Raw genomic sequence first — 113,830 nt, 5'->3', positions numbered from 1 at the left:
CCTCGCTCAATGACTGGACGCTGAACACCTTCATCGTGCTCGATGACCACGACAAGCCGATCCGCGACGCCAGCCGCCTCGAGGAGATTCGCCGCCACCTGGTCGAAGAACTCGACGACCCGGACGACTACCCGACCATCGTCACCCGCCACACCCCGCGCCAGCTCAAGCACTTCAAGGTGGCCACCCAGGTGGCCATCGAACAGGACCCGGGTGGCGAGCGCACCCTGCTGGAGCTGACCGCACCGGACCGGCCCGGCCTGCTGGCTCGGGTCGGCAGTATCTTCATGGAGCAGGGCATCACCCTGTCGGCGGCGAAGATCGCGACCCTCGGCGAGCGCGTCGAGGACGTCTTCTACGTCACCGACCGCGAAGGCCGACCGATCACCGACCCCGAGCGCCAGCAGCAGTTGCGCGAACGGCTGATCGACGTCCTCAGCGTCTAGCGGCCCCGCCGAGCTGACCTGAATCACACAGCAGGCAAGGCGCGTCGATTTGAGGCTGGTACGCCCCTTCCCTATAATCGATGCCCGGTCGCGCCCCGCGCCGACGGCACCCACTCCCGTGATGACAACGACGCCCCAAGGGCGCGCCTGGACCCCATGAACCCTGATCTCGACGCCTTGCAACCCTACCCCTTCGAGCGCCTGGCGGCGCTGAAGGCGGACCTGACGCCACCAGCCGACCTCGCCCATCGTCCGCTGACCATCGGCGAGCCACAGCATGCGCCCTACCAGGCGGCACTCGACGCCCTGGTCCGACATCAGCATGACTTCGCCCGCTATCCGGCCATCGCCGGACTGCCCGAGCTGCGTCAGGCCATCGCCGACTGGGCCAGTAGCCGCTTCGGCCTGGACGGGCTCGACGCCGAGCACCAGGTGCTGCCGGTCAACGGTACCCGCGAGGCCATCTTCGCCTTCGTCCAGGCCTGTCTCGATCGCTCACGCCCGGCGCGGGTGGCGGTGCCCAACCCCTTCTACCAGATCTATGAAGGCGCCGCCCTGCTGGCCGGCGGCACCCCGCTGTACCTCGACTGCCGTGCCGACAACGACTTCCGCCCGGATTTCTCGGCCGTCGACGCCGACACCTGGCGCCAGGTGCAGCTGGTGTTCTTGTGTTCGCCGGGCAACCCCACCGGCGCGGTGACCCCGATCGAAGAGTTCCAGCAGTTGATCGCCCTGGCCGACGAGTACGACTTCATCATCGCCTCCGACGAGTGCTACTCGGAGCTGTACCTGGATGAGCAGGCGCCACCACCGGGACTGTTGCAGGCCGCCGCCGCCATGGGGCGCCACGACTATCACCGCTGCCTGGTGTTCCACTCGCTGTCCAAGCGTTCGAACCTGCCGGGGCTACGCTCGGGCTTCGTCGCAGGCGATGCCGAGCTGATCAGCCGCTTTCGTCGCTACCGCACCTACCACGGCTGCGCCATGGCGCTGCCGATCCAGCAGGCCTCGATCGCCGCCTGGTCCGACGAAGCCCACGTGCGCGACAACCGTGACGCCTACCGCGCCAAGTTCGCCGCGGTCACCGAGATCCTCGCACCGGTGATGGACTTTCCCGCCCCCGAGGCTAGCTTTTATCTGTGGCCAGCGGTCCCCGACGGTGACGACGCCGCCTTCACCCTGCGACTCTACGCCGAGGCCCACGTCAGCGTCCTGCCGGGCAGCTACATGGGCAGAACCGGCAGCGACGGCACCAACCCGGGCGCCGGTCGGCTGAGACTGGCACTGGTGGACGAACTGGCCCCCACTCGGGAAGCGGCCGAGCGCATCCGCGACCTGCTCGCACGCGGCTGATCCCGACCGACGCCACGACCAACGAACATTGAGGACGGGCCCCATGCTGACGCTCTACGTGATCAAGAACTGCGATACCTGCCGCAAGGCCCAGAAGGCGCTGGACGGCAGCGGCCACCCCTACCAGGTCCATGACCTGCGCGCCGATGGCGTATCGGCGGCGCTGCTCGAGCACTTCCTCGAGTCGGTGCCGGTGCTGACCCTGCTCAACAAGCGCAGCACTACCTGGCGCCAGCTACCTGACGACGACAAGAACGACGTCGACGCCAACAAGGCCCGCGAATTGATGCTCGCCAACCCGACCCTGATCAAGCGCCCGCTGCTCGACACCGGCGACGACATCCTGGTCGGCTATCGCGACGGCGACTACGACGACCTCTAATTTTTCGCCCCTCTTTGCGAATTCCAGCACCTACGAAAAGGACATACGGCATGCACAGCTTTGCACTCGGCATCGGCACCCAGAACACCCAGGGCGACTGGCTCGAGGTCTACTACCCGGCGCCGCTGCTCGCCCCCGACGCCAGCCTGGTAGAGGCCGCCGCCCGGGTACTCGACGCGCCCCAGGGCACCGCCGCCGTCAGCTTCCTGCCGGAACACTGCCAGGCCCTGGCCGACGCCCTGCGCGACGCCGGCCACCCGGAGCAGGCCGAACTGGCCGCCAGCCTCAGCGCCAGCCAGCGTCCGCTGGTGGCGACCTTCATCAGTGAGGACCTGCCGCCCCAGAGCGCCCCGGAGGTCTACCTCAAGCTGCACCTGCTGTCCCATCGCCTGGTCAAGCCGCACCAGCTCGACCTCACCGGCATGTTCGGTCTGCTGCGCAATATTGCCTGGAGCAGCGAAGGCGCCATCGACATCATCGAGCTGCCGGCACGCCGCCTCAAGGCCCGCCTGGAAGGTCGCACCCTGTCGGTGGACTGTGTCGACAAGTTCCCCAAGATGACCGACTACGTGGTGCCCAATGGCGTGCGCATCGCCGACACCGCACGGGTGCGTCTGGGCGCCTACCTGGGCGAGGGCACCACGGTGATGCACGAGGGCTTCGTCAACTTCAACGCCGGCACCGAAGGCCCGGGCATGATCGAGGGCCGTATCTCGGCCGGCGTGGTGGTCGGCAAGGGCTCCGACCTGGGCGGTGGCTGTTCCACCATGGGTACCCTGTCAGGTGGCGGCAACATCATCATCTCGGTGGGTGAAGGCTGCCTGATCGGCGCCAACGCCGGTATCGGTATCCCGCTGGGCGACCGCTGCACCGTCGAGGCCGGGCTCTACATCACCGCCGGCGCCAAGGTCACCCTGCTCGATGACCAGGGCCAGGAAGTACGCACCCTGGCGGCCCGCGAACTGGCCGGCCAGGACGATCTGCTGCTGCGTCGCAACTCGACCAACGGCCGTATCGAGTGCCTGACCAACAAGAGCGCCATCGCCCTCAACGAAGCGCTGCACGCCCACAATTGATCCCGAGCGCGGCGGCCCTGGCCGCCGCCTTTCTTCGAGACCGCTATGCCGACTACCGACTTGCCTGCACCGACCGACGCCCCCGCGACCACCGAGACACTCTCGCCCACCCTGGAGCTTGCCCTCGAGCTGTTGCGGCGTCCTTCGGTAACCCCGGACGACATGGGCTGCCAGGCGCTGATGATCGAACGCCTCGAGCGCCTGGGCTTCAACATCGAGTCGCTGCCCTTCGGCGAAGTGGAAAACTTCTGGGCGGTGCACGGTCACCACGGCCCGGTGCTGGCCTTCGCCGGCCACACCGACGTGGTACCCACCGGACCCGAGCACCAGTGGCAGACCCCGCCCTTTGCCCCGATCATCGATGACGACGGCATGCTGCGCGGTCGCGGCGCCGCCGACATGAAAGGCAGTCTGGCCGCCATGGTCACGGCGGTGGAGCGCTTTGTCAGCGCCCACCCCGATCACCCCGGACGCATCGCCTTTCTGATCACCGCCGACGAGGAAGGCCCGGCGGTGGATGGCACTCGTGCGGTGGTCGAGCACCTGCGCGAGCGCAACGAACGCCTCGACTACTGCATCGTCGGCGAGCCCTCTTCCACCGAGCGCCTGGGCGACGTGATCAAGAACGGCCGGCGCGGCTCGCTGGGCGGCGTGCTCAAGGTCCGCGGCATCCAGGGCCACGTGGCCTATCCTCACCTGGCGCGTAACCCGATTCACCAGATCGCGCCGGCGCTGGACGCCCTCGCCAACGAACACTGGGATGCCGGCAACGACTGCTTTCCTGCCACCAGCTTCCAGATCTCGAACCTGCGCGCCGGCACCGGTGCCACCAATGTGATCCCAGGCGAGGTCGAGGCCACCTTCAACTTCCGTTTCTCCACCGAGACCACTGATGCCGAGTTGCGCGAGCGCACCGAGGCCATCCTGCGTGGCTTCGACCTGGACTTCGAGATCGACTGGACGCTCAACGGCCAGCCCTTCCTGACCCGCGAAGGGGCGCTGGTCGACGCCGCCGTGGCCGGCGTCCGCGACGTCACCGGCACCACCCCGGTGCTGTCCACCTCCGGCGGTACTTCCGACGGTCGCTTCATCGCCACGCTAGGCGCCCAGGTGGTGGAACTTGGCCCGCTCAACGCCACCATCCACAAGGTCGATGAGCGCGTGCGCGCCGCAGACCTGGATGACCTGAGCCGGGTCTACGAAGCCATCCTGACGCGGCTGTTCGCCGACGCAAGGAGCTGAAGTGATGACCGAGCGCTACCCGGATATCGAGATCTATCTTGGCGAGGCCAGCGCCGAGCGCATCGGCGAGTGGCTCGGCGCCACCCTGAATGCCCCGCCGCTGACCCCCTGCGGCAAGCTCAAGTGGCGCACCGAAGGTCACCTCGATGGTGCCGACATTCCCGTGCTGCTGGTCGGCAAGGCCGCCGATGGCTTCGCCAGCCTGTGGCTCGACAGCGGCCAGTCCCCCTGGCCCACCGACGCCGACTTCGCCAGGGCCGCCGCCCTGGCGCTGGACTGCGAGGTGCGCTGCTCGCTGGGCGGCTGGCAGCCCGGCGACGACCCCGACCGCTTCCTGCAGGTGTTACCCGACGGCAGCGAATCGGCCATCGACTGGCCCGACTCGGGACACTGACGAGGCGCTCCCAGCTGGGCCCTGAAAAGGGTCCTGCAACGGGCGCAGAGCCGGGCGCAGAAACGGATACTGAGCCGGGCGCAGAGACAGACCCGCGGCGCCACAAACGACGACGCCCCGCACTAGGCGGGGCGTCGTGGCAATGGCGAGAGCATCGCGCTCAGGTGATGACGGTGACGTCGTCGGCCTGCAGGCCGCGCTCGTTCTCGATCACGTAGTAGCGTACTCTCTGGCCTTCGGCCAGGGTGCGATGGCCCCGGCCGCGGATGGCACGGAAGTGAACAAAGACGTCCTCGCCCCCGTCACGGGTGATGAAGCCGTAGCCCTTGTTGACATTGAACCACTTGACCTCGCCGATCTCGCGATCGTCATCCTCGACCTCGGCCAGGTTGACCAACCTTGGCGTCAGGGCATTGAGGGCCAGGGTGGCTACCAGCAACACGCCAAAGACCGCTCCGGCAGCGGCAAGGTAGCCATGCAGCAGTGCCTCCTCGGCGATGGCGCCGTGCAACTCCTCGACGGACAACCCGGTCACCAGGCTGACGGCAAGAGCAATCAGCAGCGGTGCAGGCGCGGCCAACAGCAGACTGATCACACAACAACGAACGAATACCCTTTTTTTCATGGACGTGAAAAACTCTCTTCTTATGGTGAAAACAGGTGGAATGACCATGGGATCCGCGGCCATGCACGATACACAGACGAGATCCTTCCGCCACGACTTCTCGAAAAAAGCCCAAGGCAGGCAGTTGACACGATGAACAGTGACACACCGCAACATGAGTCTATCACGGGTATTGACAAGTCGTCCGCCGATCTAGCAAAGCGTGTCGAAGAACTGGAGAGCCGTCTGGCCTACCAGGAACACTGGCTGGACAGCCTGGACGCCACCATCGCCGGCCAGGAGCGCCGAATGATGGAGCTGGAACGCATCAATCGCCTGATGCAGGAAAGACTACGCGAGCTGGCGGCCAGCAACGACCGCGGACTGGGCGATGCCCCCGGCCCCGAGGACGAGTTGCCGCCACACTATTGAGGCCCGGCCCGGCGGACAGGACAGTACTGCTCCGCCGCTGCCCCCCCCGGCGGATGCCATCAACAAGAACACCGCCAGGCATTTGCCTGGCGGTGTTTTTTGTATCAGATCGATATCGATGCTGCCAGCGGTGCAGTTGTAGTGAGCCTGACGATAGCCTCAGTCGAGGCTGTCCAGATATCGCGCCTGACGATAGCGTCAGTCGAGGCTGTCCAGATAACGCTCCACGTCCAGCGCCGCCATGCAGCCGCTGCCGGCTGAGGTGATCGCCTGACGATAGACGTGATCCATGACGTCGCCGGCGGCGAACACACCGGGCACGCTGGTGGCGGTGGCGTTGCCCTCGAGGCCTGACTTGACCTTGATATAGCCGCCTGCCATCTCGAGCTGGCCCTCGAAGATGCCGGTGTTGGGGCTATGACCGATGGCGATGAACACGCCGGGTGCGGTGATCTCGCGGGTCGAACCGTCCTCGACCGCCTTGAGCCGCGCACCGGTGACCCCGGTGTTGTCCCCCAGCACCTCGTCCAGAGTGTGGTTCCAGATCAGTTCGACGTTGCCGTTCTCGGCCTTCTCGAACAGCTTGTCCTGCAGAATCTTCTCCGCCCTGAGGCTGTCGCGGCGGTGCACCAGGGTGACCTTGGAGGCGATATTGGACAGGTAAAGCGCCTCTTCCACGGCGGTGTTGCCGCCGCCCACCACGATCACTTCCTGGTTGCGATAGAAGAAGCCGTCGCAGGTGGCGCAGGCCGACACGCCCTGGCCCATGAACTGCTGCTCCGAGGGCAGCCCCAGGTAGCGCGCACTGGCCCCGGTAGCAATGATCAGGGCGTCGCAGGTGTAGGTGCCGTTGTCGCCCTTCAAGGTGAAGGGACGTTCGCGCAGTTCCACCTCGTGGATATGGTCGAACAGCACCTCGGTATCGAATCGCTCGGCGTGACGGCGCATGCGCTCCATCAGCTCCGGCCCCTGGACACCGGCGTCGTCGCCTGGCCAGTTGTCCACGTCGGTGGTGGTGGTCAACTGACCGCCTGTCTGCATGCCGGTGATCAACAGCGGCTTGAGATTGGCCCGCGCAGCGTAGACCGCCGCACTGTAGCCGGCAGGCCCCGAGCCCAGGATGATCAGACGTTCGTGGCGCACTTCGCTCATGGCTACCTCACAAGACTAACTTGACTAAGCCGGGGGCTCCCCTGGGGGGCCGCGACGCTAAAGGAAAATGGATTCGATGATGACGGCGACGCAGCGTCGTCATGAGCCAATCCACCCGAAACTCGGGTCAACAGGGTGCGGTCTGGCGCGCAAGGGTCTGTCGCGACTGGCCAGCACACCCGCATGCCGAGGATATACGCAACGGGGCGGCCAGGCCGCCCCGTCGTGACACTGCTCGGGCTGTCCCGAGTCGGCTCACCTGGCGGTGAGCGCTGGCAGCGTCTTACAGCTCGCTGGAGTGAGTACCCAGGTACTTGGCGACACCTTCAGCGGTATCCTTCATGCCTTCCTGGCCTTCGTCCCAGCCAGCCGGGCAGACTTCGCCGTGCTTCTGGTGGTGCTGCAGGGCCTTGACCATACGCACCATCTCATCGACGTTGCGGCCCAGCGGCAGGTTGTTGACCACCTGATGCTGCACCACGCCATCCTCGTCGATCAGGAAGGAGGCGCGCAGGGCGACACCGGCTTCCGGATGCTCGATGCCGTACGCCTGGGTAATCTCGTGCTTGACGTCGGCCACGATCGGGAAGCCGACCTCACCGATACCACCGGCGTCCGGGCTGGTCTTGCGCCAGGCGTAGTGGGTGAACTGGGAATCGATGGAGACACCGATCACCTCGACACCCAGATCCTTGAACTGCGCCAGACGGTTGTCATGGGCGATGATCTCGGACGGGCACACGAAGGTGAAGTCCAGCGGCCAGAAGAACAGCACGCGCAGCTTGCCGTTGCTGTCGGACAGCTTGAAGTTCTCGACGATTTCGCCGTTGCCGGTGACGGCGGCGGCTTCGAAATCGGGAGCTTGACGTCCTACCAGTACGCTCATGAAAGTCTCCTTGGAGTAGTGAAACGTGAGGGTTCAAGAATCAGGGGCAAATACCGGATGTCACCCTAGGCCAGCGAACCACACCGGGCCAATCGACCTGGGCCATCGACCCGATAGTCGCCGGCTATTGTCACCCGACGGCGATGACGTCGCAATGACGCCGTCATCGACATCCGCCAGGCTCGAATGAGATCGTTACGCGGCCCACAGCGGCGCATGACACTTCCATCACATGAGCCCTGTCACATGACCTCGTCATCATCGCCGGCGGCCACCGAGACGATATCCTCGGTCACCGCATCCACCTCGATACGGTAGTGGATCGGCGCACAGCACTGGGGGCAGTCTTCCCAGGTCTCGTGGCTGCCCTGGGAGGTGTCCACCACCAGCTCGATATGGGCATCGCAGTAGGGGCAATCAAGCGGCCAGCTCGGCAGCGTCTGTTCGTGCACGATGCACCTCCCCTCTGGTCGCGATCGACGTGAACCTTCACCATGGGGGTGACCCGACAGCCTTTCAAGGCGTGATCCGGCATCCGTTTACACGTCAACGGTTGAAGAACACAACTATGATGACCAAGTACCACTACTAGTACCACCAAGGGATCGATATTGGCCCCGCGCCGATCCCAGCGAACCTGGACCGTTCGATTCAATGCCTCAGGAGGACAGCATGAGTAGCGATTCCCTACCGGATACCCGTCGCACGCTAGATGTAGGCGGAACTCAGTACGACTTCTACAGCCTGGCCCAGGCTGCCGAGGACCTTGGCGATATTCAGCGTCTGCCGATGACGCTCAAGGTACTGCTGGAAAACCAGCTACGCTTTGCCGACGATGAGAGCGTGTCCAGAGAAGACCTTCAGGCGCTGGTGGACTGGCAGAAGGAAGGCCGCTCGGACCGCGAGATCGGCTACCGTCCCGCCCGCGTGCTGATGCAGGACTTCACCGGCGTGCCGGGGGTGGTCGACCTGGCCTCGATGCGTGCCGCGGTGGAGAAACTCGGTGAGCAACCGTCGAAGATCAACCCGCTGTCACCGGTCGATCTGGTCATCGACCACTCGGTGATGGTCGACAAGTACGGCGACCCGTCCGCCTTCAAGGACAACGTGGCGCTGGAGATGGAGCGCAACCGCGAGCGCTACGAGTTCCTGCGCTGGGGCCAGCAGGCCTTCGACAACTTCCGCGTGGTGCCGCCGGGCACCGGCATCTGCCACCAGGTCAACCTGGAGTACCTGGGCAAGACGGTGTGGACCCGGGAAGAGGACGGCAAGACCCTGGCCTACCCGGATACCCTGGTCGGCACCGACTCCCACACCACCATGATCAACGGCCTCGGCGTACTCGGCTGGGGTGTCGGCGGCATCGAGGCCGAGGCCGCCATGCTCGGCCAGCCGGTGTCGATGCTGATCCCCGAGGTCATCGGCTTCAAGCTGACCGGCAAGCTCAGAGAAGGCATCACCGCCACCGACCTGGTACTCACCGTCACCGAGATGCTGCGCAAGAAAGGCGTGGTCGGGAAGTTCGTCGAGTTCTACGGCGACGGCCTCAAGGACCTGCCCCTGGCCGACCGCGCCACCATCGCCAACATGGCCCCGGAGTACGGCGCCACCTGCGGCTTCTTCCCGGTGGACGACGAGACCTTGAACTACATGCGGCTGTCCGGCCGCGACGACGACCAGATCGCCCTGGTCGAGGCCTACTCCAAGGAGCAGGGCCTGTGGCGCGAACCCGGCCACGAGCCGATCTTCAGCGACACCCTGGGACTCGACATGGGTGACGTCGAGGCCAGCCTCGCCGGTCCCAAGCGGCCCCAGGACCGTGTCGCCCTGAGCCAGCTCGCCACCACCTTCGAAAAACTGATGGAGGACGAGGGCAAGTCGGCCAAGGACAGCCGCGACGACAAGATGGGCTCCGAGGGCGGCCAGACCGCGGTCGGCGTCGAGCGCAGCTATCGTCACGCCGACAGCCAGGACGTCAACTACAAGGGCGAGGACTTCAGCCTGGACCCCGGCGCGGTGGTCATCGCTGCCATCACCTCGTGCACCAACACCTCGAACCCCAGCGTGATGATGGCCGCAGGCCTCTTGGCCCGCAAGGCCAAGGAGAAGGGCCTGGCCACCAAGCCCTGGGTCAAGACCTCGCTGGCTCCCGGCTCCAAGGTGGTCACCGAATACCTGGCCGCCGCCGGCCTGCAGGACGACCTCAACGCCCTGGGCTTCAATCTGGTGGGCTATGGCTGCACCACCTGCATCGGCAACTCGGGCCCGCTGCCCGAGCCGATCGAGGATGCCGTCAAGACCGGCGACCTGACGGTGGCCTCGGTACTGTCCGGCAACCGCAACTTCGAAGGCCGGGTGCACCCGCTGGTGAAGACCAACTGGTTGGCCTCACCGCCCCTGGTGGTGGCCTTCGCCCTGGCCGGCAATGTGCGCTGCGACCTGGACAATGACCCCATCGGTGAAGGTAGCGACGGCGAGCCGGTCTACCTCAAGGACATCTGGCCCACCCAGGCCGAGGTCGCCGAGGCGGTGGAGAAGGTCAACACCGAGATGTTCCGCAAAGAATACGCCGCGGTGTTCGACGGCGACGAGGTGTGGAAGGCCATCAAGGTGCCGGAAAGCGAGGTCTACGAGTGGGACGACAACTCGACCTACATCCAGCACCCGCCCTTCTTCGAGGGCATGGGCAAGGAGCCGTCCAAGGTCGAGGACGTCAAGGACGCCCATGTACTGGCCATGCTCGGCGACAGCGTGACCACCGACCACATCTCGCCGGCCGGCGCGATCAAGCCCGACAGCCCGGCGGGCCGCTACCTGCAGGAGAACGGCGTCAAGCCGGTGGACTTCAACTCCTACGGCTCGCGGCGCGGCAACCACGAGGTGATGATGCGCGGCACCTTCGCCAACGTGCGCATCCAGAACGAGATGCTCGATGGCGTGGTCGGTGGCGAGACTCGCCACGTGCCCAGCGGCGAACAGATGGCGATCTACGACGCCGCCATGAAGTACCAGGAGGAAGGCACCCCCCTGGTGGTGGTGGCCGGCAAGGAGTACGGCACCGGCTCCTCCCGCGACTGGGCGGCCAAGGGCACCCTGCTGCTCGGCGTGCGCGCCGTGCTGGCGGAGTCCTACGAGCGCATCCACCGCTCCAACCTGATCGGCATGGGCGTGGTACCGCTGCAGTTCCCCGAAGGAGAGGATCGCAAGTCACTCGGCATGACCGGCGACGAGACGGTCTCCATCGAGGGCCTCGACAGCCTCGAACCCGGCGGCAAGGTCAAGGTGACCATCAAGGGCGACAAGGGTGAGAAGACCCTCGACGCCCTGTGTCGCATCGACACCGCCAACGAGCTCGAGTACTACCGCCACGGCGGCATACTGCACTATGTGCTGCGCAAGATGATCGGCGCCGCCTGATCACCCGGCGGGCCCAGGCCCGCCACACAGACGGCCGGCGCATCGCACTGGCCGTCACACCGAGACCTCGCCCACCGGCGAGGTCTTTTTTTGTGCGAATCTTGTTTTCTACTCCATCTACAGACCCTTCAGCGCAGCGCTTGAGCGACCGCATCTATTGCTACCCGCCTGTGTTGCTACCCGACTGCGCCTCACGCCAGCAAATAAAAACCCCGCCTTGTGGCGGGGTTCAGTGATCGCTTGAGCGCGCAGATGCCTAGAAGGCGCGGCGACGATAGTCGCGATAGTTGGGCATCCAGCAGCTCTTTTCGATGTCGCGGCGCAGCTTGGTACCGTCGCTCTTGAGCGCCACGCCCTCGTGCTGGGCCTGGGCCGCCACGTCGAAGGCGATCGACTTGGAGATATCGCGGATGCGCGACAGCGCCGGCAGCATGGCACCCTCGCCCTCCTTGACGATCGGTGCCTCCCGGGCCAGAGCCCGTGAGGCCGCCATCAGCATCGCATCGGTGACGCGGCGTGCACCGCTTGCCACCACCCCGAGGCCGATCCCCGGGAAGATGTAGGCGTTGTTGCACTGGGCGATGGGAATGCGACGACCATTGATCTCGACCGGGGCGAAGGGACTGCCGGTGGCCACCAGGGCGTCGCCGTTGGTCCACTCGAGCACGTCGGAGGGGATCGCTTCGGCCCGAGAAGTGGGGTTGGACAGCGGCATGATCAGCGGCATCTTGCAGTTGGCGTGCATCGCCTTGACCACCGCCTCGGTGAAGATACCCTTCTGGCCACAGACGCCGAGCAGCACCGTCGGCTGAACCTGCTTGACCACCTCGAGCAGGTCCTGACCTTCCCAGCCCTCGACCATACCGGCCGGGTGGGCAAGGCGGCGCTGGAAGTCACGCAGCCAGGTCTGGTCGTCCGTCACCAGGCCCTCGCGATCGACCATGTAGACCCGCTCGCGGGCCTGGGACTCGGTCAGGCCTTCGGCCATCATCGCCACCACCACCATCTCGGCGATGCCGCAGCCGGCGGAGCCGGCGCCGACGAACACCACCCGCTGACGGGCCATGCCCTCGCCACGTGCCTGGCAGGCCGCCATCAGGGTGCCGACGCAGACCGCAGCGGTGCCCTGGACGTCATCATTGAAGCAGCATAGCTCGTCGCGATAGCGCTCCAGCAGCGGCATGGCGTTGGCCTGGGCAAAGTCCTCGAACTGCAGCAGTACCTTGGGCCAGCGCCGCTTCACCGCCTGCATGAAGGCATCGATGAACTCGTCGTATTCTTCCTGGCTGATACGCGGGTGGCGCCAGCCCATGTAGCGCGGGTCGTCCAGCAACTGCTGATTGTTGGTACCGACGTCGAGCATTATCGGCAGAGTATTGGCCGGGCTGATGCCGCCACAGGCGGTGTACAGCGACAACTTGCCGATGGGGATGCCCATGCCGCCGATGCCCTGGTCACCGAGGCCGAGGATGCGCTCGCCGTCGGTGACCACGATCACCTTGACGTTGTCCTTGGTGGCGCTGCGCAGGATGTCGTCCATGTACTCGCGGTCGGGGTAGGAGATGAACAGCCCCCGGTGGTTGCGATAGATATTGGAGAACTCCTCACAGGCCTTGCCGACCGTGGGGGTGTAGATGATCGGCAGCATCTCCTCGAGATGCTCGGAGACGAGGCGGAAGAACAGCGTCTCGTTGTCGTCCTGGATCGCCCGCAGGTAGATATGGCGGTCCAGGTCATTCTGGCACTGCTGGTACTGGTGGTAGGCACGCTCGACCTGTTCGTCGATGGTCTCGACGTTCTGCGGCAAGAGGCCGATCAGGTTGAACTGCAGGCGCTCCTTCTGGGTGAAGGCGCTGCCCTTGTTGAGCAGCGGCATCTCCAGCAGAGAGGGTCCAGCGTAGGGAATATAGAGGGGACGCTTGGGTTCTGTGCTCATCTCTCGTCTCGTTTGGTGACTCGGTCAAGGGACTCTGGCGAGTCCGGGCACTCTTCTCGGTACCCTTGGGGAAACACTGACGACATCGCCCGTGCGCGATGCACCGGGCTCAGGCGGCGCCTGCCTGACAAGGCGTTATACCATTCTTCCTTTGTGCCCACTCTAGCACGCCGTCGAGAAAGCCCCGCAAAAGCGGGCCCTCAACGCAGGGCCCATGCGCACTTTAGCTCAGACAAGAGCGACTCGACGATGAGACGCGTAGGAAACGGCTCAAACGAAGCGACCAAGCCCCGCGGCGACACGCAGTCGATCCATCAGCGGAGCAGCCTCGGCACGAGCACGCTCGGCCCCTTGAAGCAGCACCGTCTCGATATGGCCCGGATCTTCCATCAGCGCCTGGTAACGCTCACGCGGGGCGCGCAGCTGTTCGTTGAGGTGTTCGAAGACCCGGTTCTTGGCGTCCCCCCAGCCGATGCCCGCGGCGTAGTCATCACGCATGGCCTGGGTTTCCTCGGCGCTGGCGAAGGCCGAATATATCTGGAACAGGGTGCAGGTGTCGGGATCCTTGGGCTCGCCGGGCTCCAGCGAGTTGGTCTTGATCTTGCGCACCAGCTTGAGCAGCTTCTTTTCCGGCACGAACAGCGGGATGGTGTTGTTGTAGCTCTTGGACATCTTGCGACCGTCGAGGCCACCCAATACCTGGACCCGCTCGTCCACCACCGCCTCGGGCAGGGTGAAGAAGTCACCCTTGTAGAGATGATTGAAGCGCCCGGCCATGTCTCGGGCCATCTCGATATGCTGGATCTGGTCGCGTCCCACCGGCACCTTGTTGGCCTGGAACATCAGGATGTCGGCGGCCATCAGCACCGGATAGCCGAACAGGCCCATGGTGACGCCCTTGTCCGGATCCTGGTTGCCGGCTTCGTCGTTCTCCGCCACCGCCGCCTTGTAGGCGTGGGCGCGGTTCATCAGGCCCTTGGCACAGACGCAGGACAGCATCCAGGTCAGCTCGGGAATCTCGGGGATATCGGACTGGCGATAGAAGATGGCGTTGTCGGTGTCCAGCCCCAGCGCCATCCAGGTCGCGGCGATCTCGAGGCGCGACTGCTGGACCCGCTGCGGGTCCTGACACTTGATCAGCGCGTGCAGATCGGCGAGGAAGTAGTAGGACTGCACGTTGGGATCGAGGCTGGCCTCGATCGCCGGCTTGATGGCCCCGACGTAGTTGCCCAGATGGGGGGTACCGGTGGTGGTGATACCGGTCAGCACCCGGGTCTTGTCGGAAGCGGTGGTCGTTGCGGACATGGACGGCACTCTAGTATCGGCAAATGCCCGCTATGGTAACGCCAAGGCCTGTGGATGGCGACCGGGGCGACAGCGCCGCCCCGGCCGACCCTTGGCCAATCACATCAGCCGAGCACACTCTCCACGCTGATCACCGGCAGCGAGAAGGCCTCCCCTACGGCTGCGTAGGTGAGCTGGCCGTCATGGACATTGAGACCGGCGGCGAAGTGACGATCCTCACCGAGCGCCCGACGCCAGCCCTTGTCGGCCAGCGCCACCACAAACGGCTGGGTGGCGTTGGTCAGGGCCTGGGTCGAGGTGCGCGCCACCGCACCCGGCATGTTGGCGACACAATAGTGCACGACGCCGTCCACCACGTAGGTCGGCTCGGCATGGGTGGTGGGCCTGGAGGTCTCGAAGCAACCGCCCTGATCGATGGCCACGTCCACCAGCACCGCCCCCGGCTTCATTTCCGACAGCATGGCGCGGTTGATCAGCTTGGGCGCCGCCGCCCCCGGGACCAGCACCGCCCCGATGATCAGGTCCGATTCGCGCACCGCTTCTTCCAGTGCGTCGGCGCAGGAAAACACCGTCTTCATGCGCCCCTGGTAGCGATCATCCAGGGTCTCGAGGCGCGGGATCGACTTGTCCAGCACGCTGACATCGGCGCCCAGCCCCAACGCCATGCGGGCGGCGTTCTCGCCGACCACGCCACCGCCGATCACGGTAACCTTGGCAGGCGGCACCCCAGGCACCCCGGGCAGCAATACACCCGCACCGCCCTGGGCCTTTTCGAGACTGTGGGCACCGGCCTGCACGGCCATGCGTCCGGCCACGGTGCTCATCGGCGCCAACAGGGGTAGTCCGCCCTGAGGCGCGGTGATGGTCTCGTAGGCGATGCAGGTCGCGCCGCTGTCCAGAAGCCCCTTGGTCAGGGTTTCTTCGGCGGCCAGATGCAGGTAGGTGAACAGGGTGTGCTGGGGGCGCAGCCGGGCCACCTCTTCGGGCTGGGGCTCCTTGACCTTGAGGATCAACTCGGCGCCATCGAACAGCGCGTCCACGTCGGCCTCGATGGTGGCACCGGCAGCTTGATAGGCCTCGTCGGCAAAACCGGCGCCCTCACCCGCACCGGCCTGCACAACCACCGCGTGGCCACGCTCGGTCAGCTCCCGCGCACCACTGGGGGTCAGGGCGACGCGGTACTCATGGTTCTTGATTTCCTTGGGGACGGCGATCTGCATGGCGACTCTCCCATCGATTCGTACAACAGATTTTTTATCGTCACCCACAGTGAAGCACAGGAATTTTTTGCCAATAAACCCCCGGCGAAAAAACGGAAAGATCAGAAAACTTCACCCTCAAAGACCTTTGAACTTTCTTCCCAGGCCCCTAAAAACAGCAAGACACACCAGGGCGTGACGCCTTGCGGGCAACACGCCGAGGAACAAGACCTCAAAGGTGAGCAGCGTCATCGGGGGAACCAGCGCCGCTGATCGTGGTGACGTCCCCCCACCTTGGCCCCGCAGCGGGTGAGCCAGCATCCCCGGCCGCCTGGTGCTGCGTCTCGCCGCCCAGAGGCCATCCGCCTATCCTCGAACCAGGGCGCCGGGCTAGAAAGAGTTCTGGATCCGCCTATAGCCTTCCACCAGGCTATTGTTGGTGCGCGCCACGTCTTCGGAAAACGCTGAATCCTGGACCGTTACTCGGGACAGGGTGTCCAGATCGGTCCCGGGGCCAATGCGCTCGGTGGACGGCACATAGAAGTCGTCGGGAAGGTCGCAACCATCTACCACGGCGTTATGGCGCACCACCGCGCCCTTGCCGATAGTGCAGTTGAACAGCACGCTGTTGAAACCGATAAAGGCGCTCTCTCCGACCACGCAGGGACCGTGCACGATGGCGCGATGCGCAATCGACGTGCGTGCACCAATGATCACCGCCGCGCCGGACTTGGAGTGGATGACGACGCCGTCCTGGATATTGGAGTGGGCGCCGATGATCATCGGCTCCATCTCGCCATCGGCATCGACCTCATCGGCACGAATGACCGCGTAGGGGCCGATGAAGACGTTCTCCTCGACGATCACCCGCCCACAGAGAATGGCCGTGGGATCGACAAAGGCGCTGGGGTGGACAACCGGCAAATCACCGTAGGGATTCTTGCGAATCATTCATGCTTCCTTGATTGTGATTCCTGCGAATCAGATAGTAATCGTCGCCCGGCGTAGTCGGCATGGGCGAATCTTGATGCGACATACGCCACCGCCTTCGCTGAGCCGGTTGGATCATCCGTGGACAAGCCCACCGAGCAGGCACTCGTCCGGACTCAGCATCGCCCTTGGGGCGGCCATCACGGTCACAAGCGGTGGATGCTTACCGGCGCCGCTACTTCCGCGTCCTGGCGAAGTGATGTTCTCTCTGTTCCTGGCGCTGCTTGGCTTCGAGGCACAAGCGCGCCGTGGGCCGGTGCAACAGCCGGGGAAGTCCGATGGGAACGCCGGTCTCCTCGCAGTAGCCGTACTCACCCGTCTCGACGCGCTTCAAGGCGCTGGCAATATTGGCCAGCAAGCGGGTTTCCCTGTCGGCCTGGCGAAGCTGCAGCTGAAGCTCTTCCTCCTGGGCTGCCTGGTCCAGATCGTCGCTCGACCTTTCGCGGGCCGAAATGCGCAGGCGAACCTCCTGCAACCTCTCTTCGACCAGCGCCCGTTCCTGCAGCAATCGGCATCGAAAGAACGCCAGTTGCTCACCGTTCATGTAGTCGTCGTCCGGCATCTCGAGAAGATGCGCTGCGTCATCCATCGTTGGCATCTCACCGCTCCTCCCGCCGCGCCGATTGCACAAGGCGTCTGAGACCATCACACTCGCACAAAATGTTATGTTATAACATATCTGTTAAGTGGCACAACACACCCGCAAATCTTGACTCCCAGGGCCACCTCGCTGAGGCGGTCGTTGACCACGTCGCCGTCCACGGCCACCAGGCTGACCCTCCCGCCTCTACCTCGTGGTCCAAAGTGCTGCAGTTCTTCCATGAACCCAGGGAGTCTTTAGACGCATTCAGGAACAAAGTGCGACCTATCACACCCAGGGTCAGGACAAAAAAGCTGCCAGTATTGAGATTCGCCAACTCGACACCCAGGGTGCCAGAAAATTGCCGGAAGGGGCGGAGGCCAGCTGTGTACGCTCAGGTCTGTGTGGTCAGGTCCCTGTCGTCAGGACGTTATCGTCAGCTTTCCGCGACCAGGGCGCCGCCGTAGGCGCTGACGAATTCGGGAGGAAGACGGCGGGGACGGCCGCTTGAGAGAGCGATGCAGGCGTAGCGGGTACGTGCACGCAGCAGGGTGACACCATCCTGCGGGCGTATCAGTTGAAAGCGGCGGGTCAGGGTCAGGCGCGAGTCGCAGGCGACGATCCAGGTGGCCATGGCCAGGCGTTCGCCCTCGAAACCCGGCGCCAGATAGTCGAGTTCGTGACGGTGCACCGCCATGGCGCGATCCAGCGCCCGGTAGTGTTCCAGGGTCAGACCCAGCTGGCCGGAGTGCTCCCAGCTGGCCTGTTCCACCCAGCGCAGGTACTGGGCGTTGTTGACGTGGCCATAGTGGTCGATGGCCTCGGGCGCCACCAGGATGTCGATCACGAAGGGCCGGGGCAGATCCCAGTCGAAGGCACCGTGTTCAGCGGTCATGATCGTCCTCCTTGCGGCCACCGCAGTTCCAGCAGGTATCGAAGGCCCCTTCGAGCTCCTCGCCGCAGGCCCGGCAGCGCCAGGCGCTGTCCGGCGCTGGCTCCTCGAGCGCCTGTTTCACCAGCGCTTCGGCTCGCTCACGGTTGTGCTCGGCGACCCACACCTGGGGCTCGCACTCCAGCGGCGGCAGCTCCCCGGCGCCACCGCCGAGGGTCATGTTGCGCAGTTCGCAGGGGATCCCGGCGGCGTCGAGCAGGTTGCGCACGTGGCCCACCAGCAGGGCGTTGCCGTGGGAAAAGATCAGGGTCCAGGGAACCTCGGTCATGGTGTCTTCCTTGGCGCGGGCTTGCCCAGGCACGATGTGACACTTCCATCGCCCGAGGCAAGCCCCTGCGCCTTTTTCGGCCCAGCTAGTTCGGCCCAGCTAGTTCGGCCCAGCGTGTTCAGCCACGGCGAGTCACGTCGCGCCTATCTAGCTCATGCCTTGTTCAATCGCGCCTTGCTCAGTCGCGAAAGACGCGCACACCGAGCGCCTTGAGGTAGGCGGTTTCGGGGATCGCCGGGTGCACCGGGTGATCCGGTCCCTGGTGGCCCTGGAACAGGATCTGTCCCTGACGATCCTGGTGACGTACCGCACCGCGCACCACGTCGACCAGGCGATCCTGTGCCAGGTGCATGGAGCAGGAGGCGGACAGCAGCAGGCCATCGCGGCCCAGCAGGCGCATGGCGTCGCGATTGAGTCGGGCGTAGGCACGCTCGCCGTTGGCGATATCCTTGCGCCTCTTGATGAAGGCCGGCGGATCGAGCACGATCACGTCGAACTTCTCGCCGTCGGCCTTGAGCGCCGCCAGCGCCTCGAAGGCGTCGCCGTGACCCACAGCGACCCGCTCGTGCTGGCCGTTGAGCGCGGCGTTCTCGGCGACGCGATCCAGCGCTGACTCGCTGGCATCCACGCACAGCACTTCGCTGGCGCCATGGGCCGCCGCCTGCACGCCCCAGCCACCGACGTAGCTGAACAGGTCCAGCACCCGCTTGCCGGCCACCCGCTGATTGAGCCAGGCGCGGTTGATGCGGTGGTCGTAGAACCAGCCGGTCTTCTGGCCGTCGAGCACGGGGGCGACGAACTGCACGCCGTTCTCTTCCAGCAGCACCTGCTCCGGCAGCTCGCCCTTGACCACTTCTACCACCTCGCTGAGGCCTTCCTGACGACGACCACTGGTGTCGTTGCGCAGCACCACACAGGCAGGGGACAGCACCTTGTCGAGTGCGTCGAGCAGCTCGTCCTTCACCGCTTCCATGCCGGCGGTGTTGAGCTGGACCACCAGCACCTCGGCGTAGCGGTCGATGACCAGCCCCGGCAGCAGATCGGCCTCACCATGGACCAGGCGATAGAACGGCTTGTCGAACAGGCTCTGGCGCAGCGCCAGGGCCTGATTCAGGCGATGCACCAGCAGCGAGCGATCCAGCCGCATGCTCGGGTCACGCGAGACGATGCGGGCGCAGATCAGCGAGTTGGGATTGACGTAGGCCAGACCCATGGGCTTGCCATTGGCGGCCTCGACGATGACCTGCTCACCGACTTCGAGCCCCTTGAGCGGCGTCTCGGCGATGTCGATCTCGTTGGAATACAGCCACAGGTGGCCGGACTTGAGGCGACGATCGGCGTTCTTTTTCAGGCGCAGCGGACGAGTCACGGTGATCACTCTCTCTAGAAGTTTTTCAAAATCGCCATCAGCTCAAATCTCGGGAAGCGCTGAATAAATGTCGCGAGCGATGACAGGTCGGTTGTCGCCGGAGCGCAGAGGCCGGAGTTTACATGCGGTTAAATGAGGACCTTGAGCACCGCCGGCGACCGAGATGTCGAGCGCAGCAATTTATACAGTGTTTCCTCTAACGCTGACAGCGGGGACAAAACACACTGGCACGCTGCCCCAGAGTCACGTGCTTCAGCTCACCGCCACAACGGCGGCAGGGTGCGCCGGCACGCCCATAGACGTTGAGGCGCTGGGCGAAGTAGCCGGGTTCGCCGGTGCCGCTGACGAAGTCGCGCAGGGTGGTGCCGCCCTGGGTGATGGCCGCGGCCAGCACCTCCTTGGCGGCGGCGGCCAGCCGATCGTAGCGCTCGCGTCCGATGCGACCGGCAGCGCGGCGCGGATCGATACCGGCCAGAAACAGCGCTTCGCTGGCGTAGATGTTACCCACCCCGACGACCACGGCGTTGTCCATCAAGAACGGTTTCACCGCCGCCTGGCGCCCCCGCGACAGGGCGTACAGCCGGGCGCCGTCGAAGGCCTGCGACAACGGCTCGGGGCCTAGCCGCGACAAGCGGGTATCGTGGGCCTCGTCGTCTCGGAGCCAATCGACGAAGCCGAAACGACGCGGGTCGTGATAGCGCAGGATGACGCCGTCCTCGAGCACCAGGTCCACATGGTCGTGCTTCCTGGGCAGCTCACCGAGGCGGGCAATACGCAGGCTACCGGACATGCCCAGGTGCCACAGCAGGGTGCCCTTTTCGCGCACTCCGCCGCCGTCGTCCGCCCGGGACGCGCCCGTGCAGGTGCCCTCGGTGCTGGCGAGCGTCTCGCCGCTCTCACCGCCCTCGCCCGACAGCATCGGCAGCAGCAGGTACTTGGCGCGACGGCGAATCTCGCCGAGGCGGGCGCCGATCAGACGATCGGCGAGATCCTCAGGCACCGGCACCCGCAGGCGCGACTGGCGCACCAGCACCTCACGTATCTCGCGCCCTTGTACGTGGGGGGCGATGCCGCGCCGGGTGGTCTCGACTTCGGGAAGCTCGGGCATGGCACACCTGGGGCCTGAGGTTAGAGCGGCGAGCAGCGAGCGACATCACGCCATCGCCCGGGGCCGCTGACAGGGACATACGCAAGAACCCGACCTCGGGGCCGGGTTCTCGGTGACAGGCGACAACTCGCCTGCGGTGGAAGCGAGATCAAGCCTTACTTGATCTTGGCTTCCTTGTACATCACGTGCTTGCGAACCACCGGATCGAACTTCTTCATTTCCATCTTGTCCGGAGTGTTACGCTTGTTCTTGTCGGTGGTGTAGAAGTGGCCGGTACCGGCGCTGGACACCAGACGAATCTTGTCACGCATGAGACTTCTCCCAGTTTGCCGCCTGGTACGCGTCGTGCACACCAGGCCAGTCATTCAAGTCGGCGGAGGCCGTTCGCTCAGGCGAACCAGTGGACTCCCGAGGACGTCATCCTTAGATGGCGTCGCCGCGCTTACGGATATCGCTGAGCACCTCTTCGATGCCCTTCTTGTCGATGATGCGCATGCCCTTGGAGGAAACACGCAGGGTCACGAAACGCTTTTCGGACTCGACCCAGAAGCGATGGCTGTGAAGGTTCGGCAAGAAACGACGACGGGTCTTGCGCTGGGAGTGTGAAACGTTGTTACCAGTCACCGGGCGCTTGCCGGTAACCTGACATACTTTGGACATGAGAGCCTCCAACCGCGTGGCGAGTTGTTCAAAACCTGTCGGGCAAACCGGGAAGGGCGAGAACCGAAGGGATGTGTCGCAGACTGGCCGCGCGGTGCCGGCGAAAGTCCGCATTCATCATGCCCTCAGCAACCTCGAGCCCTGTCATGAGCCCCGTGCTTTTGACCCAAGGGAATTCAAAGGGTGCACTTTATACCAGACCCTGCCTCCATGGGCAAGGGATACACCAACGTTCGCCAGGTCGCTCGCTCACGGCCCGTGTCGAGGTGCTCGAAACGGCTCCGCTGCGTCGACGGCGATGACGTGACGTGTTCGGGTAGAGAGTCGCCCGGCCAGGACGCGATAGGATCGAGACGATCCTCGCCCCGCCTGGGCCAGCTCTCCTTGCGCGCGGCGCATTATACCCAACCTCGCTCGGCAAATGACACCACTTCTGCGTCTCCCACCACAAAATGATCCAGTACACGGATATCGAACAGGCCCAGCGCCTCTTTCAGGCGATCGGTGATACGCCGGTCGGCGTCACTGGGCTCGGCCACCCCGGAGGGATGGTTGTGGCACAGGATCAAGGCGCCCGCCCCCAGCGCCAGGGCACGTTTGGCCACCTCACGTGGGTACACCGAGGCGCTGTCCAGGGTGCCGCGAAACAGCACCTCGAAGCGGATCACCCGATGCTGGGCGTCGAGAAACAGTGCGGCGAAGGCCTCGTGGTCCAGATGACGAAGCTGGGCGGAAAGAAAGGTCCTGACCCGCGCGGGAGAATTCAGCGCCTGACCCCGCTCCAGATAGCTCGCCAGATGACGGCGCGACATCTCCTGGGCGGCCTGCAGCTGAACGAAGGTGGCAAGCCCCAGGCCACACTGGGCACAGACCTCCTGCTGATGCGCCTCGAGCAGGGCACGCAGTCCGCCGAAGGCACCCAGTACGTCCCGTGCCAGGTCCACTGCGGAGCGTCCTGCCACCCCGACCCGCAGCACAATCGCCAGCAGCTCGGCGTCGGATAGCGCGGTGGGCCCCAGCGCCAGCAGCTTCTCGCGAGGGCGCTCGCCCTCTGGCCAGTCTCGTATCGACATCCCTGTCTCCTGCTCCGTTGCTCTCGTCACACCCTGTCGTCACGCCCTGTCGTCACACCCTTTTGTCACATCCTCTTCTCATACCCAGCCGCCACATCCTCTTCTCACACTCTCTTCTCACACCCTCTTGTCACATCCTCCCCTCACGCCCTGTCGGCGAGCGCCGACATACCCGTTGAGTCTAGTGCGGTCTGCCTGATCTGGAGCCAGGGTGCGCGGCTACGCATGATCCGGTACCGGTGGTAAGGTAGAGGGCTGACTCTGGCTGCGGACTTTTTTCATGTTGCACGCTCCCTCCTCTTCCGGTTGCGGCCTGACCGGCTCAGGCCCCGGCGGCCTGCGCCCCGGGCAGCGGGTTGTGCTGGGCATCAGCGCCGGTATTGCCGCCTACAAGAGCGCCTCTCTGGCCCGACTGCTGGTGCAGGCGGGCTGCGAGGTGCAGGTAGTGATGACCGAGGGAGCCCAGGCCTTCATCACGCCGCTGACGCTGCAGGCGCTGACCGGACGCGCGGTACGCACCTCGCTGCTGGACCCCGACGCCGAGCTCGGCATGGGTCATATCGAACTCGCCCGCTGGGCCGACCTTATTCTGATCGCCCCCGCCACCGCCGACCTGATGGCGCGCCTGGCCCAGGGCATGGCCGACGATCTGTTGACCACCGCTTGCCTGGCCAGCGACGCCCGGCGGATGCTGGCCCCGGCGATGAACCAGGCCATGTGGCGCCATCCGGCGACCCAGCGCAACGCCGCCCGGCTGGTCGAGGATGGCTGGGCCCTGCTGGGGCCCGAACAGGGCGACCAGGCCTGTGGCGACGTCGGCCCGGGACGCATGATGGAACCGGAGGCCATTCTCGGCGCCCTGCTGGATGCCGGCTCTCCCTCCACGCCCCGGACAGCGACAGGCGTCGTGGGAGAGAAAGGCGAAGCAGTGCCCCCGGACGCAGACCTTCATGTGGTGATCACCGCCGGCCCCACCCGGGAGCCGCTGGATCCGGTGCGCTACCTGTCCAATCACAGCTCCGGCAAGATGGGTTTCGCCCTGGCGGAAGCGGCCCGGGACAGTGGCGCCCGTGTCACCCTGATCGCCGGCCCCGTCAGTCTGCCGACGCCCCCGGGCGTTGCCCGCCACGACATAGAAACCGCGGAAGAACTGCTCGCCGCAGCCGAAGGGCTGATGGATGGCTGCGACATCTTCATCGGCTGCGCGGCGGTGGCGGACTATCGCGCCGAGGCTCCGGCCGAACACAAGATAAAGAAGCGCGATGACGACGACGGTCTTACCCTGAAGCTGGTCAAGAACCCCGACATCATCGCCACCCTGGCTGCCCGCGATCCGCGTCCGCTGATGGTCGGCTTCGCCGCCGAGACCCGCGACGTGGTGCGCTACGCCGAGGGCAAGCTCGCGCGCAAGGGGCTCGACATGATCGTCGCCAACGACGTCTCCCGGGAGGGACTCGGCTTCGGCTCGGACCGCAATGCCGCAACCCTGGTGTGGCGCGACGGCGAGTCTCTCGCCCGCCGCGAAGAGACCGACCAGGACAAGGCCAGCCTGGCCCAGGCCATCATCGCCCAGGCCCGAGCCTGCCTCGAGGCGCGACGTCAGACGGTGCGGCCGAACCCGCGCTGAGCCACGACACCACTTATTTATCAGGAAGCCTGTCTGGCTGCCCAAGACCAAGGACCTTTCATGCACGACACTGCCTCGCGCCCTCGCCTCGCCGTCAAGATCCTCGATGAACGGATCAAGGAGCGCATGCCCCGCTACGCCACCGACGGCTCGGCCGGGATGGACCTTCACGCCCTGCTCGACGCGCCGCTGACGCTGGCCCCCGGGGATTGCGAACTGGTCCGCACCGGGCTCTCGATCCATATCGCCGATCCGGGCCTGGCCGGCATGATCCTGCCCCGCTCGGGGCTTGGCCACAAACACGGCATCGTGCTCGGCAACCTGGTCGGCCTGATCGACTCCGACTACCAGGGCGAACTGATGGTGTCGGTGTGGAACCGATCGACCACCGCCTTCACCCTCGAGCCCTTCGAACGTCTGGCCCAGTACGTGCTGGTGCCGGTGGTCCAGGCCGAGCTGGAAGTGGTCGAGGACTTTTCCGAGAGCCTTCGCGGCGGCGGCGGTTTCGGCAGCTCCGGCCGCCACTGACGCCCCAGGTTCGACTACCCGTTCATTCAAGCGCCACGTCAAAAGGACAGGACCCTCATATGACTCAAGTCCCCTCCACGATCTTTCGTGCCTACGATATTCGAGGCGTCGTCGACGAGACCCTGACCGAAGCCGGGGTCGAGGCGATCGGCCAGGCCATCGGCAGCGAAGCCCAGGCCCGCGGCGAATCCCGTGTAGTGGTGGCCCGCGATGGCCGACTCTCCGGCCCGCGCCTGATCAAGGCCCTGACCCGCGGCCTCACCGCCAGCGGCTGTGACGTGGTCGACATCGGCATGGTGCCAACGCCGGTGCTGTACTTTGCCACCCACACCCTGGAAGGTACCCGCTCCGGGGTCATGCTGACCGGCAGCCACAACCCGCCGGACTACAACGGCCTGAAGATGGTGCTGGGGGGCGAGACGCTCTCTGGCGAGGCGATCACCGCGCTCTACACTCGCCTTCAGAACGGCGATCTGCGCGAAGGCCAGGGCCAGGTGTCCGAGCACGATGTGCGTGACGCCTACCTAAAGCGCATCCTCGAAGACGTCTCGCTGTCGGGCTCGATCAAGGCGGTGGTGGACTGCGGCAACGGTGTGGCCGGTGAACTGGGCCCGCGCCTGGTCGAACAGCTCGGTGCCGACACCGTGCCGCTGTTCGAGGACATCGACGGCAACTTCCCCAACCACCACCCGGACCCCGGCAAGCCGGAGAACCTCAAGGACCTGATCCACGCGGTGGCCGAGCACAGCGCCGACATCGGTCTGGCCTTCGACGGTGACGGCGACCGCCTCGGCGTGATCACCCCCAAGGGGCGCCTGATCTACCCCGACCACCTGCTGATGGCGTTCGCCGAGGACATGCTCAGTCGCAATCCGGACGCCCGGGTGATCTTCGACGTCAAGTGCACCGGCAAGCTGATCGAGGTGATCGAGAAGGCCGGCGGCACGCCGGAAATGTGGCGCACCGGCCACTCCCTGATCAAGGCACGGATGAAGGAAACCGGCGCCCTGCTGGCCGGCGAGATGAGCGGCCATATCTTCTTCAAGGAGCGCTGGTACGGCTTCGACGACGGACTCTATGGGGCCGCCCGCTTGCTCGAGATCCTGTCGCGCTTCGACGGCGACGCCGACACCTTCTTCGATCGCTATCCGCAGAACCTGAGCACCCCGGAAATCAACATCGAGGTCACCGACGAGACCAAGTTCGACCTGGTCGCGCGCCTGGCCCGGGAAGGTGACTTCGGTGACGAAGGCGTCAAGACCACCCTGGACGGCATCCGCGTGGACTACCCGGATGGCTGGGGTCTGTGCCGCGCGTCCAATACCACGCCGATGCTGGTGCTGCGCTTCGAGGGTAACGACGCCGCCGCGCTGGAGCGCATTCGCACGCGCTTTGCCGAGGCGCTGGCCGACGTGGACGCCTCGCTCACCCTACCCAACTGACGTGCAGGAGACATGACGCCCATGAGCGAACAGGCACGCGATCCGCGCCTGGTGGTGGAGGTCCTCTCCGAGGCCCTCCCCTATATCCAGAAATTTTCCGGCAAGACCGTGGTGGTCAAGTATGGCGGCAACGCCATGACCGAGGACGCCCTGATCGACTCCTTCGCCCGGGACATGGTGCTGATGAAGGAAGTCGGCATCAATCCGGTGGTGGTCCACGGCGGCGGCCCCCAGATCGGTGATCTGCTGGCCAAGCTCAACATCGAGTCGCGCTTTGTCGGTGGCATGCGTGTCACCGACGCCGAGACCATGGACGTGGTCGAGATGGTGCTCGGCGGACTGGTCAACAAGGATATCGTCAACCAGATCAATCAGTGCGGCGGCAAGGCCATCGGCCTGACCGGCAAGGATGGCGCCCAGATCCGCGCGCGCCAGCTCAAGGTCGAGCACCAGAGCCCGGAAATGACGGCGCCCGAGATCATCGACATCGGCCATGTGGGCGAAGTGGAACACGTCTCCACCGACCTGATCGAAATGCTCGCCGCCCGGGATTTCATTCCCGTGATCGCCCCCATCGGGGTCGACGGCGAAGGTCGCAGCTACAATATCAATGCGGATCTGGTGGCCGGCAAGGTGGCCGAGGCGCTCGGCGCCGAGAAGCTGATGCTGCTGACCAACGTGGCCGGGTTGATGAACCGCGACGGAGAGGTGATGACGGGACTTTCCACCGCTCAGGTCGACGAATTGATCGCCGACGGCACCATCCACGGTGGTATGCTGCCGAAGATCCGCTGCGCCCTCGACGCGGTCAAGGACGGGGTCGTCAGCGCCCATATCGTCGATGGCCGGGTGCCCCACGCCACCCTGTTGGAGATCTTTACCAACGCGGGTGTCGGCACCCTGATCACCAACGAATCGCCCAACTGAAGTACCCGTACCAGGGCGATACGAAAGCGACACGATAACGACGCAAGGAAGTGCGAACCGGGCACAAGCTCCGGACGCAAGGGAACTCGCCCGCTGGCGCCCCGGCGGGCCATCAACGACAAAAGAATTCGATATCATGACGCAGGAAAAGACCCCAAGTCGGCGGGACCAGATACTGCAGGCGCTGGCCCTGATGCTGGAAGAAGACAGCGGCAAGCGCATCACCATCGCCGCCCTGGCGCGCCAGGTCGGCGTCTCGGAGGCAGCGCTCTACCGCCACTTCCCGAGCAAGGCCAGGATGTACGAGGGCCTGATCAGCTTTATCGAGGAGACCCTGTTCGAGCGCATCACGCGCATCCTCGACGAGCAGCAGGAGGCGCTGCCGCGCTGCCATCAGATCATGACCCTGGTGCTGGCCTTCACCGAAAAGAACCCGGGCCTGTCGAGGCTGTTGGGCGGCGACGTGCTGACCGGCGAGACGGCGCGACTGAGGCAGCGTATCCACCAGCTGTTCGAGCGGCTGGATACCCAGTTCAAGCAGGTACTACGCGAGGCGGAGCTGCGCGAGGGTCGCCGGCTGGCGATGCCGGCCAGCGCCGGCGCCAACCTGCTGACCGCCCAGATCGAGGGACGCATCGCCCAGTACGTGCGCAGCGACTACCGCCACCGCCCCACCGAGCACTGGGAAGACCAGTGGCCGGCACTGTCGTCACACCTGCTGAGAGACAGCGCCATCCCCGCCTGAGCAAACGACGCCCGCGTGGCAGGTCACGTGGCAAGCTGCAAGACAAGGTGTCGATGGGGGAGTCAGCTCCCCCATCCCTTCGCTGCCCCTTCGGTGCCGCTCGCTGGCACGATCGACAGCGGCCCTTCGCTCGCTACCAGCTGCCGGTGTTCTCCATCGAGGCCCAGGGCTCGGCGGGTTCCAGGGCGTCGCCCTTCTGCAGCAGTTCCACCGAAATGCCGTCCGGGCTCCTGACGAAGGCCATATGGCCGTCACGGGGGGGCCGGTTGATGGTCACACCGTTGTCCATGAGCTTCTGACACAGGGCGTAGATGTCATCGACGCGATAGGCCAGGTGGCCAAAGTTGCGTCCGCCCTGGTACTCCTCCGGGTCCCAGTTCCAGGTCAGCTCGAGCTCCGGCGCGTTGAGCTGGCTCGAGCGCTCCTCGTCCTCTGGCGCCGCCAGGAACACCAGGGTAAAGCGTCCCTTGTCGTTGTCTTTGCGACGCACCTCCTTGAGGCCCAGCAGGTCGCAATAGAAGTGCAGAGAGGCGTCGAGGTCGCTGACACGCACCATGGTGTGTAGAAATTGCATTCGGGTCTCCTCGGAGTTCAGGGGTAGGCCGCGTCTGCTGCGCGAGCTTAAGGGTAACGGGCCACTACCTTGGCGCGGCCATCGTCGACTGTAAAGCCGAGCACCGCATAGTCATCGAGGCGACCGGTCTCCATCCCGGGCGAGCCGTGGGGCATGCCCGGCACCGCCAGACCATCGATGTCCGGCGACGCCTCCAGCAGCCAGGCCACCTGCTCGGCGGGGACATGGCCCTCGATCAGGTAACGCCTGCCGGCATCATTGGTCAGGGTAGCGGTATGACAGGACGCCAACGCCTGGGGAACCCCCAGGCGCTGCTTGATCGACGCCATGTCGGGGCTGTCGTGAAGACGCACCTCGAAGCCGGCCTCACGCATGTGCTCGGCCCAGGCGCTGCAGCAGCCGCAGTGAGGATCCTTGTGCATGTCCAGGCCGGCGGCCAGTGCAAGCGGGCTGAAGACACCCATGAGAGCGGCACCCAGGGCGCGAGAAAGACGTGTCATCGCGTATGATCTCCTGACGGAAAAAGAGAAGGACAGGCCTCAGGATCGCAGAATCGCGCCATCAAGGGTATGCCGAGTCGGTACCCTTTTGTCGTAGCGCAGGTCGGTCCCAGGGAATCGAGACACCTTACCAACAAGAGCAAGCCGCATGAGCGAGTACTGCGACCTGGCCCCGGGGCATCCGCTGCACGGGCCCTACCATGACAGCGAATACGGGTTCCCGATCCGAGGCGAGTCCGACCTGTTCGAGCGCCTGGCACTCGAGATCAATCAGGCCGGTCTGTCGTGGCTTACGGTGCTGAAGAAGCGCGAGGGCTTCAAGCGCGCCTTCGACGGCTTCGACGTCGATCGGGTCGCCGCCTACGACGACGACGATCGGGCACGTCTGCTGGCCGACGCCGACATCATTCGTCACCGCCTGAAGATCGAGGCGGTGATCCACAACGCCCGGGTGATCCAGGCCATGCGGGAGTCCCACGGCGGCTTTCAGGCCTGGCTGGATGCCCACCACCCGCGTGAACACGCGGACTGGGTGAAGCTGTTCAAGCGTCACTTTCGCTTTACCGGCCCGGAGATCGTCAAGGAGTTCCTGATGAGCGCGGGCTACCTGGCCGGCGCCCACCGTGACGACTGCCCGGTGCAGGCCCGAGTACTGGCGGCGGCGCCACCATGGACTCGCTGACCCAGGCCGCCCTCGGCGCGGCCCTGGGAGGCGCGGTTCTGGGCCGTCACCTGGGCCGCAAGTCATTGCTCGCCGGCGCGGTGGTCGGCAGCCTGCCGGACCTGGACGTGCTGATCGACTACGGCGACGCCGTGGCCAACGTCACCTACCACCGTGGCTTCAGTCATTCGCTCTTCGTATTGACGGGGCTCTCGCTGGTGCTGGCCGGGCTAGCTCAGCGACTGGCCGAGCGACTGGCCGAGCGTCGGGCCAGACGCCCTGCACAGGGACTGGGCTTGAGCTTAAGCCCGGCCCAGGGCCTGGGCTTGCAACACCTTGGCTTGTTGCGCTGGTGGCTGTTCTTCTGGCTGTGCCTGGTGACCCATCCGCTGCTGGACTCGCTGACCACCTACGGCACCCAGCTGTGGTGGCCACTCGAGGTCACCGCGCCCAGCGCTACCCCGCTGGTGTTCATCATCGACCCGGCCTACACCCTGGCCTTGCTGGTCGCTCTGGTGATCGCACTGTGGCGTGGCCATCGGCCAGCGACCTTGCAACGCGCCGCCAGCTGGGGCCTGGTGATCTCGACGCTGTACCTGCTGCTGGCGCTGGGCGCGCGCGGCTGGGTCGATGCCAGGGCCGACGAGGCGCTCGACCGAGTGGACATGGCCGAGGCACCGCGCCTGATCCAGCCGGCGCCCTTCTCGATCCTGCTGTGGCGGGTCACCGCCGTGGACGGCGATCGCCACGCCGAGACGCTGATCGGCCTGCTCGACGGAGATACCCGCCCGGTCGTCGAACTGTTTCGACGCGGTACCGAACTCGAGGCTGCCGCCCTGGCGCTCGACAGCGGTCGCCGCCTGGCCTGGTTCGCTGGCCCCTTTGTGCGCTACGAGGTGGAGCGCAAGGGAGACGCCGAACGTCTGCTGGCCACCGACCTGCGCCTGGGCTTTCCCGGCTTCCATCCGTTTCGCTTTGCTTTGGCCGAACGCCTGGATGGCGGCTGGCGCGCCCTGGAACCGACCTTGCAACTGCCGATGAGCGCAAGCCAGCGACCCATGGGGCAATTGTTCGAGCGCATGCTGTCACCACAGCCCGCGCTGTGTGTCGCTGACTTCGTCGATTCGCGCTGGCATCTGGGCGCAGGCGACGACTGCGACGCTCGCTGACACCCGGCCGGGTGTCGGCCTCTTCCCTGAGCGACGATCACCATACGCACGCCGCCGTGGCCCTGGCCACGGCGGCGTGCGAATCAGTGTCTTCAGACCTCGGGCGCGGCTTACAGCCTGGCGATCAGCGCCTCGATCTCGGCGTGGGCAGTGGTGAGGGCCGCTTCCTTGTGTTCGTCACCCATGCTGAGCCCTTCGGCAAACACCGTCTCGACCTCATTGATGCCGATCAGGCCCAGCATATGGCGCAGGTGCGGTGTCTGGGTATCCAGAGCACTACCGGCGTACTGACCGCCGCGAGCGCCCAGCACGATGGCACGCTTGCCCTCGAGCAGCCCCACCGGGCCATTCTCGGTGTAGCGGAAGCTCTTGCCCGCGCGCAGGATACGGTCGAACCAGGCCTTAAGCTGGGAGGGAATGCCCAGGTTGTACAGCGGCACGGCGAGCACCAGCACGTCGTGGGCCTCGAGCTCGGCGAGACGCTCATCGGAGCGCGTCGCCAGCTCGCGCTGTGCCTCGCTGCGCTCTGCGTCCGCCACCTGCCAGCTGGACAGCTCGTCGAGGCCCAGGTGCGGCAGGTCGTCGGCGACCACGTCGCGATGGGTGATCTCGATATCGTCACGCTGGCGCGCCAGGCGCTCGAAGTGGCGCGCCAGCTGGGTGGACTGGCCCTGGTCGGCGAGGATGGATGAGGTGACAAGCAGTACGCGGGTCATGGCGAATTCCTGTGGAAGATGATGTCTGCGCACAGTTTACCGCCAATAAAATTGTCGAAAAGCGAATAAATCTCGGAATATCTTTCGATAAAAACGAATAAAGCGCCGCTCGGCGCTTTATTCGCGTGTGCTGGCTACACAAACAAGACAAGGGCGCTTTCGTCGGCTTGCCAAGCGCGTCCGCGTCGCCCCCGTCAGGGCGCGATGCCCTGCCCACACCCCTGCAGCTGACGTCCGTTGACGTTCAAGGTGACCTGGGCCGGCCAGGGCGTGCCCGCCATATCATCGAAGCAGGCACCGGCCTCGATGCGCAGCTCGAAGGGCGCATCGGCGCGGCCGCTTTCCAGGATCACTCGACCGGCACCGTTGTCCAGGGTGGTGACGCGATAGGGCAGGCTCACTTCACGCTCGCCGTAGTCCAGACTCATGTCGATGCGCGGCACGTCATTGGCCAGTTCGAGGTGCCAGCCTGGCTCGTTGCCCCGGGCCAGGAACATCACCCCGGGCTTGTCGCTGCGCCGCAGGGAGTCGCGGCGGGTACGGGCCTCGCACTCGAGCCGACCGCGGGAGCTCTTGATCACCGCCCGATCACCAATGATATGGGCGCTGAGTTCCCCTCGCTGGTAACGCTCGCCCTGGTCCACCACCGCCTGGGGCAACTGCTCGGCACCGTGGGTGGTCCACAACCTGAGCGAATCCTCCTGGGTCGCCGAGACCATGTCCTGACTCGGCGAACAGCGCCAGCCAACGAAGGTAGCGCCATCACCGACAAAGTAGGCAGAGGGCAGCAGCGGCGCCTTCTGCTCAACCGGCGCATCGGTAAAGGAACCGCGCCGCTCCGCGCGATCGGTCTGCTCGCTGGCAGGACCGGGAGCGCTGGTAGTGGCGCACCCCACCAGTCCACTCAGCATCACGACAAGGAGGGGTGAGACGACAGCGGGACGACACATGACAGGCTCCTTCGATCACGACATCAGTACGATTCCGTGGCCCCGCCAGGTGCCGTCTGGCGTGTCCCTGTCGGGGCCTACTGGCGAAGCTTACCAGCCACATCGTCAAAAGGCGCGGCTCTGCCACCATGGGATCGCCCCCTCGCACAATCGACGAACTTTCAACCGCGCTTCCCGGCGTCACGGGCCCTCTAGTGCGGCTCGGTCGTCAGGCGTGGCGTCGACGCAGCTCCTTGGCCGCCTGGACCATATTGGCCAGCGCCGGCGTCACCTCATCCCACTGACGGGTCTTGAGGCCGCAGTCCGGGTTGACCCACAGCCGCTCCAGCGAGATGCGCTCGGCGGCCTTTTCCATCAGCGCCACCATCCAGTCCACCTCGGGCAGGTTCGGTGAATGGATGTCGTAGACCCCCGGTCCGATCTCGTTGGGATAGTCGAAGTCACGGAAGGCGTCGAGCAACTCCATGTCGGAGCGCGAGGTCTCGATGGTGATGACGTCGGCGTCCAGCTCGGCGATGGAAGCGATGATGTCGTTGAACTCGGAATAGCACATGTGGGTGTGGATCTGGGTCGCGTCCGCTACACCGCTGGCCGACAGGCGGAACGCCTCCACCGCCCAGTCCAGATACTCCTGCCACTCGGCCTTGCGCAGCGGCAGCCCTTCCCGCAGCGCCGGCTCGTCGATCTGGATGGCGCGAATGCCCGCCGCCTCCAGGTCACACACCTCGTCACGCAGTGCCAGGGCGATCTGGCGGCAGGTGGTCGCGCGAGGCTGGTCATCACGCACGAAGGCCCACTGCAGCATGGTCACCGGGCCGGTCAGCATGCCCTTCATCGGCGCCCCGGTCAGCGACTGGGCGTAGCGGCTCCACTCCACCGTCATCGGTGCTGGACGGCTCACGTCGCCGAACAGGATCGGTGGCTTGACGCAGCGTGACCCATAGCTCTGGACCCAGCCGAAGCGGGTGAAGGCGTAACCGTCGAGCTGCTCACCGAAGTACTCGACCATGTCGTTACGCTCGGCCTCGCCGTGGACCAGCATGTCCAGGCCCAGCTCTTCCTGCAGCCGCACCGCCTGGGCGATCTCCTCGCGCATCCTGGTGTGGTAGTCGTCAGCAGACAGGCGTCCTGCCTTGTGGTCACGACGGGCAGCGCGAATCTCGGCGGTCTGGGGGAAGGAGCCGATGGTGGTGGTCGGAAACAGCGGCAGTCCGAGGGCGCGACGCTGCTGCTCGGCGCGCTGCAGATAGGGGCTCGGGCGCTGGCTGTCGGCCTCGCCAAGCGCCGCCAGGCGTGCACCGACCTCGGGACGATGAATGCGTGGCGACTCACGCCGCGAGGCAATCGCCTGCACGCAAGCCGCCAGCAGCGCCTCGTCTTCGGGTCGCACCCGGCCAGCGAGCAGTCTTGCCAGGGTCACGGTCTCGTCGAGCTTCTGGCGAGCGAAGGCCAGCCAGCTTCTGAACTCGGCGTCGAGCTCGGTCTCGCGCTCCAGGTCCACCGGCACATGCAGCAGCGAGCAGCTGGGGGCGATCCACAGACGCTCGCCCAGACGGCTGGCGGCGTTGGTCCACTGATCGCGCAGGGCAGCCAGATCGGCGCGCCAGATGTTGCGTCCGTCGATGACGCCCAGCGACAGCACCTTGTGAGGCAGCAGACGGTCGACCACCGTCTCGACCTCCTGTGGGGCACGCACGGCGTCCAGGTGCAGCCCCGCCACCGGCAGATTGACCGCCAGGGTCAGGTTGTCGCCGAGGCCGCCGAAGTAGTTGGCCACCAGCAGCTTGACCCCCGACCCCTGCAGATGATGGTAGGCACGTTCGAAGGCTACCTTCCAGTCGCTGGGCAGGTCCTGGGCCAGGGCCGGCTCATCGAGCTGCACCCACTCCACACCCAGCTTGGCGAGTCGGGCGAACACCTCGGCGTAGACCGCCAGCACACCATCGAGCAGCGCCAGACGATCGAAGGACGACTCGCCCCGCTCCTTGCCGAGCCACAGCCAGGTCAGCGGCCCGACCAGTGCCACCTTGACCGCGTGCCCCTGCTGCTGCGCCTCGACGACCTCGTCGAACAGCCGCGTGCTGGCCAGGCGGAAGTCCTGCCCCTGGTGCAGTTCCGGTACCAGATAGTGATAGTTGGTATCGAAGTACTTGGTCATCTCGCAGGCGGCGGCGGGTTCTCCGCTGGGCGCGCGGCCCCGGGCCATGCGAAAGGCGGTGTCCAGATCGACTTCACCACGCTCGAGCTCGGCCTTGGCAGCAAAACGCGCCGGCACGGCACCCAGCAGTAGCGACACGTTGAGCACCTGGTCATAAAAGGCGAAGTCGCCCACCGTCACCAGGTCCAGTCCCGCCTCGCGCTGGTCCTGCCAGTGACGCTTGCGCAACTCGTGACCGGTGGCCTCCAGGCTGGCCCGATCGGCGTCGCCCTTCCAGTAGGCTTCGGTGGCGCGCTTGAGCTCGCGGTCGGCACCGATGCGGGGATACCCCAGAATATGAGAAAAAGTCATGGTGATTCACCTTGATCATGAATGATACGACGAAGTGTCGCTGGCATCCGAAGGGTGAATCAAACTAAACTTCTTAATCTTTACTATGAAAGAAGCTCACGATAATGCTCGAACTCCGTCATCTGCGCACTCTGATAGCGCTGCGCGACGCCGGCTCCCTGGTGGAGGCCGCCGAACGGGTCCACCTGACCCAGTCGGCGCTGTCCCACCAGCTCAAGGATCTGGAGGAGCGTCTGGGCGGGCCACTGTTCCTGCGCAAGACCCGGCCGGTGGAGTTCACCCGGGCCGGGCTGCGCCTCTTGAACCTGGCCGAACAGATCCTGCCCCAGGTGCGCATGGCCGAGCGTGACCTGGCGCGCCTGGCCGGCAACGAGCAGGGCCGCCTGCACATGGCGATCGAGTGTCATAGCTGCTTTCAGTGGCTGATGCCCACCGTGGATCACTTCCGCGACCATTGGCCGGAGGTCGAGATCGACATCCCCGGCGGCCACCACTTCGATCCGCTGCCGGCGCTGGCCCGCGAGCAGCTCGATCTGGTGATCACCGCCGACCCCCAACCCCTGCCCGGCGTTCACTACGAGCCGCTGTTTCGCTACGAAGGCCTGCTCGCCGTGGCGCGTCAGCATGCCCTGGCCGGGAGCTCCCACGTCTCGCCCCAGGATCTGGCCGACCTGACCCTGATCACCTACCCGGTGGAACGTTCGCGTCTGGATGTGTTCACCCAGTTCCTCGACCCGGCCGGCGTCACCCCCAGGGAGGTGCGCACCGCCGAACTGACGATCATGATGATGCAACTGGTGGCCAGCGGTCGCGGAGTCTGTGCGCTGCCCAACTGGGCACTGACCGAGTACCTGGAGCGGGACTACGTCAAGGCCGTCGCGCTGGGCGAGGATGGTGTCTGGAGCACGCTCTTCGCCGCCATCCGCGAAGACACCCGGGAAGCCCCCTGGATGGTCGACTTTCTGCGCACCGCGCGGGAGACGTCCTTTGCGGTGCTGGAAGGGATCAAGCCGGCCTGAGCAGGAAACATCGTCGAGGCGCTGAACGAATCAGGCCCGCCCGAAACAGGGGCCGTTCACCGGCATTCAGGTTGGCCCGCGGGCAGATTCTCAGACCCGGCGGGGGATGATCAGCGAGAAGCGCGCGCCCTTCAGGTCGGGGCTCTCGTCCACGCTGACGGTGCCGCCGTGCCAGGCCATCACCTTCTGCACGATGGACAGCCCCAGCCCGTAGCCGCCGGAGCGGCGGGTTCGGCTGTCGTCCAGGCGGGCGAAGGGCTTGAAGATATCCTGGCGCGCCTCCGGCGGGACCCCTTCCCCATCGTCCTCCACGTCGACCCGCACCTGGTTGGGTTCGTCGAGCAGGCTGACCTTGACCCGGGTGCGGGCGTGGCGGCAGGCGTTGGCCACCAGGTTCTGGGTGGCCCGCTGCAGATAGCGGGAATCGGCGTGGACCTCGATCTCAGGCCCCGCAGACAGACGCACGTCAAGATTGCCGTGCAGCGGCATCAGGGAGTCGATCACCCGCTCGCAGATGTCGCGCAGCTCCACCGGTTCCGGCGAAGCTTCGACACCGTGGATGGTTTCGCTGTCGAGGCGCGCATAGGTGAGGATTTCGTCGATCAGATCGTCGAGTTCATCGATGTCGCTGTCGACCCCCTGCAACTGGCGCCTGACCAGGGCATCCTCGGACATGTCCTCGACCATCTGCACCGCAAAGCGAATCCTCGCCACCGGCGTCCTGAGTTCGTGGGACACTGCCCGGATCATGTCCTGCTGGGCCCGCAACAGCGACTGGACCTGGGAGGCCATGCCGTTGAAGGCCATGCCGACACGCCCGAGAAAGTCGCCGCTCTCGACCTTGACCCGGGTATCGAGGCGACCGCTGGCAAGCCGGGTGGCGGCCATCTCGAGTCGCGCCATGCGCGCCTCGATACCCCGCACGATCAGGTAGATGACGATCGCCAGTGCGCCCATCAGCAGCACCAGCATCGACGCCAACAGCGCCGGCGGAAGCGCCTCGTGGCTGGCCATCGGCCCTACCGTCAGCCAGAAGGGGGCTTCGCCAGGCGGCGTCACCTGCATGAACAGCACCACCGACCAGTGCTCGGGCAGTAGCTGCATCATCACCTCGCCACCGGCCAGGCGGTTGCGCTGACGTGGCTCGAGGATATCCGGAGGGGACTGGCTGATCGATACCGGCAGGTCGCCGCGGGTCATGCTGTCGATGCTCGCCTGGCGCGCCCCCGCCGGCAGGCTGGCGAGCCATTCCCCGCTGAGCTGGGTCAGGCCCCGCAACTGGCGCTCCGACATGCCGGACAGCGACACCTGCAGGACCGCGCCCCCGGCGGGCATCAGCCGCCAGAAGCGCCACTCATGGGGACTGTCACGCCCGACCAGCACGCCGCCGCGCTGCAGTCGAAGACGGGTGAAGTAGCTCGGCGACAGCGACGACAGGGGCACGATCGACATCGACATGTCCAGCGCCTCGGACTTCTCGGCCATCCACTCACGCCGCTCGCCCCGCGGCATGCTGTCGATCATCGTCGCCAACAGGTGCATGGGCGCCTCGGCCAGCTGTTCGCGATAGTGCTCGATGCGCACCTTGTCGATCAGCGTCATGCCCACCATCGCCACGCCGAGCGCCAGCACCAGGGTCGCCGCCAGCATGACGTAGACCCGCAGGAAGGTACTGTCGGCCAGGGCGCGACGCATGGGTTCAGCTGTCCTTCACGAACAGATAGCCCTTGCTCCTGACCGTCTTGATGCGGTGCGGATGATGGGGGTCATCGCCTATCTTGGGCCGAATCCGCGACACCCGCACGTCGATGGAGCGGTCCTGGCCGTCGTAGCGGATGCCACGCAACTGGGAAAAGATTTCTTCGCGGGTCAGCACCCGACCGGCATGGCTGGCCAGCAGCCACAAAAGGTCGAACTCGGCGCTGGTCAGATCGATACGCTCGCCCTTGAGCCAGGCCTCGCGGGTGGCGTTGTCGATTTCCAGGTCCTGGAACGTCAAGCGGCTTTCGCCACTGACCTCGGCTCCGTCGAGACGACGCAGCAGGGCACGCATGCGTGCCAGCAGTACCCTCGGCTGCACCGGCTTCGGCACATAATCGTCGGCGCCCATCTCGAGCCCCAGGACCTGATCCATGTCGTCGGTCCGCGCGGTCAGCATCAGGATCGGACCACCGTAGTCGCTGCGAACACGACGACAGATCGACAGGCCATCCTCGCCCGGCAGCATCAGATCCAGAATCACCAGATCCGGCTGCAGCGACAGAATACGATCGACGCCGCGACCGCCGTCATCCTCCAGGCTCACTCGGAAGCCGTTGGCTTCGAGGTAGTCCCGCGTCAGACCAGCGAGACGCTCATCATCTTCGATGATAAGTACGTGATCCTGTTCTCGTTGCTCTGAACGTTCTTCCATAGGGGGTCTCATTCCTTTTGGCGAATGCCGGGCATTATCCAACCTGGCCGAATGACTGGTGCTGAGCAATGTCACACGCGATAACACAAGGATACCCGAATTTTGCGCTGTCGCCTGCCCTCGCCCTGATGCGCATCAAGGCCGCCACCACGGCGCCCACGCCGGTTGTGCCCAGTTGCCCCCTTGATGACCACACCTCATCCACAGACTTATCCACTTGATGACGGGCAAGAAGCACACTATCTTGTGTCCGAATATCCAGAGAGACACCACATCATGTGTCTCTAGCAATATCACAGAAGCCTGTCAACTGCCTCTTTCTCGCAGTTGGTCACGCCTGTTTTCACGACTTTTCTACCTCATAGGGAGCCTCGGCGCCATGGATACCCTCGCTAGCCCGGACCGACCGTCCGTCTCCGTCACCGCCCCCGACACGCTGCGCGTGATCAAGCGCACCGGGGACGTGGTGCCCTTCGACGCCGGCAAGATCGCCGTGGCCATCAGCAAGGCATTCATCGCCGTCGAGGGGGACAATGCCGCCACCTCTAGCCGGGTCCGTGACTTCGTCAAGGAATCCGCCGAGGCCATCGAGCAGACCTTTGCCCGTCGCCTGGCCGACGGTGGCACCGTGCACATCGAGGATATTCAGGACCAGGTAGAGCTGGCGCTGATGCGCAGCGGCGAGCAGAAGGTCGCACGCGCCTACGTGCTTTACCGCGAGGAACACGCCCGCGCCCGCGAGGAAAGCGGCATCGAGAAGCCGCACCCGACCCTCAACGTCACCGCCGCCGACGGCAGCCGTCGTCCGCTGGACCTGGGGCGTATCGAGACCCTGGTGTTCGACGCCTGCGAAGGCCTCGAGAACGTCGACCCCAACAAGATCGTCCAGGACTCGCTGAAGAACCTGTACGACGGTGTGACCATCGATGGCGTGTCCCAGGCGCTGATGATGACCGCTCGCACCCTGGTCGAGAAGGACCCGAACTACACCTACGTCACCGCTCGTCTGCTGCAGGACAACCTGCGCCGCGAGGCGCTGTCATTCCTCGACGTGGCCGAGGACGCCACCTACGGCGACATGGCCGAGCTCTACAAGCCGGCCTTCGTGCGCTACGTCGAGCGCGGCATCGAGTTCGAACAGCTCGACCCCGAGCTTGCCAACTTCGACCTGGAACGTCTGGGCGAGGCGCTCGACCACAGCCGCGACAACCAGTTCACCTACCTGGGCCTGCAGACCCTGTACGACCGCTACTTCATCCACCGCGATGACGTGCGCTACGAGCTGCCCCAGGTGATGTTCATGCGCGTGGCCATGGGCCTTGCGCTGAACGAGGACGACCGCGAGACGCGGGCCATCGAGTTCTACGAGCTGCTCTCCAGCTTCGACTACATGGCCTCCACCCCGACCCTGTTCAACGCGGGCACCGTGCGCAGCCAGCTCTCCAGCTGCTACCTGACCACCGTGCCGGATGACCTCGAGAGCATCTACGGCGCGATCCGCGACAACGCCATGCTGTCCAAGTGGGCCGGCGGCCTCGGCAATGACTGGACCCCGGTGCGTGCGCTCGGCTCCTACATCAAGGGCACCAACGGCAAGTCCCAGGGTGTGGTCCCCTTCCTCAAGGTGGTCAACGACACCGCCGTCGCGGTCAATCAGGGCGGCAAGCGCAAGGGCGCCGTCTGCGCCTACCTCGAGACCTGGCACCTGGATGTCGAGGAATTCCTCGAGCTGCGCAAGAACACCGGCGATGACCGTCGTCGTACCCATGACATGAACACCGCCAACTGGGTGCCGGACCTGTTCATGAAGCGGGTGTTCAATGACGAGGAGTGGACTCTGTTCTCGCCGTCCACCTGCCCGGATCTGCATGACCTGTACGGCGTGGCCTTCGAGAAGCGCTATGCCGAGTACGAGGAGATGACCCGCAACGGTCAGCTCAAGCTGTTCAAGCGGGTCAAGGCCAAGGACCTATGGCGCAAGATGCTGTCGATGCTGTTCGAGACCGGCCATCCCTGGATCACCTTCAAGGATGCCTGCAACATTCGCAGCCCCCAGAGCCACGCCGGCGTGGTCCACAGCTCCAACCTGTGCACCGAGATCACCCTCAACACCTCGCCCGACGAGATCGCGGTGTGCAACCTGGGCTCGATCAACCTGGCGCAGCACGTGGTCGACGGCGAGCTCGACAACGACAAGCTCAAGAAGACCGTGCGCACCGCGGTGCGGATGCTCGACAACGTCATCGACATCAACTATTACGCGGTGCCCCAGGCGCGCAACTCCAACTTCAAGCACCGCCCGGTGGGCCTTGGCCTGATGGGCTTCCAGGACGCGCTGTACGCCCAGGGCATCGCCTACGCCAGCGGCGAGGCGGTGGCCTTCGCCGACCGCTCCATGGAGCTGATCAGCTACCACGCCATCGAGGCCTCCAGCGACCTGGCCGCCGAGCGCGGACGCTACGAGAGCTTCGAGGGCTCGCTGTGGAGCCAGGGCGTGCTGCCGATCGACTCCGTCGACAAGCTCAAGGCCGAGCGTGGCGAGCAGTACATCGAGGTCGACACCAGCCAGACCCAGGACTGGGATCGCATCCGTGACAAGGTGCGCAGCCAGGGCATGCGCAACTCCAACGTGATGGCCATCGCCCCCACCGCGACCATCTCGAACATCTGCGGCGTGACCCAGTCGATCGAGCCGACCTATCAGAACCTGTTCGTGAAATCGAACCTGTCCGGCGAGTTCACCGTGGTCAACTCCTGGATGGTCAACGACCTCAAGGAACGCGGCCTGTGGGACGAGGTCATGATCAACGACCTCAAGTACTACGACGGCAGCGTCCAGCCCATCGACCGCATCCCGGACGACCTCAAGGCCAAGTACGCCACCGCCTTCGAGGTCGAGCCCAAGTGGCTGGTCGAAGCCGCCGCACGGCGCCAGAAGTGGATCGACCAGGCCCAGTCGCTGAACCTCTACATCCAGGGCGTGTCCGGCAAGAAGCTCGACGTGACCTACCGCATGGCGTGGTTCCGTGGCCTCAAGACCACCTACTACCTGCGCGCCCTCGGCGCCACCTCGGTGGAGAAGTCCACGGTGGACCGCGGCAAGCTCAACGCCGTCTCCAACGGTACCGCACCCCAGGCGTCTGCACCGGCGCCGGCACCCGCCGCCGAGGAGCCCCGCGGCATCGACGACTTCCTCAAGGGCAAGGGTGGCCAGCGTCCGCCGTCCGCCGGGGAAATCGACGAGCTGGGCTGCGAGGCCTGCCAGTAACACCGGCGACAACGCCATGACGGACGTGCGGGCCAGGCCCGCACACCTCGCCCCGGCACCGCCGGGGCCACCAGACAACCCCACGCCGACGCCAGGCGCGTCGGCCGATCAGATGATCGGGAGACCGCAACAATGCTGAACTGGGACGAGTTCCACGAGGACGACACCGCCACCGCAGAAGTACCTGAGCCGAAGAAGGCACCCGAGCCGACCCCGGCCCCGGCTGCCGAGGCAACGGATGAGGTGCGCGAAAGCGCCGGCAACTACCAGGCTGCCGACCAGGACCGCATGGCCCGGGCACGCAAGTCGCTGGAAGAACTCGACGTGGCCGCCGGCCTCGAGGAACTCGAGATGGGCGCCGCCCGGATCGAGGTCGACGACAAGAAGATGATCAACGCCCGTGCGGACCTGAACCAGCTGGTGCCGTTCAAGTACGAGTGGGCCTGGCAGAAGTACCTGGACGGCAGTGCCAACCACTGGATGCCCCAGGAAGTGAACATGAACGCGGACATCGCGCTGTGGAAGAGCAACGACGGCCTGACCGCCGACGAGCGCCGCATCGTCGAACGTTCACTGGGCTACTTCTCCACCGCCGACTCGCTGGTCGCCAACAACCTGGTACTGGCGCTGTATCGCCTGATCACCAACCCGGAGTGCCGCCAGTACCTGCTGCGCCAGGCCTTCGAGGAAGCGATCCACACCCACGCCTACCAGTACTGCGTGGAGTCGCTGGGCATGGATGAGGGCGAAGTCTTCAACATGTACCGAGAGGTCCCGTCGGTCGCCGCCAAGTCCGCCTGGAGCCTCAAGCACACCCAGTCGCTGGCGCGTCCTGACTTCCAGACCGGCACCGTCGAGACCGACCAGGAGCTGCTGCGTAACCTGATCGCCTTCTACTGTGTCACCGAAGGCATCTTCTTCTACTGCGGTTTCAGCCAGATCCTGTCCATGGGCCGGCGCAACAAGATGACCGGCGTGGCCGAGCAGTTCCAGTACATCCTGCGCGACGAGTCGATGCACCTGAACTTCGGTGTCGACATGATCAACCAGATCAAGATCGAGAACCCGAACCTGTGGACCCCGGAGTTCCAGGACGAGGTCACCCAGATGATCCTCGAGGGCACCGAGCTCGAGATCAGCTACGCCCGCGACACCATGCCCCGCGGCGTGCTGGGCATGAACGCGGCGATCATGGAGGAGTACCTGCACTTCATCTGCAACCGTCGCCTGGCCCAGATCGGCCTGAAGGAGCAGTTCCCGGGTGCCCAGAACCCCTTCCCGTGGATGAGCGAAATCATCGATCTGCGCAAGGAGAAGAACTTCTTCGAGACCCGCGTCACCGAGTATCAGGTCGGCGGCGCGCTGAGCTGGGATTGATCGAGACGACGCCCGGGCCTGACGGCTCGGGCGTCTTTCCTTCACTCCACCGACAACCCCACCAGGGAATGGCGACACCACCAATGTTCTGACGTGATTTCAGGAGGGCAACAGCATGGCTGTTTCCAATGGAAGACCCCAGCAGCATGACACCCGCGCCTGGCAGTCCGCCCTGGACCGGGCTCTGGCCGCCCACGGCGGCGAACGCGCCCTGGCCCGCTACGACCACCTGGCCCACGCCTTTCCTTCCCCCGAGTACGATCCCCGCGACGAGCACCACCCGCACCTCAACCTGGACGCCTTGAAGCGCTGGGCGCTCTATCGCGGCTGGCGGGCGCAGCCCGATACCGACCGCATGAGCACGGCCAGTACCCCGCCGATCTGCTTTACCCGCTTGTCGCGCCATCGCGTCAGAAGTCATTGACGACGGCCTCTCTGGCATAAAAATGCGCAAGGCCCGTCACCGGGTCTTGCGTGTATCGAGCGCTCTGCCGGCGTCGTCGGCGTCTTCAGGCAAGCCCTAGCGGCTGACCAGCAACCTCGCCTTGGGCTCCACCCTGATCACATCCTGCAGCGCACTGCGCATGGCCTCGCCGGAGCAGGCCGCCGCGCGGCAGAACTGCAGCGCGATTTCATCATCGTGGGCCCTGCCGACCAGGGCGTCGCGGCAGCCGTCGTCACACAGCCGCTCGGCGAGATCCTCGGGGTTCACCCCTCGGGGCAGTCGAAAACGTAGTTCGAAATCGTGTTCTTTCATGACTGGCGTCCTCCTTGAAGACCGACGTTATTGTCGAACGCCGAGGCCAGTTTGAAAGACGCGCTTGAGGCTCCCTATTGTCCCAAGGATACAGTCGCCCGGCTGGGTATCAGTCCGACGCCCGGGACGACCTTCTACGCCCAATCCAGCCGCTGCCGATCAGCATCCCAAGGGTGATTAGCACCGCCGCCCCGGCAAGCCACAGGGTAGGCGCGGCGAAGCCGGTCACCACCAGCACCAGGGTCGACAGCAGCGGCGTGAAGTAGGCCAGCAGACCCAGCAGCCGCAGGTCCCCCTGCTTGACCCCGATATCCCAGGTAAAAAAGGCGCTGCCCACCGGTCCCAGGCCGAGAGCGATGACACCGAACCAGTCGCTGCCCTGGGGCCAGCGGCCGGGTTCGAAGGCCAGATGACACGCTGCCGCCAGTATCGCGGTGACCAGACAGAAGCCCCCCACCGCGGCGGTGGGTACCGTGCGGGTGGCCCGGGACAGCACCGAATAGCCACTCCAGACGAAGGCACAGGCGAAGGCGGCGGCGTAGCCCAGGAGGCTACCGCCGGCGTCGACGTCTCCGCCGATCAACAGCACCGCCCCGCCGAAACCGAGCAGGCTACCGACCACGTGAAACCCGCGCAGGCGCTCACCGGGTAGCAGAGCGACAAACAGCACGATCAACAGCGGCCAGAGATAGCTGATCAGGCCGGCGTTGGCCGGCGGCGCGTTCTGCTGGGCGATAAAATAGAGGGCGTGGTAGCCGAACAGCCCGCCGACGCCCAGCGCCCAGACCAGTGGCGGCTGGCGCATCGGCGCCAGCACCGCCTCGCCGCGAAGGCACTGATAGACCACAAAGCACACAAAGGCTACGCCGAACGCCAGGGCGGTGAGCAGAAACGGTGGCACGGGCCCCGACAACTGGGTAAAGAGGGCCAGCATGGCCCAATTGAGCACCGTGGTGGCACCGATCCAGGTGGCGCGCCTACGCGAGATGTCGACCGCGTCGGAGGATGCCCCCGCCTGGGCAGAGGAAGAAGATGAAGAAGAGGAAGAGGAAGAGCGCATAAAGACCTCCAGAGCACCGAGGTCTCGAGTGTGGGCCAGCCGCCCACACTAGGTCTTGTACGATTCTGACCTGTTGTGCGTGGCGGTTGCGGCTTGACGCCGCCAGGCGCCGGGAGAAACGTCATGGGCCTCGCGGAAGACGCGGGAAAAGTGGGCGGCGTCGTGGAACCCGCAGACCAGCGCGACCTCGCTGAGGGCCATGGCCGAGCCGGAACGAGTCCGGGCGACCAGCAACTGTCGCGCCAGGGCCAGCCGCTCACGACGCAGCCAGACCGCCGGCGGCACTCCGAGCAGCTCACGAAACTGACGGGCGAAGACCGCCTCGGACAGGTGGCACAGCGCCGCCATCTCCTTGACGCGCCAGGGGTGGGCCAGCTCGCCGCGTAGCCTTGGCAGCAGCTGGAGCAGACGCAGACGCGGCGCAGGGAGCGGCCTGCCGCGCCCTTCGTCCAGCGCGTGCTGCAGGCGGGAAAGCCATCGGGCCAGCGCCTCGACGCCGGCGCCCGGGGCGGGCGCGGCCTCGACCAGGCTCGCCGGCGCGCGATAGCCCCTCGCTCGCTCGTTCTCGAAGATCCCCTCCACCCCCAGGGCCTGGCACCAGGCCACCGGCAGGTCGAGCACCAGAATGTCGTTGGCCCCCGGCGCGAGATAGTGGTGGGTCTCGCCGCTGGGGACCGGGGCCAGTACGCCCGGCCCTACGCGCAGACCACGTCCGCCAACGTCCAGTTCCACCATGCCGCCGCGACCCAGCAACAGCTGCTGAAAGTCGTGGCGGTCACTCAACACTCGGTCTGGATAGTGTCGATGTTCGATCAGGGGGGCGTGGGCGCTCATCGGTCTAGCCCCGCACTCGCTGCGCAGGCAATGGTCGCTTCCCTTGATGCAGGTCAAATGTGATTTGATGACAAAAGATATATGCTCTCATTTACAACCTCATCAGGCTCTGGTAGTGATGAGGACTATCGGAGGTCCTCTCCATGGAACATGCAGGAGGTCCGTCATGGCGACATCCAAGAGTGTCATCAAGCGAGTCTACGTTCCCACCCACGTCAAGACGCTGCCCAATGGCGAGCGCGTCAAGATCCCCGGCCACTATAAACAAAAGGCGCCCGGCGACTGAACAGAGCGCCAGCCTCAGTTGCACCAGTCAGATCGAGGACGGCTCCCTGCACACCCGCCACCAGCCAAGCCCCACGGGTACCCCGTAAAGCAGCGCATGGACCAGCAACTCTTCGCCCAGGGCGTAGCCGTGCGACAGCCCGACGCTCAGGTTCCAGGCGCATATCGCCAGCCAGGCGAGGCTGAATATCCACATGGCGGTGTGCTGTCGCGGCTTGGGACAGCGCCACAGCAACACCAGGACCACGACCACCCCGACGACGACAATCAACATGGTTCTCATGGGTGCCCCCTGCGTAACCTGCAATGTTGTTTTTCAGCATAGCCATGGCCGGGCGCGGCGGGACCGACGCCCGCCCTCGCTCACTTCGTGCCACCCCCTTGGGGCAAAGCCTCGGGCGCTGCGTACACCACCAGTTCGGCGGCCTGGTCTGAAGACGCTGCATCTCGCGGCAGGACAAGCGCCACCACGTTCGCCTCACTCCTGCCCTGGTAAGTGAGTTGGCTTGTACCCCGCGCCCCCTCGACCATTCGCTGGCGCCACAATGCCCGACCATCATCCAGAGCGAAGGCGTGGAGCGCGACTGACCTTGTCTGGTCCGCGACGACCACCGCTGCGTCGCCGGAACTACCCGCGAGCATCATCGGCGTGGACAGGTTCGCCGTTCCGACAGGCAAAGAAAGCTCGAACGGCAAGCGCAACGCCTGGGGCAGTTCGATGTCGAGGTCACCGACGGTGCGACGCCAGACGATCGCCGAGCTATCACTACCATCACTACCATCACTGCCGTGCAGAGCGTAAAGCGCGGACAGCTCGACCTTGACCAGCTCCCCCCAGGGAGGCGTACGGCAGGATAGCCAGGGATGACGAGGGTCAGCACCACGGGAGCCGACGCTGGCGTAGAGCGCTTGCCCATCCGGGCCGAGGCTCAGCGCCACACGGGGTGACGCCAAGGGTAGCGTCGGTCGGATCAGCCACTCCAGCGACGCCGGCAAGGTGACTGGCCCAGCGCTGTCCCTGGCCCGCAGGCGAATACGGCAAAGCAGTTGATCCACCGGCGAAAGTCCCCACATGTCGCGTTCGCGTAGTGCCTTCGGGTCAGAGGGCGGGGTTCGCCAGGTCTCTGCCGACAGCGGCGGTGGTGGCCTCAGGTCGAGCGACGCCAGGGTCTCCCCGCTGGGCATGTCCAGCATCAACAGCCGGCCCTCGCTCGTCGCCACCACCGCGACCTGGGGTCTATCGTCCAGGCTGACCATGACAACGTCCTTTGCTGCCGTCGACGCTGTGATCGCCGCATCGACAGGCATCGCCCCCACGCCCGGCGTGGGGGCAAGATCCAGCGCTCGCGTCCATAGCGGTTCGCCGGTGGTCACCTCCAGCGCCGTCACCCGGCCTCCCGAACCCTGCTCACTCTCATCTCGGACGTTGTCCGGGCGGCGCTCGGCCCCAGAGGCAACAGGAGCAACAGGGGCAGCCACCATCAGCAGGCCCTGGGTCTCATCGACGGCGACGATGCGAAGGTTGTCGGCGCCTGGCGTCTCGGGCCGCCAGCGCCAGATGCGATCGCCGGTGGCGATGTCCAGCGCCACCACCTCGGGGCCGAACCCCGTCAGCAGTACCAGTCGCGAGGTGACCTGGATGCCGGCGGCTCCCTTCAGCATCTCGGCGGATGTGTCGGCACTCATGTCAGCCACGTCAGCCACTTCGGCCAGGTCGACCTGGCCGTCGGTGCCGAAACTCTCGCAGTGTCTGCCGGTGTCGGCATCCAGCGCCAGCAAGCGCCGATCTCGGGTGACAACGAACAGCCGCTGCGGACAGACCAGATCGCTTTCTGCGACCCCCTCTTCTCCGGCACCTTCATGGGTCGTCGACATTTCCAGGGGATCCGGCTCGCCCTCCCCGGGGGTCGGCGCAAAGACGCCCTCGACCATATCCTGCGTTCGCTCAGCGGCATCGTGATAGGCAAGCGTGCGACAGGGCCCCAGCGGCTCGACATTGTCCACGTTGCCCTTTCCGTCGCTGTTCGGGTGTGACCAAAGACGCTCGCCGGTAGCGACCATGCGAGCTTCGATGCCGCTCGAGGTGCAGACAATCAATCGGTCGTCGATGATGACCAGAGGGAAGGCGGTGGCCAAGTGGCTCTCTGTCTCTGTCTCTGTCTCTGCCTCTGCCTCCGCCCTCTCCTGCTCCAGATCGAGGCGCCATAGCGCATCAAGGCCAGTGGCGGACTCACCCTGGGGGTTTGCCGCGCCCTCGGGCGCAGAGGAGACAGAACTCTCGGGACGCGAAGACAAGGACGGTTCCACAGCAGGGAGAAAGGCCAGTAACAGCAGCAAGGACAAGCAAGAGAACGTCATCAATCCCAGCGCCTGCCTGCAGCAGGCGTAGGCACCGCGGGAGAACCAGGGCAACAGCAGCACCAGCCCCAGCAATGCCGGCAGGCCCAGACGCGGCAGCAGGCGCCAAGCGTCCAGCCCCACTTCCCACAGGGCCCAGCCAAGGGTTGCTCCAAGCAGTAAAGCGTAAAGCCCCGGGGCGAGGCGCCATCGTGCCATCAGGCCGCATCCCGTCAGCGCCAGCCCCCCCGCTGCCAGCACGTAGTACGCCGAGCCCCCCAGCGCCAGCAGGTAGCCCCCGGCGGCCAGTGCAACCAACGCTGTCGCCAGCACCAACAGGCCAAGCAGTCGTGCTGGCCACCTTGCGGCACGCCTGTCATCCATCGCCTTACCTCCGGCATCCTTGACTTCGAGTCGGGCCAGCTCGACGCTCTTGCCCATCCTGCCGCTCTTGCCCTTTTGGCCGCTCTCGACACTATTGCCGCTCTTGCCGCGCTAGCCCTTGTCGCTACTGGGGCGCAGCTCCATGCTACAAGAGTTAGACTACCCTTCGGTACGGGGCGGCCCTGACCGCCTGGAACAGGATAGAAGCTGCCAGATGCCACTGCGACTCCCGCAGCGTCGCTCAGTGCCGAATCGCGCTGTCGACCTTCCCGCCTCCCGCAATAGTGACACCATAGACTCATCATCCATGCATCAGGGGACACCTCCATGAATCTCTACGGCGATACACGCTCGGGAAACTGCTACAAGATCAAGCTGCTGGCATCGCTGCTGGACATTCGCATGGTGTGGATAGGCATCGACATCCTGGCCGGGGACACCCGCGAAGAAGACTTCCTGGGCCGCAACCCCAACGGCAAGATCCCCCTGCTCGAGCTGGATGATGGACGCTTTCTGGCGGAATCCAACGCTATCCTCCACTACCTGGCCAGCGGCAGTGAGTGGCTGCCCGAGGATCGTTACCGCCATGCCAAGGTGCTGCAGTGGCAATACTTCGAACAGTACAGTCATGAGCCCTACATCGCAGTGGCGCGCTTCATCTCGCTCTACCTCGGATTGCCGGAGGACCGGCGGGCCGAATTCGATGCCAAGCAGCAAGGCGGCTACAAGGCGCTCGGCGTCATGGAGCGTCAGCTGGAGGCTACGCCCTTTCTGGTGGGCGAGCACCCCACCATCGCCGACATCTCGCTCTACGCCTACACCCATGTGGCCCACGAAGGCGGCTTCGATCTCGGCGCCTTTCCCGGCATTCGTGCCTGGATCCAGCGTATCCAGGCACTGCCAGGCTATGTCGCCCTCGGTGAGGACAGCCTCTCGTCCGAATGAACAAAAACCCCCGCTGCGGCCCACGGCGCTAAAGGTGGCGTGACGCCGGGGGCTGTCCAGCACCGCGAACCAGCCCCGGCACCAGCACTCCGCAGCAAAGCTCCGCCTCAGAGCCCTACATCAGAACCCTGCACCAGACCCTGCATCAACGCCCTGTAACAGAGCCCTCCTGCAACAGAGCCCCGCCCCAGCGCCCACGCTGCTATCGGCATAACATGCATGCCGGTGACATCAGGTATGCTATGGGGCCCACCCACGAGCCGCCCTGGAGACCCGACCTTGGCCACCGCGCTGCTTCTCAACGTCTTGATCTTTCTCACTGCGGCGGTGCTGGTGGTCCCGATCATCAAACGCCTTGGCCTGGGGGAAGTGCTCGGCTACCTGATCGCCGGCGTGCTGATCGGTCCCTCGGCCCTCGGCCTGGTACCGGACGCGGAAGGGGTACTGCAGTTTTCGCAGGTCGGTATCGTCTTTCTGCTGTTCGTCATCGGCCTGGAGCTGAAACCGGCACGGCTCAAGCTGATGCGCAAGGCGGTGTTCGGCTTTGGCAGCCTGCAGGTGGCCATCACTACCCTGGTGCTGGGCCTGACCGCCCTGGCACTGGGCCTTCCGCCGGTGGCGGCGGCGGTGGTGGGCTTCAGTCTGGGGCTTTGCTCTACGCCGCTGGTACTGCACCTGCTGGGCGAGCGCCAGGAACTCAACAGCCGCCACGGACGCCATGCCTTTGCGCTGCTGCTGTTCCAGGACATGGCGGCCATTCCGGTACTGGCGGTGATTCCGATCCTGGCCGCCGACTCGCTGGTCAGCGGCGGCATGACTGCGGTGCTCAAGGAAGTCGCCATCGCCGTCGTCGCCTTCACCGGTCTGATCTTTGGCGGGCGCAAGCTGCTGCCGCCGCTGTTCCGCCTGGCCGCGGCCACCGACAGCCGCGAAGTGTTCGCCGGCATGTCGTTGCTGGTACTGATCGGTGCCGCCCTGCTGATGGAGCTTGCCGGACTGTCCATGGCACTTGGCGCCTTTATCGCCGGTATCCTGCTGGCCGATTCCGAGTATCGCCACAGCATCGAGGCCGACATCGAACCGTTTCGCGGTCTGCTGCTAGGGCTATTCTTCATGGCGGTGGGCATGACCGCCAAGGTCGGCCTGCTGGCACAGTCCCCTGGGCTGGTGCTGGGGCTGACCGCACTGCTGCTGCTGGCCAAGGGCGCCAGCCTGATGATCGCCGCTCGGGTCTACCGCTGCGGCTGGCGCGAGACCACCACCCTCGGCGTGCTGTTGTCACAGGGCGGAGAATTCGCCTTCGTGCTGTTGACCGCCGCGGGTTCCGCCGCCTTGCTGGCGCAGGACCTCGTGCACGTTCTGGTGCTGGTAGTGTCGCTGTCCATGGCCGCCACCCCGATCCTGTTTCTGGGCCACGAACGGCTGGTTCGGCCATTGTTCAAGAAGCCTCGGCCCAAGCGTGACTTCGATGCCATGGACGATGATTCGCCACGCATCATTCTGGTCGGCTTCGGTCGCTTCGGTCAGATCATGGGGCGGGCGCTTCAAGGGCTCGAGATCCCCTACACCGTCCTCGACATCAATGCCGACCACGTCGACTTCGTGCGTCGCTACGGCAACAAGGTGTACTACGGCGACGCTACCCGACTGGACCTGCTGGATGCCGCCGGCGCGCGTCATGCCCAGGTACTGGTGGTCGCGGTCGGCGATCCGGATATCTCGATGCGTATCATCCATCGCGCCAGCAAGCGCTTTCCCCACCTCAAGATCTATGCACGTGCCCGAGATCGTCACCATGCCCAGTTGCTGATGCGTGCCAAGGTTGGCTTTATCCTTCGTGAGCTGCTGCCGGCGAGCCTGGAAATGACCCGTGAGGTGCTGATCGGGCTCGGTGTGCCCCGCGACCAGGCCCAGCACACCATCGACACCTTCCGCCCTCACGACGAGGAGACCCTGCGGCGTCAGCTCGAGGTCTTCGGCAACGAGAAGAAGCAGATGCAGACCGTGCGGCAGGCGGCCAAGGAGCTCGAGACCCTGTTCGAGGCCGACGAGGACATCCTGACCCGGGTCGAGGAAATCCCCCGGCGCCAAGCCTCGGATGGCGACGACACCAAGCGCTCGGCCAACGAGTCCTGACCTCCGGCGCTTGTGTCAGAACCTCCAGCCCTTGTGCCAGAAATCGCTTGCCCAGCCATTCGCCGGCCACGTCGACGGCCAGTCTGCCCTGGCAAGGACAGAGAACGGACAAGGGCAGCGACAGGTCAGACACAGGGACGACGTCAGCGCCGGGCCGTTTCCCACCAGCGGGGCAGCCTCGCCTGCACCTCAGGCCTGGCGAAGCGATCGTCCAGCAATACCAGGGTGCCGGTATCCTGGGGCCCGCGAATGACCCGCCCGGCCGCCTGGACCACCTTGATCAGCCCGGGAATACGATAGGCGTAGTCGTCACCGCGACCGAAGCGTTGCTCGAGGCGTGTCTTCAGCGCCTCCTGGCGGGCATCGCTGGGGGGTAGCCCCAGGGTGGCGACAAAGGCACCGATCAAGCGCTCGCCGGGCAGGTCGACGCCTTCGGCGAAGGCACCTCCGAGTACCGCGAAGGCGATCCCCTCGCCCCCTGGCACAAAATCCTCCAGAAAGGCCTCCCGCTCCGCCTCGCTCATGGCGCGTCGCTGGGCGCGCTGAGGAATGTCGGGATGGGCCTCGGCCAGGGCTTCTCGCACCTGCTCCAGGTAGGCGAAGCTCGAGAAGAACGCCAGATAGTGGCCGGGACGTCGACGGTACTGCTCGCTCATGACGTCGAGTATTCCCGGCAGGGATCGCTTCCGATCGCGGTAGCGGGTAGACAGCTGCGCGCACACCCGCACCTCGAGCTGCTCGGCGACAAAAGGCGACGCGACCTCGGACCATACCGTGTCCTCGGCTAGCCCCAGCAGGTCGATCTGATAGCGTGGTGGCGCCAGGGTCGCGGAAAACAGCACGCTTGCGTGAGCCGCGGCGAAACGGGGCCGCAGGAAGTCGGCGGGCACCTGGTTGACGATGGCCAGTCGTGCCCGCCCGCGCCCGTGACGGGTGAGCTCGCACAGCGAATGATCACCGAAACGCTCCGCCAGCCGAACGAAGGCCAACGCCTCGAACAGGCAGTCGGTCAGCGCCGGCTGGGTGTCCTCCGGATGCTCGCCCAGGTGATCGCCGATGGCACCACAGAGTCCCTGAAGGGAGCCGACCAACTCCGCCGGCAAGGCGTCGAGGGCAAACCAGCGTGGCGCCTCGCGACTGCCCGGGTCCTCTCCTCCGTGCTGACGCACCAGTGCCTGCCACTGCTTGATCACCCTGGCCAGAGGCTGGCGCAGCGCCCCCGGCGCCTCCTTTTGCAGGCGCGCCAGGCGACGCTGGTCAAGGCTCGCCGAATACATGCCACGGGCACGCTCGATCAGGTTGTGGGCTTCGTCCACCAGCACACCCAGGCGCCACTGTCGCGCCTGGGCCAAGCCGTGCAACAGCGCGCTCGAGTCGAAATAGTGATTGACGTCGCCGACCACCAGATCGCACCAGCGAGCCATCTCCTGGCCCAGGTAGTAGGGGCAGACGCGATGCTCAAGCGCCACCTGCCTGAGCCCGTCACGATCTAGCCAGCCCTGCTCCACTGCCGCCTGCCTCGCCTCCGGCAGTCGGTCGTAGAAGCCCTCAGCCAGAGGACAGCTATCTCCGTGGCAGGCCAGTTGCGGATGCTCGCAGGCCTTGTCCCGAGCGATCAGCTCCAGCGTGCGCAGCTTGCGCTGTGGGCCAGGGTCGAGCTGCGCCAGTGCCGCCAGCGCCAGCTGTCGGCCGGTGGTCTTCATGGTCAGAAAGGCGGCGCGGTCCAGCGCCTGGCGGGGCATCGCCTTGAGCAGCGGGAACAGGCTCCCCAGCGTCTTGCCGATGCCAGTCGGCGCCTCGATCAGCAGATCCCGGCCAGTGGCGACGGCCTTGTAGGTGGTCTCGGCCATCTCGCGCTGCCCAGGCCTGAACGCAGGGTAGGGAAACGTCAGACGGTCCAGCGCTTCATCTCTCCGCCGGCGATGTGAGGCTTCGGCCAGCGCCCAGGCTCGATAGGCGCGACAGGCCGACTCAAGCTCCTGCCACAGCGTGGCGGCCTCGGCCTCGACGCTCAGGCAAGTCTCGCGACCGCTGACCAGATCCAGATAGACCAGCGCCAGGGTAATCCGCTCGCGTCCCTGCTGGCGGCACCAAAGTGCGCCGTAGGCCCGCACCTGGGCCCAGTGCAACGCGCGCTGATTGTCGGCCATGCGCTCCAGGCGTCCCCGGTGGGTCTTGATCTCTTCGAGTCGCCCACCGTTCTCGGCCACACCGTCGATGCGCCCCTGGACCTTGAGTCCCTCGAGGGTGGCGACCGCCATCACCTCACTGCGGTAGCCTTCGCCACGTCGGGCCACGACGCGGGCATGGCCCTCTATCCCTTCCCGCGAGCTGGGGGCCGGGGTGAAGCGGTGATCCAGATCACCGCGCCTACCGGTGAACTCGCACAGTTCACGCACGCCGACGCTGAGAGAGACCGACTCGGCCGTGTCCGAGGTAGCTGTCTCGGCATCGTCAGACGTTGAAGATCCCTCAGCCATCGGACCACCTCACGTGGCACACCGACACCGGAATGCCGTGGCACTGGAAGTGCTGAAGCCAACGTCGCTGGTTGTCCTGCAGCCGGTCTCCTGGCGCCTTGACCTCGATCAGACGATAGCGGGGCAGGCCCTTGCCAGCATCGGGAAAGAACTGGATCAGGTCCGGCCAGCCCGATCGGTTGGCCTTGAGATCCTCGAGAAGGCGCTCGAACAGCACCGCCAGGTGTTCAGGCGCAATACAGTGAAGCGCCAGTTCCAGCAAGGCTTCGTCGAGCACTTCCCAGTAGACGAAGGGGTTGGCCAGGCCCTGCTTGTCGCGCCAGCGGGCCCTGATACGCTCGCGGTAGTCGCCGCTCGCCAGCGCCTCCAGGCAGGCATCGAAGCGATCACGCCGCCGCGATACGAAGTCTGGCCGATACAGATCCGCCGGCCCGCGATGGAAGGGATGAAAGAAGGCGCCCGGCAAGGGGGCGAAGATGACGTCCCAGCAGAGCAGCCCGAAGAGCCCGGCGAAGAGGTGATTCTCGACGTAGAAGGCTGGGGCCTCATCCCGGGCCAGGTGATCACGCAGCGCCAGCTCCACCGCGCCACTGGCCGCCAGCGATTGTGGCGGCAAGCTCAGGCTCCAGCTCTGCGGCGGCGCCTGTGCTGCCGGCTTGAGCACCGGCAGACCCAGGCGGCGCTGCAATCGCGGCACCAGCCGGGCAAGCGCCTGGCGCTCGGCGTCGTCCAGCGGTGCCTCGAGCGCCTGGGTCGCCAGCGTCAACGCCTGGTGATGCTCGCCCTCTCGCTCCAGCAGGCGCAGTCGACGCACCCGCGCTTCGCCCGGGCCAGCAAAGGAGAAGATCTCCAGCGCCAGCGCCGCCTGCCCCTCTCGCTGGGCCTGCTTGCCCAGACGCAGCAGCAGGCGAGACCGCCGCGCCGCGAGCCAGGGGTTATCGTCGGGCAGCCTTGGTACTGCCGACCAGATATCAGCCACGGCTTCGCCGTCGTCGAATCGCTCTCGCAGCCGATGCAGGCAGAGATAGGCATCCACCTCCTGACGCTGCTGAAACCCCCGCGACGCGGGATCGAAACTCACCCGTTCGTAGCGCATATGGCCAAGCTCGGCCATCACGAAATCGGACCAGCTCTGGCGCAGATTGCCGAAGAACATCAGGCGCAGTCGATCACACACCGACATTACCGACACCCGCACCAGGGTCTCGTCGGACTCAGGCCACCAGACGCTCCAGCGCCGCGGCGTGAACTGGCCGTCCAGCGCCTCGCACAGACGCGACTTGGAGACCGAGGTGGGCAGACCGCAAGCGGACACAGTTTCGGCGAAGACCCGTCGAGCCTCGGGCAGGCGCAACTGTGCAAGCAGGTCATCGAGACTCAGCACGGGATCAAGCTCCACCAGCTGCGCCGCCGCCAGTCGACTCAGCGCCTGCTCGAGATCATCGACCTCGGTGTAGACCAGGCGACTTGTGCGAAACAGCTCGCCCTTGCGCGAGACCATGCGGACCAGCAACGCCTGGGCTGCCTCCGGCAGCTCGCCGAAGGCCATGATAAAGCGCTGTTCTGGCTCTGCCAGCAGGTCGGCGTGGCGTGCCATCACCCAGTCGAGCACAAACTGAAAGTGACGCAGATAGTAGAGAGGATCGTCGCGCAGGTCGGCGGGTAGCGTGGGCGACTTGGGATTCATGCAAGCATTTTACCAGTGGTTCGCTGCGCTCCCAAGGAAGTTACCGACGCGCGCCCGGGTATTCGTCAGGCGGCAAACGGCTTTGCTGCTAAGCATTGATGAGCATTATGTGGATAAAGCCATTTCAGCAAAAGCCGAATCTTGCATGCCAGTCTATGCTGGTGACACTGTCGAACAAGGCCATGACTAACGAGCCTGCTGCCGGCCTGTCGCCTGATCGGACTCGGTGAAACACGTCGAGCTCTGTGGAGCTGGTCGATGTCGATGACGGCATCGACAAAGCTCGTCGATACAGCCCGACGATGAAGCCATCGAAAAAGCTCGTCGACGAAGCGAGGCCAGTGAAGCGACCTATCGGTCAAGCCATGAACACGCTGCAAGTTCCTGCCGGCCAGCGCCGGCGATCTCGTCTCTAGAGGAAGTGATCCATGCCCCAGCAGAAGACCGCCATCATCACCGGCTCCACCAGCGGTATCGGTCTCGGTATCGCCGAAGGCTTCGCCAAGGCGGGCATCAACCTGGTCATCAACGGTATCGAGGCCGCCGCGGACGTGGAGGCCACCCGCGCCAGTCTCGAAAAGCACGGCGTCAAGGTCGTCTATGACAACGCCAACATGATGGACCCCGGCGAGATCAGCGCCATGCACAAGCGGGCCGAGGCAGAATTCGGCAGCGTGGACATCATCGTCAACAACGCCGGTATTCAGCATGTGGCACCGGTGGACGAGTTCCCCGAGGACAAGTGGAACGCGATCATCGCCATCAACATGAATTCCGCTTTTCACCTGACCAAGGCCGCCTTGCCTGGCATGAAGGCACGTGGCTGGGGGCGAGTGATCAACATCGCGTCCGCCCATGCTCTGGTGGCATCGCCTTTCAAGTCGGCCTATGTGGCCGCAAAGCACGGCGTTCTGGGACTGACCAAGACCGTGGCGCTGGAAGTCGCCGAACACGGCATCACCGTCAATGCCATCTGCCCGGGATACGTGCTGACGCCTCTGGTCGAGAAGCAGATTCCCGACACCGCCAAGGCACGCGGTATCTCCGAGGACTCGGTCATTCGCGACGTCTTGCTCGCCAACCAGCCGACCCGCCAATTTGTCACCACCGAACAACTGGCGGCCACGGCGCTGTTCCTGTGTTCGGACGGCGCCGCCTCCATGACGGGAATCGCCCTGCCGGTCGATGGCGGCTGGACAGCACACTGAAGCACCGTTCGACAGGGTAGAGCATGCGGCGAACCTGCCGCCGACGCCGCTGCTGCCGCACTTTTCCCGGCAAGGGAAGACGGCCTCACGGACGACCGCACCAAGATGACAGGAGAGCTTGATGGCCAAGCCACCCAAGAAAATAAGTCTGGCACTTCAGGGTGGAGGCGCTCACGGCGCCTTTACCTGGGGGGTCCTCGACGCCCTGCTCGACGACCCATGCATCGAGATCGAGGCCATTTCCGGCACCTCCGCTGGCGCCATGAACGCTGTCGTTCTGGCCGATGGTCTGGTCCAGGGCGGGCGAGAGGCTGGGCGCGAAAAACTGGAAACGTTCTGGCGTGCCGTGTCTCAGTCGGCGCGCTTCAGCATTCTGCAGCGCACCCCCTGGGATCGTCTTAGCGGAAACTGGAGCCTCGACTACTCGCCGGGCCACGTCTACTTCGACCTGATGACGCGATTCTTCTCGCCGAGCCAGTTCAACCCCATGAAGTACAACCCCCTGCGGGACATCATCGTCGAGCAGGTCGACTTCGACAATGTGTGTGGCTGCGACCAGATGAAGGTCTTCGTGGCCGCGACCAACGCCGAGACCGGGCGCGTCAAGATCTTCGATCGCGCCGAACTCACCCCCGACATGGTGATGGCGTCGGCCTGCCTGCCCTTCCTGTTCGAAGCGGTCGAAGTCGACGGGGTGCCCTACTGGGACGGCGGCTATTCCGGCAATCCTCCGCTGTTTCCCTTCTATCACACCACCGAGTCCCGGGACATCCTGATCGTCCAGGTCAATCCGGTGGAGCGTGAGGGGTCGCCGACCAGCGCCCAGGAGATCCTCAATCGCACCAACGAGATCACCTTCAATGCCAGTCTGCTCAAGGAGTTGAGGGCCCTCGCCTTCGTCAAGCGACTGATCCACGAAGGCCACCTCGACCCCAAGAACTATCGCGACATGCTGGTCCATATCATCGATAGCCAGGACCTGCTGAAACCCCTCGGGGCCTCATCGAAGCTCAACGCCGAGTGGGACTTCCTGTGCCATCTGCGAGATCTCGGCCGCAAACGCGCCCAGGACTGGATCGAGCAACACTACGACGACATCGGCAAGCAGGACAGCGTCGACCTGAGAGCCATGTTCGAGGGCACCCACTGATCGGCAACGGGTCCCGATAGGCGTTATGGCATAGCGGTGCCGGTAAGGTTGCAGGCCCGGCACCGACCAAGCTGAGCAAACGGATCAGTCCGACAAGAAGTGATGACTCAGCAAGATAAAACAGTCGTATGTTTCAAACGACATATAGATTGGTAGCGGCAAAAAAATGGCTTGTCTTCCTGCTGCCGCCGATTACGGAAAGGCCGACACGGAATGCGATTACCCCGACCACTATCGTCGCCATGAGGATGCTGGAAAATGAGTTCCACCGCCGTTTCACCCAACATGGAGAAGGGACTCGCCTTCTTCCGTAAGCACAATCCCGCCGCCGCACAAGCGTTGGAGGAAAAGCTCGGTGACTTCGCCCCCGACCTGATGCGCCTGGTCGCCGAATTCCCCTTTGGCGAAATGTACGGTCGTGATGGCCTGGACCCCAAGCTGCGCCAGAGCGCCACGCTCTCGGCACTGGCCTGTGGAGGCCACGAGAATCAGCTACGCATCCATATCGGCATCGCACGCTCACTGGGCTTCACCCGTGACGAGCTGGTCGAACTGTTCATGCAGCTGGCGCCCTATGCCGGCTTCCCGGTCACCATCAATGCGGTGCTGGCCGTCAAAGACATCTACCCCGATACCTGAAGATCACCACGGTGATACACGCCCCACCAACCCCAACGCTGCGCAAGAAGGAATTACGCCATGTTTGAACATCAGAAAAATCCGCCGATGGAACCCGTTGACGAGGTCGATACCACACTGGCCTACATCGACCTTGCGGACGTCAAGCTGCCGGCAGGCGCTGCACCGCTGGAGCAACGTCACCTGCGCTTCCGCCGCGTCGACGTGGCACCAGGTGGCATCGTGCCTTACCACTCCCACGAGAACCGCCCGGCTATCCTGTTCGTGTTCCAGGGCGAGATCGTCGAGTACAACTCCAAGCATGAGCAGCCGCGCGTTCACAAGGCGCCGTCGATCATCGCCGAGTTCAACGATATCTGGCACTGGTGGAAGAACGAGACAGACGGTGACGTCATCATCTACGCCGCGGACCTGGCCGAGACCGAGAAGTGCGCCGAAGGCGAGTGCTGATCGACAGACCGAAAGCATGCTCGGCGATGTCGTTCGCCCCGCCGCAAGGCGGTAATACATCGGTAAAGCAATAATCAACCGATATCAGCAGAAGCCGCGGCCACTCATCGCCGAGTGCCGCGGCTTTTTTTATGCCAGAGCGAAGCTGGATGTTATGCCAGAGCGCCGAGGCCTTGCGTGCCAGAGCGAAGCCGCAGGCTATGCAAACGCGCCGCGGCCTTGTGTGCCAGAGCGAAGCCGCATGTTATGCAAAAGCGCCGCGTAATTTCCGAAGCGCTAGCGCTGCCTCGCGACCCTGACCTGCCCCCAGGAACCGCAATCTACGCTTGTCGCCAGGTTGGCGTTGCGAGCGCACAGGAAGACGTGCTCCTCATTGCTCCTCGAGTTCTCCTGCCAGCCACTGGAGTTGCTCGGCCACCGGTACCTCTCGACAGTGGCGCCGATTCTGGCCCGCCCACAGCGGAGAAAAGTCACCGCTGCAACGGGACTCGTGGGCCGCGCGCAGCTCGCACAGGGCGCTGGCAGCCAGCGGAAAGTCGGGTACCTCATCCGACAGCGGACCCAGCTCGCGCATGGCACGATTGACGATCCCGCGGGCGGGCCGACCGGAGAAGACATTGGTGATGTCGGTGGAGGCTTCATCATCCAACAGCGCCCTGCGGTGGACGGCCCTCACCGAGGCCTCGGGGCAGCACAGCAGTGCGGTACCGATCTGGACCGCCTGGGCGCCCAGATCCAGTGCCTGCCGGACCCCCTGGGGGTCGCCGATCCCTCCGGTCGCCACCACCGGCAACGAGATAGCCTCGACCACCCGGGGCAGCAATGACGCCAGCGGCAACTGAAGACTCAGGTCGTCACTCAAGAAATGTCCCCGGTGACCGCCTGCTTCAAGGCCCTGGGCGATCACCACGTCGGCGCCATGGGCTTCCAGCCACCGGGCCTCATCCACCGTGGTGGCGGTAGACAGCACCAGCGCACCGCAGGCCTTCACCCGCTCGACCAGTTGTGCCTCAGGTAGACCGAAATGAAAGCTCACCACGGCGGGACGGTGGCGCTCGACGATGGCACAGGCATCGCTGTCGAACGGCCGTCTGGTAGGCGTGTCACTTGGAGGTGGCGGCGCGATTCCCAACTCTTCATGGTAAGGGGCCAGCAACGCTCGCCACTTCTCCAGTCGACTCGCTTGAGGCTCGGGCGACGCATGGCTGAAGAAGTTGACGTTGACCGGGCCTTGTCCTTCCACCGCTGCAAGGGCCTGATCCAGCGCCTCGAGGGCCAGCATGCCGGCAGGCAGGCCTCCCAGACCTCCGGCTGCGGTGACCGCAAGCGCCAGTGTCTCGTCCTGGGCGCCGGCCATGGGAGCCTGGAGGATGGGCCACTTCAGCCGCAATCGAGAGAGCGCGGTCATGGTTGAATCTCCTTGTGTGGAGCGGCGTCGGCTCTCGGTGACGAGGAGCCGCGCGCCTGCAATTCCAGGATATCGCCACGGATGGCAATGTCGAAGCGTCCGAGAAAGCTCATGCCCAGCAGCGCCGTCTCACCTTCCATGCCCGGGCTGATGGAGCCATCGACCCGAGTCGCCGACAGGCCGCCCAGGGTAACGCTGTCCAGGCGTGTCAGGGTGCCTTGTGCACGACCATTGGCGGTATGAAACCAGGCGCTGCCGAGGTCCGGCAACGACAGTCTTGCCGCCAGATCTCCCGGCAGAGCGACACGGGTAGCGCCGGTGTCGACAAGGAAGGTCACCGGCGTGCCATTGATGCTGCCGGGCGCGACGAAGTGTCCGCCAGGCCCGCGCTTGAGCCTCAACGGCTCGCCCTCGGCCACCTGATTCAGGTTGGCATTGGGGTTCAGGCGCTGCTCCAGCCAGGACGTCGCCCACCAGCCACCGAGCCCCATGAACAGCACCCAGAACAACAGCATCATGGCGAGCCCGGGGCCACGTGTCCCCTGTCGCTGGGTCATCGGTTTCTCCTCACGGGCGGTTTCGTCCTCCTCGCGCCGGGACGACGAAGGCAGCATGGCGAAGGCGCCAGGTGAACGCTGTACTGGTGTCTGTACGCGGCATCGTCCGCGCCGACCACCACCAGGGAAGGTTCATGATGACAGTTTATGCGTCCGCTCTCCATGACCGGCGCCAGCCTGGCGCCGCCGTCGCCCTTGGCCTCCTCGTCGCCTCGATCTGGCTTATCGCCTCGCCGGCACTGGCCAGCGCCGACAACGATGACGAGGCGGCCTCCACCGGCCTGGACAATGTCACCAAACAGGTCTTCGAGATGCCAAGCTACACCACCGTCGGCGGTGACACCATCGCCCCGGTCAGAGTCGGCTGGGAGGCCTATGGCGAGCTTAACGAGGCAGGCGATAACGCCATCCTGATCACCCACTTCTTCTCCGGCACCAGTCACGCCGCCGGCCGCTATGACGGTGAAGAGACCCCGGGCTACTGGGATGCCATCATCGGACCCGGCAAGCCGCTCGACACCGACCGCTATTACGTCGTGTCGTCGGACACCCTGGTCAACCTCAACGCCGGCGACCCCGGAGTCACCACCACCGGCCCTGCCAGTCACAACCCCGACACCGGCGAGCCCTGGGGCACCGACTTCCCGTTGGTGACCATTCGCGACTTCGTCAATGTGCAGAAGGCCTTGCTGGATGATCTCGGTATCCAGCGCTTGCACGCGGTGATGGGTGCCTCCATGGGGGCGCTGCAGGCTTACGAGTGGGCCAGCGCCTATCCCGAGCGGGTCGAACGCCTGATTCCGGTGATCGGTGCGGGCGTGGCCGATCCCTGGCTGATCGCCAGCCTGGACGCCTGGGCCGCCCCCATCACGCTGGACCCCCACTGGCGCGGCGGTGACTACTACGGACAGACGCCACCGCTCGACGGTCTGCGCGAGTCGTTGAAGCTGATCACCCTGCAGGCCAACCACTGGCGCTGGGCGGACGCCACCTTCGACCGCGACTGGGCCGACGCAAACACCTCACCGATGAGTTCACTGGAAGCCCAGTACGAGGTCGAGGCGACCCTGGACAGCGTCGCCGAACAGCGGGCTGCCACCGCCGACGCCAATCACCTGCTGTACCTGGTCAAGGCCAACCAGGCCTTCATGACTGGCCATGGCGACAGCCTGGAGGCGGGCCTGGCCGCCATCGAGGCCCCGACCCTGATGCTCTATAGCGAAGACGACCTGGTGTTCTCGCCCCAGAAGGTTCGCGAGACCGCCGCACTGATCGAGGCCGACGGCACCCCGGTGACCCTCGAGGCCCTGGAGGGAGACCGCGGCCACATCGACGGCGTGGTGAACATCCAGCAGGCCGAAAGACAGTTGCGTGACTTCCTCGAGGCACCGATTCCCTGAATACCCGCCGTCGCCGACCTGGCACCGGGGCCTGATTGGCGGCCCTGGCGCCTTTCCAGGACCGAGGCGATGGCCTCGATCACGCAGCTCCGCCAAGGCTGGACCTGTCGGGCTCGGCGTGCTGGGATAGCGCCTGGACCGCCCCACGCCAACTGGCACCATCACAACGGGTGCTGTTGCAACGACAATGAACACAAGGAGTTCGACAGTGAGCGACGACGCCACCCTCAAGGTCAGCGACCTCGACGCCGGGCTGATCTATCGACTGTTCTCCGGAGCCATCGCTCCGCGTCCCATCGCCTGGGTGTCGACCCTGAGCGAGAGCGGTCACGCCAATCTGGCGCCCTTCTCGTTTTTCAATGTGGCCAGCGTCGATCCCCCCGTGCTGGCGTTTTCTCCATTGCTCAACGGCGAAGGCGCCACCAAGGACACCATCGCCAACCTCAAGCAGGTCGGCGAGTGCATCGTGCATATCGGTGGTGAGGCGCTGGCCGAGGCGCTCAACGCCACCAGCGCAAGCCTGCCGCCCGAGGGAGACGAGTTCGACCATGCCGGGTTGACCAAGGCCAGCCTGGGAGACCTGCGGGTACCGCGTATTCAGGAGGCACCGGTTGCCTTCGGCTGTCGCCTTCACGATATCCTGCACTTCGGCGACCGTCCGCTGTCAGGCAACCTGGTACTGGCCGAGGTGACCGTCATCCACGCCGATCCCCGGGTGTGGAACGGTCGACACGTCAGCTGCGACGCCCTGGCCCCGATCGGGCGCATGGCCGGCAGCGACTACGCACGCTGCACCGACCTGTTCTCCCTGGAACGTCCGAAGTAACGAACCCTGGGGCGCCCCGGCACCCCCTGACGGCGCCTGCAACGGCCCAATGCAGCTCTCGATGAAGCTCGGGTCGCCCGGGTCGTTGCTCAAGCCGCAAGCAGCGAACGCGTCGCCAGGTAGCCGCCCATGGCCAGCAGGCCAAGCAGAAACACCTGGCGAAAGCGCGCCTCGGATAGCCGGCGTCTGAGCCAGGCGCCCCACCACATGCCGAGACTCGCCGGCAGCAGCGCCAGGCTCGACGCCAGCAGCAGGTCGGTGGAGAGCAAGTCCCTCTCGCCGAGTGCCAGCGCCAGGCTCAGGGTCGACAGGCTGAACAACAGCCCCATGGCCTGAACCAGGGCGTCCCGTGACAGACCGATGGCCTGCAGAAAGGGCACCCCGGGGAAGACGCTGGAGCCCGTCAGCCCGGTCAGGACGCCATTCATCGCGCCGACGGCGCCGGCCTGGACCGGGCTTCCCGAGAAGCGCAGCCGTCGCCCGCTCAGATTCATCAGTGCGTAGAGCATCAGCAACAGCCCCAGCAGCAACGACAGCCAATGAGCCTCGACGCTGGCCAGCACCCATACCCCCGGCCAGACCGCCAGCACCGCCGCCAACAGAAACAACCAGAGCCGACGGCATAGCGTCAGCAGATGCCCTCCCACCAGGGCCTGCCAGACGTTGGTGACCACCGTGGGCACCAGCATCAGCGCCATGGCCAGAGGCAGCCCCAGGGTCGCGGTCAACAGCGCCAGCAGTACCGTGGGCATGCCCATGCCGAGCACTCCCTTGACCAGTCCTGCCAGGACGAAGATGGCCGACAGCAGGAACAGGGTAGCGGGTGCGAACAGCGCGTCCGGCAGCATTCAATCGTCCTCGGTACGGGTCTCTGGGCCAAGGTCCTCGATAGCGTTCCCTCGGCCCAGGTGGTTCAGTGCGTATCGTCCAGCCTGGCTTCCCACTCCCCTGCCACCCGCTGGCCACGGCGCTGATTGACGCCAGCGCAGATCACGATGGCGATGATGAAGAAGGCGGCGCACAACAGGATCGAGGCCTTGAGCCCCACCGCCGCCTGCAGCAGGCCAAGGCCGACGATGCCGATGACCCCCGCCAGCTTGTTGGCCAACCCCCAGAACCCGAAGAACTCGGCCGCCTTCTGGCGGGGCGAGAACAGGCCTACCAGGACCCGGCTGGCCGACTGGCTGGAGCCGAGGCTAAGGCCCGCCAGACAGCCGACCACCAGAAACAGTTGCTCGGCCTGCCAGTCGAGTCCCCAGGTAGCGTTTAGCCAGGCGGTGACCTCGGGGGTGGCCCAGATGGCCAGGATCGCCAGCACCCACAGCACCAGAGTCATCAGATAGGTCACCAGGGTACCGATGCGGTCCTGGATAAAGCCAAATCCGAGTGCCCCTGCCGCGGCGGTGATCTGGACGATGATGAACATCAGGTTGCGGGTGCTTTCCTGCCAGCCGATGACCTGGGCGCCATAGATGAAGGCGAAGGCGATGATGATGTAGACACCGGCCATGGAGAACAGCACCGAGGTCAGAAACAGACCCAGGTCACGGAACCGACGCAGTTCATGCAGGGTGGTCGATACCCGCTGCCAGGCGATGCGGGCGAAGGGTTGGCGATGGGGCTGTGGCTCGGCGCGCTCCTTGAGCCAGACGAAGGTTGGTATCGCCGCCAACAGGAAGAAGCCCGCGGCGAAGGGCCCGACCCAGCGGATCCGCTCGAAGTTATCCGCGGTGGCCTCGCCCAGTATGGCCAGGGTGAAGCCCGCTGCCACCAGTCCGCCGACGTAGCCCAGCGCCCAGCCGAAACCGGAGATGGCGCCAAGCTTCTCTGGCGGCCCAAGCCCCGGAAGAAAGGCCGCGATAAAGGACTCGCCCATGGAATAGGCGTAGTTGGACAGGATGATCAACACAAAGCCCAGCGCCACGTAGCCCGGCTCGACAAAGTACAGCATGGCGGTGGTGGCGATGGTGGCCAGATAGCTGGCAAACAGGAAGCGCTTCTTTTCGGCGCGGTAGTCCATCACCGCACCACACAGCGGGCCGGTCACCACCACCAGCAGAAAGCTCAGCGCCAGCGCCAGGCTCCACAGCAGGTTGGCCAGGCGAAAGTCGTCGCCTCGGTCGCCGACGATCACCGTGGTGAAGAGTTCACCGAACACCACGGTGATGATCAGCAGGGTGTAGGCCTGATTGGCGAAGTCGAACATCGCCCAGCCGAAGATCTCGCGCCGGCTCGCCCTGTCGCCGCCCCTTGGAGTCGTCATGCTCACGCTCATGCTGCCGTCCCGTTGGCAAAGGAGTTCAAGATAGCAGCCCGACTCGCCCCAGCGCCACGTCACGCCGAGCCCGGCAGACCCTTGGGACGACCACTGACACCAATAACGAAGTGATACAGTGTGGGCTTCAGACTTTCGACCCAGCGAGCCCCATGACTCCCATCGACTACCTGGCATCCAGCGCGGCCCAGGCCTGGCACCAACGACTGGCTGGCCTGATTCAGGGTGCCGATCGCAGCGACCTTCCGCGACAGCTGGAGCAGGCACTCGCCGAGCTGGTGCCCATGGACACCCTGATCCTGCATGCCTACCAGGGCCGAGGCCGTCCGCGAGTGGTCCATGACAACTATCCCCCCGAACGCCGCCAGCGCGACATCGACCCTTATCTGAGTCGCGTCTACCTGCTCGACCCGATGTTCCAGGCCATCGAGTCTGGTCAGGATAGCGGAACCCATCGACTGCGCGATCTGGCGCCGGACCGTTTCGAGAGCAGCGAGTACTACCACCACTACTATCGCGGCCTGGGACTCAAGGATGAGATCGGACTCTTCGCACGGGTCAGCGACGACACCGTGATGGTGCTGTCTCTCGGCTTCCGTACCCAGTCGCGACCGGTGACTCGGCGCACCGTACAGGCGCTACGCCACCTGACGCCCATCGTCGAAGCCCTGCTTCAGCGGTTCTGGAGCTGGCAACGCAATGCCTTCGAACCGCAACACCAGGAGGTCGAGCCCGTCGACGCCGCCTTCTCGAGCTTTGGCCAGGGTGTGCTCACCCGCCGCGAGCAGGATATCGTGCGCCTGCTGCTCGCGGGCCACTCGGCCAAGTCGGCGGCGCGAGAGCTCGGCATCAGCGATGGCACCGTCAAGGTCCACCGCAAGCACGTCTATCAGCGCCTGCAGGTCACGAGTCAGGCCGAGCTGTTTCGCGCCTTTCTCGATCACGTAGCGCTGATCTCCCGCCAGCAGCGTGACTGACGCACCCGCTCAGAAGCGGTAGGAGAGATACAACCGCCCCTCCCAGATATCCAGGTCGTCATGGCCGATGCTGAGATAGCCGGCGCTGGCCTCGAGCAGGGTGGCCTCGCCGACAAACCAGCGGGCGCCAGTGCGCAGGGTACCCGTCAGGTCAGAAGGGTCCTCCCACTCCAGATCCTCGTTGAGGTAGCGCCCGCCGTTGGGCTGCTCGAAGGCCCAGTCCACCCCCAGTTCGGCGTAGGGCATGATCAGACCCGCGTGGTCAGTGTGGTAGATACGGCTAACCTCACCACTGACCGACGCGACGCCAGTGCTGTAGGAGTCGCCGGGCACTTCCACCTCCACCGGTATCCCCAGGATCTTGCCGTCCAGGTCATAGTCGTCGCTGCGCTCACGGGAGTAGAACAGCGAGACGGTGGGACGCAACAGGGCCTCCCCCCAGCGGTACTGACCGTGGGCATTGAGCGCGCCGCCGAAGCTACGGGTGTCGAAGCTGCCATCCAGGGTCGCCAGTTCGGTGTCATTGTCACCCCAGCGCCAGATCAGCGATGCGTCCAACGCCCAGCGCTCGGACAGTCGATAGGCGACATAGGGAGAGATGCTGAAACCATCGCTGTCGCTGTCCCAGGCGCCGCCAAAGTTGTCAGAGCGGCTCGAGTCGACGCTGAAACTGACACCCGCCACCGCCTGCTCCGACACCCAGCGGTCGACCCCCACCGCCACTACCTGGGCCTCGCCATCCAGATCCTGGCCATCACGGTCATCGGAGATATCGGTATAACGAGCATCCACCCAGGTGTTCCAGGGAGAGACCGGCTCTCCCTGACGCCCTGCGGTGATCGGCACCTGTTCCATCAAGGTGGCCTCCAGCGCGTTCCGGGTTCTTGCCTGGGCGTGCTGGCGCAGCAGGTTCTCGGGGCAGGTCACCACCGGCAGGGTACCATCGGCCAGCGGCGCACCCCCGAGTCTGGGGTCGTGACGAGGGTCGATGCAGCGGTTAGCCGGCAGCGGCACCCGCCCGGCATACCACTCGGCCGCATCGACACGGCCAACAATCTGGCCCTGGGGCATCGATGGCACAGAAGGTGTCAGACCCGACGGCGGACGCTGTTCAGGCGGTACGACACCGATGGGAGGTGTCACCCCGGAAGGCGGCCTGACATCCGGAGGCACGACACCGATGGGGGGCGCTACCTCGCCCGGCCGCGCAACGTTCGGAGGAAGGCTCCATTGCCCCAGGGTGGGCCGCCCCGGCGTCACCCCCACCGGCGGGCGCTCGGGGGCGGGCACCGTACCTATCGGCGGCGTTACGCCGGTCGGCGGTCTGAAGTCCGGTGGCACCGTGCCTATCGGTGGCGTCACCCCGGTGGGTGGCCGGAAGCCCGGAGGCACCGTGCCTATCGGTGGCGTCACCCCGGTGGGTGGCCTGAAGCCTGGAGGCACCGTGCCTACCGGCGGCGTTACCCCGGTGGGTGGTCTGAAGTCCGGTGGCACCGTACCTATCGGTGGCGTCACTCCGGTCGGGGGTCGGACGATTGGTGGGAAAGCGGGTGGCACCGTGCCTACCGGCGGCGTCACCCCGGTGGGCGGCCGCTCGATTGGTGGGAAAGCCGGTGGCACCGTGCCTACCGGCGGCGTTACCCCGGTCGGTGGCCGGAAGCCCGGAGGCACCGTACCTATCGGCGGCGTTACCCCGGTGGGTGGCCGGAAGCCTGGCGGCACCGTGCCTACCGGCGGCGTTACCCCGGTCGGTGGCCGCTCGATTGGTGGGAAAGCGGGTGGCACCGTGCCTACCGGCGGCGTCACCCCGGTGGGTGGTCTGAAGTTCGGTGGCACCGTCCCTACCGGCGGCGTCACCCCGGTGGGTGGCCGGAAGCCTGGCGGCACCGTACCTATCGGCGGCGTCACCCCGGTGGGTGGCCGGAAGCCTGGAGGCACCGTACCTATCGGCGGCGTCACCCCGGTGGGTGGCCGGAAGCCTGGCGGCACCGTCCCTATCGGCGGCGTCACCCCGGTCGGGGGTCGGAAGCCTGGCGGCACCGTCCCTATCGGCGGCGTCACCCCGGTGGGTGGCCGGAAGCCTGGAGGCACCGTACCTATCGGCGGCGTCACCCCGCCAGGGCGGGAAAAATCAGGAAAGATCTTGCCGATGGGAGGGGTAATGCCCGGACGCTCCGGCATCGGGATCTGCCCGGCCGGCGGCAATGTGAAGCCACCCTTCTGGTTCTGGGTATCCAGCAGACAATCCTTGTTGCCCCCCAGATCCAGAAGCTTGTGCACACCACCGTTGCCGTTGGATACCACTGGCGACAGGGTCAGGTGCAGGCCGCCGGCATTGCGCGTCCACTCATCGACGCTCTGCTTTCCCTGCGCCGCCTCCAACCCGAAGTCACCCGGCGAGGTCCCCGACAACCACACCGAGCGCGAACCATCGTTGGTGACACCGACAAAAGCCAGCCCTCCCGAGGCACCACAGTTGGCGGCGATAGCGGGTAACGGGGCCGACATCAGAAAGGCGACAAGGGTGCCCAGGGCACGACGAGTAAAGGGTGGTGCTGGCAACATGGCAAAGTATCCGGACTGACCATTCAGCATCCGCCGCGCCAGAATCTGGGCCACCTCTTCCGGCACCTGCGGATCATTACGGCACAGCCTACACCAACGTCGGAGGATCGCTACGTCTGCCTCAAGTCTCGGTAGTGCCGTTTCGCGCACCCCTCTCTCAATCATGAGGTAGATCAAGGTCATGGCAACCTGAGTCGATCATAGGCTACCCCATCGGTGATACCGGCACTGCCGCCGCCTGGCGGCCCGAGGAGACCTACCCTCATAAGGATATGTCATCGACAGGGGCAGTCTGGCGAGACTGGAGACCTTCCCAAGGAGGTTTCCAATGACAACACCCGACACTCGCCTCTCGTCCCGCCCCTCGACTCCCGTCGCCGACACGGCTCCGGTTCCGGCCCCAGTCCCAACAACAGTGGATGCCGAGACCCTGTGGCGCCAGGATCGGGACCACTTCGTCCATCCCTTCACCGACTTCAGCGTCTTCCACGACAAGGGCTGCGAGCTGATCACCGATGCCGAGGGCATCCACGTTCAGGACATTCACGGCAACCGCTTTATCGACGGCATCGCCGGGCTGTGGTGCGTCAACGTTGGCCACGGTCGTGCCGAGATCGGCCAGGCCATGGCCGAACAGGCCACCCGCATGGCCTACTTCTCGACCTTCAACAATCTGTCCAACGCACCGGCTACGCGGCTGGCCGCCAAGCTCGCCGAACTGGCCCCGGCCCACCTCAACCATGTCTTCTACAGCTGCGGAGGCTCCACCGCCAACGACGCCACCATCCGCCTGGTGCACTACTACTTCAACCGCCTGGGCAAGCCGAACAAGAAGCGTATCCTGTCGCGCCGCAACGCCTACCACGGCACCACCTACCTGGCCGCGAGCCTGACCGGCATCGAGAGCAACAACTGGGAATTCGACACCCTCGATGGTCTGGTCACCCATCTAAGCGAGGCCAACCTCTATCGTCGCCCCGAAGGCATGGATGAAGCACAGTACTGTGATCATCTGGTCGCGGAACTCGAGGCCACCATCGCCGAGATCGGCGCCGACAATATCGCCGCCTTCATCGCCGAGCCGATCATGGGAGCCGGCGGCGTACTGGTGGCCCCCCGGGGCTATCACGCCCGCATGCAGGAGGTGCTGCGCGCCCACGACATCCTGTATATCGCCGACGAGGTGGTCACCGGCTTCGGTCGCCTCGGCCACATCTTCGCCTCGGAAGCGGTATTCGACACCCAGCCCGACGTCATCAACCTGGCCAAGGGCCTGTCCTCGGGCTATGCCCCGCTCGGCGCGACCCTGATCTCCGACCGCCTCTACGAGGTGCTGGGCACGCCCCAGGGCAAGGGCGGAGTACTCAGCACCGGCTTCACCTACTCCGGACATCCGGTCAGTTGCGCCGCGGCGCTCAAGAATATCGAGATCCTCGAGCGAGAAGAGCTTTGCGCCAACGTCCGCGAGGTCGGCCCCTATCTGGAGCAGGCACTGGCGACGCTGTCACGACATCCCACCGTCGGCGACGTGCGCGGCAGCCACTTCATGATGTGCATCGAGAACGTGGCCGACAAGGACACCAAGGCGCTGTTCCCGGTGGACGCGCGTGTCGGCGATCGGGTGGCCTTCGAGGCCCAGCAGCGCGGACTGATCATTCGTCCGGTGGGGCATCTCAACGTGATCTCGCCGCCCCTGATCTGGACCCGCGACACCGTCGACGAGGCCGTCGCCATCCTCGACGAGGCGCTTGCCGCCACCGCCGAGTCCCTGCGTCGCGACGGCTATCTCTAGCCACGAACCCTCCTGCAACACGAGGCCGCACGCTTTTTTGCCGCGCGGCCAGCGCAGGGCTCGCCCCTGCGCGATAGCTTCCGTCCAATAACAACCGTCGCCACAGGCGATACAAGGAGCTTGCATGGAAACCTACGGCGTCTGGAGCCTGGTTCCCACCCTGGTGGTGCTGGTCACCGCCATCATCACTCGTCGCACCATCGAATCACTGCTTGCCGGCTGCCTGGTCGGGCTCTTGATGATCGCCCCCAGCGAGGTCGTCACCCGCGGGTCGGACATCCTGCTCACGGTCCTCGGCAATGACACCGTCACCTGGATCATCCTGGTCTGCGGCCTGTTCGGCAGCCTGATCGCCTTGCTGGTCAAGACCGGCGGCGTGCTGAGCTTCGGTGACGCCATGACCAAACGACTGCACAGTCGTCGCCAGAGCCTGCTGACCACCTGGGTGCTGGGGCTGGTGATCTTCGTCGACGACTACCTCAACGCCCTGACCATCAGCGCCTCGATGAAGAAGATCACCGATCGCTTCGGCGTCTCCCGCGAAAAGCTGGCCTATCTGGTGGATTCCACCGCCGCCCCGGTGTGCATCCTGGTGCCCTTCTCGACCTGGGCGGTGTTCTTCGCCGGCCTGCTCGAGGACAACAACGTCGCCGACAACGGCATGTCGCTGTACATCTCGGCGATCCCGTACATGGCCTACGCCTGGGTGGCGGCGGCCCTGGTGCCCTTGGTCGCGCTGGGCTGGCTGCCTGACATCGGCCCGATGAAGACCGCCGAGGCCCGTGCCAAGGCCGGCCAGCCGGTGCCCGATGGCGGCGAGGAGCACGCGCTGCAGATCGACACCAACTACGATGGCCAGAGCCCGCATCTGCTCAACTTCCTGCTGCCAATCGCCAGCCTGATCGTCGCCACCTGGTACTTCGATATCGACATCCTGCGCGGGGTCATCGTTGCCCTGGCCGTCACCCTGGTGCTGATCGCCGTCCAGCGTCTGCTGAGCTTCAATGACACCTTCGATACCGCCCTGGAAGGCTTCAAGGCGATGATCATGCCGCTGGGCACCCTGGTCGCCGGCTTCTCGCTCAAGGAGGTCAACGACGTCCTGGGCCTCACCGAGGTGGTGATCCAGGCGGTACAGCCGCTGATGACCGCCGGCCTGCTGCCCGCCGTGGTATTCGTCACCATGGCCTTCCTGGCCTTTGCCACCGGCTCCTTCTGGGGGCTGTTCGCGGTGGCCATGCCTATCGTGCTGCCGTTGGCGATCAGCATGGACGCCAATATGCCGCTGGTGGTCGGCGCCTTGATCTCGGCCAGCGCCTTCGGTAGCCACGCCTGCTTCTACGGGGACTCCACGGTGCTGTCGGCCCAGGGTAGCGGTTGCAGCCCCATGGCCCACGCCCTGACCCAGATCCCCTACGTGTTGATCGCCGCGGCCCTGGCCACCGGCGTGTTCCTGCTGATCGGATTCTTGTGAGAGCCTACATGAACCAGACACACCATTCGTCTTCATCGACCCCGGCCCCTATCGCGTCCCCTATCGCGTCGCGTTCCGCTGGCAGCGACGCGCACAGTCCCGCCCGACTTGGCTGGTCCATGCCGGCGGAATTCGCCCCTCACGACGCCTGCTGGATGCTGTGGCCCCAGCGCCCGGATACCTGGCGCCTGGGAGCCAAGCCCGCCCAACAGGCCTTCGTCGCGGTGGCCAGCGCCATCGCCGAAAGCGAGACCGTCTACGTGGGCGTCAACGACGATCAGTACGAAAACGCCCGTTATCAGCTTCCGGAATCGATTCGCGTGGTCGAACTATCCAGCAACGACGCCTGGATGCGGGACGTGGGCCCGACCTTTCTGACCCACCCCGAACATGGCCTGGCGGTGGTGGACTGGGAATTCAACGCCTGGGGCGGACTCAAGGGCGGGCTTTACTTTCCCTGGGACAAGGATCGCCGGATCCGCCCCAAGATCGCCGAAATGCTGGGCATCCCCCGCTTCGATGCCGGTATCGTGCTGGAAGGCGGCGCCATTCACGTCGACGGCGAGGGCACCCTGATCACCACCGAGGAGTGCCTGCTCAACCCCAACCGCAACCCGGGTCTGGATCGCGCCGCCATGGAGGCGCGCCTGGGTGAGCAGCTGGGCATCAGCAAGGTCATCTGGCTTCCCCGGGGCTGCTACCTCGATGAAACCGACGGCCACGTCGACAATCTCTGCTGCTTTGTGGGCCCCGCCGAAGTTGCCTTGACCTGGTGCGACGACGCCGCGGACCCGGAGTACCAGATCTGTCGCGACGCCCTGGCGGTGCTGGAAGCCAGTACCGATGCCTGCGGTCGACCGTTTACCGTGCACCGCCTGCCCCAGCCCGGCCCGCTGTTTATCGGCGAAGACGAGGCCAGCGGCATCGACCGGCTCTCGAGCTCGCACCCACGCCAGCCCGGGGACCGCATGGCGGCCTCCTACGTCAACTTCTACATCGGCAATCGAGTGGTGGTCATGCCCCTGCTGGATGAACGCCGCGACAACGAGGCTCGCGACATTCTGGCGAGGCTTTTTCCCGAGCGTCGGGTGATCGGCGTGCCCGCCCGAGAGATCCTGCTCGGCGGCGGCAACGTCCACTGCATCACCCAACAACAGCCGAGGGATCCAAGACATACCTGACAGGCGGGAGTCGTCGTCGGTAACGACACGGCACCAGAAAATGTCTGCTGAAAGCGACACCACATCGGAGAATCAAGGGGTTGTGCTCGGCTCTCTTGGCCAATAGGCTCGATATGGCACATAACAGCATAGGAGAAACATCATGAGGAAGGGTTCCATCAAGACACTCTCCAGCCTGCTGCTGGCCACTTTCATGACCTTGGGCCTCGCCGCCTGCGGCACCGGCACCGGTGAACGCGCCGCCAGTGGCGCTGGCGTGGGTGCCGCCGTAGGTGCCGGCGCCGCTGCCGCCACCGGTGGTGACGTCGCCGAAGGCGCCGTGATCGGCGGTGGCGTAGGCGCGGCCACCGGCGCCGCCACCGATGAGGACGACGTCGACCTGGACAACTAAGGTCCTGGGCCTGGGGCGAGGCGAGGGCGCCTCGTTCCAGACCTGCTCGACGCACAAGAACACCGCCGGCTTGCCGGCGGTGTTCTTGTATCTGGCCGGTCGTGTATATCGCCCGGGCCTGTCCGGCCGTGTGTCTGAGCTGTCGTGTGTCTGACCTGGTTCGACCAAGCGGGGTTCGGCTAGACGGGGGGCGGCCAAGCGAGCACGGCTCCCACAATTGGCGCCAATTGGCGACAATTGCTGCATATTTGCTTCACTTGCTCCTTTCTATGCCGTTGTTACTGTTAGGGTCATCCCCCAGCATGAGGACGACGACATGAAACTTCTGAAGATGACCGGGCTGAGCGCTACTGCCCTGACCATGGCCCTGGCACTGTCGGCCTGCGGTACCGGTACCGGAGAACGGGCGCTGAGTGGCGCGGGGGTCGGTGCAGCGGTAGGTGCCGGCGCGGCGGCCATCACCGGCGGCGACGTGGGCAAGGGCGCGGTCATCGGCGGCGGCGTGGGTGCGGCGACCGGTGCTGCCACCGATTCCCGGGACATCGACCTCAGTCGCTAAGTCCAGGCCCGAGGCGTCCAGGCAGCTTTCGACCCCGCCCCGATCCGAGCCAGGATGCCGCCCTCAGCGGCAGACCCGACCGCCCACGCCGAGATGAAAGTGATCGGCGTGGGCGGCATTGTAGTCAGGCCCCAGCACGGTGCCGAAGACCTTGCAGGCGCGCTGCCCCACTTCCTTCAGGAAACGTCCTTCGGCTCCCTTGCCCCAGTGGCCCGACAAGCTGACGCGACGACCGTCCTCGAGTTCGAAGGCGGCCACATCCAGGGCCTCGGCGCTGGCATGCTGGCTGCGACGTCCCTCGGCTCGACCATAGATGTTGCGGCAGGCGAAGCTGCCGAAGTGTTCGATCTGGGCCACGTCCACGCCAAGGTGGGCACGCGCAGCGGCGCTGAGCTCATGACGCTCGAACACCGCCCAGGCCACCGCCAGCGGGCAGCGTGTCATCACGCTCGGCTGCATGCGCGACTGGCCTCCGGCGTAGCGCACAAGATTGGAAAGCTCGCACTGGCCCCGGGTGACGTCATCCAGTGGGGTATATCGCTGGGGCGGGTCCGCCGCCAGCACCGCACGGCAGGCCTCGGGGTCATCCGCCAGCCGCGCCAGCTTCCAGCCGAGGAAAGGACCAGGCGGCGTCTCGATCGATATCGGTGTCCAGGGCAACCAGCGATCCGGTATTGCGATCATCCCCTTGTCCAGGGCAACGCCCAACACCAGCAGCATGATCAACAGCCACTGCCCCATATAGTTCCTTCCTGTGCCCGACCCTTTCTGTGCCCGACCCTTCCTGCGCCCGACCCTTGGCCACGGTTCATCCCACGACCGGGGCGTCGGGTACGATCAAGGGTCCACCAACAAGGATAGCGCCAGAGCGACGATACCGACCGTCACGGCGGTTACCACCGCCAGGATGACGATACGGTCCAGCCAGCGATCGAAGGTGACCCAGTTGAATGTCAGCCGCCTGCGACGAGACGGTGGCCCGCGGCGGGTCGCGCCGCGGGCAGGGGGTGAAGACATGGCCGAGATCCTTCCGACGATACCCTGAGCTTACGTCCTGGCACTCTTCCTGACTACCAATGCATCGTAGATACTGCATTTTGCGCCAAGTTTCGTTTGACGGTGCTCGCCCGGGGTCACAGATCGCCGGTGCCGGTCGACGTCACCTCAGTGGTTGATGCGCCGGTTGACCACGTTGGGGGCCCGCCGCAGACGCTCCTCCTCGGCCAGGTTGCCGGCCTCGAACGGATCCGCGCCCACCGGGGTCTCGCCATGCTGACGATACAGCTGTGACAGCATGTTGCGGCGATCCGCCTGCAGCTCCTTGACCAGCACGAACATCATCCCGAACAGGATGAACGAGAACGGCAGGGCCGCCAGCACGGCGGCAGACTGCAGTCCCTTGAGCCCACCTGCAACGATCAGCGTCAGACAGATGGCGGCAATCAACAGCCCCCAGCAGATCCGCTTGTACAGCGGCGGCGCGATGGAGCCATGGTCGGTCATCTGGGCGACGATAAAGGAGGCGGAGTCTGCCGAGGTGACCAGAAAAATGAAGATCAGGATCATGGCGAGCACCGACAGCACCGTGGAAAACGGCATCAGGTCGAACATCTCGAACAGTGCCACGGTGATATTGTCCTGGGTGGCGGCGGCCAGGCCGGCATCACCGCCCAGCTCCATATGCAGGGCCGCCCCGCCGAACACCCCGATCCACAGACACGCCAGCAGCGGCGGCACCACCAGCACACCGAGTACGTACTCGCGAATGGTCCGCCCCCGCGAGACCCGAGCCACGAAGGTGCCGACAAAGGGCGACCAGGCGATCACCCACGCCCAGTAGAAGATGGTCCAGCTGGAAGCCCAGGGGTCATCGTTGTAGGGCGACATCTTGAGGCTCATGCCGATGAAGTTCTGCAGGTAGTCGCCGATGCCCAGGGTGATGGTCTCGAGGATCTTGACCGTGGGGCCGGTGAACAGCACGTACAGCATCATCGCGATGCACAGCGCCATATTGAGGTTGGACAATCGCTTGATGCCCTTGTCGAGCCCCGACCAGGTCGAGGCCATGTACGCCACGAACATCACCCCGAGGATGCCCGCCTGCCAGAGGCCGCTTTCCGGCAGTCCGAAGACCGCATTGAGGCCACCATTGACCTGCAGCACCCCGAGCCCCAGCGAGGTCGCCACCCCCATCACCGTGGCGACCACGGCGAAGATGTCGAGCCAGTCGGTGTAGGGGCGCAGCGCCGGTCGCTTGGCGGTCATCGACGACAGCACCGAGGAGACCAGCCCGGCCTGGTCCTTGCGGAACTGGAAGTAGGCGATGATCAGCCCGACCAGCGAGAATGCCGCCCACTGGTGCACCCCCCAGTTGAAGTAGCTCATCTGGATGGCGTAGCGCGCCGCTTCCACGCTTTCGGCGGGGACCGCGCCATAGGGAGGCTCGGCGAAGTGGGTCATGGGCTCGGCCATGCCGTAGAACACCAGACCGACGCCGAAGCCGGCCGCCAGCAACATGCTGATCCAGGAAAAGGTGCCGTAGGTGGGGGTGCTATCCTGGGGCCCCAGGCGCACCTTGCCGTACTTGCTCATCGCCAGCGCCACCAGAAAGATGACGAAGGCGAACACCGCCATCAGGTAGAACCAGCCAAAGTAGTGGGTCACCTGGCTCAGCGCGGTGTTGGCGGCGTCACCGAAGGCGTCGGGGAAACTGGCGCCCACGGCGACCAGGGCGATGATGATAAGGGCAGATAGACGAAAGACGCGATCCTTGCCAGACAGCGGCAGGCGCTCCTGCAGCGCTCGACCGTTCATGGACACTCCTTGCCAGACGGCGGTCATGATGTGAGGGGCGTAGCACCCTAACAAAAGTCGGACTATCCATCACGGTAGGCGAATATTCGATTCGGCACAAAAAATTGCCGGCACCCAGGGGTACCGGCAATAGTGCCGGGAATAGTACCGGCAATAGTGTCGGAAATAGTGCCTCCAATAGCGCCGTCAGTTGACGACATAGCAGAAGGCCCGCCATGGGGCGGGCCTTCTGGTTTACTGCGGTCAGGTCTGGCTCCGCCTGTCCTTTACCAGCCTGCTTTTTACCGGCCGCCCGTCCAGCAGGGGCCAGTCCAGCCGGGGCTATCACAGACGGGCTATCGAGGCCCGGCCGCCACTAGTGGTTACTGCGGTTTCGGTGTGGCCATCGCCTCGCTGGAGCCACCCTCCTCACTGTCATCCATTTTCAGCGCTTCCTCGGGGGGCTCCATGCCTTCGGTCTTGGCCTGGTCACGCGCCTCGAAGGCGTCTGCACCGACCGGCATCTCGCGGTAGTGCTGATAGAGACCGTCGAGCATCAGCTTGCGATCCTTGCGCAGCTCTCTCACCAGCACGATCACCATCATGTAGAGGATGAAGGTGAACGGCAGCGCCGACAGTACCGATGCCGACTGCAGTCCCTTGAGGCCGCCAGCGGCGATCAGCGTCAGGCAGATGGCGGCGATCAGCACACCCCACAGCACCCGCTTGTAGAGGGGAGGATTGATCGAGCCGTTGTCGGTCATCTGGGCAACGATATAGGACGCCGAGTCTGCCGAGGTCACCAGGAAGATGAAGATCAGCATCATCGCCATCACCGACAAGAGTCCCGAGAAGGGCATCAGATCGAACATCTCGAACAGCGCCACGGTGATGTTGTCCTGGGTCGCCTGGGCCAGACCGAGGCCCTCGTTGGCCAGCTCCATATGGATGGCGGTGCCACCGAACACGCCCAGCCACAGGCAGGCCAGCAGTGGCGGCACGAACAGCACGCCGAACACGTACTCCTTGATGGTGCGCCCCTTGGAGATACGCGCAACGAAGGTACCGACAAAGGGCGACCAGGCGATGACCCAGGCCCAGTAGAAGATGGTCCAGTTCTGGGCCCAGGGATTATCGTTGTAGGGCGACATGCGCAGGCTCATCACGAAGAAGTTCTGCAGGTAGTCGCCCAGTCCCAGGGTGATGGTCTCCAGCAGCTTGATGGTGGGGCCGGTCGCCAGCACGTAGACCATCATGGCGATACACATGATCATGTTGAGGTTGGACAGTCGCTTGATCCCCTTGTCCAGGCCCGACCAGGTGGACGCCATGTAGGCCAGGAACATGCAGAACAGGATGATGAACTGCCACAGGCCGTTCTCCGGGATGCCGAACACCGCGTGCAGGCCGCCGTTGGTCTGCAGCACGCCCAGCCCCAGCGAGGTCGCCACCCCCATCACCGTAGCCACCACGGCAAAGACGTCCAGGGCGCCGTTGAACTTGCGCAGCCCCGGTCGCTTGGCGGTCAGCGGACGCAGCACCACCGACACTAGGCCCGCCTGCTCCTTGCGAAACTGGTAGTAGGCGATGATCAAGCCCACCAGAGCGAAGGCCGCCCACTGATGAATCCCCCAGTTGAAGAAGCTGTACTGAATCGCGTACCGGGCCGACTCCGCGCTTTCCGGCGTCATGTCTGCGTAGGGTGGTGCAATATAGTGGGTCATGGGCTCGGCCATGCCGTAGAACACCAGGCCAACCCCGAAGCCGGCGGCCAGCAGCATGCTGACCCAGGAAAAGAAGCCGTATTCTGGCTTGCCGTCCTGCGGCCCCAGGCGCACCTTGCCGTACTTGCTCATGGCAAGGCCGAGCAGGAATACCACGATGCCGGTGACCGACAGCAGATAGAACCAGCCAAAATAGTGGGATACGCCTCCCAGGGCGCGACTGGCGACTTCGCCGAAACCTTCAGGGAACATGGCCCCCAGGGCCACCAGAATCAGGATGATGATCGCGGAGACGTAAAAGACCCGCTGTCCTTCATTGCGTTGCATATCGCCTTCCTTTTGTTCGACTGCTTGTTGGAAGGCCTGTGCAGCGCCGCTCCGGCGAAGACCACGCTCGGACGCTCCTTATCGAACGCTTCTGCCCGGGCATTCGCCGAGCAGCCTTTGCAGACCCGTACTTTGATAACAGTTAGGTTGTTATCTATCATCCCCGGGCAGCCCACCGATCCGGCTTGGCACTAAGCTGACACTGGACTGCCACTGGAGAGTCGAAGCACCGATGAGGCACCTCGGTGACATCATAGTGAAGTTCGCCACCAAGACAGCGGAATCCACCGCCCGCCAGTCGGCGCAGCAAAACATCCGCCAAATTCGTCGCCTCAGGTACGAATTTTCCCGGCCAAAAGCCCGACTATAGGCACGGCCAGAAACCCGGCCAGAAACCTGACCAAGAACCCGGCCAGAAACTCGGCCAGAAACTCGGCCCAAGAAAAGGAGAGCCCCATGGCCCGTCTCGACACTACGCCCCTTTCGGTCCTGGACCTGGCGCCGATCCGGGATGGAGGCACCGTCGCCGACAGCTTCCACGACAGCGTTGCCCTCGCCCGCCTGAGCGAATCGCTTGGCTTCACCCGCTACTGGCTGGCCGAACATCATGGGCTGGAGGGGATCGCCAGCGCGGCGACCTCGGTACTGATCGGACACCTGGCGGAGAAGACCTCACGCATCCGCGTGGGCAGCGGCGGCATCATGCTGCCGAACCATCCACCGCTGGTGATCGCCGAACAGTTCGGCACCCTGGAGACGCTCTATCCGGGCCGCATTGACCTGGGACTGGGCCGGGCTCCGGGCTCGGACGCGGCCACCATGGCGGCGATGCGCCGCGATCCACACGCTGGCGTCGAGGACTTCCCCCAGCGTCTGGCCGAACTGGAAGGCTTTCTTGGGGAGGCCCGACCGGAGCAGCGGGTCCGGGCGGTGCCCGGCCAGGGCACCCGAGTACCGATCTGGCTGTTGGGCTCGAGCCTGTACAGCGCCCAGCTGGCCGCCCACAAGGGGCTGCCCTTTGCCTTCGCCGCCCAGTTCGCCCCGGCCCAGCTCGACGAAGCGCTGGCCATCTATCGCCGCGACTTCCGCCCCTCCGAGGTGCTCGCGGCGCCCTACGCCATGGTCGGTCTGCCGGTGCTGGCCGCCGCCACGGACGAGCGCGCCGACTACCTCGCCAGCACCGCAAGACAGAAGTTTCTGGGCCTGATTCGCGGCCAGCGCGGACGCGCCCGGCCACCGGTGGCGACGCTGGACTGGACCCCCATGGAGCGCGCCCAGGTGGAAGGGTTTCTTGGCGCCGCGGTGATCGGCAGCCCGGCGACGGTACGCGACGGGCTGGAGCGCCTGCTCGAACGCACCCAGGCCGATGAGCTGATGATCAACACCGACACCTATGCCCTGGAGGATCGCCTCGAGAGCTACCGCCTGGTCGCTGAGGTATGGCAAGGCTGAGCCCCGCCCGGCAACGTGGCGCGACGCGGCCTCAACGCGGCGGGTGAGCCCCGGGCGTACGCCATTCGGGCTCGCGCTCGAGCCAGTCGGGAGCGGCCTGTTCGAAGGCATGAGCCCAGCGCAGCAGGTCGCGATCACGGCGATGGGGAGCGATGAGCTGGACGCCCATGGCCTGGCCGCGCGGGTTGAAGCCTGCGGGCAGATTGATCACCGGGCACCCCGACAGGGAGCCGGCGATCACCACCTCCATCCAGCGATGGTAGGTGTCCATCGTTCGCCCGGCGATCTGCCCGGGCCAGGGTGTGTCGACGTCGAAGGCAAATACCTGGGCGCTGGGCAGAGCCAGCGCATCGAAGCGCTCGAACAGTCCGAGCAGACAGGCGTACCAGGCACTGCGCTCGACGTTGGCGCGGTGCACATCCAGCGCCGTTCGGCCCATGCCCTGCGCGACCTCCCAGCAGGCCTCGGGCTTGAGCTGGCAACGACGGCTATCGTCGGCCCAGACCTCTGACAGACTGCCCGCCACCGCCCACTGGCGCAGCACCAGCCAGCTTTGCCACAGCCGCTCGGGTGACATCTCCGGCACCACCGGCTCGACCCGGGCACCGAGGCGCTCGAACACCGACAGCGCCCCCTGGCAGACGTCCAGCACACCCTCTTCCATCGCCAGGTAGCCCTGCCAGTCGCCGAGCCAGCCGATACGCAGGCCCGACGCCGCGTCAGCGTCATCGAACGGATCGGCGAGACGCTCGGGATCATCGGCGAGTGACAGGGGAGCGCGGGGGTGGGCCCCGGCCTGGGTCGCCAGCAGCCTGGCAAGGTCGCCGACGCTGCGCGCCATGGGCCCTTCGGTGGCCAGCTGATGGCCGAAGATATCAGGGCCTGGACCATGGGGAACGCGACCGAAGGAAGGCCTCATCCCGAACAGGTTGTGGTAGGCGGCGGGGTTTCGCAAAGACCCCATCATGTCGCTGCCATCGGCCACCGGCAGCATGCGCATGGCCAGGGCGGCAGCGGCCCCGCCGCTGGAGCCACCGGCGCACAGGGCGGGATCGAAGGCGTTGCGGGTCGCGCCGAAGACGCGGTTGTAGGTCTGGGAACCGAGGCCAAACTCCGGCGTGTTGGTCTTGCCGACAAGGATGGCACCGGCCTCACGCATCCGCCTGACCATGATGCCGTCCTGCGGCGGCACCTGACCCTTGAACAAGGGCGAGCCCATCGAGGTCGGCAGGTCACGCGTGGCCGAAAGGTCCTTGATCGCCTGGGGAATGCCGTGGAGCCAGCCGCGAGAGCGCCCCGCCGCCAGTTCGCGGTCGCACTCCCCGGCCTCGTCCATCAGCACCTCGTGGTCACGGCGAGAGACGATGGCGTTGACCACCGGGTTGGCCGCGTCGATCTGTGCCAGGTAGGCGTCCATCACCTCGCGGCAACTAAGCTCTCGTGCATGGATCGCCCGGGACAGCGCAAGCGCTCCCAGCGCCAGGATCTCGCGCTGGGCAGGGCTGGTGGCGCCCTCGCCCACGGACGGAGCAGAGGATGAAGCGCCGGGCGGTGAGGTGGGCGAATCAGACGGTAAAGGTGACGATGGCGGTGGAATAGGCATGGCGTCCTCGCTGCACGGCATTTAGACGAGCGGGCTGGCCCGACTTGCTCCAACGCTAGCCGGCAGAGCCTCAGCTGTCACTTATGCAAGAGCCTCAGCTGTCATCCATGCAAACGGTCGAGGGCGACCAGCCAGCCCAGGTAGACCTCACCATAGCGCTTGACTCGGCCTGCGTCGGGCTCGGCCCGGGAGCCTTCATCCAGCTGCACCAGCGTCTGACACAGCTCGTCCAGCTCGCCCTCCCTGGCACACCAGGCCGCCTGGATGGCGCCGCCAAGCGCGGCGGCGTCGGTCACCCGGGGGCACACCACCTCGGTGGCGGTGATGTCCGCCACCATCTGGCGCCAGGCGGCGCTGTGGGCGCCGCCGCCGATCAGCCGAATCTGGCGTGCCTGGTCGGCCAGCGGCCCCATCAGGTCAAGGCCGTAGCGCAGACAGAAGGTGGCGCCCTCCACCACCGCGCGACACAGATGGGCGGGGCTGGTATTGCGACTGGTCAGGCCGAGAAAGGAGGCGCTGGCCTCGGGCAGGCTCGGTACCCGTTCGCCGTTGAAGAACGGCAAGACCGTCACGCCATCGGCGCCGACAGGCGCCTGGGCCAGGGCCTGGTTGAACCCCGCCAGGTCGAGACCGAACAGCTCACGCACGCGATTGGTGGCCGAGGTGGTGTTCATGGTGCAGACCAGCGGCAGCCAGCCCGCGTGGCTGGCGCAGAAGTTGGCGACCATGGCCGAATCGGCCAGCACCGGGTGATCGGAGTGGGCGCAGACGGTGCCCGAGGTGCCAAGGCTCATGGTCACCTTGCCCGGCACGATGTTGCCGGTGCCGATGGCGCCGAGCATATTGTCTCCGCCGCCGCTGGCGACCGCGACGCCCGGGGAAAGCCCCAGCTCCCGGGCCAGCACCGGCCGGACCTGCCCTGCCGTGTCGCGGGAATCGATCAGTCTTGGCAGCACCCGGGCCGGGTCCAGCTCAGGGGCGATCCACTGCCACACCTCAGGACTCCAGCGCCGTGAGCGACTATCGAAATAACCGGTACCCGAGGCGTCTCCCGCCTCGCTGACACGCTCGCCGGTCAACCACAGATTGAGGTAGTCGTGGGGTAACAGCACGCCATCCACGCGATCATAGATGTCGCGATGGTGCTCGCGCAGCCAGGCCACCTTGGAGGCGGTGTAGCCGGTCTGAGGCACCAGGCCAAGCCGCGCCAGGCAGCCCTCTTCCCCGCCCAGAGCGCCGATCAGGGCCTGGTTGTGGGCATGGGTCTCGGTATCGCACCACAGCTTGGCCGGGTACAGCACCTGGTCCCTGGCATCCAGCGCCACCATGCCATGCTGCTGGCCGGAGACACCGATGCCGCGGATATCACCGGCGCTGACACCGGCCGACGCGATCGCCGCGTGGAAGGCGCCGATAAAGGCCTCGATCCACTGTGCCGGGTCCTGCTCGCGCCGTCCTCTGGCGCCCTCGATCATGCGGTGGGGTCGACTGGCCTCGCCGATGGTGGCGCCACGCGCCAGATCCACCACCACCACCTTGGTGCTCTGGGTGCCACAATCCACACCGAGATACATGAAAAGATTCCTCGTTGGCGCATCGACACGGTGCGTCGAAGCCGACGCGCTCACCGGTGGGTCAGGACGCCAGCGCCTCCAGGGTCGCCCTGGCGCCCTTGTCCTGCAACAGCTTCAGCGCCTCGACGTAGGCCACCACGAAGCGCGGCGAGTCGGCGAGATCCCCGAACAGCTCACGGTTCTCGATAAAGGCGGTGGGGTGCTCGCGCTGGGAACCGGCGAGCTCGGTCAGCCGATCCTTCCAGCGATCGACGATCACGATGGGCTGGCCCTGCTCGTCCACGCCTTCGGCGTAGCGCGCCCAGCTTGCCACCACCGCGGCAGAACGCTTGAGTTCGCCGCCGTGTTCGAGCTGGTGACGAATGACCGGCAACAGCCACTTCGGGATTCGGTCCGAGCTTTCAGCACAAAGCCGCGATAGCGTGTCTCTCACCTCGGGATTGGCGAAGCGCTCGATCAGGGTGTGCCGGTACTGATCGAGATCGACGCCAGGGACCGGAGGCAGTGTCGGGCTGCCCTCCTCGGCCATGTAGCCAAGCAGGAAGTCGATGAACAGCGAATCCTGACAGACCTCATGGGCGTAACGATAGCCGGCCAGATAGCCGACATAGCAAAGCGCCTGGTGGCCTGCGTTGAGCAACCTGAGCTTCATCAGCTCGTAGGGCTCGACGTCCTCGACCAGCTGCACGCCGACCTCATCAAACGCCGGTCGGTCACTGGCAAAATGATCCTCCAGCACCCATTGGGTGAAGGGTTCGCAGATCACCGGCCAGGCGTCTTCCAGTCCGAAGCGCTCGGAAAGCTCCTCGATGTCGCCCGGCGTGGTCATCGGCGTGATGCGATCGACCATGGAACTGGGGAAAGGCACTTCCGCCTCGACGTACTGCCCGAGCGCGCGATCACGAGCGTAGGCAAAGGCCGTGAACATCCGCCTCGCCACCTCGCCGTTGCCCGGGATGTTGTCGCAGGACATCACCGTGAAGGGCGGGATGCCGCGCTCGCGCCGGCGCTCGATCGCCGCCACGATCAAGCCAAAACTGGTACGCGGACGCTCGGGGTTGCACAGGTCATACACCACCTCGGCGGCATCGAGATCGAACTCGCCGGTGACCGGGTGGACGTTGTAGCCGCCCTCGGTCACCGTCAACGAGACGATCCGGATGGTCGGGTCCGACAGGGTCTCGATCACCGCCTCGGGGTCGTCCGGTGCGAATCGGTAATCGATGATCGAACCGATGACACGGGGTTCCAGCGCGCCATCGGGATGCTTGACCACCAGGGTGTAGAGGTGGTCCTGGCTGGCCAGTGCCTCCTGCATGCGCTTGTCGCCTGGCATCACGCCGATGCCGACGATACCCCAGTCATGGGCCTGCCCGGCTTCCATCAGACGATCCAGGTACATGGCCTGATGGGCCCGATGAAAACCGCCGACGCCGAAATGGGCGATGCCCGGAGTCAGCGCCCGACGATCGTAGCTGGGCACCGAGAGATGCGGAGCGAGGCCAGCCAGTTCCGCGTTGCAAAGTCGTGTCATGAAGGCTCTCCGCCAGATGAACAATGAGAAAGCAGAGCCGCTTTCCAAAAATGGGATTGGCTAGTGCCAATGGAGATCGGCGGTGATCGAGCGGGTCTTGATCAGGCGCGCGTTGAGCATGTCCTTGTCCCGGGTCTTGGCGATGGCCCCGGCCTGGTCCTGGCCCATGCCGAGCCAGCGCTCGATCAATCGCTGCTCGAGCACCGTATCGGCGACCTCGAGAAACAGGCTGAAGTCGAAGTAGTCCGCCAGCGCCGGCCAGGGCCCGTGATCCAGCAGCAGGTAGTTGCCCTCGACGATCAGCACCCGATGACCGGGCGTGATCACCCGTGCACCCGCACGCGCCAGGTCCAGCGGTCGGTCGAATACCGGTACGGCCACGTCCCGGTCGGCTCGCTTCAGCCGCGCCAGGTCATGGCGCAGACCATCCACATCGAAGGTTTCCGGCGCGCCCTTGATGGGCAGCAGCCCCTGCGATTCCAGCACGCCGTTGTCGAAGTGATAGCCGTCCATGGGCACCACCTCGGCGACGCCGGGTTGCCGCTCGTTGAGCTGACGTGCCAGCCAGGCGGAGCGAAAGGACTTGCCGGCCCCCGGTGGGCCGGCCAGAGCAACGATATAGCGCGCCCTGCCCTCGCTGCGCGTCAGCAGTTCGTCAGCGATCGCTTCCATGGTGGGGGTCATCTGTCACCTCGCTCGTGCCCGTGGCTCAACTCATCCAATTGCCGCCATCGACGTTCAGGGTCTGGGCGATGACATAGTCGCTGTCGGCGCTGGCCAGAAACACCGCAGCGCCGGCGTAATCGTCCGGTCGCCCCATGCGGCCACAGGGCACCGCCTCGCCGACCAGTCGCTTCTTCTCGCCGAGGGGGCGTCCCTCGTAGCGGGCGAACAGGGCGTCGACCTCGTCCCACATGGGGGTATCGACCACCCCCGGGGCGATAGCGTTGACACGGATACCGTGGCGAATCAGGTCCAGCGCGCAGGACTGGGTCAGACTGATCACCGCTGCCTTGGTGGCGCAGTAGGTGCTGACCAGAGGCTCGCCACGCCGCCCGGCCTGGGAGGCCATATTGATGACGACACCGCCACGTTTCGCCTCGACCATGGCCCTGGCCACCGCCTGCAGGGTGAAGAACAGCCCCTTGACGTTGACCGCGAACTGGCGCTCGAAGTCGGCCTCATCCACCTCGAGCACCGGCGCCATACCAAATACCGCCGCATTGTTGACCAGCACGTCGATAGCGCCAAAACGTTTCTCTACCTTTCGAACCATAGCAGTGATGGCGGCGTTGTCGCGGACATCCAGCGCAGTACCCATCGCGCGCTCGCGGTCGAAGCCTTCCAGCGCCTGCTCGATGGCCTCGCTGTCGACATCCGCGATCACCACGCGCGCGCCCTCCTCGGCGTAACGCCGGGCGATGGCGAGCCCGATCCCGCGTGCACCACCGGTGATCACGGCGGTCTTGTCCTGGAGCTTGCCCGCCACCGGGCCAACAGAGCCGTCTTTCATACGCTGGCCTGCTGACGCTGCTGCCAGTTGGACACCAGGGCGGGCAATTGCGCCATATGGGTCATCACCTGCCACACACCGAGTTGGCTGAGCCGTTCGGCGTGATCGGCGGGCAGATGGCTTGCCCCGACGAAGCCGATGACCGTCATGCCGGCGGCCAGGGCGGCGCTGGCACCGGCGATGGAGTCCTCGACCACCAGGCAGGCACCAGGGCTGACCCCCAGGGTCTCGGCGGCCAGCAGGTAGACGCCGGGATCGGGCTTGGGCTTGTCGACCTGCTCGGCACAGAAGATCGGCGCCGTGCCCAGCACCTGATCCAGACCAGTGCGCGACAACGAGGCGACGACCCGCTGACGACGACTGTTGGAGACCACCGCCTTGGCACCGGGAATCGCCGACAGCGCCTGCGCCACGCCATCGATGGCGGTGAGTTCGCGAGCGAGGCGGGCTTCGATCTCGTCGTCGAGCAGGGCCAGCGCGTCCTTGGGCAGCGCGTGGGCGCTCTGGCCGTCGAGAAGCTCGAGAATCGCCGCGGTGGTGCGGCCCAGGGCTTCATTCAGGGCCGCCTCGACGTCGAGGTCGGGTAGCCACTCGGCCAGCCGATCGGCCAGGGTCGCCTCGGCGATCACCTCACTGTCCACCAGCACGCCATCGCAGTCGAAGATCAGGGTCGTCATGGTCGCTCCTCAGGCTTCCGCGGTACTGGCGGCACGATTGTCCTGGCGGGTCAGCGACGCCAGCGGGTGACGCTCCAGGCTTGCCAGCGCCAGACCCTGCTCACCGAACAGATGTGCCCGGCCCGGCTCGAAGCCGAAGCGGATCTCGTCTCCCACCCGGTGGGTCACGTCGCCATCCACCATCAGCGTCAGCAAGTCGCCGTCCATCTCCACGTACAGCGAGGTCTGTCCGCCCAGCCGCTCGATCACGCTGACGCTGGCCTTCAGCGGTCCCTGGTCGTCGAGCATCAGATGCTCGGGACGGATGCCGAGCTCCAGCGCCTGGCCCTGGGCCACCTCGTCGCCTTCCACCGGCACCTTGACGGTATCGCCGCCCGGCACACGCACCTCGACCCCCTGGGCGTCGCCGGCAACGGCCTCGACCTTCAGGAAGTTCATCTTGGGCGAGCCGATGAACCCCGCCACGAAACGATTGCGCGGATGGTGATACAGCTCCATCGGCGAGCCGACCTGTTCCACCACGCCGCCCTGGAGCACCACGATCTTGTCGGCCATGGTCATGGCCTCGATCTGGTCATGGGTCACATAGATCATGGTCGCCTTGAGCTCTTCGTGCAGACGCGCCAGTTCGATGCGCATCTGTACCCGAAGCGCCGCGTCCAGGTTGGACAATGGCTCGTCGAACAGGAAGATGCTGGGGTTGCGCACGATGGCGCGGCCGATCGCCACACGCTGGCGCTGACCGCCGGAAAGCGCCTTGGGCTTGCGCTCGAGCAGGGGCTCCAGCTGCAGGATCTTCGCCGCGTCCAGCACTTTCTGGCGGCGTTCCTGCTGGGACACCCCCGCCAGCTTGAGGCTGAAGCCCATGTTGTCCTCCACCGTCATGTGGGGGTACAGCGCATAGCTCTGGAACACCATGGCCAGCCCCCGCTCCGCCGGCCCCAGGTCATTGACCCGCTGGCCGTCGATGACGATATCGCCGTCACTGGTGCTTTCGAGTCCCGCGATCATCCGCAAAAGGGTCGACTTGCCGCAGCCGGACGGGCCGACGAAGACCACGAATTCCTGGTCCTTGACCTCCAGATCGACGCCCTTGATGACGTGGGTGTCGCCGAAGCTCTTGACCACCTGGTTGAGTGTCAGTGTTGCCATCTTGTTGTCCTCGAAGTTCTGTCAGGGGCGCCTCGGCGCCGCCTGAAATATCTGTCTGCCGGTGCGTCGTTCACCGCGCCGAAGATCGGTTTTTTCATCGCGCCGAAGCTCGGTCACTTCACCGCGCCAAAGGTCAGGCCACGGACCATTTGTTTCTGGGCTTGTGAAGAGCGCCAGCCGAAGCTTCTCGTCGATCAGTTCGCTCACTTCACCGCGCCGAAGGTCAGACCACGGACCATTTGTTTCTGGGCTTGTGAAGAGCGCCAGCCGAAGCTTCTCGTCGATCAGTTCGCTCACTTCACCGCGCCAAAGGTCAGGCCACGGACCATCTGCTTTTGAGTCAACCACCCAAAAATCAGGATCGGCGCGATGGCCATGGTCGAGGCCGCCGACAGCTTGGCCCAGAACAGTCCCTCGGGGCTGGAGAAGGAAGCGATGTAAGCGGTCAACGGCGCCGCCTGAGAGGTGGTCAGGTTCAGGCTCCAGAAGGCCTCGTTCCAGCTCAGGATCACCGACAGCAATCCGGTGGAAGCGATCCCCGGCAGGGTCAGCGGCAGCAGCAGATACCACACCTCCTGGAAGGTGCTGGCACCGTCCATGCGGCCCGCTTCCAGAATCTCCCTGGGCAGGTCCTTGAAGAAGGTGTAAAGCATCCACACCACGATCGGCAGGTTCATCAAGGTGTAGACGATGGTCAGGCCGATTCGGGTATCGAGCAGGCCGAAGTCGCGAAACAGCAGATAGATCGGTACCAGCACACCCACCGAGGGCAGCATCTTGGTGGACAGCATCCACAGCAGGGTGCCCTTGGTGCGTTTGGTCGGCAAAAAGGCCATGGCATAGGCCGAGGGCACCGCGATCAACAGCGCCAGCAGGGTCGAACCAAAGGAAACGACAACACTGTTCCAGGCGAACTTGAGATAGTCGGCCCGCTCCTGTACCTCGACATAGCTTTCCAGCGTCGGGGTGAAGATCAGGCTGGGATCGGCGATGGCCTCGGCTTCGGTCTTGAAGCCGGTGACGATCATCCAGAAGATCGGAAAGAAGATGATCAGGGCCACGCCCCAGCCCAGCAGGGTGATGCCGAACTTGCGCCTGCGCTGGGCGCGCAGGGCCGAGGCACCTCGCCCGGCGTCGGCGACCGGCGCCTTGACGCTGTCGCCGGTGGTAGTGGTGGTGGTCATGTGGTGCACCTCGTCAGCTTGTTGTTGGTCGATGGGTCGTCAGCGGCCGCAAGGCGCTACTGCTCGAGGTTCTTGGCCACCATGCGCACCAGGAAGATGGCGACGATGTTGGCCAGGATGATGGCGATGACGCCGCCGGCGGAGGCGGTGCCCACGTCGAAGTCGAGCAGCGCGCGGATGTAGATCAGGTAGGCCAGGTTGGTGGTGGCCAGCCCCGGTCCGCCCGAGGTGGTGACGAAGATTTCGGCAAAGATCGTCAGCAGGAAGATCATCTCGATCATCACCACCACGCTGATGGCACGCTTCAGGTGCGGCAGGGTGATGTAGAAGAAGATCGCCACCGGGCCCGCACCATCCATGCGCGCAGCCTCGACCTGGTCGTCGTCCAGCGACTGCATCGCGGTCAGCAGGATCAGCAGCGCAAAGGGCAGCCACTGCCAGGACACGATGATGATGATCGAGGTCAGCGGCAGGCTCGAGAACCAGTCCACCGCCGGCAGCCCCAGGCTCTCGGCGAGCCAGGCGAATACGCCGTTGGCCGGGTGCATCATCATGTTCTTCCACACCAGGGCGCTGACCGTTGGCATCACGAAGAACGGCGAGATCGCCAGCACTCGGGCAACGCCGCGCCCCATGAAGTCCTGCTGGAACAGCACCGCCAGCAGGGTGCCACCGACCACGGTGATGGCCAGTACCCAGCCCACCAGCAGCAGGGTGGTGCCCATCGCCGACCACAGCGCCGGGTCGGTCAGCAGGTATTCGTAGTTCTCGAAACCGGCAAAGCCGGTCATGCTCGGCATCAACAGGTTGTAGCGCTGAAACGAGAACCAGACGGTCATCGCCAGCGGCACGATCATCCACAGCAGCAGCAGAGTAACGGCCGGCGCCTGCAGCGAGAGGGTGCGAAGCCCTCCGACGGTGCGCCCGGAAGTACGGTTCTTGTTCATGGGAGATCACGCTTGGTCAGGCCTGCGGGGTAAGTCCGCAGGCGATCGGAGCCAGGGGCCGGCCATGAAGGCCGGCCCGCGAACGAGCTTCAGTCGGTGTAGCCGGCGCGCTTCATGGTGCGCTCGGTGGCCCGCTGGGCGGCGGACAACGCCTGCTCGACGCTGGTCTCGCCGGTCAGGGCCGAGGCCACCATCTGGCCGACCTGGGTGCCGATGGCCTGGAACTCGGGGATGCCGACGAACTGGACGCCCACGTAGGGGTTCGGCTCGAGGCTCGAGTCGAGCGGGTCGGCCTTGCTGATGGCGTCGACCACGAAGCTGGCGAAGGGCGCGGCCTCGATGTACTCGGCGTTGTCGTAGGTGGACTGGCGGGTGCCGGGGGGCACGCTGGTCCAGCCTTCACGCTCGCCGACCAGCGCCACGTACTCCGGGGAGGTGGCCCAGGTCACGAACTGACGAGCCGCATCCTTGGCGTCCGAAGAAGCGGGGATGGCCAGCGCCCAGGCCCACAGCCAGTGAGAGCCCTTGGGGGTCTCGGCCACCGGCGCCGGGGCGAAGCCCAGTTGGTCGGCGACCTGGGACTCGTCGGCATCGAACAGCTTGCCCGCCGCCGAGGTGGCGTCCACCCACATGGCACAGTTGCCGCGCGAGAACAGCGCCAGGTTTTCATTGAAGCCGTTGGAGCTGGCACCGGCCGGACCGTAGTTGTCGAGCAGGTCGACGTAGAAGGCGACCGCCTCCTGCCAGGCCGGGCTGTCGATCTGGGCGTTCCAGTCCATGTCGAACCAGCGGCCACCGAAGGTGTTGGTCAAGGTGGAGACGAAGGCCATGTTCTCGCCCCAGCCCGGCTTGCCACGCAGACAGATGCCGGCCACTTCGCCGTCGTCGTCGTGCAGGGCTTCTGCCCAGTCGCGCACCTGGCTCCAGGTGGGCTGCTCGGGCATCTCGATACCGGCCTCGGCGAACAGATCCTTGCGGTAGTAGAGCATCGAGCTTTCGGCGTAGAACGGCAGCGCGTAGAGGCTGCCTTCGTGGCTCAGGCCATCGCGCACGGGTCCCAGCAGGTCATCGACCTGATAGCTCTCGGGCAGATCATCCAGCGGCTCGAGCCAGCCCCGCTCGGCCCAGATCGGAGCCTCGTAACTGCCGATGGTCATGACGTCGAACTGGCCACCCTGGGTGGCGATATCCGTGGTCATGCGCTGACGCAGCACGTTCTCTTCCAGTACCACCCAGTCGAGGGTGATGTCCGGATGCGCCTTCTCGAACGCTTCGGTCAGGCTCTGCATGATCACCATGTCGTTGTTGTTGACGGTGGCCACGGTGATGGTCTCGGCCTGGGCGGCTGACGCGCCCAGCGACAGCACCAGCGCGCTTGCCGGCACCAGCGGCCTGGACAGCGCCGCGCAAAGAGGACGGAGGGTGTAAGACGGCTTCATGGCGCACTCCTGATCGTTACCCGCTTGGCGGGGATATTGTTGTACCGCCGACGCGAATCCTCGGACTCGTCGTGGTGGTCGGGCCTTGCGTGCATCCGAGCAAGCCAACGCTGCGGATACCTCTCCCAGAAAATGATCAATCAAATCACTTGATGATCAAATGATCGGACACAGCCACACAAAACGCAAAGCCGATAGCTTTAGACTTTAGCGGTACACGGACGCCTTTCAGCCCCTGCCCCGGCAACCACTCATCGACGTAAATCAGCCAAACGTCTGGCCTTCACCGAGCTCGCACAAAACAGCAAATATTAGATATTCAGCCTCTTCATTACCTTGTTGTTTAAAGGCTTTTCATCCTCCCATGGTAGTTTCCCGCCCCTGGCTTCAGCCTGCCCCCTTACCTCGAAAAGCCGTTGTAACAGTCAGTACTTTCTTTAAAATCAAACAATTACTTTAACCTTCTCCTTATTTTCCATATATAGAAATCTTATTCCCTATATGGAATAAAATTGACGCTCTCAGACCCGCCTCCTAGGCTTCGATCGATCGCTGATCCGGCAGTTCGATGCGTCCTTTGCGGCACTTCTGCAGACCCACCGCGCGACCTGTCATTTAGTTCCCTGCCTTCTCGTCCGGTGCCCCGGGGCCCTTGCGTGAAGCGCCGGCCAGGGCCTCGCCGAGCATGCCTGCAGGCCCCGCGCCACCACGCATGCCACGCCAATCGATCCTGGATCGAGGGAGCCACAACAATGACAGACCACGCTGCTCTGCCTCCGGCCATCGCCAACAAGTCCAATCGCAAGCGCTACTTCCAGTTCAGTCTGATGCTGCTGGCGGCCGGGTCCATCTACCCCCTGCTCTACCTGCGCCAGAATTTCGAAACACCGATCCTCGAGGTCTTCGACATCACCTCGAGTGAACTCGGTAACTTCTATTCCATGCTGGGTGTCGTGTTCTTCCTGTGCTACCTGCCCAGCGGCTGGCTCGCCGACAAGTTCTCGCCCCGCCTGCTGGTGACGGTCTCCATGGCCGGCACCGGGCTGCTCGGACTACTGTTCGCGACCATCCCTTCCGGCGTCATGCTGACGATGGTCTTTCTCGGCTGGGGACTGACCTCGGGGCTGACCTTCTGGTCGGCGATGCTGAAGGGGGTGAAGATGCTGGCCAAGAAAGACGAGCAGGGCCGCTTCTTCGGTATCCTCGATGGCGGGCGCGGACTGATCGAGGCGATCCTGGCGACCATTGCGATCAGCCTGTTCGCCTACTACCTCAACGACCAGCAGGACAACACCACCGAGGCGCTCAAGGTGGTGGTCTACATGTATTCGTTCACCTGTCTGGTGATCGCCGCCTTGACCTTCATCTTCTTCACTCGCCATGACGGCTCCGAGATACGCGCCAAGAAGATCAAGACCAGCGGCAATGTACTCGCCGACCTCAAGCATCTGGCGTCGATTCCGGCGCTGTGGCTGGTTGCCCTTATCATCCTGTGCGGCTACCAGCTGTTCTGGGCGACCTATTCCTTCTCGGCCTATGTCCAGGAGGGATATGGCGTCACCGCCGTCGCCGCCGGCGCCATCACCGTGGCCAAGCTGTGGATGCGCCCTATCGGCGGCATCACCGCCGGATTTCTCGGTGACTGCTTCGGCAAGACCAATGTGCTGGCACTGCTGTTTTTAGGCGCCACCGCCTTTCTGGCCACCTTGATCCTGATGCCGACCTCGGTGGGCACGGTGGCCTTGCTGGCGGTGGTGCTGATGATCGGTGTGCTCACCTATGCGTTGCGCGGACTGTACTGGGCGATACTCGACGACTGCGATATTTCCATGGAGGTGGCGGGACTGGCCATCGGCGTAATCTCGCTGCTCGCCTACACCCCGGACATCTTCTTGCCGCAGATCTACGGCTTCCTGTCGGCACGCTTCGAGGCGGTCACCGCCTACCAGCTGTACTTCGGCTACATCGCCTGCATGGGCATCGTCGGGATGCTGGCATCGCTCAAGCTCAAGGCGATCACCGCGCGCAAGGAGCAGCAGTTGCAGCACCAGCAGGCGTGAAGGCATGAAGGCAAGCAGGCCAGATCCACACGAAGTGACGAAGAAGCGCGTCAGACAACACCCTCGCGCCCCGGCGAGCCGCCGGGGCGCGAGGGTGTCAGGAAGGGGGCCAGGCAAAGGCGCTCGACGATACAGCAGCCGTGCTGCCTAGATTTGCGAGGAAAGGCGCTCGACGATATAGCGCGCCGCCTGATCGTCGGTGATCAGACTGGTCAGCCAGCCGCCGCGCAGCGCGGCCAGGATGGCCGGCCCCTTGTCGCGGCCACCGGCCACCGCCACCATCGCCTGACGCTTCAGCGTGGTCAGCGGCAGGCTGGTCACTCGCTGACTGGTGGAGCAGTCGATCAACCGGCCATCGGCATCCATCGGCCAGCCCACCAGCTCTCCCACGGCGTCCAGCGCCAGCAGCTCGTCGAGTTCCGACTCGCTGATGAAATGATCCTGAAACAGCGTCGCCTGGCGATCGATCCGCCCTACCCCGACGAAGGCCGCGCTGGCCTGCTCGGCCACCTCGCCGATGGCGCGGAACAGCGGCTGTGCCGCCAGCGCCCGCTTCTCCTCGACCGAACTGGCGACCACCGGCGTCGGCAGCAGGTAGCGCTCGCCACCGGTCTTGTCCGCCGCCACCATGACCCCGTCGTAGCGGTTGGACGAGCCGTCCCTGGCCACGTTACCGACCAGCGAGACGAAGCGATGACGTGGACGGTCGATCCGGCTCAGGGCCTCCACGGTCGCTCGAATCGAGCGGCCGGAGCCCAGCGACAGGGTCTGCGGCTCGCTGCGCTCGATGATGCGTGACAGACGCTCGGCGCCGGCCACCGCCAGGTAGGGGGTACTGTCCTCGGAGGTGGCGGACGCAGGCACCACGTCGCAGTAGTCCAGTTCGAAGCGTTCACGGATGGCCTGGGACAGTGCGGTGCAGTGGGCCACGGGGTGGTCGATATGGACCTTGACCAGGCCTTCCTGCCTGGCCAGCGCCAGCAGTCGCTGCACGCCCGGCCGGGAGACCCCAAGCTGTGCGGCGATCTCATCCTGCGTCTGTCCACCCACATAGGAAAGCCAGGCGGCTCGTGCGGCCTGGTCCAGCTTGACCTCGAACTTGTCCACGCATCGTCTCTCTGGCTGATCGTACAGCCTGTATCATCGCAAGCCAGGGACACCGGCACAACGCAGGCTTACTCGGCCGGCGCCTTTTCCAGCAAGCCGCCGGGCAGCGTGACGCTTACCCTCAGTCCACCGAGCGCCGCGCGATCCAGGGTCATCGTGCCGCCGTACAGTGACACCAGTTCCTCGACGATGGAAAGCCCCAGCCCACTGCCGGGGCGGCGCTCATCCAGACGCACGCCGCGCTTGAGTACCGCCTCACGCTCTTGCGCGCTCATGCCCGGACCGTCATCTTCCAGACGCAGGCGCACGCTGTCGCCTTCGAGCCAGAGATCGAGCTCGACCCGGGTGCGCGCCCAGTCGATGGCATTCTCCAGCAGGTTGCCGGTCAGCTCCTGCAGATCGTTGGGATCGATGCGCAGCGCCAGCCCATCCGCCACGCGGGTCTCGAGACGGATACCGCGACGCCTGGCCAGCCGAGACAGGCCGTCCAGCACCGGCGCCAGCACCCTGGCCAGACGTACCCTGGCGGCCAGGGCGGCGCTGCCGACGGCGCTGGCACGGGCCAGGTGGTGGCGCACGGCAGCATCGATACGTCCTAGCTCCTGGCGCATCCTGGCTCGCTCGGTCTCGGGAAGGCGTTCCGCCTGGGTCATCAACACGCTGACCGGCGTCTTGAGCGCGTGGGCCAGATTGCCGGCGGTGGCGCGGCCGCGCTCGATCAACCGCCGGTCATGGTCGAGCACCTCGTTCATGGTCACCGCCAGTTCCGCGAGCTCGGTCGGCAGCCGGGTATCGAGGCGCTCCCGCTGGCCGCCCTTGACCGCCGCCAGATCCGCGTGAAGCGACCTCAAGGGCGCCAGCCCCCAGCGGATCTGCAGCGCCAGACCGCTCAGCAACAGCACGCCGAGCCCAAGCAGCGACAGCCATAGCAGCCGTTCGAAGCGTGCCACCTCGGCATCGAGCTCCTGACGGCTGACCGCCAGGCTGACGTGAACGGGGTGGGGATGTCCCGACAGCCTGAGGGAACGCTCGACCAGCCTCAGCCGCTGCCCACGAGGCCCTTCGATGGTGCGCCAGACGGTGTCCGGAGAGGCGGTGATCGGCAGGCGCTGATCCCATAGCGAACGCGAGCCTCGGGAAAGGCGCTCGCCGTCGCTGATCTGCCAGTACCAACCGGAGAACACCTGATCGAAGCGCGCATCGCCGAGACTGTCGTTGACCACCAGGGCACCGCTCTGGGGGTCTCGATCCAGGGCCGCCAGCAGCACCCGGTGCATCGACGACAGGCGTTCGTCGAACGAGGCCGAGGCGGATTCGCGAAAGCTGTAGGACAGCCCACCGCCGACCAGCGGCAGGATCACCAGCACCAGCACCAGCGACGCCAGCAGCAGCCGCCGGGTCAGCGAACCGCGCGGCGGCGTCACGGCGCATCCTCTCCCGCCGGGGTCACCAGGCGATAGCCCTCGCCGCGTCGTGTCTCGATCCGCTCGCTGCCGAGCTTGCGCCGCAGGCGACTGATCTGGACGTCGATCACGTTGGAATCGGGTTCATGGTCACGGTCGTAGACGTGCTCGGCCAGCTCGGCGCGACTGACCACCCGCTCGCGGGCATGCATCAGGTAGGACAACAACCGTGACTCCTGAGCCGTCAGCGCCACCGGCCTGCCGGCCAGCGTCACGGCCCCCGTGTGGGTGTCGAAGCTGAGCGCCCCGGCGCTGAGCACCGGGTGGGCGTGGCCGTGGCTGCGGCGCACCAGGGCCCGCAGCCGAAACATGACTTCGGCGGTCTCGAAGGGTTTGGTGACGTAGTCATCGGCCCCGGCAGAAAAGCCCGCAGCCTTGTCGGACCAGCGCTCTCGCGCGGTCAGCACCAGTACCGGCAGGTCGATGTCGTCGTCGCGCCACTGGGCCAGCCAGCGCGTGCCATCGCCATCCGGCAGTCCCAGGTCGAGCACGACTGCGTCGTAGCGCTCGGTGCGCAGCAGAAAATCCGCCTCGCCTCCGGTCGCCGCGACTTCCACCAGCAGCCCGCCTTCCTCGAGGGAGGCCGCGAGCGCTTCGCTCAGCGCCTGGTCATCCTCGACCAACAGAATCTTCATGCCGCGCCTCCTCCGGCGTCATCCCTGTATTGCGGTGATCCCCGCGGGCTAGTCGGCATCGCGCGGCGCGGGGCGCTGCATGGCATCGATGCCGACCCCTTCGATGCTCAACAGCTCACCACTGCCTGCGTCAAACTCGAACTCCACGACCTGTCCCTGGGCGCCGACCAGTTCGATCTCGTAGAGGATTCTGCCGTCGTCACGTTCGAGCTCCACTTCGAGCACCTGCCCGTCGTAGCGCTCATCGAGCCAGTCCAGCAGCGTCGGCAACGCCACCAGCCGGCCCTCACGCACCTCCTGGTGCAAGTCACGCCAGTCGTCCTCCGCGCGGGCAAAACCGATTCCCAGCGACTCGCTCGCCAGTGCCGCGAGGCTGACGTCGTCACTCGGGCGCGGGGCCTGGGCCAGGCTCGCGGCCATCACGGACGTGCATAGCAAGAAAAGTGTCTTGGAGGTCATGAGGCGAAGTCTGACCCACTGCAGATGAATGAAAGATGAACGATCCCGTCAGGCTGGCGACAGGTCCCCCCTGTCAGGATGGTCCCACTCGCCGAGATCACCAAGCACACGGTGAGCTTACCTCAACAGCGAATGGAGTCCCCAGCATGAACAAGACTGTCACCCTGAGCCTGGCCGCCCTGACCTTGAGCGGTACCCTCACCACCACCGCCATGGCCGACGATGAAGCCGTCAACCGGGAGGAGATCGACCGCCTGCTGGCCAGCACCGGGGAGTACGGCTTCACCCACTACGATGAGCTGGGTATCGACGACGGCGATCGTTTCGAGGCGGAAGGCTGGCGCGACGACGGCTGGCGCCTGGACGTCGACATGGACCTGCGTGACGGCAGCCTGCTGGGCGAACAGCGGCGCCAGAGCGAGATCCCGACCTGGAGCCTCAGCGGCGACGATGTCGGCAAGGCGCTGGACGCCGCCCAGTCGGCCGGCCTGGAACTGTTCAGCTCGCTGGATGTCGACCGTACAGGTGATATCGAGATCGAAGGCTACGACGCCCAGCACCAGGAGCTCGAGGTCCGCCTCGATCGCCATACCTTTGACGTGACCGGAGTCCAGCATGACGACTGATCATTCCTTCAGCACCGACGACTACCAGCACAACGCCGCCTGGAGGGCGGCGTCCCGTTGGCAGCAACGCGCTCGCCAGGCACGCCCCACCCGCCGGATGGGTGGCTTCAAGCTGGCTCTCGCCACCCTGGTCGGCGCCGTCACCCTGGTGCTGGCCACCATGATGGCCCTGGTGCTGAGCCTGGTGGGACTGGCGCTGATGCCGCTGGTGCGTCACCGCATGAAGAAGCGCATGGAGGCCTACCGCGCCGATCATGCCGACGACATCACGCCGGGGGCGACCACCCGAGCCCCCGGTCAGGACGATGCCCGCGTGTGGGAAGGCCAGTATGAGGTCAAGTGAAGCACCCGGGAGGCGATGCAGCGGCGAGTGTGCGTCACTCGCGCGGATCGCCTCCCGGCAGCCGTTCGGGACCGGGCTCGGGCACCTGATCAGACCCGCCTGCCCGGTCTTCACGGGCAACCTGTCCGCTTGACGGGGCGTCGCTGCTCCCATCGAGTGCCCCCCTCAGGGCCACCACCTCGGCCTTGAGTTCTCGCACCTCGCGGTGCAACTCTCGCAGCATGTCTCGATTGACCCGATGCAGCCGTTCGGACTCGTCCTCCTGATCATCGATGAACAGTGAACCGACGTAGGCCGCGAAGCTACCGAACAGACCCACACCGGCCACCATCAACAGCGCCGCCACCACCCGTCCCAGCGACGTCACCGGATAGTAATCGCCGTACCCCACCGTGGTGACGGTGACGAAGGCCCACCACAGCGCCTCTTCGGCGGTATCGATGGCGCTTTCCGGGTTGGGGCCTTCCACCACCAGGATCACCACCGAGCCGAAGATCAACAGCAGTACCGTGGCCGAGGCCACCGAGGCGAAGATGCCCTTGGCCTTGTTGCGAAACAGCAGGTTCCAGATCAGGTGTACCGACTTGATCGCGCGCAGCATGCGGATGATCTGCACTACGCGCACCAGACGGCCAGCCATCAAGAAGCTCACCGGGATACTCGCCAGCAGATCGATCCAGCCCCAGCGCATAAAGCGCCACTTGCTCTCCGCACGGTGAAAACGGATGCAGAAGTCGGCAAAGAAGAAGCCGCAGACCACCAGGTCCAGCTTGAAAATCAGGTCATCGACCTCCGGCGGCAGGTCATTCAGCTCCTGCACCGCCATGGCACCAAGCACGTAAAAGGAGAGGATCAGAATCAGGATCTGAAATGGGGTCAAGCTCTCTTGTTTCATGGGGTTCGACATCGACCGGGAAGCAGAATCACGACCTTACGCGATGCACCGGAAGCTGCCTAGCGGCAGGACACGCCCCGAGCCCTCACCAGGTCAACGTCGACCCCATTGCACCTTTCCCTGTCGATGCCCCGATGTCGGTATTGCCCCTGACCGAGAGCCGCTTTTCCCTCGCAGGTCCCTCGCCGGCAGATACCTCTATGACGCTACTCCAGGGGTTCGTAGGGCAGCCCCACGTAGTTTTCGGCGATGGTGGTCAGGCCCGCTGTCGAGCCGGTCAGATAATCGAGCTCCGCCAACTGCATGCGCGCCTCGAAGTCTTCCTCGTCGCTGAAACGATGCAGCATCGACGTCATCCACCAGGAGAAGCGCTCGGCCTTCCAGATACGCTTGAGGCACACCTCGGAGTAGCGCGGGATCAGATCGCTGCGCCCTTCGTTAAACACCTTCACCAGCAGGCGATACAGGGTGTTGACGTCACTCGCCGCCAGGTTCAGCCCCTTGGCACCGGTGGGCGGCACGATATGGGCGGCGTCCCCCACCAGAAACAGGCGACCGTACTGCATCGGCTCGACCACGAAGCTGCGCAGCGGTGCGATGCTCTTTTCGATCGAAGGTCCCGTCACCAGAGTCTCGGCCACGTCATCCGGCAGGCGCCGTTTCAGTTCGTCCCAGAAACGATCATCGGACCAGTCCTCGACCTTCTCATCGAGGCCCACCTGCACGTAGTAGCGGCTGCGATTCTCCGACCGCATGCTGCACAGGGCGAAGCCCCGCTCGTGGCGTGCGTAGATCAGCTCATCGGTCACCGGTGGCGTGTCGGACAACAGCCCCAACCAGCCAAACGGATAGACCCGCTCGAAGGTCTTCAGACGCTCCTGCGGGATCGATTGGCGTGACACGCCGTGGTATCCATCGCACCCCGCCACATAGGCACAGCGCAGACGGTACCCTTTGCCTTCATGCTGAAAGGTGAGGAAGGGCGACTCGCTATCCAGATCATGGGGGGTGACGTCGCTGGCCTCGTAGTAGCTGATACCGCCTTCTCGCTCGCGTGCTTCCATCAGGTCCCGGGTGACTTCGGTCTGGCCGTACACCATCACCTGCTTGCCATCGGTGTGCCCCGCAAGGTCGACGCGTACCCGGCGGTTGTCGAAGGCAAGCTCAAAGCCGTGGTGGGGCAGGCCCTCGGCATCCATGCGTTGGCTGACGCCGGCTTCACGCAGCAGGTCGACCATGCCCTGCTCGAGCACCCCGGCACGAATACGTCCCAGCACATAGTCGCCGCTCTTGCGTTCGACGATCACATTGCCGATCCCGGCCCGGCTGAGCAGTTGCCCCAGCAGCAGTCCGGAGGGCCCGGCCCCGATGATGGCGACCTGGGTCGTGAGTTCACTATCGATACGCTCGGGGGAAGATGTTGTCGTCATGGTGGCTACCTCGTCAGCGGAACGTTATGGTTATGCCTTGTATTTTTCGCTTAAACACCACCCCAGATAAGGCATATTCCTCGCCACAAACTGGACTTTTCGCGGAATCTACCCTGACATTTGTCGTAGTCACGCTCAATCACCTCCCCGGCAACCGCCAGGAGCGCAGACCATGAACCCCGAGACCCCGTCCACCACGATATCGTCAGCGGTTCCCACCTTTACCCTTTACGGGGAAACCGGTAGCTGGCCGACCCCCGACCTGCTGCACTGCGAGTCCATCGCCGAACGCAGTCGGCTTCACGATTGGCGCATCCATCCCCACCGCCACGTCGACCTGACTCACCTGCTGCTGCTGTACGCGGGCGAGGTCGAACTGCAACTGGAAGACAGCCGACAACGGCGGGCCGCCCCGCTGCTGATCCTGGTGCCTGCGCTCACCATTCACGGGTTTGCCTTCGCTCCGAACATCCAGGGCCACATCCTGACCCTGGCGGCACCGCTGGTCAGCCACCTCGAGCAGGTACTGCCGGACGCCAGCAGGGTCTGGCGCAGCGCGGGAGTCACTGCACTAGCCGACGCCAGACACCGACTGCAGGCATTGGTGGAACATATCGACGGGGAATACCGACGGCCGGCGCGGGACCGCGACGTGCTGCTCGACGCCTTGATCCAGGCGCTGACGGTGGAAGCGGCTCGCCTGGCGACGCATCCGGCCACCCGGGCCAGGTCTGCCGTGAGCACCGATCCCGGCCACGGCCACCTGGCCCGCTACCAGACACTGATCGAGCGGCGCTTTCGCCAGCAGCCGAGCATCGAGGAAATGGCGCGCGAGCTGGACATCAGCGCGGCCCACCTCAACGCCCTGTGCCGGCGCCTGGCGGACCAAAGCGCCCTGGCGGTGCTGCACCAGCGTCTACTGCTCGAAGCCAAGCGCGAGTTGACCTATACCAACCTGACCATCGCCCAGATCGCCGATGGCCTGGGATTTTCCGAGCCCGCCTATTTCACCCGCTTCTTCAAGCGGCTCAGCGGAGTGGCTCCCCGCGACTTCCGCCGCCGCCAGTTCCATCGTCAAGGCGACGGATCGCCAAGCTCGCCCTAGGCGCTGTCCGAAAAGTCGACGAGCGAAGGTTAGACAAGGCAAAAATCGGTGAGAAAGCGCAGTTTACGGGGTGTAAATGAGCATTTTGACCGGGCTGGCGCACCTGCCGATTTTTAACGCCGTATTACCGAGCGCAGGCACTTTTCAGACAAGCCCTAGACCAGATCCCGGGGGAAGACCTCATCCCAGCTTCGCGAAAAGATTCGAGTATCGCCCTGCCAGGCGTCCAGGGTGGCACGCACCCGAAAGCTGTCGGCGTCGCTGGTCAGCCGAGTGCGGGTCAGGGTGTGGATCTCCCAGTCCCCCCGGCGGAAGGTACGTTGCCACTCGGTCCAGCCGGTAACACTGTCGTAGTTGCCGTAGGAATAGCTGTAGCGCTCGGTCACCGAGCCGGAGATGTCCAGCGCGATATCGTCCAGCCGGTAGCTGCCCTCGTCGTGGAACACCTCCAGTGTGGTCTGGTCATTGGCCAGATCTCGGATCACCTTCCAGCTTTCCTGGGAAGGCTGCAGCAGCGTCTTGGCCAGCGGTGGCGCCCCTTCCGGCTCCTCGAAGGGGCGCAGAGCCGCTTCTTCCGCCGGCCTGGGGACCCTGGTCGGCAGCACCAGGCGACAGGCACCAGGCCACAGTGTCAGGCGTACCGGCCTTGGCGCAGGCCATACCAGCGGCCAGTAGCTGGTCGAGATCGCCAGCCGGATGGCGTGCCCCGCCGGAAACTGCTGGGCAATATGCTTGAGACACACCGTCACGCGGTAGCGGCGCCCCGGCACCAGAGGCTCCGGGTGTTCGTCGCTGTCACGATGGGTCAGGTTGAGCACCCCATAGGACACCCGTGTCGCCTTGTCGTCCTCGGCGATATCGACAAGACGCAGCGCCACCATCGCCACCGGCTGGTCGGCGGACAGTTCCAGCTGCACCGATGGGGCACCACAGATTTCCAGATCCTGCTCGAGCCGGGGCGTCTGGAAAATCAGGGCGCCGCCGTCCTCGTCACGCTGGTCGTGAGGCAGATCCGGCGGTGCGTTGTAGGAACACCACTTGCCGGCATACAGGCCCACCGACAGCGGCGAGCGGATATCCAGGCTCTCGTCGTCATCGCCGTCCTTCGCGTCGGTGCCGTCCTCGCCACGCAGGTCATGTCCGCTGGTCAGCCGCCAGCTCCGGGACATGATGTGGGGAGAGGGCCAGCTCGGCTCGGCGACCCAGCGACCGGGACGAGCGCTGTAGCGCGCCGATGGCAGCATCGATTGCTGCATCCAGACCCTCAGCATCGGTTCGTCCATGATCCCGGTATCCTGGTCCTTCAGCCAGTGGTCCCACCACCGTAGCCCTTCCTGCAGGAAGCCGATGGCCGGCCCCGGTACCCCGAGGTGGGGGTACTTGTGAGCCCAGGGGCCCACCAGCCCCTTGCGTGGCGAGGTCAAACCGGCCAGCAGCCGGAAGACGGCGTTGCAGTAACCATCCGCCCAGCCGCTGATGGCGTACACCGGCACCTGGATACGGCTGTAGTCCTCGCACACCGAGCCATGTTTCCAGTAGTCATCACGTCGCTGGTGCTGAAGCCAGCGCGAAAGCCAGAGGCCGCTGCCGTCCAGGCGATCGAGCCACATCCTGAACCAGTCGCCACCCACCAGCGCCGGGTCGGGCGGGATGGCATTGCCATCGAACATGGTCGACGCCCAGGAAAGATTGTCGGCCAGCAGGCAGCCACCCATATGGTGGATATCATCGGCGTAGCGGTCATCGGTAAAACAGATGGTGATGACCGCCTTGAGCTGCGGTGGGCGCATGGCGGCGATCTGCAGGCCGTTGAAGCCCCCCCAGGAAATACCGACCATGCCGACACTTCCCGTACACCAGGGCTGGCGTTCCAGCCACTCGAGTACCGCCACCCCGTCGTCCAGTTCCTGCTGCAGGTACTCGTCGGTCAGTACGCCATCGGATTCGCCGGTGCCTCGGATATCGACGCGAACCCCGGCATAGCCATGCCCGGCCCAGTAAGGATGCACCTGAGCGTCTCGCTCCGCGGTCAGGTCACGCTTGCGATAAGGCAGGTACTCGAGGATCGCCGGCACCGGATCATCGTCGGCGTCGACCGGCCGCCAGATACGGGCAGCCAGCCGCGTGCCGTCGGCCAGTGGAATCCAGGTTTCCTGCTCCATCACCTTGCGCGGAAAATCGCTGACCACCCGCATCGTCGCTCCTTGCACTGGCTTCAAGCTCACCCTGTCGAGATCGCCCTGTCCATACCGCGCTGCCGAGATCGCCCTACCCCTGCAACCTGGCCACTCCAGCGCTCTCGGTGACGCTCGGTACAGCGGCGGCGCGCCGACTCAACTATCGATATCGCCGAATGCGAAGATCAGTCGGGCCGCCAGTTGCTGATAGCGACGAAGCAGCGCCTGATAGTCGTCGCCCCCCATCCAAATATAGGCCAATGCAAAGCTGTAACTATCCTGTTCTGGCAGGCTCGACAGACGCTGCCCCTCCTCCACCTGCAGACTGATCACCGTGCCGGGGTAGTCCTGTTCGAGTTGTGCGAGGGTCTGCGCCGACGGAACCCGTTCGACGGTGGCGTCATGGAAAAAAACGCGGTAGAAGAACTTGGCCGCGACCGCGTAGGCGCCCTCCCGGTGGGGCAGTCTCGGACGCTGCCCCAGCGCCAGGTCCACCGTCACCTGCTGATGGCTGAGCCCGTCGACCTTCTCGAACAGGTCGCAATGTGACTGAGAAATGCGTGTGTTGATCTCGAGCAGCCAGATGCGATCCTGGAGTTCGTCCCAGAAAAACTCGACGTTGAACGCGGATTGATCGAAGCCGGTGCGGGTCATGACCAGGCGGGTGGCGTCGATCATCTGCTGCTGAACCCTTTGTGGCAGGGCCGAGGGGTACAGATAGTGGAAGAAGCTCAACACCCCTGGGTAGCGAATCGAGTCGACCACACCATAGACCACGACCTCGCCATCGTGGACGTAGCCTTCCAGCGTGCATTGCCAGCCGCCGATGATTTCCTCGGCCATGCAGTAATGGCCATCGATCGCCGCGATCTCCGGAGGCAGGTTGGCCTGATCCAGCACGCTGTTGAACGGCTCGGCGATGGAACCGATCTCCGCCTTCAGACGGTCAATGGCAAGCGCAAAGTCTTCCGGCGTCTCGATGCGAAAACCGAGCCGTGAGCCCGACGACTTGATCGGCTTGACGAAGAAGGGAAAGGACAGCCCCGCCGCACCGATCTGACCCAACGCCGCCTCGTCGAAGGGGTCGAAGGCGGTGAACCCGGGGATGTACTGCGGCACCACCTCGCGCTGAACGCAACGGCTCCAGTACTTGTGCTCACACTTCAGCAAGCTTTCCAGCGACGTCGATCGGGTACCGAATCGCTTGCACAGGATCGGCAGCATCGTGGATACCGGAAAATCCATATAGCCGATGATCGCGTCTATCGGCCTGCCGAATCGGTCCAGGGTCTGGCCGGCTTCCTCGAGCATCGCGGGAATATCGAATTCTTCGGTGTCATAGACCGCCTCCGGCGCAATAATTCGGTGAAAGCGCCATTCTTCGGCACCCTTCAAGCGCAGCAGACGCTCATGATTGTCATCGTTCAGCCCCACCACAAAAATATTGCGCGCACTCACGTCAAGCCCTCGCGTCATTACGATGGTGTCACGCTGCAAGCTTAGTGAAACGCGCCTCCCACAAAGGCTCATATTGGACTAGAGCGTCATATCAGAAACCTCATCCAACCGACATTAAATGCATCAAAAAAGCCCGCCGTATGGCGGGCTTGGGGTGAGCTGAGCGTAATACTGGCCGCCGCTTCGATGCCGACTACAGCAAAAAGAGGGTGCTCAAGGTCGGGAACAACAGCAACAGAGCCAGGCGCACAAAGTCAGACACGATAAAGGGAGAGACGCCTCGGAAGATCTCCCCCAGTCCCACATGGGGCGCCATGGCCTTGATCACGAAGACGTTCATCCCCACCGGCGGCGTGATCAGCCCCAACTCGACCGTCAGCACCGTGACGATGCCAAACCACACCGGGTCGATACCCAGGCTCTGAATGATCGGGAACACCACCGGCACCGTGATCACCAGCATGGCGATCGAGTCCATGAACATGCCGAGCAGGAAGTACATGGCCAGGATGCACAGCACGACAACGAAGGGCGTCAGCTCCATGGCAAACAGACTGTCGCTGATGGAGAACGAGATCCGTGAGAGTGAAATGAAGTAGCCCAGCGCCTCGGCACCGACCAGCATGAAGAACACCACCGCCGACAGCGCCAGGGTCTCCTGGACCGCAGACCACAGCTCCCGTGCACGCAGCCCCTTGACCAGGGCGTAGATCAGGGTGGCAAAGGCACCGACACTGGCCCCCTCGGTGGGAGTGAAGATTCCCTGATAGATGCCCAGGATCATGACCAGGAAGACCGCGAAGAAGGGCACCAGGCCGCCGAGCGAGGCAAGCTTCTCACCCCAGCCTGTCGCTTCCCCTGCCACCGCCAGATCCGGCTTTACCCGCATGACCACGCTGACGGTCAGGGCGTACAGCACCAGCCCCAGGAGCCCGGGCACCAGACCCGCCATGAACATGTCACCCACCGACTGCTCGGTCAGGATGGCATAGATCAGCAGGGCGATACTGGGCGGAATCATGATGCCGAGGGTGCCGCCCGCAGCCAGCGCCCCGGTGGCCAGGCCGCGATGGTAGCCATATCGTTCCATCTCCGGCAGGGCCACCCGAGTCATGGTGCTGGCGGTGGCCAGAGAAGATCCGGAAATCGCCGAAAAGACACCGCAGGAGCCTACGGCGGCGATCGCCAGGCCGCCCTTCCATCCACCGCAGATCACCCGCGCCGACTGGAACAGCTTGCCGGCCATGCCAGAATGCGCCGCCAGTACGCCCATCAGGATGAACATCGGAATCGCGCTGAAGCTGTAGTTGGACAACACCTCCACCGGCACCGATTTCAACATCGATACCGCCGCGCCGAGATCGATGATCGTGGCAAAACCACCGACACCGACCAGCAGCATCGCCAGAGCTACCGGCACCCGCAGGATCATCAACACCAGCAACAGCAGCAGCCCGAACCCGCCGATCGTCTCAGTCGCCATGGGACACCTCCGCACTCTGGCCGAACAGCGCCCCCAGGAGCGCGTGCAGCAGGCTGCGCAACGCCAGCAGAGCACTGAGCACTGCAGCGACAAGATAGATCGGCCCGAGCGAGATCCTCAGGTCCTGGGTGACCTCGCCGTACTCGACAGCGGCGTGGGCCGCACCCACCAAGCCCGTCGCCAGCACCCCGCCAAGCACCGCAAAGCCCAGCAGATAGACGCCATGCAGGCGCGCTGCGATGGACGCAGGAAGACGGTGGGAAAAGGCCTCGACCACCACCTGGCTCTTCTCCACGCTGGCCGACATGGCCGCCAGCAAGGCAAACAGCATCAGGTAGCTGACCAGTTCGACGCTACCGAAGACTTGAAAGGAGATGGCGCCATCGGTCAGACGCTGCAGGTAGCGTGTCACCACGTCGGCGATGGTCACCGCCAGCATCAGTATCAGACAGCCGCCCGCCACCCAGCGACAGACCAGGGCCAGCCAACGGCTGGCCCCTTCCAGAAAGGGTTGCATGGCGTCACTCCGTCCCGGCGCAGCTTTCACGTGCCGCCAGCGCCGCCTGATAGACGTCATGCGCCTGGCTCAAGCCGCGCTCCTCGAGTCCGCTCAGGTAATCCTCGATGCCCTGCTGGAGCGGCGGCGCCCAGTCGGCGTTGTCGAGGGGCGCATCGACCACCCGAATGGTGTGGCCGGCATCCACCGCTTCCTGCCGCCCCACCTCGTCGATGGCGTGGAACACCTCCCCCGCATTGAGTGCCCACTGCATGCCGGAGTTGGCATCGATGACCGCCTGCTGCTCCGGCGTCAGCCGATCGTAGGCACGCTGGCTCATGGTTGCCACAAAGATCAGCGAATAGAACGGCACCTGGGTGTGGTATTCGACCAGCTCGTTGATACGAAACCCCTTCATGCCTTCCCAGGGAAAGCTCAAGCCATCGAGCACGCCCCGCTGCATGGAGGTATAGATATCCGGGGCAGGCATGCCTACCGGGCTTGCCCCCATGTTTTCGAGGATATCGCCTGCCACCGCGGTCGGGCGACGGATTCGCAGCCCTTCCAGATCAGCCGGTACCTGGACGTCGGTATCCACGGTATGGATGTAACCGGGACCGGTGGTGAACATGAACAACACGCGAGTATCGTCGTACTCTCCCCCCAGGCCGCCATCGTCGTGCAGGGTCTGCAGGATGCATGAACCCTGTATCGCGGAATCGGCCACCCCGGGGAGTTCGACGATCTGCGACAGCGGGAAGCGCCCGGCGGTATAGCCCTGAGCGGTGGCGCCGATATCGGCGATGCCGTTTACGGTCGCCTCATAGATGTCGTCAGCCTTGGCCAGGGTACCGGAAGGGAAGACCTGAACACGCAGATCACCGCCGGAGTCTTCCTCCACCGCCTTGGCCCACTGCTCGAAGATCTGGGTATTGATACCAGAGGCACCAGGCCAGAAGTGGGCCATGCGCAGCGTGGTCGCCGCTTGAACCGAGGCACAGGAAAGGGCCGTCAGGGATGCGGCCATCAGGCACGCGAGGGGGGTCTTCATGGGGATCCTCCGGACTTTATCGTTATCGTCGACGCGCGCTCATTATTGGTCTCTCGCTCGACACCGTTTCCGGCAACTCGACCAGCGGCGCTCGTTCGCATAGTGAACTTCTGTTCGTTTTTTTCAGTTCAAAAGATAAACTACCTGGCCACACAACGAAAAGCGACTTTGGTCTAGCGGAAGGCCTGCACCGACGGGAACCAGGCTCTCTTCCCCAGAGTGGTGCCAAGGAGGCGACTTCTCTAGAATTGTGCTTAAACGATAAAGATGCTCTTTCGAGCCACCACTCCCTTCTCGCCTCGCCGTTCAAGGATGAACCTGATGACCTCTCGCCCGGCCGCCGCACTGCTGCTGCTCCCGCTGACAACGCCCGTCACCGCACAGACTGCCGCAACCGACGACCGCGCCGTCGAGCTGCAGCAACCCGTGTTGACGGTGTCGGCGCCGCGCCTGGAGCGCGAGCTACTCACCACCCCGATGGCTGTCTCGATGGTCGATGAAGACGACATCCATCAAGGTCAGCAGCGGGTCCGTCTCGATGAATCCCTGGTTCGAGTGCCCGGGGTCTTCATCCAGAATCGCGACAACTTCGCCCAGGGTGCTCGTGTCTCCATCAGGGGCTTTGGTGCCCGCGCTCCCTTCGGCGTGCGCGGCATCACCATATTGGTGGACGGTATTCCCTACACCCTCCCCGATGGCCAGGCCCAGCTCGATGCCATCGACCTGGACAACGCAGAACAGATCGAGGTCATCAGGGGACCGGCGGCGGTTCAGTACGGCAATGCCGCCGGTGGCGTCATTTCGGTCACAACGGCGGACGGGCGTGACGAAGGTGACGACTCGACGACGATACGTGCCGGTATCGGTAGCGACGGCTACAACAAGCAATCCCTTTCCACCGGCGGCGAGCACGACGGCTGGGCCTACCACCTGGGTGCCTCGCGACTGGAACTAGCCGGCTATCGGGATCACAGCCGCACCGAGAAGCGTTTGCTGAACGCCAGCCTGTCACGAGAGATGGGCGATCAACGCCGTCTCACCGCCATCATCAACCTGCTCGACAACCCCCGTTCCGAAGATCCTGGTGGCCTGACCCAGGACCAGGTCGATGAAGATCGCCGACAGGCGGGCCGCTTCACCGAGGACTACGACACCGGCCAGGAGGTGGACCAGCAGGTCGTGGGATTGCAGTACGAGGATCTTGGCTTCGGCCCCGGGGAGCTCTACCTCAAGGGATTCACCACCTGGCGAGACTTCGAACAGCAATTGCCCTATCCGGGCGACAGCTTGATCGACTACCGACGCCACCACTTCGGTGGCAGCGCCGAATATCACCAACGCTTCAACCTCGTCGGCATGACGCTGGACAGCATGGTAGGTATCGACGGCGCTCGCCAGGAAGACGACCGCCATCGCCGCGATGTGGCCTTCGATGGCAGCGTGACGGGAGAAGTGGCCGACGAGACCCAGACGGCGACCAGCCTGGGCATCTTCGCCCAGGGCGACCTTGCCCTGAATGAGCACTGGACACTGTCGGCCGGCGGACGCTTCGATCGCATCGACATGGAAATCGACGACGACTACGACAACGATGGCGACCAGAGCGGTGAACGCACCTTCCACGAAACCAATGGAAGCCTGGGAATCAGCTATCGCTTCCATCCCTTGCACCAGGTCTACGCCAACACCTCCACCGCCTTCGAGACACCGACCTTCTCAGAGTTTGCCAATCCCGCAGGTGGTGGCTTCAACCCCGACGTCGAGCCCCAGGAGAGCTGGAGCCGTGAGCTCGGGGTGCGCGGCACCCTGCCCACCGGACTGGATTACGACGTCACCCTGTTCTCGATCGACGTCGACGATGAACTGGTCCCCTACGAGATCGATGGCAGCGATCGCACCTTCTACGAAAACCTTGGCGACACCAGCCGCGACGGGCTCGAAGTCGCGCTAGGATGGCAGCCCTCGGCGCGTCTGGAGCTCAATACCGCCCTGACCCTGGCACGCTACGAGTTCGACCAGGTTTCCGGTAGTGACCTGGACGGCAACCGTCTGCCCGGGCTTCCGGAGACAACCTGGGTCAACCAGCTCACCTGGTACGGGACAGGCAGCCAGGACACCCGTTACTTTGCCACCCTGGAAACCCAGTATGTGGGCGACATGGTCGCGGACAATGCCAACCGGGTAGACGTCGACAGCTACTGGCTGGTCAACCTTCGTGCGGGTGACGGCTGGCGACTGGGCGGCAACCAGATACTGTCGACCTACCTCGGCATCCGCAATCTGTTTGACGAAGACCACTATGCCAATATCCGCATCAATGCCAGCAACGACCGCTATTTCGAACCGGCGCCGGACCGTTCCTTCTATGCAGGCGTAGAACTATCATTTTGATGTAAGCACAACTTTTTCGCCGAACTGTTGTGATTCGGGAGTCAGCGCCGAGCGAGAGTCGCTCTACCCCAGCATCTCTTGAGCCAGATCAAGCACATCGACTTAAACCCTTGAGACGATGAAACGATCCTTGGCAAAAGGAGGCGCAGCACTCGCTGGCCAACCTCCCATGATCATTCGACGCTCATCCGAGACACCCGCGCGCCTCTGGTCCGGAGGCACGACGCGGGAGCTGTTCATCGCTCCCGTTGACAGTGACTATGCCGACCGGAACTTTCAGGTCCGCCTGAGCACCGCCACGGTAGAGTCCGAAGAGTGCCTGTTCACCCCTCTGGCAGGCTACGAACGACACCTCATGGTATTGGAAGGCGAGGCCCACCTTGAGCATCAAGGGCACCGCTCCAGGGACCTCAGGCGCTTCGAAGTCGACACCTTTGACGGCGCCTGGCAAACCCTGAGCCAGGGGCTCTATCGCGACTTCAACCTGATGGTGAGATACGGCAGTCGCGGCTACCTCACACACCAGTTGCTCCGCGAACAGGAAACCCTGCACCTGTCACCGGAACCCGCACTACTTCGAGCCTGGTACCTGATCAGTGGTCGTGTGGAACTCGTCTCCGGCGAGGTACTCGCGGCCGGTGATCTTCTGGTCATCGAACCCGGCGACCGCCTGGGCCTGCGTTCGCTGCAAGCGAGCCAACTGGTCGTCTCCACCATCGCGTTCTAGGGCTTGTCTGAAAAGTGCCTGCGCTCGGTAATACGGCGTTAAAAATCGGATCAACATGCTCATTTACACCCCGTAAACTGCGCTTTCTCACCGATTTTTGCCTTGTCTAACCTTCGCTCGTCGACTTTTCGGACAGCGCCTAGGCACAGAGCCGCGACAGCCGTCTTGCTGAAACTTGCCTGAAACCAGGAAGCCCGCCTCCTCTCGGAAGCGGGCTTCTTCGTGATACATGACTGGTCTGTTCCCGCCAGGGTAGTCGCATGGGGGTGAGTCACCTCGCCTTATTCGGCTGAACTTGTAGAGAGCCCATGCATGCGCTCTTTACAAAAAGAAGGCCCGACTGTCTCTCGACAATCGGGCCTACTTCTTAATAAATGCCTGACGATGACGCTTAGACAACAAGTTCGCTCGCATGGGGGTGAGTCGCCCCAGCGCTCTTTACAAGGGCTGCAGCGAAGCTGCAAGGGGTGACGAACGACGCGAGCCTGCCCTTGAGAAGAGCCAGGCCGAACCGCACCGAGGGGGTTATCGGCGCGGCCCCACATATAAAAAGCGGGGCTGAACTTGTAGAGAGCCCATGCATACGCTCTTTACAAAAAGAAGGCCCGACTATCTCTCGATAATCGGGCCTTCTTTTGAATCGATACCTGACGATGACACTTAGACAGCAAGGTCGCTCGCATGGGGGTGAGTCGCCCCAGCGCTCTTTACAAGGGCTGCAGCGAAGCTGCAAGGGGGGACAAACAACGCGAGCCCGCCCTTGAGAAGAGCCAGGCCGGACCGCACCGAGGGGGTTATCGGCGCGGCCCCACATATAAAGAGGGGGGTCTTCCCATGCATATGAAAAAGCCCGATTATCTCTCGATAACCGGGCTTCTTCTGAATAAATGCCTGACGATGACCTACTCTCGCATGGGGAGACCCCACACTACCATCGGCGCTGAGCGGTTTCACTTCTGAGTTCGGCAAGGGATCAGGTGGTTCCCACTCGCTATGGTC

General features: G+C 64.9%; 103 protein-coding genes and 1 rRNA gene (1 of these 104 cut by a window edge). 42 read left to right on the top strand and 62 right to left on the bottom strand.

Features of this window, described 5'->3' with window-relative positions:
- The 6 genes from KUW00_RS20275 to KUW00_RS20250 form a co-directional block, all read left to right on the top strand.
- A protein-coding gene (locus KUW00_RS20275) for a [protein-PII] uridylyltransferase (RefSeq protein WP_045991188.1) crosses the window boundary here: on the top strand, positions 1–446 show its final stretch. It extends 2,230 nt beyond the left edge of the window; 446 of the gene's 2,676 nt are visible here — the last part of the coding sequence; the start codon falls outside the window, past its left edge; the stop codon is at positions 444–446.
- Positions 447–602: 156 nt separating this feature from the next.
- Positions 603–1,799: a succinyldiaminopimelate transaminase gene (dapC, locus tag KUW00_RS20270; protein ID WP_222570000.1), complete on the top strand. Its 1,197-nt coding sequence runs from the start codon at positions 603–605 to the stop codon at positions 1,797–1,799.
- A gap of 43 nt (positions 1,800–1,842) precedes the next feature.
- Entirely contained in the window at positions 1,843–2,181 is a 339-nt protein-coding gene (locus tag KUW00_RS20265) for an arsenate reductase (RefSeq protein ID WP_108132280.1), read from the top strand.
- Between the two features lie 50 nt (positions 2,182–2,231).
- Positions 2,232–3,257: a 2,3,4,5-tetrahydropyridine-2,6-dicarboxylate N-succinyltransferase gene (dapD, locus tag KUW00_RS20260; protein ID WP_108132279.1), complete on the top strand. Its 1,026-nt coding sequence runs from the start codon at positions 2,232–2,234 to the stop codon at positions 3,255–3,257.
- A gap of 45 nt (positions 3,258–3,302) precedes the next feature.
- Positions 3,303–4,499: a succinyl-diaminopimelate desuccinylase gene (gene dapE, locus KUW00_RS20255; protein ID WP_045991192.1), complete on the top strand. Its 1,197-nt coding sequence runs from the start codon at positions 3,303–3,305 to the stop codon at positions 4,497–4,499.
- A 4-nt stretch (positions 4,500–4,503) separates the two neighbouring features.
- Positions 4,504–4,893 (top strand): hypothetical protein, encoded by a 390-nt coding sequence (locus tag KUW00_RS20250; protein WP_045991193.1) that lies wholly within the window; start codon positions 4,504–4,506, stop codon positions 4,891–4,893.
- Between the two features lie 160 nt (positions 4,894–5,053).
- On the opposite strand, the gene KUW00_RS22595 is transcribed toward KUW00_RS20250, so the two are convergent.
- The gene (locus KUW00_RS22595; RefSeq protein ID WP_045991194.1) at positions 5,054–5,518 is read right to left on the bottom strand and encodes a cold-shock protein; all 465 of its coding nucleotides are present in this window, start codon (positions 5,516–5,518) and stop codon (positions 5,054–5,056) included.
- Between the two features lie 132 nt (positions 5,519–5,650).
- On the opposite strand from KUW00_RS22595, the gene KUW00_RS20240 reads away from it, so the two are divergent.
- Complete coding sequence (locus KUW00_RS20240) at positions 5,651–5,929, top strand: SlyX family protein (RefSeq protein WP_181248591.1); 279 nt, start codon at positions 5,651–5,653, stop codon at positions 5,927–5,929.
- A gap of 198 nt (positions 5,930–6,127) precedes the next feature.
- On the opposite strand, the gene trxB is transcribed toward KUW00_RS20240, so the two are convergent.
- The 3 genes from trxB to KUW00_RS20225 all read right to left on the bottom strand — a co-directional run bounded on the left by trxB (position 6,128) and on the right by KUW00_RS20225 (position 8,419).
- Positions 6,128–7,081, bottom strand: a complete 954-nt coding sequence (gene trxB, locus KUW00_RS20235; RefSeq protein ID WP_045991195.1) for a thioredoxin-disulfide reductase — start codon at positions 7,079–7,081, stop codon at positions 6,128–6,130.
- A gap of 283 nt (positions 7,082–7,364) precedes the next feature.
- Positions 7,365–7,967 (bottom strand): peroxiredoxin, encoded by a 603-nt coding sequence (locus KUW00_RS20230; RefSeq protein WP_045991196.1) that lies wholly within the window; start codon positions 7,965–7,967, stop codon positions 7,365–7,367.
- Between the two features lie 242 nt (positions 7,968–8,209).
- Positions 8,210–8,419: a CPXCG motif-containing cysteine-rich protein gene (locus KUW00_RS20225; RefSeq protein ID WP_108132278.1), complete on the bottom strand. Its 210-nt coding sequence runs from the start codon at positions 8,417–8,419 to the stop codon at positions 8,210–8,212.
- A 220-nt stretch (positions 8,420–8,639) separates the two neighbouring features.
- Here KUW00_RS20225 and acnA point away from each other — a divergent pair, with 220 nt between their 5' ends.
- A complete protein-coding gene (gene acnA, locus KUW00_RS20220) occupies positions 8,640–11,384 on the top strand; it encodes an aconitate hydratase AcnA (protein ID WP_222569999.1) in 2,745 nt (914 codons plus the stop codon).
- 256 nt (positions 11,385–11,640) lie between these two features.
- Here acnA and KUW00_RS20215 read toward each other — a convergent pair whose 3' ends face one another.
- The 3 genes from KUW00_RS20215 to ald form a co-directional block, all read right to left on the bottom strand.
- The gene (locus KUW00_RS20215; RefSeq protein WP_108132277.1) at positions 11,641–13,320 is read right to left on the bottom strand and encodes an NAD-dependent malic enzyme; all 1,680 of its coding nucleotides are present in this window, start codon (positions 13,318–13,320) and stop codon (positions 11,641–11,643) included.
- A gap of 270 nt (positions 13,321–13,590) precedes the next feature.
- A complete protein-coding gene (trpS, locus tag KUW00_RS20210; protein ID WP_045991200.1) occupies positions 13,591–14,625 on the bottom strand; it encodes a tryptophan--tRNA ligase in 1,035 nt (344 codons plus the stop codon).
- A gap of 104 nt (positions 14,626–14,729) precedes the next feature.
- Positions 14,730–15,845 (bottom strand): alanine dehydrogenase, encoded by a 1,116-nt coding sequence (gene ald, locus KUW00_RS20205; protein WP_045991201.1) that lies wholly within the window; start codon positions 15,843–15,845, stop codon positions 14,730–14,732.
- Between ald and KUW00_RS20200 the strand changes: the two genes are divergently transcribed.
- Positions 15,810–16,097: a hypothetical protein gene (locus KUW00_RS20200; RefSeq protein WP_222569998.1), complete on the top strand. Its 288-nt coding sequence runs from the start codon at positions 15,810–15,812 to the stop codon at positions 16,095–16,097. The genes ald and KUW00_RS20200 overlap by 36 nt on opposite strands.
- 117 nt (positions 16,098–16,214) lie before the next feature.
- Here the strand turns inward: KUW00_RS20200 and KUW00_RS20195 are convergent, their stop codons facing one another.
- From KUW00_RS20195 to radC, 9 genes are all read right to left on the bottom strand, one after another.
- On the bottom strand, positions 16,215–16,775 hold the full coding sequence (locus KUW00_RS20195) for a carbonate dehydratase (RefSeq protein WP_222569997.1): 561 nt from the start codon (positions 16,773–16,775) through the stop codon (positions 16,215–16,217).
- A 214-nt stretch (positions 16,776–16,989) separates the two neighbouring features.
- Entirely contained in the window at positions 16,990–17,412 is a 423-nt protein-coding gene (locus tag KUW00_RS20190) for a TraR/DksA C4-type zinc finger protein (protein ID WP_222569996.1), read from the bottom strand.
- A 418-nt stretch (positions 17,413–17,830) separates the two neighbouring features.
- Positions 17,831–18,289 (bottom strand): acyl-CoA thioesterase, encoded by a 459-nt coding sequence (locus KUW00_RS20185; protein ID WP_045991208.1) that lies wholly within the window; start codon positions 18,287–18,289, stop codon positions 17,831–17,833.
- Positions 18,279–18,614 (bottom strand): DUF2007 domain-containing protein, encoded by a 336-nt coding sequence (locus KUW00_RS20180; protein WP_045991209.1) that lies wholly within the window; start codon positions 18,612–18,614, stop codon positions 18,279–18,281. Before KUW00_RS20180 ends, KUW00_RS20185 begins: the two co-directional genes overlap by 11 nt.
- Before the next feature lie 178 nt (positions 18,615–18,792).
- Positions 18,793–19,983: a class I SAM-dependent rRNA methyltransferase gene (locus KUW00_RS20175; protein WP_222569995.1), complete on the bottom strand. Its 1,191-nt coding sequence runs from the start codon at positions 19,981–19,983 to the stop codon at positions 18,793–18,795.
- 196 nt (positions 19,984–20,179) lie between these two features.
- The gene (mutM, locus tag KUW00_RS20170) at positions 20,180–21,091 is read right to left on the bottom strand and encodes a bifunctional DNA-formamidopyrimidine glycosylase/DNA-(apurinic or apyrimidinic site) lyase (RefSeq protein WP_222569994.1); all 912 of its coding nucleotides are present in this window, start codon (positions 21,089–21,091) and stop codon (positions 20,180–20,182) included.
- A gap of 155 nt (positions 21,092–21,246) precedes the next feature.
- A complete protein-coding gene (gene rpmG, locus KUW00_RS20165) occupies positions 21,247–21,402 on the bottom strand; it encodes a 50S ribosomal protein L33 (protein WP_016856547.1) in 156 nt (51 codons plus the stop codon).
- A 112-nt stretch (positions 21,403–21,514) separates the two neighbouring features.
- On the bottom strand, positions 21,515–21,751 hold the full coding sequence (gene rpmB / locus KUW00_RS20160) for a 50S ribosomal protein L28 (protein WP_045991211.1): 237 nt from the start codon (positions 21,749–21,751) through the stop codon (positions 21,515–21,517).
- 398 nt (positions 21,752–22,149) lie between these two features.
- A complete protein-coding gene (radC, locus tag KUW00_RS20155; RefSeq protein ID WP_222569993.1) occupies positions 22,150–22,824 on the bottom strand; it encodes a RadC family protein in 675 nt (224 codons plus the stop codon).
- 280 nt (positions 22,825–23,104) lie between these two features.
- Here radC and coaBC point away from each other — a divergent pair, with 280 nt between their 5' ends.
- The 5 genes from coaBC (at position 23,105) to slmA (ending at position 28,093) form a co-directional block, all read left to right on the top strand.
- Positions 23,105–24,451, top strand: coding sequence for a bifunctional phosphopantothenoylcysteine decarboxylase/phosphopantothenate--cysteine ligase CoaBC (coaBC, locus tag KUW00_RS20150; RefSeq protein ID WP_222569992.1), 1,347 nt, complete (start codon positions 23,105–23,107; stop codon positions 24,449–24,451).
- Positions 24,452–24,511: 60 nt separating this feature from the next.
- Complete coding sequence (gene dut / locus KUW00_RS20145) at positions 24,512–24,979, top strand: dUTP diphosphatase (RefSeq protein WP_045991213.1); 468 nt, start codon at positions 24,512–24,514, stop codon at positions 24,977–24,979.
- A 59-nt stretch (positions 24,980–25,038) separates the two neighbouring features.
- Entirely contained in the window at positions 25,039–26,421 is a 1,383-nt protein-coding gene (locus tag KUW00_RS20140; RefSeq protein ID WP_222569991.1) for a phosphomannomutase/phosphoglucomutase, read from the top strand.
- A 21-nt stretch (positions 26,422–26,442) separates the two neighbouring features.
- Entirely contained in the window at positions 26,443–27,348 is a 906-nt protein-coding gene (gene argB / locus KUW00_RS20135) for an acetylglutamate kinase (protein WP_045991215.1), read from the top strand.
- A 136-nt stretch (positions 27,349–27,484) separates the two neighbouring features.
- On the top strand, positions 27,485–28,093 hold the full coding sequence (gene slmA / locus KUW00_RS20130; protein WP_045991216.1) for a nucleoid occlusion factor SlmA: 609 nt from the start codon (positions 27,485–27,487) through the stop codon (positions 28,091–28,093).
- 133 nt (positions 28,094–28,226) lie between these two features.
- Here the strand turns inward: slmA and KUW00_RS20125 are convergent, their stop codons facing one another.
- Together KUW00_RS20125 and KUW00_RS20120 are read right to left on the bottom strand one after the other, a co-directional pair.
- Complete coding sequence (locus KUW00_RS20125) at positions 28,227–28,667, bottom strand: VOC family protein (RefSeq protein ID WP_045991217.1); 441 nt, start codon at positions 28,665–28,667, stop codon at positions 28,227–28,229.
- A 47-nt stretch (positions 28,668–28,714) separates the two neighbouring features.
- Positions 28,715–29,167, bottom strand: a complete 453-nt coding sequence (locus KUW00_RS20120) for a DUF411 domain-containing protein (protein WP_108132269.1) — start codon at positions 29,165–29,167, stop codon at positions 28,715–28,717.
- Positions 29,168–29,315: 148 nt separating this feature from the next.
- Between KUW00_RS20120 and KUW00_RS20115 the strand changes: the two genes are divergently transcribed.
- Together KUW00_RS20115 and KUW00_RS20110 are read left to right on the top strand one after the other, a co-directional pair.
- On the top strand, positions 29,316–29,849 hold the full coding sequence (locus KUW00_RS20115; RefSeq protein ID WP_045991219.1) for a DNA-3-methyladenine glycosylase I: 534 nt from the start codon (positions 29,316–29,318) through the stop codon (positions 29,847–29,849).
- Complete coding sequence (locus tag KUW00_RS20110; RefSeq protein ID WP_222569990.1) at positions 29,837–30,997, top strand: metal-dependent hydrolase; 1,161 nt, start codon at positions 29,837–29,839, stop codon at positions 30,995–30,997. The genes KUW00_RS20115 and KUW00_RS20110 overlap by 13 nt, the downstream gene beginning before the upstream one ends.
- Positions 30,998–31,107: 110 nt before the next feature.
- Here KUW00_RS20110 and KUW00_RS20105 read toward each other — a convergent pair whose 3' ends face one another.
- The 3 genes from KUW00_RS20105 to metE all read right to left on the bottom strand — a co-directional run bounded on the left by KUW00_RS20105 (position 31,108) and on the right by metE (position 35,172).
- Positions 31,108–31,713: an FMN-dependent NADH-azoreductase gene (locus tag KUW00_RS20105; protein ID WP_108132267.1), complete on the bottom strand. Its 606-nt coding sequence runs from the start codon at positions 31,711–31,713 to the stop codon at positions 31,108–31,110.
- A gap of 194 nt (positions 31,714–31,907) precedes the next feature.
- Entirely contained in the window at positions 31,908–32,663 is a 756-nt protein-coding gene (locus KUW00_RS20100; protein WP_108132266.1) for a COG3650 family protein, read from the bottom strand.
- Between the two features lie 208 nt (positions 32,664–32,871).
- Complete coding sequence (metE, locus tag KUW00_RS20095) at positions 32,872–35,172, bottom strand: 5-methyltetrahydropteroyltriglutamate--homocysteine S-methyltransferase (protein WP_222569989.1); 2,301 nt, start codon at positions 35,170–35,172, stop codon at positions 32,872–32,874.
- 104 nt (positions 35,173–35,276) lie between these two features.
- On the opposite strand from metE, the gene KUW00_RS20090 reads away from it, so the two are divergent.
- Positions 35,277–36,191, top strand: a complete 915-nt coding sequence (locus tag KUW00_RS20090; protein WP_222569988.1) for a LysR family transcriptional regulator — start codon at positions 35,277–35,279, stop codon at positions 36,189–36,191.
- Between the two features lie 90 nt (positions 36,192–36,281).
- Here KUW00_RS20090 and KUW00_RS20085 read toward each other — a convergent pair whose 3' ends face one another.
- Together KUW00_RS20085 and KUW00_RS20080 are read right to left on the bottom strand one after the other, a co-directional pair.
- Positions 36,282–37,886 (bottom strand): ATP-binding protein, encoded by a 1,605-nt coding sequence (locus KUW00_RS20085; protein WP_222569987.1) that lies wholly within the window; start codon positions 37,884–37,886, stop codon positions 36,282–36,284.
- A 4-nt stretch (positions 37,887–37,890) separates the two neighbouring features.
- On the bottom strand, positions 37,891–38,604 hold the full coding sequence (locus KUW00_RS20080; protein ID WP_083970186.1) for a winged helix-turn-helix domain-containing protein: 714 nt from the start codon (positions 38,602–38,604) through the stop codon (positions 37,891–37,893).
- Positions 38,605–38,983: 379 nt separating this feature from the next.
- Here KUW00_RS20080 and KUW00_RS20075 point away from each other — a divergent pair, with 379 nt between their 5' ends.
- From KUW00_RS20075 to KUW00_RS20065, 3 genes are all read left to right on the top strand, one after another.
- Positions 38,984–41,872: a ribonucleoside-diphosphate reductase subunit alpha gene (locus tag KUW00_RS20075; RefSeq protein WP_222569986.1), complete on the top strand. Its 2,889-nt coding sequence runs from the start codon at positions 38,984–38,986 to the stop codon at positions 41,870–41,872.
- Between the two features lie 132 nt (positions 41,873–42,004).
- A complete protein-coding gene (locus tag KUW00_RS20070) occupies positions 42,005–43,249 on the top strand; it encodes a ribonucleotide-diphosphate reductase subunit beta (protein ID WP_124803534.1) in 1,245 nt (414 codons plus the stop codon).
- Positions 43,250–43,364: 115 nt separating this feature from the next.
- Positions 43,365–43,673, top strand: coding sequence for a hypothetical protein (locus KUW00_RS20065; RefSeq protein ID WP_045991229.1), 309 nt, complete (start codon positions 43,365–43,367; stop codon positions 43,671–43,673).
- 96 nt (positions 43,674–43,769) lie between these two features.
- Here the strand turns inward: KUW00_RS20065 and KUW00_RS20060 are convergent, their stop codons facing one another.
- The 5 genes from KUW00_RS20060 to KUW00_RS20040 form a co-directional block, all read right to left on the bottom strand.
- The gene (locus KUW00_RS20060) at positions 43,770–44,006 is read right to left on the bottom strand and encodes a hypothetical protein (RefSeq protein ID WP_045991287.1); all 237 of its coding nucleotides are present in this window, start codon (positions 44,004–44,006) and stop codon (positions 43,770–43,772) included.
- 109 nt (positions 44,007–44,115) lie between these two features.
- Positions 44,116–45,066 carry a DMT family transporter gene (locus KUW00_RS20055; protein ID WP_222569985.1) on the bottom strand — a complete coding sequence of 317 codons (951 nt, stop codon included), beginning with the start codon at positions 45,064–45,066 and terminating at the stop codon, positions 44,116–44,118.
- Between the two features lie 48 nt (positions 45,067–45,114).
- A complete protein-coding gene (locus KUW00_RS20050; protein ID WP_222569984.1) occupies positions 45,115–45,900 on the bottom strand; it encodes a helix-turn-helix transcriptional regulator in 786 nt (261 codons plus the stop codon).
- Positions 45,901–46,213: 313 nt separating this feature from the next.
- Positions 46,214–46,468 (bottom strand): hypothetical protein, encoded by a 255-nt coding sequence (locus tag KUW00_RS20045; protein WP_045991231.1) that lies wholly within the window; start codon positions 46,466–46,468, stop codon positions 46,214–46,216.
- An 80-nt stretch (positions 46,469–46,548) separates the two neighbouring features.
- Positions 46,549–48,963 (bottom strand): PQQ-binding-like beta-propeller repeat protein, encoded by a 2,415-nt coding sequence (locus KUW00_RS20040; RefSeq protein WP_222569983.1) that lies wholly within the window; start codon positions 48,961–48,963, stop codon positions 46,549–46,551.
- A 270-nt stretch (positions 48,964–49,233) separates the two neighbouring features.
- On the opposite strand from KUW00_RS20040, the gene KUW00_RS20035 reads away from it, so the two are divergent.
- Together KUW00_RS20035 and KUW00_RS20030 are read left to right on the top strand one after the other, a co-directional pair.
- A complete protein-coding gene (locus KUW00_RS20035; RefSeq protein WP_108132258.1) occupies positions 49,234–49,851 on the top strand; it encodes a glutathione S-transferase family protein in 618 nt (205 codons plus the stop codon).
- Between the two features lie 279 nt (positions 49,852–50,130).
- Positions 50,131–51,987, top strand: a complete 1,857-nt coding sequence (locus KUW00_RS20030) for a monovalent cation:proton antiporter-2 (CPA2) family protein (RefSeq protein ID WP_108449727.1) — start codon at positions 50,131–50,133, stop codon at positions 51,985–51,987.
- A 143-nt stretch (positions 51,988–52,130) separates the two neighbouring features.
- On the opposite strand, the gene KUW00_RS20025 is transcribed toward KUW00_RS20030, so the two are convergent.
- Positions 52,131–54,467: an ATP-dependent DNA helicase gene (locus KUW00_RS20025; protein WP_222569982.1), complete on the bottom strand. Its 2,337-nt coding sequence runs from the start codon at positions 54,465–54,467 to the stop codon at positions 52,131–52,133.
- Positions 54,460–56,154, bottom strand: coding sequence for a VRR-NUC domain-containing protein (locus KUW00_RS20020; protein ID WP_222569981.1), 1,695 nt, complete (start codon positions 56,152–56,154; stop codon positions 54,460–54,462). Before KUW00_RS20020 ends, KUW00_RS20025 begins: the two co-directional genes overlap by 8 nt.
- A gap of 428 nt (positions 56,155–56,582) precedes the next feature.
- On the opposite strand from KUW00_RS20020, the gene KUW00_RS20015 reads away from it, so the two are divergent.
- The 4 genes from KUW00_RS20015 to KUW00_RS20000 all read left to right on the top strand — a co-directional run bounded on the left by KUW00_RS20015 (position 56,583) and on the right by KUW00_RS20000 (position 59,601).
- Positions 56,583–57,362: a 3-hydroxybutyrate dehydrogenase gene (locus KUW00_RS20015; RefSeq protein WP_045991236.1), complete on the top strand. Its 780-nt coding sequence runs from the start codon at positions 56,583–56,585 to the stop codon at positions 57,360–57,362.
- Between the two features lie 121 nt (positions 57,363–57,483).
- Entirely contained in the window at positions 57,484–58,512 is a 1,029-nt protein-coding gene (locus KUW00_RS20010) for a patatin-like phospholipase family protein (protein ID WP_045991237.1), read from the top strand.
- A 258-nt stretch (positions 58,513–58,770) separates the two neighbouring features.
- Positions 58,771–59,151 carry a carboxymuconolactone decarboxylase family protein gene (locus KUW00_RS20005; protein WP_052704215.1) on the top strand — a complete coding sequence of 127 codons (381 nt, stop codon included), beginning with the start codon at positions 58,771–58,773 and terminating at the stop codon, positions 59,149–59,151.
- Between the two features lie 60 nt (positions 59,152–59,211).
- Positions 59,212–59,601 carry a cupin domain-containing protein gene (locus tag KUW00_RS20000; protein ID WP_222569980.1) on the top strand — a complete coding sequence of 130 codons (390 nt, stop codon included), beginning with the start codon at positions 59,212–59,214 and terminating at the stop codon, positions 59,599–59,601.
- A 370-nt stretch (positions 59,602–59,971) separates the two neighbouring features.
- On the opposite strand, the gene KUW00_RS19995 is transcribed toward KUW00_RS20000, so the two are convergent.
- Together KUW00_RS19995 and KUW00_RS19990 are read right to left on the bottom strand one after the other, a co-directional pair.
- A complete protein-coding gene (locus tag KUW00_RS19995) occupies positions 59,972–61,009 on the bottom strand; it encodes an NAD(P)H-dependent flavin oxidoreductase (protein WP_222569979.1) in 1,038 nt (345 codons plus the stop codon).
- Positions 61,006–61,566: a TIGR02281 family clan AA aspartic protease gene (locus KUW00_RS19990; RefSeq protein WP_108132253.1), complete on the bottom strand. Its 561-nt coding sequence runs from the start codon at positions 61,564–61,566 to the stop codon at positions 61,006–61,008. The genes KUW00_RS19995 and KUW00_RS19990 overlap by 4 nt, the downstream gene beginning before the upstream one ends.
- A 134-nt stretch (positions 61,567–61,700) precedes the next feature.
- Here KUW00_RS19990 and KUW00_RS19985 point away from each other — a divergent pair, with 134 nt between their 5' ends.
- Both KUW00_RS19985 and KUW00_RS19980 read left to right on the top strand, forming a co-directional pair.
- Positions 61,701–62,966, top strand: a complete 1,266-nt coding sequence (locus KUW00_RS19985; RefSeq protein ID WP_261392285.1) for a homoserine O-acetyltransferase — start codon at positions 61,701–61,703, stop codon at positions 62,964–62,966.
- A gap of 208 nt (positions 62,967–63,174) precedes the next feature.
- Positions 63,175–63,792, top strand: a complete 618-nt coding sequence (locus KUW00_RS19980) for a flavin reductase family protein (protein WP_315901210.1) — start codon at positions 63,175–63,177, stop codon at positions 63,790–63,792.
- Between the two features lie 89 nt (positions 63,793–63,881).
- Here KUW00_RS19980 and KUW00_RS19975 read toward each other — a convergent pair whose 3' ends face one another.
- Positions 63,882–64,640, bottom strand: coding sequence for a sulfite exporter TauE/SafE family protein (locus KUW00_RS19975; RefSeq protein ID WP_222569977.1), 759 nt, complete (start codon positions 64,638–64,640; stop codon positions 63,882–63,884).
- Between the two features lie 65 nt (positions 64,641–64,705).
- A complete protein-coding gene (locus KUW00_RS19970) occupies positions 64,706–66,055 on the bottom strand; it encodes an MFS transporter (RefSeq protein ID WP_231498595.1) in 1,350 nt (449 codons plus the stop codon).
- Positions 66,056–66,219: 164 nt separating this feature from the next.
- Here KUW00_RS19970 and KUW00_RS19965 point away from each other — a divergent pair, with 164 nt between their 5' ends.
- A complete protein-coding gene (locus KUW00_RS19965; protein ID WP_222569976.1) occupies positions 66,220–67,044 on the top strand; it encodes a helix-turn-helix transcriptional regulator in 825 nt (274 codons plus the stop codon).
- A gap of 9 nt (positions 67,045–67,053) precedes the next feature.
- Here the strand turns inward: KUW00_RS19965 and KUW00_RS19960 are convergent, their stop codons facing one another.
- Complete coding sequence (locus KUW00_RS19960; protein WP_222569975.1) at positions 67,054–68,115, bottom strand: autotransporter outer membrane beta-barrel domain-containing protein; 1,062 nt, start codon at positions 68,113–68,115, stop codon at positions 67,054–67,056.
- A gap of 58 nt (positions 68,116–68,173) precedes the next feature.
- Here KUW00_RS19960 and KUW00_RS19955 point away from each other — a divergent pair, with 58 nt between their 5' ends.
- The 6 genes from KUW00_RS19955 to KUW00_RS19930 all read left to right on the top strand — a co-directional run bounded on the left by KUW00_RS19955 (position 68,174) and on the right by KUW00_RS19930 (position 75,006).
- Positions 68,174–69,628 (top strand): hypothetical protein, encoded by a 1,455-nt coding sequence (locus KUW00_RS19955; protein WP_222569974.1) that lies wholly within the window; start codon positions 68,174–68,176, stop codon positions 69,626–69,628.
- Positions 69,629–69,937: 309 nt separating this feature from the next.
- On the top strand, positions 69,938–71,401 hold the full coding sequence (locus KUW00_RS19950; protein WP_222569973.1) for an aminotransferase: 1,464 nt from the start codon (positions 69,938–69,940) through the stop codon (positions 71,399–71,401).
- A 124-nt stretch (positions 71,402–71,525) separates the two neighbouring features.
- Complete coding sequence (locus KUW00_RS19945; RefSeq protein WP_108132248.1) at positions 71,526–72,875, top strand: Na+/H+ antiporter NhaC family protein; 1,350 nt, start codon at positions 71,526–71,528, stop codon at positions 72,873–72,875.
- 8 nt (positions 72,876–72,883) lie between these two features.
- On the top strand, positions 72,884–74,056 hold the full coding sequence (gene aguA / locus KUW00_RS19940) for an agmatine deiminase (protein ID WP_222569972.1): 1,173 nt from the start codon (positions 72,884–72,886) through the stop codon (positions 74,054–74,056).
- A 142-nt stretch (positions 74,057–74,198) separates the two neighbouring features.
- Positions 74,199–74,447, top strand: a complete 249-nt coding sequence (locus tag KUW00_RS19935; protein WP_045991247.1) for a hypothetical protein — start codon at positions 74,199–74,201, stop codon at positions 74,445–74,447.
- Positions 74,448–74,763: 316 nt separating this feature from the next.
- A complete protein-coding gene (locus KUW00_RS19930) occupies positions 74,764–75,006 on the top strand; it encodes a hypothetical protein (protein WP_045991248.1) in 243 nt (80 codons plus the stop codon).
- Between the two features lie 63 nt (positions 75,007–75,069).
- On the opposite strand, the gene KUW00_RS19925 is transcribed toward KUW00_RS19930, so the two are convergent.
- The 4 genes from KUW00_RS19925 to KUW00_RS19910 form a co-directional block, all read right to left on the bottom strand.
- On the bottom strand, positions 75,070–75,747 hold the full coding sequence (locus KUW00_RS19925) for an extensin family protein (protein ID WP_222569971.1): 678 nt from the start codon (positions 75,745–75,747) through the stop codon (positions 75,070–75,072).
- A gap of 96 nt (positions 75,748–75,843) precedes the next feature.
- Positions 75,844–76,023, bottom strand: coding sequence for a hypothetical protein (locus KUW00_RS19920; RefSeq protein WP_045991250.1), 180 nt, complete (start codon positions 76,021–76,023; stop codon positions 75,844–75,846).
- 147 nt (positions 76,024–76,170) lie between these two features.
- Positions 76,171–77,820: a BCCT family transporter gene (locus tag KUW00_RS19915; protein ID WP_045991251.1), complete on the bottom strand. Its 1,650-nt coding sequence runs from the start codon at positions 77,818–77,820 to the stop codon at positions 76,171–76,173.
- 362 nt (positions 77,821–78,182) lie between these two features.
- Positions 78,183–79,850, bottom strand: coding sequence for a BCCT family transporter (locus tag KUW00_RS19910; RefSeq protein WP_222569970.1), 1,668 nt, complete (start codon positions 79,848–79,850; stop codon positions 78,183–78,185).
- Positions 79,851–80,306: 456 nt separating this feature from the next.
- Between KUW00_RS19910 and KUW00_RS19905 the strand changes: the two genes are divergently transcribed.
- The gene (locus KUW00_RS19905) at positions 80,307–81,302 is read left to right on the top strand and encodes an LLM class flavin-dependent oxidoreductase (protein ID WP_222569969.1); all 996 of its coding nucleotides are present in this window, start codon (positions 80,307–80,309) and stop codon (positions 81,300–81,302) included.
- 31 nt (positions 81,303–81,333) lie between these two features.
- On the opposite strand, the gene KUW00_RS19900 is transcribed toward KUW00_RS19905, so the two are convergent.
- From KUW00_RS19900 to KUW00_RS19850, 11 genes are all read right to left on the bottom strand, one after another.
- Entirely contained in the window at positions 81,334–82,905 is a 1,572-nt protein-coding gene (locus KUW00_RS19900; RefSeq protein WP_222569968.1) for an amidase, read from the bottom strand.
- Positions 82,906–83,006: 101 nt separating this feature from the next.
- A complete protein-coding gene (gene xylB / locus KUW00_RS19895; RefSeq protein WP_108450154.1) occupies positions 83,007–84,479 on the bottom strand; it encodes a xylulokinase in 1,473 nt (490 codons plus the stop codon).
- A 61-nt stretch (positions 84,480–84,540) separates the two neighbouring features.
- Positions 84,541–86,013: a mannitol dehydrogenase family protein gene (locus KUW00_RS19890; protein ID WP_222569967.1), complete on the bottom strand. Its 1,473-nt coding sequence runs from the start codon at positions 86,011–86,013 to the stop codon at positions 84,541–84,543.
- Positions 86,014–86,073: 60 nt separating this feature from the next.
- The gene (locus tag KUW00_RS19885; protein WP_108132238.1) at positions 86,074–86,697 is read right to left on the bottom strand and encodes a nucleoside triphosphate hydrolase; all 624 of its coding nucleotides are present in this window, start codon (positions 86,695–86,697) and stop codon (positions 86,074–86,076) included.
- A gap of 25 nt (positions 86,698–86,722) precedes the next feature.
- On the bottom strand, positions 86,723–87,526 hold the full coding sequence (locus KUW00_RS19880) for an L-iditol 2-dehydrogenase (protein ID WP_222569966.1): 804 nt from the start codon (positions 87,524–87,526) through the stop codon (positions 86,723–86,725).
- On the bottom strand, positions 87,523–88,203 hold the full coding sequence (locus tag KUW00_RS19875) for an HAD family hydrolase (RefSeq protein ID WP_222569965.1): 681 nt from the start codon (positions 88,201–88,203) through the stop codon (positions 87,523–87,525). Before KUW00_RS19875 ends, KUW00_RS19880 begins: the two co-directional genes overlap by 4 nt.
- Before the next feature lie 9 nt (positions 88,204–88,212).
- Positions 88,213–89,355 carry an ABC transporter ATP-binding protein gene (locus KUW00_RS19870; protein WP_045991259.1) on the bottom strand — a complete coding sequence of 381 codons (1,143 nt, stop codon included), beginning with the start codon at positions 89,353–89,355 and terminating at the stop codon, positions 88,213–88,215.
- A gap of 21 nt (positions 89,356–89,376) precedes the next feature.
- On the bottom strand, positions 89,377–89,652 hold the full coding sequence (locus tag KUW00_RS19865; protein ID WP_222569964.1) for a hypothetical protein: 276 nt from the start codon (positions 89,650–89,652) through the stop codon (positions 89,377–89,379).
- Positions 89,649–90,539, bottom strand: coding sequence for a carbohydrate ABC transporter permease (locus KUW00_RS19860; RefSeq protein ID WP_045991260.1), 891 nt, complete (start codon positions 90,537–90,539; stop codon positions 89,649–89,651). The genes KUW00_RS19865 and KUW00_RS19860 overlap by 4 nt, the downstream gene beginning before the upstream one ends.
- A gap of 56 nt (positions 90,540–90,595) precedes the next feature.
- Positions 90,596–91,486: a carbohydrate ABC transporter permease gene (locus KUW00_RS19855; protein WP_045991261.1), complete on the bottom strand. Its 891-nt coding sequence runs from the start codon at positions 91,484–91,486 to the stop codon at positions 90,596–90,598.
- A gap of 89 nt (positions 91,487–91,575) precedes the next feature.
- Complete coding sequence (locus KUW00_RS19850; protein WP_108450158.1) at positions 91,576–92,925, bottom strand: ABC transporter substrate-binding protein; 1,350 nt, start codon at positions 92,923–92,925, stop codon at positions 91,576–91,578.
- 752 nt (positions 92,926–93,677) lie between these two features.
- Between KUW00_RS19850 and KUW00_RS19845 the strand changes: the two genes are divergently transcribed.
- Entirely contained in the window at positions 93,678–94,985 is a 1,308-nt protein-coding gene (locus tag KUW00_RS19845; protein WP_222569963.1) for an MFS transporter, read from the top strand.
- A 147-nt stretch (positions 94,986–95,132) separates the two neighbouring features.
- Here the strand turns inward: KUW00_RS19845 and KUW00_RS19840 are convergent, their stop codons facing one another.
- The 4 genes from KUW00_RS19840 to KUW00_RS19825 form a co-directional block, all read right to left on the bottom strand.
- Positions 95,133–96,092 carry a sugar-binding transcriptional regulator gene (locus KUW00_RS19840; protein WP_222569962.1) on the bottom strand — a complete coding sequence of 320 codons (960 nt, stop codon included), beginning with the start codon at positions 96,090–96,092 and terminating at the stop codon, positions 95,133–95,135.
- Between the two features lie 68 nt (positions 96,093–96,160).
- On the bottom strand, positions 96,161–97,516 hold the full coding sequence (locus KUW00_RS19835; RefSeq protein ID WP_222569961.1) for a sensor histidine kinase: 1,356 nt from the start codon (positions 97,514–97,516) through the stop codon (positions 96,161–96,163).
- The gene (locus KUW00_RS19830) at positions 97,513–98,190 is read right to left on the bottom strand and encodes a response regulator transcription factor (protein ID WP_045994628.1); all 678 of its coding nucleotides are present in this window, start codon (positions 98,188–98,190) and stop codon (positions 97,513–97,515) included. The genes KUW00_RS19835 and KUW00_RS19830 overlap by 4 nt, the downstream gene beginning before the upstream one ends.
- Positions 98,191–98,238: 48 nt before the next feature.
- Complete coding sequence (locus KUW00_RS19825) at positions 98,239–98,628, bottom strand: PepSY domain-containing protein (RefSeq protein ID WP_261392284.1); 390 nt, start codon at positions 98,626–98,628, stop codon at positions 98,239–98,241.
- A gap of 167 nt (positions 98,629–98,795) precedes the next feature.
- Between KUW00_RS19825 and KUW00_RS19820 the strand changes: the two genes are divergently transcribed.
- Together KUW00_RS19820 and KUW00_RS19815 are read left to right on the top strand one after the other, a co-directional pair.
- Complete coding sequence (locus KUW00_RS19820; protein ID WP_222569960.1) at positions 98,796–99,275, top strand: PepSY domain-containing protein; 480 nt, start codon at positions 98,796–98,798, stop codon at positions 99,273–99,275.
- On the top strand, positions 99,265–99,618 hold the full coding sequence (locus KUW00_RS19815; protein WP_045994631.1) for a hypothetical protein: 354 nt from the start codon (positions 99,265–99,267) through the stop codon (positions 99,616–99,618). The genes KUW00_RS19820 and KUW00_RS19815 overlap by 11 nt, the downstream gene beginning before the upstream one ends.
- 34 nt (positions 99,619–99,652) lie before the next feature.
- On the opposite strand, the gene KUW00_RS19810 is transcribed toward KUW00_RS19815, so the two are convergent.
- Entirely contained in the window at positions 99,653–100,498 is an 846-nt protein-coding gene (locus KUW00_RS19810) for an ion transporter (RefSeq protein ID WP_249743082.1), read from the bottom strand.
- A 221-nt stretch (positions 100,499–100,719) separates the two neighbouring features.
- Entirely contained in the window at positions 100,720–101,943 is a 1,224-nt protein-coding gene (gene pobA / locus KUW00_RS19805) for a 4-hydroxybenzoate 3-monooxygenase (protein ID WP_222569959.1), read from the bottom strand.
- Positions 101,944–102,115: 172 nt separating this feature from the next.
- On the opposite strand from pobA, the gene KUW00_RS19800 reads away from it, so the two are divergent.
- Positions 102,116–103,048 (top strand): helix-turn-helix domain-containing protein, encoded by a 933-nt coding sequence (locus KUW00_RS19800; RefSeq protein WP_108450166.1) that lies wholly within the window; start codon positions 102,116–102,118, stop codon positions 103,046–103,048.
- 155 nt (positions 103,049–103,203) lie between these two features.
- Here the strand turns inward: KUW00_RS19800 and KUW00_RS19795 are convergent, their stop codons facing one another.
- The 5 genes from KUW00_RS19795 to KUW00_RS19775 all read right to left on the bottom strand — a co-directional run bounded on the left by KUW00_RS19795 (position 103,204) and on the right by KUW00_RS19775 (position 109,713).
- Entirely contained in the window at positions 103,204–105,243 is a 2,040-nt protein-coding gene (locus KUW00_RS19795; RefSeq protein WP_222569958.1) for a CocE/NonD family hydrolase, read from the bottom strand.
- Positions 105,244–105,381: 138 nt separating this feature from the next.
- Complete coding sequence (locus tag KUW00_RS19790) at positions 105,382–106,683, bottom strand: acetyl-CoA carboxylase biotin carboxylase subunit family protein (RefSeq protein WP_157033171.1); 1,302 nt, start codon at positions 106,681–106,683, stop codon at positions 105,382–105,384.
- A gap of 193 nt (positions 106,684–106,876) precedes the next feature.
- Positions 106,877–108,166, bottom strand: a complete 1,290-nt coding sequence (locus tag KUW00_RS19785; RefSeq protein WP_045995307.1) for a TRAP transporter large permease — start codon at positions 108,164–108,166, stop codon at positions 106,877–106,879.
- Complete coding sequence (locus KUW00_RS19780; protein WP_045995308.1) at positions 108,156–108,683, bottom strand: TRAP transporter small permease; 528 nt, start codon at positions 108,681–108,683, stop codon at positions 108,156–108,158. Before KUW00_RS19780 ends, KUW00_RS19785 begins: the two co-directional genes overlap by 11 nt.
- 4 nt (positions 108,684–108,687) lie before the next feature.
- Positions 108,688–109,713 carry a TRAP transporter substrate-binding protein gene (locus KUW00_RS19775; protein ID WP_222516119.1) on the bottom strand — a complete coding sequence of 342 codons (1,026 nt, stop codon included), beginning with the start codon at positions 109,711–109,713 and terminating at the stop codon, positions 108,688–108,690.
- Between the two features lie 321 nt (positions 109,714–110,034).
- Here KUW00_RS19775 and KUW00_RS19770 point away from each other — a divergent pair, with 321 nt between their 5' ends.
- Positions 110,035–112,104: a TonB-dependent receptor family protein gene (locus KUW00_RS19770; RefSeq protein WP_222569957.1), complete on the top strand. Its 2,070-nt coding sequence runs from the start codon at positions 110,035–110,037 to the stop codon at positions 112,102–112,104.
- A gap of 169 nt (positions 112,105–112,273) precedes the next feature.
- On the top strand, positions 112,274–112,831 hold the full coding sequence (locus KUW00_RS19765; protein WP_222569956.1) for a HutD family protein: 558 nt from the start codon (positions 112,274–112,276) through the stop codon (positions 112,829–112,831).
- 889 nt (positions 112,832–113,720) lie between these two features.
- On the opposite strand, the gene rrf is transcribed toward KUW00_RS19765, so the two are convergent.
- Positions 113,721–113,830: ribosomal RNA gene (gene rrf, locus KUW00_RS19760) — 5S ribosomal RNA — on the bottom strand; the annotation flags it as partial.

Origin of the sequence: Halomonas sp. DP5N14-9 (assembly GCF_019802175.1) — a bacterium.
Taxonomy (GTDB): domain Bacteria; phylum Pseudomonadota; class Gammaproteobacteria; order Pseudomonadales; family Halomonadaceae; genus Halomonas; species Halomonas litopenaei.
This window is presented reverse-complemented; position numbering and strand designations above follow the sequence as displayed.

What these genes read in the sequence shown, in the direction of transcription:
- pobA (WP_222569959.1), bottom strand. Translation starts at nt 101,943, where the DNA reads ATGACGACAACATCTTCCCCCGAGCGTATCGATAGTGAACTCACGACC.
- KUW00_RS20025 (WP_222569982.1), bottom strand. Translation starts at nt 54,467, where the DNA reads ATGGCTGAGGGATCTTCAACGTCTGACGATGCCGAGACAGCTACCTCG.
- KUW00_RS20080 (WP_083970186.1), bottom strand. Translation starts at nt 38,604, where the DNA reads ATGGAAGAACGTTCAGAGCAACGAGAACAGGATCACGTACTTATCATC.
- KUW00_RS19990 (WP_108132253.1), bottom strand. Translation starts at nt 61,566, where the DNA reads ATGACCCAGCGACAGGGGACACGTGGCCCCGGGCTCGCCATGATGCTG.
- KUW00_RS19880 (WP_222569966.1), bottom strand. Translation starts at nt 87,526, where the DNA reads ATGAAAGACGGCTCTGTTGGCCCGGTGGCGGGCAAGCTCCAGGACAAG.
- KUW00_RS19920 (WP_045991250.1), bottom strand. Translation starts at nt 76,023, where the DNA reads ATGTCTTCACCCCCTGCCCGCGGCGCGACCCGCCGCGGGCCACCGTCT.
- KUW00_RS19845 (WP_222569963.1), top strand. Translation starts at nt 93,678, where the DNA reads ATGACAGACCACGCTGCTCTGCCTCCGGCCATCGCCAACAAGTCCAAT.
- KUW00_RS20005 (WP_052704215.1), top strand. Translation starts at nt 58,771, where the DNA reads ATGAGTTCCACCGCCGTTTCACCCAACATGGAGAAGGGACTCGCCTTC.
- KUW00_RS20190 (WP_222569996.1), bottom strand. Translation starts at nt 17,412, where the DNA reads ATGCCAACGATGGATGACGCAGCGCATCTTCTCGAGATGCCGGACGAC.
- KUW00_RS20185 (WP_045991208.1), bottom strand. Translation starts at nt 18,289, where the DNA reads ATGACCGCTGAACACGGTGCCTTCGACTGGGATCTGCCCCGGCCCTTC.
- KUW00_RS20050 (WP_222569984.1), bottom strand. Translation starts at nt 45,900, where the DNA reads ATGAGCGCCCACGCCCCCCTGATCGAACATCGACACTATCCAGACCGA.
- KUW00_RS19970 (WP_231498595.1), bottom strand. Translation starts at nt 66,055, where the DNA reads ATGACGACTCCAAGGGGCGGCGACAGGGCGAGCCGGCGCGAGATCTTC.
- acnA (WP_222569999.1), top strand. Translation starts at nt 8,640, where the DNA reads ATGAGTAGCGATTCCCTACCGGATACCCGTCGCACGCTAGATGTAGGC.
- KUW00_RS19960 (WP_222569975.1), bottom strand. Translation starts at nt 68,115, where the DNA reads ATGCCCCAGGGCCAGATTGTTGGCCGTGTCGATGCGGCCGAGTGGTAT.
- KUW00_RS19935 (WP_045991247.1), top strand. Translation starts at nt 74,199, where the DNA reads ATGAGGAAGGGTTCCATCAAGACACTCTCCAGCCTGCTGCTGGCCACT.
- dapC (WP_222570000.1), top strand. Translation starts at nt 603, where the DNA reads ATGAACCCTGATCTCGACGCCTTGCAACCCTACCCCTTCGAGCGCCTG.
- KUW00_RS20140 (WP_222569991.1), top strand. Translation starts at nt 25,039, where the DNA reads ATGACTCAAGTCCCCTCCACGATCTTTCGTGCCTACGATATTCGAGGC.
- KUW00_RS19850 (WP_108450158.1), bottom strand. Translation starts at nt 92,925, where the DNA reads ATGAAGCCGTCTTACACCCTCCGTCCTCTTTGCGCGGCGCTGTCCAGG.
- KUW00_RS20240 (WP_181248591.1), top strand. Translation starts at nt 5,651, where the DNA reads ATGAACAGTGACACACCGCAACATGAGTCTATCACGGGTATTGACAAG.
- KUW00_RS20230 (WP_045991196.1), bottom strand. Translation starts at nt 7,967, where the DNA reads ATGAGCGTACTGGTAGGACGTCAAGCTCCCGATTTCGAAGCCGCCGCC.
- KUW00_RS20250 (WP_045991193.1), top strand. Translation starts at nt 4,504, where the DNA reads ATGACCGAGCGCTACCCGGATATCGAGATCTATCTTGGCGAGGCCAGC.
- KUW00_RS20020 (WP_222569981.1), bottom strand. Translation starts at nt 56,154, where the DNA reads ATGAATCCCAAGTCGCCCACGCTACCCGCCGACCTGCGCGACGATCCT.
- slmA (WP_045991216.1), top strand. Translation starts at nt 27,485, where the DNA reads ATGACGCAGGAAAAGACCCCAAGTCGGCGGGACCAGATACTGCAGGCG.
- argB (WP_045991215.1), top strand. Translation starts at nt 26,443, where the DNA reads ATGAGCGAACAGGCACGCGATCCGCGCCTGGTGGTGGAGGTCCTCTCC.
- KUW00_RS19775 (WP_222516119.1), bottom strand. Translation starts at nt 109,713, where the DNA reads ATGAAGACCCCCCTCGCGTGCCTGATGGCCGCATCCCTGACGGCCCTT.
- KUW00_RS20215 (WP_108132277.1), bottom strand. Translation starts at nt 13,320, where the DNA reads ATGAGCACAGAACCCAAGCGTCCCCTCTATATTCCCTACGCTGGACCC.
- KUW00_RS19925 (WP_222569971.1), bottom strand. Translation starts at nt 75,747, where the DNA reads ATGGGGCAGTGGCTGTTGATCATGCTGCTGGTGTTGGGCGTTGCCCTG.
- KUW00_RS19975 (WP_222569977.1), bottom strand. Translation starts at nt 64,640, where the DNA reads ATGCTGCCGGACGCGCTGTTCGCACCCGCTACCCTGTTCCTGCTGTCG.
- trxB (WP_045991195.1), bottom strand. Translation starts at nt 7,081, where the DNA reads ATGAGCGAAGTGCGCCACGAACGTCTGATCATCCTGGGCTCGGGGCCT.
- KUW00_RS19770 (WP_222569957.1), top strand. Translation starts at nt 110,035, where the DNA reads ATGACCTCTCGCCCGGCCGCCGCACTGCTGCTGCTCCCGCTGACAACG.
- KUW00_RS20040 (WP_222569983.1), bottom strand. Translation starts at nt 48,963, where the DNA reads ATGGGCAAGAGCGTCGAGCTGGCCCGACTCGAAGTCAAGGATGCCGGA.
- KUW00_RS19995 (WP_222569979.1), bottom strand. Translation starts at nt 61,009, where the DNA reads ATGACCGCGCTCTCTCGATTGCGGCTGAAGTGGCCCATCCTCCAGGCT.
- KUW00_RS19785 (WP_045995307.1), bottom strand. Translation starts at nt 108,166, where the DNA reads ATGGCGACTGAGACGATCGGCGGGTTCGGGCTGCTGCTGTTGCTGGTG.
- KUW00_RS19780 (WP_045995308.1), bottom strand. Translation starts at nt 108,683, where the DNA reads ATGCAACCCTTTCTGGAAGGGGCCAGCCGTTGGCTGGCCCTGGTCTGT.
- KUW00_RS20085 (WP_222569987.1), bottom strand. Translation starts at nt 37,886, where the DNA reads ATGCGTCGCGCCCTGGCCGACAGTACCTTCCTGCGGGTCTACGTCATG.
- KUW00_RS19765 (WP_222569956.1), top strand. Translation starts at nt 112,274, where the DNA reads ATGATCATTCGACGCTCATCCGAGACACCCGCGCGCCTCTGGTCCGGA.
- mutM (WP_222569994.1), bottom strand. Translation starts at nt 21,091, where the DNA reads ATGCCCGAGCTTCCCGAAGTCGAGACCACCCGGCGCGGCATCGCCCCC.
- KUW00_RS19955 (WP_222569974.1), top strand. Translation starts at nt 68,174, where the DNA reads ATGGGAGGTGTCACCCCGGAAGGCGGCCTGACATCCGGAGGCACGACA.
- KUW00_RS19855 (WP_045991261.1), bottom strand. Translation starts at nt 91,486, where the DNA reads ATGAACAAGAACCGTACTTCCGGGCGCACCGTCGGAGGGCTTCGCACC.
- trpS (WP_045991200.1), bottom strand. Translation starts at nt 14,625, where the DNA reads ATGTCCGCAACGACCACCGCTTCCGACAAGACCCGGGTGCTGACCGGT.
- KUW00_RS19860 (WP_045991260.1), bottom strand. Translation starts at nt 90,539, where the DNA reads ATGACCACCACCACTACCACCGGCGACAGCGTCAAGGCGCCGGTCGCC.
- rpmG (WP_016856547.1), bottom strand. Translation starts at nt 21,402, where the DNA reads ATGCGTGACAAGATTCGTCTGGTGTCCAGCGCCGGTACCGGCCACTTC.
- KUW00_RS19905 (WP_222569969.1), top strand. Translation starts at nt 80,307, where the DNA reads ATGGCCCGTCTCGACACTACGCCCCTTTCGGTCCTGGACCTGGCGCCG.
- KUW00_RS19965 (WP_222569976.1), top strand. Translation starts at nt 66,220, where the DNA reads ATGACTCCCATCGACTACCTGGCATCCAGCGCGGCCCAGGCCTGGCAC.
- KUW00_RS19915 (WP_045991251.1), bottom strand. Translation starts at nt 77,820, where the DNA reads ATGAACGGTCGAGCGCTGCAGGAGCGCCTGCCGCTGTCTGGCAAGGAT.
- KUW00_RS20065 (WP_045991229.1), top strand. Translation starts at nt 43,365, where the DNA reads ATGGCTGTTTCCAATGGAAGACCCCAGCAGCATGACACCCGCGCCTGG.
- KUW00_RS19875 (WP_222569965.1), bottom strand. Translation starts at nt 88,203, where the DNA reads ATGACGACCCTGATCTTCGACTGCGATGGCGTGCTGGTGGACAGTGAG.
- radC (WP_222569993.1), bottom strand. Translation starts at nt 22,824, where the DNA reads ATGTCGATACGAGACTGGCCAGAGGGCGAGCGCCCTCGCGAGAAGCTG.
- KUW00_RS19930 (WP_045991248.1), top strand. Translation starts at nt 74,764, where the DNA reads ATGAAACTTCTGAAGATGACCGGGCTGAGCGCTACTGCCCTGACCATG.
- KUW00_RS20015 (WP_045991236.1), top strand. Translation starts at nt 56,583, where the DNA reads ATGCCCCAGCAGAAGACCGCCATCATCACCGGCTCCACCAGCGGTATC.
- KUW00_RS20265 (WP_108132280.1), top strand. Translation starts at nt 1,843, where the DNA reads ATGCTGACGCTCTACGTGATCAAGAACTGCGATACCTGCCGCAAGGCC.
- dut (WP_045991213.1), top strand. Translation starts at nt 24,512, where the DNA reads ATGCACGACACTGCCTCGCGCCCTCGCCTCGCCGTCAAGATCCTCGAT.
- KUW00_RS19985 (WP_261392285.1), top strand. Translation starts at nt 61,701, where the DNA reads ATGATGACAGTTTATGCGTCCGCTCTCCATGACCGGCGCCAGCCTGGC.
- KUW00_RS19900 (WP_222569968.1), bottom strand. Translation starts at nt 82,905, where the DNA reads ATGCCTATTCCACCGCCATCGTCACCTTTACCGTCTGATTCGCCCACC.
- KUW00_RS20010 (WP_045991237.1), top strand. Translation starts at nt 57,484, where the DNA reads ATGGCCAAGCCACCCAAGAAAATAAGTCTGGCACTTCAGGGTGGAGGC.
- KUW00_RS19885 (WP_108132238.1), bottom strand. Translation starts at nt 86,697, where the DNA reads ATGACCCCCACCATGGAAGCGATCGCTGACGAACTGCTGACGCGCAGC.
- rpmB (WP_045991211.1), bottom strand. Translation starts at nt 21,751, where the DNA reads ATGTCCAAAGTATGTCAGGTTACCGGCAAGCGCCCGGTGACTGGTAAC.
- KUW00_RS19820 (WP_222569960.1), top strand. Translation starts at nt 98,796, where the DNA reads ATGAACAAGACTGTCACCCTGAGCCTGGCCGCCCTGACCTTGAGCGGT.
- KUW00_RS20125 (WP_045991217.1), bottom strand. Translation starts at nt 28,667, where the DNA reads ATGCAATTTCTACACACCATGGTGCGTGTCAGCGACCTCGACGCCTCT.
- KUW00_RS20045 (WP_045991231.1), bottom strand. Translation starts at nt 46,468, where the DNA reads ATGAGAACCATGTTGATTGTCGTCGTCGGGGTGGTCGTGGTCCTGGTG.
- KUW00_RS20075 (WP_222569986.1), top strand. Translation starts at nt 38,984, where the DNA reads ATGGATACCCTCGCTAGCCCGGACCGACCGTCCGTCTCCGTCACCGCC.
- coaBC (WP_222569992.1), top strand. Translation starts at nt 23,105, where the DNA reads ATGTTGCACGCTCCCTCCTCTTCCGGTTGCGGCCTGACCGGCTCAGGC.
- KUW00_RS20060 (WP_045991287.1), bottom strand. Translation starts at nt 44,006, where the DNA reads ATGAAAGAACACGATTTCGAACTACGTTTTCGACTGCCCCGAGGGGTG.
- KUW00_RS19795 (WP_222569958.1), bottom strand. Translation starts at nt 105,243, where the DNA reads ATGCGGGTGGTCAGCGATTTTCCGCGCAAGGTGATGGAGCAGGAAACC.
- KUW00_RS20115 (WP_045991219.1), top strand. Translation starts at nt 29,316, where the DNA reads ATGAGCGAGTACTGCGACCTGGCCCCGGGGCATCCGCTGCACGGGCCC.
- metE (WP_222569989.1), bottom strand. Translation starts at nt 35,172, where the DNA reads ATGACTTTTTCTCATATTCTGGGGTATCCCCGCATCGGTGCCGACCGC.
- KUW00_RS20120 (WP_108132269.1), bottom strand. Translation starts at nt 29,167, where the DNA reads ATGACACGTCTTTCTCGCGCCCTGGGTGCCGCTCTCATGGGTGTCTTC.
- ald (WP_045991201.1), bottom strand. Translation starts at nt 15,845, where the DNA reads ATGCAGATCGCCGTCCCCAAGGAAATCAAGAACCATGAGTACCGCGTC.
- KUW00_RS19910 (WP_222569970.1), bottom strand. Translation starts at nt 79,850, where the DNA reads ATGCAACGCAATGAAGGACAGCGGGTCTTTTACGTCTCCGCGATCATC.
- dapE (WP_045991192.1), top strand. Translation starts at nt 3,303, where the DNA reads ATGCCGACTACCGACTTGCCTGCACCGACCGACGCCCCCGCGACCACC.
- dapD (WP_108132279.1), top strand. Translation starts at nt 2,232, where the DNA reads ATGCACAGCTTTGCACTCGGCATCGGCACCCAGAACACCCAGGGCGAC.
- KUW00_RS19890 (WP_222569967.1), bottom strand. Translation starts at nt 86,013, where the DNA reads ATGACACGACTTTGCAACGCGGAACTGGCTGGCCTCGCTCCGCATCTC.
- xylB (WP_108450154.1), bottom strand. Translation starts at nt 84,479, where the DNA reads ATGTATCTCGGTGTGGATTGTGGCACCCAGAGCACCAAGGTGGTGGTG.
- KUW00_RS20055 (WP_222569985.1), bottom strand. Translation starts at nt 45,066, where the DNA reads ATGCGCTCTTCCTCTTCCTCTTCTTCATCTTCTTCCTCTGCCCAGGCG.
- KUW00_RS19870 (WP_045991259.1), bottom strand. Translation starts at nt 89,355, where the DNA reads ATGGCAACACTGACACTCAACCAGGTGGTCAAGAGCTTCGGCGACACC.
- KUW00_RS20105 (WP_108132267.1), bottom strand. Translation starts at nt 31,713, where the DNA reads ATGACCCGCGTACTGCTTGTCACCTCATCCATCCTCGCCGACCAGGGC.
- KUW00_RS20195 (WP_222569997.1), bottom strand. Translation starts at nt 16,775, where the DNA reads ATGATTCGCAAGAATCCCTACGGTGATTTGCCGGTTGTCCACCCCAGC.
- KUW00_RS19815 (WP_045994631.1), top strand. Translation starts at nt 99,265, where the DNA reads ATGACGACTGATCATTCCTTCAGCACCGACGACTACCAGCACAACGCC.
- KUW00_RS19945 (WP_108132248.1), top strand. Translation starts at nt 71,526, where the DNA reads ATGGAAACCTACGGCGTCTGGAGCCTGGTTCCCACCCTGGTGGTGCTG.
- KUW00_RS20200 (WP_222569998.1), top strand. Translation starts at nt 15,810, where the DNA reads ATGGTTCTTGATTTCCTTGGGGACGGCGATCTGCATGGCGACTCTCCC.
- KUW00_RS20090 (WP_222569988.1), top strand. Translation starts at nt 35,277, where the DNA reads ATGCTCGAACTCCGTCATCTGCGCACTCTGATAGCGCTGCGCGACGCC.
- KUW00_RS20070 (WP_124803534.1), top strand. Translation starts at nt 42,005, where the DNA reads ATGCTGAACTGGGACGAGTTCCACGAGGACGACACCGCCACCGCAGAA.
- KUW00_RS20180 (WP_045991209.1), bottom strand. Translation starts at nt 18,614, where the DNA reads ATGACCGAGGTTCCCTGGACCCTGATCTTTTCCCACGGCAACGCCCTG.
- KUW00_RS20000 (WP_222569980.1), top strand. Translation starts at nt 59,212, where the DNA reads ATGTTTGAACATCAGAAAAATCCGCCGATGGAACCCGTTGACGAGGTC.
- KUW00_RS20100 (WP_108132266.1), bottom strand. Translation starts at nt 32,663, where the DNA reads ATGTGTCGTCCCGCTGTCGTCTCACCCCTCCTTGTCGTGATGCTGAGT.
- KUW00_RS20035 (WP_108132258.1), top strand. Translation starts at nt 49,234, where the DNA reads ATGAATCTCTACGGCGATACACGCTCGGGAAACTGCTACAAGATCAAG.
- KUW00_RS20110 (WP_222569990.1), top strand. Translation starts at nt 29,837, where the DNA reads ATGGACTCGCTGACCCAGGCCGCCCTCGGCGCGGCCCTGGGAGGCGCG.
- KUW00_RS19950 (WP_222569973.1), top strand. Translation starts at nt 69,938, where the DNA reads ATGACAACACCCGACACTCGCCTCTCGTCCCGCCCCTCGACTCCCGTC.
- aguA (WP_222569972.1), top strand. Translation starts at nt 72,884, where the DNA reads ATGAACCAGACACACCATTCGTCTTCATCGACCCCGGCCCCTATCGCG.
- KUW00_RS19800 (WP_108450166.1), top strand. Translation starts at nt 102,116, where the DNA reads ATGAACCCCGAGACCCCGTCCACCACGATATCGTCAGCGGTTCCCACC.
- KUW00_RS19830 (WP_045994628.1), bottom strand. Translation starts at nt 98,190, where the DNA reads ATGAAGATTCTGTTGGTCGAGGATGACCAGGCGCTGAGCGAAGCGCTC.
- KUW00_RS22595 (WP_045991194.1), bottom strand. Translation starts at nt 5,518, where the DNA reads ATGAAAAAAAGGGTATTCGTTCGTTGTTGTGTGATCAGTCTGCTGTTG.